The 105,925-nt window shown below is 72.5% G+C and carries 106 protein-coding genes; 61 read left to right on the top strand and 45 right to left on the bottom strand.

Going from position 1 to position 105,925, the window contains the following annotated elements; genetic code table 11:
• Positions 1–97: 97 nt before the first annotated feature.
• The 9 genes from BIV04_RS05155 to BIV04_RS05195 all read left to right on the top strand — a co-directional run bounded on the left by BIV04_RS05155 (position 98) and on the right by BIV04_RS05195 (position 11,755).
• Positions 98–1,033, top strand: a complete 936-nt coding sequence (locus tag BIV04_RS05155; protein WP_218141823.1) for a hypothetical protein — start codon at positions 98–100, stop codon at positions 1,031–1,033.
• 225 nt (positions 1,034–1,258) lie between these two features.
• Complete coding sequence (locus BIV04_RS05160) at positions 1,259–2,986, top strand: ABC transporter substrate-binding protein (protein ID WP_083396173.1); 1,728 nt, start codon at positions 1,259–1,261, stop codon at positions 2,984–2,986.
• A gap of 4 nt (positions 2,987–2,990) precedes the next feature.
• Positions 2,991–3,944, top strand: a complete 954-nt coding sequence (locus BIV04_RS05165) for an ABC transporter permease (protein ID WP_071254934.1) — start codon at positions 2,991–2,993, stop codon at positions 3,942–3,944.
• On the top strand, positions 3,941–4,828 hold the full coding sequence (locus tag BIV04_RS05170; RefSeq protein ID WP_071254935.1) for an ABC transporter permease: 888 nt from the start codon (positions 3,941–3,943) through the stop codon (positions 4,826–4,828). Before BIV04_RS05165 ends, BIV04_RS05170 begins: the two co-directional genes overlap by 4 nt.
• Before the next feature lie 7 nt (positions 4,829–4,835).
• Positions 4,836–6,761 (top strand): gamma-glutamyltransferase family protein, encoded by a 1,926-nt coding sequence (locus BIV04_RS05175; RefSeq protein ID WP_071254939.1) that lies wholly within the window; start codon positions 4,836–4,838, stop codon positions 6,759–6,761.
• A complete protein-coding gene (locus BIV04_RS05180) occupies positions 6,745–8,409 on the top strand; it encodes an ABC transporter ATP-binding protein (RefSeq protein ID WP_071254941.1) in 1,665 nt (554 codons plus the stop codon). The genes BIV04_RS05175 and BIV04_RS05180 overlap by 17 nt, the downstream gene beginning before the upstream one ends.
• Entirely contained in the window at positions 8,390–9,166 is a 777-nt protein-coding gene (locus BIV04_RS05185) for a GntR family transcriptional regulator (RefSeq protein WP_218141824.1), read from the top strand. The genes BIV04_RS05180 and BIV04_RS05185 overlap by 20 nt, the downstream gene beginning before the upstream one ends.
• 172 nt (positions 9,167–9,338) lie before the next feature.
• Positions 9,339–10,718, top strand: coding sequence for a hemolysin family protein (locus BIV04_RS05190; RefSeq protein ID WP_071254944.1), 1,380 nt, complete (start codon positions 9,339–9,341; stop codon positions 10,716–10,718).
• Entirely contained in the window at positions 10,715–11,755 is a 1,041-nt protein-coding gene (locus BIV04_RS05195; RefSeq protein ID WP_071254947.1) for a hemolysin family protein, read from the top strand. Before BIV04_RS05190 ends, BIV04_RS05195 begins: the two co-directional genes overlap by 4 nt.
• Before the next feature lie 67 nt (positions 11,756–11,822).
• On the opposite strand, the gene BIV04_RS05200 is transcribed toward BIV04_RS05195, so the two are convergent.
• Together BIV04_RS05200 and BIV04_RS05205 are read right to left on the bottom strand one after the other, a co-directional pair.
• Positions 11,823–12,482, bottom strand: a complete 660-nt coding sequence (locus tag BIV04_RS05200; RefSeq protein ID WP_071254950.1) for a GntR family transcriptional regulator — start codon at positions 12,480–12,482, stop codon at positions 11,823–11,825.
• A 179-nt stretch (positions 12,483–12,661) separates the two neighbouring features.
• Entirely contained in the window at positions 12,662–14,407 is a 1,746-nt protein-coding gene (locus BIV04_RS05205) for a glycerol-3-phosphate dehydrogenase/oxidase (protein ID WP_071254953.1), read from the bottom strand.
• A 192-nt stretch (positions 14,408–14,599) separates the two neighbouring features.
• Between BIV04_RS05205 and BIV04_RS05210 the strand changes: the two genes are divergently transcribed.
• The 6 genes from BIV04_RS05210 to BIV04_RS05235 all read left to right on the top strand — a co-directional run bounded on the left by BIV04_RS05210 (position 14,600) and on the right by BIV04_RS05235 (position 20,268).
• Complete coding sequence (locus BIV04_RS05210) at positions 14,600–15,499, top strand: sugar-binding transcriptional regulator (RefSeq protein WP_235477807.1); 900 nt, start codon at positions 14,600–14,602, stop codon at positions 15,497–15,499.
• Between the two features lie 139 nt (positions 15,500–15,638).
• Positions 15,639–16,205 (top strand): type 1 glutamine amidotransferase domain-containing protein, encoded by a 567-nt coding sequence (locus BIV04_RS05215; RefSeq protein ID WP_071254960.1) that lies wholly within the window; start codon positions 15,639–15,641, stop codon positions 16,203–16,205.
• Between the two features lie 139 nt (positions 16,206–16,344).
• Positions 16,345–16,947: a hypothetical protein gene (locus BIV04_RS05220; RefSeq protein ID WP_071254963.1), complete on the top strand. Its 603-nt coding sequence runs from the start codon at positions 16,345–16,347 to the stop codon at positions 16,945–16,947.
• A 133-nt stretch (positions 16,948–17,080) separates the two neighbouring features.
• Positions 17,081–18,289: a GAF domain-containing protein gene (locus tag BIV04_RS05225; RefSeq protein WP_071254966.1), complete on the top strand. Its 1,209-nt coding sequence runs from the start codon at positions 17,081–17,083 to the stop codon at positions 18,287–18,289.
• Between the two features lie 431 nt (positions 18,290–18,720).
• Positions 18,721–19,887 carry an RtcB family protein gene (locus BIV04_RS05230; protein WP_071254969.1) on the top strand — a complete coding sequence of 389 codons (1,167 nt, stop codon included), beginning with the start codon at positions 18,721–18,723 and terminating at the stop codon, positions 19,885–19,887.
• Positions 19,888–19,929: 42 nt separating this feature from the next.
• On the top strand, positions 19,930–20,268 hold the full coding sequence (locus BIV04_RS05235; RefSeq protein ID WP_071254970.1) for a hypothetical protein: 339 nt from the start codon (positions 19,930–19,932) through the stop codon (positions 20,266–20,268).
• 132 nt (positions 20,269–20,400) lie between these two features.
• On the opposite strand, the gene BIV04_RS05240 is transcribed toward BIV04_RS05235, so the two are convergent.
• Genes BIV04_RS05240 through BIV04_RS05255 form a run of 4 tightly spaced genes read right to left on the bottom strand, consistent with a single transcriptional unit; the run spans position 20,401 to position 24,775 of the window.
• On the bottom strand, positions 20,401–20,748 hold the full coding sequence (locus BIV04_RS05240) for a LysR family transcriptional regulator (protein WP_071254971.1): 348 nt from the start codon (positions 20,746–20,748) through the stop codon (positions 20,401–20,403).
• Complete coding sequence (locus BIV04_RS05245) at positions 20,745–21,584, bottom strand: ferritin-like domain-containing protein (protein ID WP_071254972.1); 840 nt, start codon at positions 21,582–21,584, stop codon at positions 20,745–20,747. Before BIV04_RS05245 ends, BIV04_RS05240 begins: the two co-directional genes overlap by 4 nt.
• A gap of 21 nt (positions 21,585–21,605) precedes the next feature.
• Positions 21,606–23,957: an SDR family oxidoreductase gene (locus BIV04_RS05250; protein WP_071254974.1), complete on the bottom strand. Its 2,352-nt coding sequence runs from the start codon at positions 23,955–23,957 to the stop codon at positions 21,606–21,608.
• Positions 23,954–24,775, bottom strand: a complete 822-nt coding sequence (locus BIV04_RS05255; RefSeq protein ID WP_071254975.1) for a hypothetical protein — start codon at positions 24,773–24,775, stop codon at positions 23,954–23,956. Before BIV04_RS05255 ends, BIV04_RS05250 begins: the two co-directional genes overlap by 4 nt.
• Before the next feature lie 98 nt (positions 24,776–24,873).
• Between BIV04_RS05255 and BIV04_RS05260 the strand changes: the two genes are divergently transcribed.
• The 6 genes from BIV04_RS05260 to epsC all read left to right on the top strand — a co-directional run bounded on the left by BIV04_RS05260 (position 24,874) and on the right by epsC (position 31,318).
• Complete coding sequence (locus BIV04_RS05260) at positions 24,874–25,653, top strand: SDR family oxidoreductase (protein ID WP_071254977.1); 780 nt, start codon at positions 24,874–24,876, stop codon at positions 25,651–25,653.
• Positions 25,650–26,609 (top strand): lysophospholipid acyltransferase family protein, encoded by a 960-nt coding sequence (locus BIV04_RS05265; RefSeq protein WP_071254979.1) that lies wholly within the window; start codon positions 25,650–25,652, stop codon positions 26,607–26,609. The genes BIV04_RS05260 and BIV04_RS05265 overlap by 4 nt, the downstream gene beginning before the upstream one ends.
• Positions 26,606–28,303 (top strand): FAD-binding oxidoreductase, encoded by a 1,698-nt coding sequence (locus BIV04_RS05270; protein ID WP_369825287.1) that lies wholly within the window; start codon positions 26,606–26,608, stop codon positions 28,301–28,303. Before BIV04_RS05265 ends, BIV04_RS05270 begins: the two co-directional genes overlap by 4 nt.
• Before the next feature lie 225 nt (positions 28,304–28,528).
• Positions 28,529–29,551, top strand: coding sequence for a hypothetical protein (locus BIV04_RS05275; RefSeq protein ID WP_071254981.1), 1,023 nt, complete (start codon positions 28,529–28,531; stop codon positions 29,549–29,551).
• Between the two features lie 273 nt (positions 29,552–29,824).
• A complete protein-coding gene (cysK, locus tag BIV04_RS05280) occupies positions 29,825–30,763 on the top strand; it encodes a cysteine synthase A (protein WP_071254983.1) in 939 nt (312 codons plus the stop codon).
• Entirely contained in the window at positions 30,764–31,318 is a 555-nt protein-coding gene (gene epsC, locus BIV04_RS05285) for a serine O-acetyltransferase EpsC (protein ID WP_071254984.1), read from the top strand. It abuts the gene before it with no gap.
• A 53-nt stretch (positions 31,319–31,371) separates the two neighbouring features.
• On the opposite strand, the gene BIV04_RS05290 is transcribed toward epsC, so the two are convergent.
• Together BIV04_RS05290 and BIV04_RS05295 are read right to left on the bottom strand one after the other, a co-directional pair.
• Positions 31,372–32,160 carry an ABC transporter permease gene (locus BIV04_RS05290; RefSeq protein ID WP_218141825.1) on the bottom strand — a complete coding sequence of 263 codons (789 nt, stop codon included), beginning with the start codon at positions 32,158–32,160 and terminating at the stop codon, positions 31,372–31,374.
• A 34-nt stretch (positions 32,161–32,194) separates the two neighbouring features.
• Positions 32,195–33,136, bottom strand: a complete 942-nt coding sequence (locus tag BIV04_RS05295) for an ABC transporter ATP-binding protein (RefSeq protein WP_083396211.1) — start codon at positions 33,134–33,136, stop codon at positions 32,195–32,197.
• A gap of 131 nt (positions 33,137–33,267) precedes the next feature.
• Here BIV04_RS05295 and BIV04_RS05300 point away from each other — a divergent pair, with 131 nt between their 5' ends.
• Positions 33,268–34,497, top strand: a complete 1,230-nt coding sequence (locus tag BIV04_RS05300) for a sensor histidine kinase (protein ID WP_083396176.1) — start codon at positions 33,268–33,270, stop codon at positions 34,495–34,497.
• Positions 34,494–35,096, top strand: a complete 603-nt coding sequence (locus BIV04_RS05305) for a response regulator transcription factor (protein ID WP_071254986.1) — start codon at positions 34,494–34,496, stop codon at positions 35,094–35,096. Before BIV04_RS05300 ends, BIV04_RS05305 begins: the two co-directional genes overlap by 4 nt.
• Positions 35,097–35,123: 27 nt before the next feature.
• On the opposite strand, the gene BIV04_RS05310 is transcribed toward BIV04_RS05305, so the two are convergent.
• The 7 genes from BIV04_RS05310 to BIV04_RS05340 all read right to left on the bottom strand — a co-directional run bounded on the left by BIV04_RS05310 (position 35,124) and on the right by BIV04_RS05340 (position 42,251).
• Positions 35,124–36,293, bottom strand: coding sequence for an acyltransferase (locus BIV04_RS05310; protein WP_071254987.1), 1,170 nt, complete (start codon positions 36,291–36,293; stop codon positions 35,124–35,126).
• A gap of 96 nt (positions 36,294–36,389) precedes the next feature.
• Positions 36,390–37,904, bottom strand: coding sequence for an MFS transporter (locus BIV04_RS05315; protein ID WP_071254988.1), 1,515 nt, complete (start codon positions 37,902–37,904; stop codon positions 36,390–36,392).
• Between the two features lie 178 nt (positions 37,905–38,082).
• On the bottom strand, positions 38,083–39,609 hold the full coding sequence (locus BIV04_RS05320; RefSeq protein WP_071254989.1) for a PepSY domain-containing protein: 1,527 nt from the start codon (positions 39,607–39,609) through the stop codon (positions 38,083–38,085).
• Entirely contained in the window at positions 39,606–40,277 is a 672-nt protein-coding gene (locus BIV04_RS05325) for a YcnI family protein (RefSeq protein WP_071254991.1), read from the bottom strand. Before BIV04_RS05325 ends, BIV04_RS05320 begins: the two co-directional genes overlap by 4 nt.
• A 121-nt stretch (positions 40,278–40,398) precedes the next feature.
• Complete coding sequence (locus BIV04_RS05330) at positions 40,399–40,977, bottom strand: hypothetical protein (RefSeq protein WP_083396177.1); 579 nt, start codon at positions 40,975–40,977, stop codon at positions 40,399–40,401.
• A gap of 158 nt (positions 40,978–41,135) precedes the next feature.
• Positions 41,136–41,492: a PRC-barrel domain-containing protein gene (locus tag BIV04_RS05335; protein WP_055970943.1), complete on the bottom strand. Its 357-nt coding sequence runs from the start codon at positions 41,490–41,492 to the stop codon at positions 41,136–41,138.
• Between the two features lie 72 nt (positions 41,493–41,564).
• Entirely contained in the window at positions 41,565–42,251 is a 687-nt protein-coding gene (locus BIV04_RS05340) for an MOSC domain-containing protein (RefSeq protein WP_071255296.1), read from the bottom strand.
• Between the two features lie 155 nt (positions 42,252–42,406).
• Between BIV04_RS05340 and BIV04_RS05345 the strand changes: the two genes are divergently transcribed.
• On the top strand, positions 42,407–44,002 hold the full coding sequence (locus BIV04_RS05345) for a 3'-5' exonuclease (RefSeq protein WP_071254993.1): 1,596 nt from the start codon (positions 42,407–42,409) through the stop codon (positions 44,000–44,002).
• 256 nt (positions 44,003–44,258) lie between these two features.
• Here the strand turns inward: BIV04_RS05345 and BIV04_RS05350 are convergent, their stop codons facing one another.
• Positions 44,259–44,972: a GAF and ANTAR domain-containing protein gene (locus tag BIV04_RS05350; RefSeq protein ID WP_071254994.1), complete on the bottom strand. Its 714-nt coding sequence runs from the start codon at positions 44,970–44,972 to the stop codon at positions 44,259–44,261.
• A 43-nt stretch (positions 44,973–45,015) separates the two neighbouring features.
• Positions 45,016–45,699, bottom strand: a complete 684-nt coding sequence (locus tag BIV04_RS05355) for a GAF and ANTAR domain-containing protein (protein WP_255364165.1) — start codon at positions 45,697–45,699, stop codon at positions 45,016–45,018.
• Positions 45,700–45,833: 134 nt separating this feature from the next.
• Here BIV04_RS05355 and BIV04_RS05360 point away from each other — a divergent pair, with 134 nt between their 5' ends.
• From BIV04_RS05360 to BIV04_RS05375, 5 genes are all read left to right on the top strand, one after another.
• The gene (locus BIV04_RS05360; protein ID WP_071254995.1) at positions 45,834–46,286 is read left to right on the top strand and encodes a VOC family protein; all 453 of its coding nucleotides are present in this window, start codon (positions 45,834–45,836) and stop codon (positions 46,284–46,286) included.
• A 9-nt stretch (positions 46,287–46,295) separates the two neighbouring features.
• Positions 46,296–46,451 carry a hypothetical protein gene (locus tag BIV04_RS17070; protein ID WP_157485592.1) on the top strand — a complete coding sequence of 52 codons (156 nt, stop codon included), beginning with the start codon at positions 46,296–46,298 and terminating at the stop codon, positions 46,449–46,451.
• Positions 46,452–46,689: 238 nt separating this feature from the next.
• Positions 46,690–47,640 carry a hypothetical protein gene (locus BIV04_RS05365; protein ID WP_071254997.1) on the top strand — a complete coding sequence of 317 codons (951 nt, stop codon included), beginning with the start codon at positions 46,690–46,692 and terminating at the stop codon, positions 47,638–47,640.
• Positions 47,637–48,071 (top strand): phage holin family protein, encoded by a 435-nt coding sequence (locus tag BIV04_RS05370; protein WP_255364166.1) that lies wholly within the window; start codon positions 47,637–47,639, stop codon positions 48,069–48,071. The genes BIV04_RS05365 and BIV04_RS05370 overlap by 4 nt, the downstream gene beginning before the upstream one ends.
• Positions 48,068–48,667 carry a DUF3618 domain-containing protein gene (locus BIV04_RS05375; protein ID WP_071254998.1) on the top strand — a complete coding sequence of 200 codons (600 nt, stop codon included), beginning with the start codon at positions 48,068–48,070 and terminating at the stop codon, positions 48,665–48,667. Before BIV04_RS05370 ends, BIV04_RS05375 begins: the two co-directional genes overlap by 4 nt.
• Positions 48,668–48,751: 84 nt before the next feature.
• Here the strand turns inward: BIV04_RS05375 and BIV04_RS05380 are convergent, their stop codons facing one another.
• A complete protein-coding gene (locus tag BIV04_RS05380) occupies positions 48,752–49,705 on the bottom strand; it encodes a manganese catalase family protein (RefSeq protein WP_054146268.1) in 954 nt (317 codons plus the stop codon).
• Positions 49,706–49,878: 173 nt separating this feature from the next.
• On the opposite strand from BIV04_RS05380, the gene BIV04_RS05385 reads away from it, so the two are divergent.
• Both BIV04_RS05385 and BIV04_RS05390 read left to right on the top strand, forming a co-directional pair.
• The gene (locus tag BIV04_RS05385) at positions 49,879–51,003 is read left to right on the top strand and encodes an AI-2E family transporter (protein ID WP_083396178.1); all 1,125 of its coding nucleotides are present in this window, start codon (positions 49,879–49,881) and stop codon (positions 51,001–51,003) included.
• A 50-nt stretch (positions 51,004–51,053) separates the two neighbouring features.
• Complete coding sequence (locus tag BIV04_RS05390) at positions 51,054–51,905, top strand: alpha/beta fold hydrolase (RefSeq protein WP_071255000.1); 852 nt, start codon at positions 51,054–51,056, stop codon at positions 51,903–51,905.
• A gap of 17 nt (positions 51,906–51,922) precedes the next feature.
• Here the strand turns inward: BIV04_RS05390 and BIV04_RS05395 are convergent, their stop codons facing one another.
• Positions 51,923–52,165, bottom strand: a complete 243-nt coding sequence (locus BIV04_RS05395) for a hypothetical protein (RefSeq protein WP_071255002.1) — start codon at positions 52,163–52,165, stop codon at positions 51,923–51,925.
• A 60-nt stretch (positions 52,166–52,225) separates the two neighbouring features.
• Positions 52,226–52,423 (bottom strand): hypothetical protein, encoded by a 198-nt coding sequence (locus BIV04_RS05400; RefSeq protein ID WP_054146271.1) that lies wholly within the window; start codon positions 52,421–52,423, stop codon positions 52,226–52,228.
• A 204-nt stretch (positions 52,424–52,627) separates the two neighbouring features.
• Here BIV04_RS05400 and BIV04_RS05405 point away from each other — a divergent pair, with 204 nt between their 5' ends.
• On the top strand, positions 52,628–54,343 hold the full coding sequence (locus BIV04_RS05405; RefSeq protein WP_083396179.1) for an ATP-dependent DNA helicase RecQ: 1,716 nt from the start codon (positions 52,628–52,630) through the stop codon (positions 54,341–54,343).
• Positions 54,344–54,420: 77 nt separating this feature from the next.
• Here BIV04_RS05405 and BIV04_RS05410 read toward each other — a convergent pair whose 3' ends face one another.
• Together BIV04_RS05410 and BIV04_RS05415 are read right to left on the bottom strand one after the other, a co-directional pair.
• Positions 54,421–55,107, bottom strand: coding sequence for an alpha/beta fold hydrolase (locus BIV04_RS05410; protein ID WP_071255302.1), 687 nt, complete (start codon positions 55,105–55,107; stop codon positions 54,421–54,423).
• Positions 55,108–55,208: 101 nt separating this feature from the next.
• Positions 55,209–56,372, bottom strand: coding sequence for a LysM domain-containing protein (locus BIV04_RS05415; RefSeq protein ID WP_071255004.1), 1,164 nt, complete (start codon positions 56,370–56,372; stop codon positions 55,209–55,211).
• A 191-nt stretch (positions 56,373–56,563) separates the two neighbouring features.
• On the opposite strand from BIV04_RS05415, the gene BIV04_RS16700 reads away from it, so the two are divergent.
• Positions 56,564–56,740, top strand: a complete 177-nt coding sequence (locus BIV04_RS16700) for a CsbD family protein (RefSeq protein ID WP_143048571.1) — start codon at positions 56,564–56,566, stop codon at positions 56,738–56,740.
• 90 nt (positions 56,741–56,830) lie between these two features.
• Here the strand turns inward: BIV04_RS16700 and BIV04_RS05420 are convergent, their stop codons facing one another.
• The gene (locus tag BIV04_RS05420) at positions 56,831–58,036 is read right to left on the bottom strand and encodes a GDSL-type esterase/lipase family protein (RefSeq protein WP_071255006.1); all 1,206 of its coding nucleotides are present in this window, start codon (positions 58,034–58,036) and stop codon (positions 56,831–56,833) included.
• Positions 58,037–58,243: 207 nt separating this feature from the next.
• Here BIV04_RS05420 and BIV04_RS05425 point away from each other — a divergent pair, with 207 nt between their 5' ends.
• Positions 58,244–58,918, top strand: a complete 675-nt coding sequence (locus BIV04_RS05425) for a DUF4232 domain-containing protein (protein WP_071255008.1) — start codon at positions 58,244–58,246, stop codon at positions 58,916–58,918.
• Positions 58,919–59,105: 187 nt separating this feature from the next.
• Positions 59,106–59,792, top strand: a complete 687-nt coding sequence (locus BIV04_RS05430; protein ID WP_071255009.1) for a DUF6518 family protein — start codon at positions 59,106–59,108, stop codon at positions 59,790–59,792.
• A 266-nt stretch (positions 59,793–60,058) separates the two neighbouring features.
• Here BIV04_RS05430 and BIV04_RS05435 read toward each other — a convergent pair whose 3' ends face one another.
• Both BIV04_RS05435 and BIV04_RS05440 read right to left on the bottom strand, forming a co-directional pair.
• A complete protein-coding gene (locus BIV04_RS05435; RefSeq protein WP_071255012.1) occupies positions 60,059–60,742 on the bottom strand; it encodes a DUF4166 domain-containing protein in 684 nt (227 codons plus the stop codon).
• Positions 60,739–61,374, bottom strand: a complete 636-nt coding sequence (locus BIV04_RS05440; protein ID WP_083396180.1) for an SRPBCC family protein — start codon at positions 61,372–61,374, stop codon at positions 60,739–60,741. Before BIV04_RS05440 ends, BIV04_RS05435 begins: the two co-directional genes overlap by 4 nt.
• 77 nt (positions 61,375–61,451) lie before the next feature.
• Between BIV04_RS05440 and BIV04_RS05445 the strand changes: the two genes are divergently transcribed.
• Positions 61,452–62,081 carry a maleylpyruvate isomerase N-terminal domain-containing protein gene (locus BIV04_RS05445; RefSeq protein ID WP_071255013.1) on the top strand — a complete coding sequence of 210 codons (630 nt, stop codon included), beginning with the start codon at positions 61,452–61,454 and terminating at the stop codon, positions 62,079–62,081.
• A gap of 79 nt (positions 62,082–62,160) precedes the next feature.
• Here BIV04_RS05445 and BIV04_RS05450 read toward each other — a convergent pair whose 3' ends face one another.
• From BIV04_RS05450 to BIV04_RS05490, 8 genes are all read right to left on the bottom strand, one after another.
• Complete coding sequence (locus BIV04_RS05450) at positions 62,161–62,844, bottom strand: hypothetical protein (RefSeq protein ID WP_071255018.1); 684 nt, start codon at positions 62,842–62,844, stop codon at positions 62,161–62,163.
• 863 nt (positions 62,845–63,707) lie between these two features.
• Positions 63,708–64,235, bottom strand: a complete 528-nt coding sequence (locus BIV04_RS05460; protein WP_071255021.1) for a GNAT family N-acetyltransferase — start codon at positions 64,233–64,235, stop codon at positions 63,708–63,710.
• 61 nt (positions 64,236–64,296) lie between these two features.
• Entirely contained in the window at positions 64,297–64,653 is a 357-nt protein-coding gene (locus BIV04_RS05465; protein WP_071255023.1) for a hypothetical protein, read from the bottom strand.
• A 26-nt stretch (positions 64,654–64,679) separates the two neighbouring features.
• Positions 64,680–65,471: a DUF805 domain-containing protein gene (locus tag BIV04_RS05470; protein WP_255364167.1), complete on the bottom strand. Its 792-nt coding sequence runs from the start codon at positions 65,469–65,471 to the stop codon at positions 64,680–64,682.
• Positions 65,472–65,713: 242 nt separating this feature from the next.
• The gene (locus BIV04_RS16390; RefSeq protein WP_255364168.1) at positions 65,714–66,391 is read right to left on the bottom strand and encodes an Ltp family lipoprotein; all 678 of its coding nucleotides are present in this window, start codon (positions 66,389–66,391) and stop codon (positions 65,714–65,716) included.
• 349 nt (positions 66,392–66,740) lie between these two features.
• Complete coding sequence (locus tag BIV04_RS05480) at positions 66,741–68,306, bottom strand: glycosyltransferase family 2 protein (RefSeq protein ID WP_255364169.1); 1,566 nt, start codon at positions 68,304–68,306, stop codon at positions 66,741–66,743.
• Complete coding sequence (locus BIV04_RS05485; protein ID WP_143048572.1) at positions 68,303–69,466, bottom strand: hypothetical protein; 1,164 nt, start codon at positions 69,464–69,466, stop codon at positions 68,303–68,305. Before BIV04_RS05485 ends, BIV04_RS05480 begins: the two co-directional genes overlap by 4 nt.
• Entirely contained in the window at positions 69,463–70,410 is a 948-nt protein-coding gene (locus tag BIV04_RS05490) for a WcbI family polysaccharide biosynthesis putative acetyltransferase (RefSeq protein ID WP_071255027.1), read from the bottom strand. The genes BIV04_RS05485 and BIV04_RS05490 overlap by 4 nt, the downstream gene beginning before the upstream one ends.
• A gap of 208 nt (positions 70,411–70,618) precedes the next feature.
• Between BIV04_RS05490 and BIV04_RS05495 the strand changes: the two genes are divergently transcribed.
• From BIV04_RS05495 to BIV04_RS05510, 4 genes are read left to right on the top strand one after another with little or no spacing between them, the layout of a single operon-like run.
• Complete coding sequence (locus BIV04_RS05495; protein WP_177174771.1) at positions 70,619–71,854, top strand: glycosyltransferase; 1,236 nt, start codon at positions 70,619–70,621, stop codon at positions 71,852–71,854.
• Positions 71,851–73,098 carry a glycosyltransferase gene (locus BIV04_RS05500; RefSeq protein ID WP_071255028.1) on the top strand — a complete coding sequence of 416 codons (1,248 nt, stop codon included), beginning with the start codon at positions 71,851–71,853 and terminating at the stop codon, positions 73,096–73,098. Before BIV04_RS05495 ends, BIV04_RS05500 begins: the two co-directional genes overlap by 4 nt.
• On the top strand, positions 73,095–74,243 hold the full coding sequence (locus tag BIV04_RS05505; RefSeq protein ID WP_071255029.1) for a glycosyltransferase: 1,149 nt from the start codon (positions 73,095–73,097) through the stop codon (positions 74,241–74,243). Before BIV04_RS05500 ends, BIV04_RS05505 begins: the two co-directional genes overlap by 4 nt.
• Complete coding sequence (locus BIV04_RS05510) at positions 74,240–75,076, top strand: glycosyltransferase family 2 protein (protein ID WP_071255031.1); 837 nt, start codon at positions 74,240–74,242, stop codon at positions 75,074–75,076. The genes BIV04_RS05505 and BIV04_RS05510 overlap by 4 nt, the downstream gene beginning before the upstream one ends.
• 150 nt (positions 75,077–75,226) lie before the next feature.
• Here BIV04_RS05510 and BIV04_RS05515 read toward each other — a convergent pair whose 3' ends face one another.
• A complete protein-coding gene (locus BIV04_RS05515; protein ID WP_071255032.1) occupies positions 75,227–75,511 on the bottom strand; it encodes a hypothetical protein in 285 nt (94 codons plus the stop codon).
• A gap of 165 nt (positions 75,512–75,676) precedes the next feature.
• Here BIV04_RS05515 and BIV04_RS05520 point away from each other — a divergent pair, with 165 nt between their 5' ends.
• Positions 75,677–76,006, top strand: a complete 330-nt coding sequence (locus tag BIV04_RS05520; RefSeq protein ID WP_071255033.1) for a hypothetical protein — start codon at positions 75,677–75,679, stop codon at positions 76,004–76,006.
• A 113-nt stretch (positions 76,007–76,119) separates the two neighbouring features.
• Positions 76,120–77,496 (top strand): LCP family protein, encoded by a 1,377-nt coding sequence (locus tag BIV04_RS05525; RefSeq protein WP_083396183.1) that lies wholly within the window; start codon positions 76,120–76,122, stop codon positions 77,494–77,496.
• Between the two features lie 117 nt (positions 77,497–77,613).
• On the opposite strand, the gene BIV04_RS05530 is transcribed toward BIV04_RS05525, so the two are convergent.
• On the bottom strand, positions 77,614–78,609 hold the full coding sequence (locus BIV04_RS05530; protein WP_071255034.1) for a helix-turn-helix domain-containing protein: 996 nt from the start codon (positions 78,607–78,609) through the stop codon (positions 77,614–77,616).
• A gap of 282 nt (positions 78,610–78,891) precedes the next feature.
• On the bottom strand, positions 78,892–79,362 hold the full coding sequence (locus tag BIV04_RS05535; protein ID WP_071255036.1) for a GNAT family N-acetyltransferase: 471 nt from the start codon (positions 79,360–79,362) through the stop codon (positions 78,892–78,894).
• Between the two features lie 50 nt (positions 79,363–79,412).
• Here BIV04_RS05535 and BIV04_RS05540 point away from each other — a divergent pair, with 50 nt between their 5' ends.
• Positions 79,413–80,009 carry a TetR/AcrR family transcriptional regulator gene (locus BIV04_RS05540; RefSeq protein ID WP_071255038.1) on the top strand — a complete coding sequence of 199 codons (597 nt, stop codon included), beginning with the start codon at positions 79,413–79,415 and terminating at the stop codon, positions 80,007–80,009.
• 4 nt (positions 80,010–80,013) lie between these two features.
• Here BIV04_RS05540 and BIV04_RS05545 read toward each other — a convergent pair whose 3' ends face one another.
• A complete protein-coding gene (locus BIV04_RS05545) occupies positions 80,014–80,664 on the bottom strand; it encodes an NAD(P)-dependent oxidoreductase (RefSeq protein ID WP_071255040.1) in 651 nt (216 codons plus the stop codon).
• Between the two features lie 62 nt (positions 80,665–80,726).
• Here BIV04_RS05545 and BIV04_RS05550 point away from each other — a divergent pair, with 62 nt between their 5' ends.
• The 5 genes from BIV04_RS05550 (at position 80,727) to BIV04_RS05570 (ending at position 85,077) form a co-directional block, all read left to right on the top strand.
• The gene (locus tag BIV04_RS05550) at positions 80,727–81,329 is read left to right on the top strand and encodes a TetR/AcrR family transcriptional regulator (RefSeq protein WP_071255042.1); all 603 of its coding nucleotides are present in this window, start codon (positions 80,727–80,729) and stop codon (positions 81,327–81,329) included.
• 123 nt (positions 81,330–81,452) lie between these two features.
• The gene (locus BIV04_RS05555; protein ID WP_071255044.1) at positions 81,453–82,682 is read left to right on the top strand and encodes an FAD-dependent monooxygenase; all 1,230 of its coding nucleotides are present in this window, start codon (positions 81,453–81,455) and stop codon (positions 82,680–82,682) included.
• A gap of 46 nt (positions 82,683–82,728) precedes the next feature.
• Positions 82,729–83,196 carry a MarR family winged helix-turn-helix transcriptional regulator gene (locus BIV04_RS05560; RefSeq protein WP_071255046.1) on the top strand — a complete coding sequence of 156 codons (468 nt, stop codon included), beginning with the start codon at positions 82,729–82,731 and terminating at the stop codon, positions 83,194–83,196.
• A gap of 137 nt (positions 83,197–83,333) precedes the next feature.
• Positions 83,334–83,765, top strand: coding sequence for a translesion error-prone DNA polymerase V autoproteolytic subunit (locus BIV04_RS05565; protein WP_143048573.1), 432 nt, complete (start codon positions 83,334–83,336; stop codon positions 83,763–83,765).
• Positions 83,758–85,077 (top strand): Y-family DNA polymerase, encoded by a 1,320-nt coding sequence (locus BIV04_RS05570; RefSeq protein ID WP_071255048.1) that lies wholly within the window; start codon positions 83,758–83,760, stop codon positions 85,075–85,077. Before BIV04_RS05565 ends, BIV04_RS05570 begins: the two co-directional genes overlap by 8 nt.
• A 26-nt stretch (positions 85,078–85,103) precedes the next feature.
• Here the strand turns inward: BIV04_RS05570 and BIV04_RS05575 are convergent, their stop codons facing one another.
• Positions 85,104–85,448 (bottom strand): hypothetical protein, encoded by a 345-nt coding sequence (locus BIV04_RS05575; protein ID WP_143048574.1) that lies wholly within the window; start codon positions 85,446–85,448, stop codon positions 85,104–85,106.
• A gap of 100 nt (positions 85,449–85,548) precedes the next feature.
• Between BIV04_RS05575 and BIV04_RS05580 the strand changes: the two genes are divergently transcribed.
• The gene (locus BIV04_RS05580) at positions 85,549–86,154 is read left to right on the top strand and encodes a hypothetical protein (RefSeq protein ID WP_071255051.1); all 606 of its coding nucleotides are present in this window, start codon (positions 85,549–85,551) and stop codon (positions 86,152–86,154) included.
• Here the strand turns inward: BIV04_RS05580 and BIV04_RS05585 are convergent.
• Positions 86,151–87,446, bottom strand: a complete 1,296-nt coding sequence (locus tag BIV04_RS05585) for an MFS transporter (RefSeq protein ID WP_071255052.1) — start codon at positions 87,444–87,446, stop codon at positions 86,151–86,153. The genes BIV04_RS05580 and BIV04_RS05585 overlap by 4 nt on opposite strands.
• The gene (locus BIV04_RS05590) at positions 87,443–87,976 is read right to left on the bottom strand and encodes a transcriptional regulator (protein WP_071255054.1); all 534 of its coding nucleotides are present in this window, start codon (positions 87,974–87,976) and stop codon (positions 87,443–87,445) included. The genes BIV04_RS05585 and BIV04_RS05590 overlap by 4 nt, the downstream gene beginning before the upstream one ends.
• Positions 87,977–88,250: 274 nt before the next feature.
• On the opposite strand from BIV04_RS05590, the gene BIV04_RS05595 reads away from it, so the two are divergent.
• Together BIV04_RS05595 and BIV04_RS05600 are read left to right on the top strand one after the other, a co-directional pair.
• On the top strand, positions 88,251–89,180 hold the full coding sequence (locus tag BIV04_RS05595) for an acetamidase/formamidase family protein (protein ID WP_071255056.1): 930 nt from the start codon (positions 88,251–88,253) through the stop codon (positions 89,178–89,180).
• A gap of 205 nt (positions 89,181–89,385) precedes the next feature.
• On the top strand, positions 89,386–89,955 hold the full coding sequence (locus tag BIV04_RS05600; protein ID WP_071255057.1) for a manganese efflux pump MntP family protein: 570 nt from the start codon (positions 89,386–89,388) through the stop codon (positions 89,953–89,955).
• Positions 89,956–89,986: 31 nt separating this feature from the next.
• Here BIV04_RS05600 and BIV04_RS05605 read toward each other — a convergent pair whose 3' ends face one another.
• The 3 genes from BIV04_RS05605 to BIV04_RS05615 form a co-directional block, all read right to left on the bottom strand.
• The gene (locus BIV04_RS05605) at positions 89,987–91,507 is read right to left on the bottom strand and encodes a serine hydrolase (RefSeq protein ID WP_071255058.1); all 1,521 of its coding nucleotides are present in this window, start codon (positions 91,505–91,507) and stop codon (positions 89,987–89,989) included.
• A gap of 263 nt (positions 91,508–91,770) precedes the next feature.
• A complete protein-coding gene (locus tag BIV04_RS05610; protein ID WP_071255060.1) occupies positions 91,771–92,454 on the bottom strand; it encodes a hypothetical protein in 684 nt (227 codons plus the stop codon).
• Between the two features lie 55 nt (positions 92,455–92,509).
• Positions 92,510–93,613 (bottom strand): DMT family transporter, encoded by a 1,104-nt coding sequence (locus tag BIV04_RS05615; RefSeq protein ID WP_083396184.1) that lies wholly within the window; start codon positions 93,611–93,613, stop codon positions 92,510–92,512.
• A gap of 92 nt (positions 93,614–93,705) precedes the next feature.
• On the opposite strand from BIV04_RS05615, the gene BIV04_RS05620 reads away from it, so the two are divergent.
• From BIV04_RS05620 to BIV04_RS05630, 3 genes are all read left to right on the top strand, one after another.
• Positions 93,706–94,266, top strand: a complete 561-nt coding sequence (locus BIV04_RS05620) for a CGNR zinc finger domain-containing protein (protein WP_083396185.1) — start codon at positions 93,706–93,708, stop codon at positions 94,264–94,266.
• A 286-nt stretch (positions 94,267–94,552) separates the two neighbouring features.
• Positions 94,553–95,131, top strand: coding sequence for a MarR family winged helix-turn-helix transcriptional regulator (locus tag BIV04_RS05625; protein ID WP_071255062.1), 579 nt, complete (start codon positions 94,553–94,555; stop codon positions 95,129–95,131).
• 57 nt (positions 95,132–95,188) lie between these two features.
• Positions 95,189–95,629, top strand: a complete 441-nt coding sequence (locus BIV04_RS05630) for an OsmC family peroxiredoxin (RefSeq protein ID WP_054147536.1) — start codon at positions 95,189–95,191, stop codon at positions 95,627–95,629.
• A 120-nt stretch (positions 95,630–95,749) separates the two neighbouring features.
• Here the strand turns inward: BIV04_RS05630 and BIV04_RS05635 are convergent, their stop codons facing one another.
• Entirely contained in the window at positions 95,750–96,808 is a 1,059-nt protein-coding gene (locus tag BIV04_RS05635) for a magnesium and cobalt transport protein CorA (RefSeq protein WP_054147535.1), read from the bottom strand.
• A gap of 571 nt (positions 96,809–97,379) precedes the next feature.
• Here BIV04_RS05635 and BIV04_RS05640 point away from each other — a divergent pair.
• The 4 genes from BIV04_RS05640 (at position 97,380) to BIV04_RS05655 (ending at position 101,656) form a co-directional block, all read left to right on the top strand.
• Positions 97,380–98,354 (top strand): D-isomer specific 2-hydroxyacid dehydrogenase family protein, encoded by a 975-nt coding sequence (locus BIV04_RS05640; RefSeq protein WP_218141826.1) that lies wholly within the window; start codon positions 97,380–97,382, stop codon positions 98,352–98,354.
• A gap of 100 nt (positions 98,355–98,454) precedes the next feature.
• A complete protein-coding gene (locus BIV04_RS05645) occupies positions 98,455–99,402 on the top strand; it encodes an aldo/keto reductase (RefSeq protein WP_071255064.1) in 948 nt (315 codons plus the stop codon).
• A gap of 5 nt (positions 99,403–99,407) precedes the next feature.
• The gene (locus BIV04_RS05650; protein WP_071255066.1) at positions 99,408–100,043 is read left to right on the top strand and encodes a hypothetical protein; all 636 of its coding nucleotides are present in this window, start codon (positions 99,408–99,410) and stop codon (positions 100,041–100,043) included.
• Positions 100,044–100,210: 167 nt separating this feature from the next.
• Positions 100,211–101,656, top strand: a complete 1,446-nt coding sequence (locus tag BIV04_RS05655) for an NtaA/DmoA family FMN-dependent monooxygenase (RefSeq protein ID WP_255364172.1) — start codon at positions 100,211–100,213, stop codon at positions 101,654–101,656.
• A gap of 82 nt (positions 101,657–101,738) precedes the next feature.
• Here the strand turns inward: BIV04_RS05655 and BIV04_RS05660 are convergent, their stop codons facing one another.
• Positions 101,739–102,218: a hypothetical protein gene (locus BIV04_RS05660; protein ID WP_071255068.1), complete on the bottom strand. Its 480-nt coding sequence runs from the start codon at positions 102,216–102,218 to the stop codon at positions 101,739–101,741.
• 225 nt (positions 102,219–102,443) lie between these two features.
• On the opposite strand from BIV04_RS05660, the gene BIV04_RS05665 reads away from it, so the two are divergent.
• The 3 genes from BIV04_RS05665 (at position 102,444) to BIV04_RS05675 (ending at position 105,893) form a co-directional block, all read left to right on the top strand.
• Positions 102,444–103,505, top strand: coding sequence for an LLM class flavin-dependent oxidoreductase (locus tag BIV04_RS05665; protein ID WP_071255070.1), 1,062 nt, complete (start codon positions 102,444–102,446; stop codon positions 103,503–103,505).
• A gap of 74 nt (positions 103,506–103,579) precedes the next feature.
• The gene (locus BIV04_RS05670) at positions 103,580–104,836 is read left to right on the top strand and encodes an FAD-binding protein (RefSeq protein WP_071255072.1); all 1,257 of its coding nucleotides are present in this window, start codon (positions 103,580–103,582) and stop codon (positions 104,834–104,836) included.
• The gene (locus BIV04_RS05675) at positions 104,829–105,893 is read left to right on the top strand and encodes an aldose 1-epimerase family protein (RefSeq protein ID WP_083396186.1); all 1,065 of its coding nucleotides are present in this window, start codon (positions 104,829–104,831) and stop codon (positions 105,891–105,893) included. The genes BIV04_RS05670 and BIV04_RS05675 overlap by 8 nt, the downstream gene beginning before the upstream one ends.
• Positions 105,894–105,925: the final 32 nt, after the last annotated feature.

Genomic DNA, 105,925 nt, shown 5'->3' on the forward strand with positions numbered 1-105,925 from the left:
ATGGTTCGACAGCGCATCGATGGTTCGTCTCACGCAGAGGGTGAAGGTCCTGTGGAGAACTACGACAGGGCGCGGTCACGACCGGCAAGGTGTGGGGATGATCGATTCCCTACCGCCCGTCATTCGCTCGTCCCAGCTGGGCCACGGGACGCGAGAGTCCTCCTCGGTCCGTCGCCGGATCGACCGTGGTGAGCTCCTCCGGCTGTGCCCGGGTGTCGCCGTCGAGCGGGAGGCCTGGCAGGCTGCCACGCCGAGGCAACGCCATCTCCTCCGCGTGGTCGCGCTCCTGCCCAAGCTGTCGAGCCGGGTCGCCGCCTCACACGCGTCCGCAGCGGCCGTCTGGGGTGCCCCGATCCTGGGTGACTGGCCGGACCGCGTCCACGTCGTCGACCCCGCTCGTCGTACGACGCAGTCCACGCCGACGGTCGTCCGCCACGCCGGACTTCTCCTGCCCCAGGAGGCGCGGGAGGAGTCCGGGTTGCCCGTCACCTCGCCGGCACGCACGGCTGCCGATCTCGCGTTGTCGTGGACCTTCCGGGAGGCCGTCGTCGCCCTCGACCAGCTGCTCCGCCGTCGGTTGACCACGCGGGAGGAGGTCGGTCGGTTCCTGGATGCACGGCCGACGGCTCGGGGCCGCACGGGCGCTCGTCGTGCCGTGGCCTTCGCGACGTCGGCGGCCGAGTCCCCCGGGGAATCGCTGACGCGGGTCGTCCTGCACGAGCTGGGTGCGCCTCCTCCGGTTCTCCAGAAGAGCTTCCGCTGGGGTGATCGCGGTCAGTTCGTGGACGTGGTCGACTTCTGGTGGCCCCGGTTCGGCGTCGTCCTCGAGTTCGACGGGCGGATCAAGTACGCGAAGGGCCGGTGGCGGAAGGGGCGTTCTCCGGAGCAGATCGTCGTGGACGAGAAGATCCGTGAGGACCGCATCCGCAACCGGCCCGAGGTCGTCGGATTCGCTCGCACGGTGTGGGACGAGGTCATGCACCCGCCGCGCCTCGCGATGAACCTGCGCGCAGCCGGACTGCCCCTGGGCTGACGCCCCGTGGCCGGTAGTCCTGCGTGTCGGCACCGGGACGACACCACCGATGCGCCGTCGAACCATCCACCTGCGTGGTTCGACGGCGCATCGATGGTTTCGGGCGGTGCGTCTGCCACACGTTTTACCCGCGCGAAACAATTCGTATACAAAACTGGGGCGTGCGGCAGGATTGTATGCAATCCACACCGCACAGACCGATACCACCCGAGCATCGGAGGCCCGATGGCCCGCCCACCCCGCCCGACCCGTGCCGCGAGCGCGACCCGTGCCGCGAGCGCGTCACGCGCCGCGACCCCGAGCGCACCGGCCGGCCGTCGCCGCCTGCGTCGAGCCCTCGCGCTCCCGGCCCTCGCCGCCGCGGCGACGCTCGCGCTGACGGCCTGCGTCCCGCAGCAGCCCGCCGGCACGAACCCGCCCGACAAGACCGACGTCACCACCGCGCCGATCGGCGACAAGACGATCGTCGAGGGCGGCGACCTGGTCATGGCGCTGTCGGCCGAGCCGGACGCCCTCGACCCCACCACGTCGTCGTCGCTCTACACGCGGTACGTCATGGAGACGGTCTGCCAGAAGCTGTACGACATCGACGCCGAGGGCGACCTCGTGCCGTTGCTGGCGACCGAGCTGCCGACGCTGTCGGACGGCGGGTTGACGGTCGACATCCCCGTGCGCACCGACGCCGTGTTCGCCGACGGGACCCCGCTCGACGCCGAGGCCGTGGTCACGACGCTGCGCCGCCACCTCGACAAGCCCGACTCGTCGCGGGCCAGCGAGCTCGGCCCCGTCACCGGGGTCGAGGCCCTCGACGACGACACGGTGCGCCTGACCTACGAGCGCCCCTTCGCCCCGCTCACCGCGGCCCTGGCCGACCGGGCGGGCATGATCATGTCGCCGACGGCGCTCGAGGCCGAGGGTGACGACTTCGGCGACGCCCCGGTCTGCGTCGGCCCGTTCAAGTTCGTCGACCGCGTGCCGCAGACCTCGATCTCGGTCGAGCGCGACCCGCTCTACTACGACGCCGAGGACGTGCACCTCGACACGATCACCTACCGCATCATCACCGACGCGAGCATCCGGGCCGCGAACGTGCGGGCGGGTGACGTGCAGGTCGCCGACTCGATGTCGACGATGGACGTCGACTCCCTCATGGCCGACGACGGCCTGACGGTGCTGCAGGTCGGCTCCTTCGGCTACCAGGGCATCACGGTGAACATCGGCAACCAGGACGGCGTCGGAACCGACCCCGTGCAGATCGACACCCCCCTGGCGAGCGACGTGCGCGTCCGTCAGGCGCTGGCCATGTCGATCGACCGCGATGCGCTCGTCCAGAGCGTGTTCGGCGGGTGGAACGACACCGCCTGCTCGCCGATCCCGCCGAGCAGCCCGTTCGCCACCGACGCCAGCGACGCCTGCCCGGGCTACGACCCCGAGGGGGCGAAGCGCCTCCTAGACGAGGCGGGCGTGGACACGCCCTACGACATCGAGATCCAGGCCAGCAACAACGCCGACACGTTGCGACTCGCCCAGGCGTTGCAGGCCCAGGTCGCCGACGGCGGGTTCCGCCTGTCGATCACCCCGGTCGAGTACTCGACCCTGCTCGACGTGCAGTCGCGTGGAGACTTCGACGCGCTGCAGCTCGGCTGGTCCGGTCGCGTCGACCCGAACGGCAACATGGTCAACTTCCTGCGCACCGGTGGCGGCAACAACTACTCGGGCTACAGCAATCCCCGGGTCGACGAGCTGCTGGCCGACGCGGCCGCGTCCATCGACGTCGACGAGCGTGCGGCGCTCTACGGCGAGGCCGTGACGCAGGTCCAAGAGGACGAACCGCTCATCTACCTGTACCGCACCCGCAGCCTGACCGCGCTGACGAACGAGGTCGCCGGGGTGTCCACCTACGCCGACGGCGTCGTGCGCCTCAGCAACGCCGCGTTCGTCGAGGGGGAGTGACCCGATGACCCGTTACCTGCTCACCCGGCTCTGGCAGTCGGCCGTCACGCTCGTGATCGGCTCGATCGTCGTGTTCTGGGGGGTGCGCCAGCTGCCCGGCGACCCGGCCCTGGCGCTCGCCGGAGAAGAGGCGACGCCCGAGCGCGTCGCCGCCATCCGTGCCGACCTCGGCCTCGACGACTCGCTGCTCGTGCAGTACGGCCGGTTCGTCGGCAACTTCGTCCGCGGCGACTTCGGTGAGTCCACCCGCACCGGCACCCCGGTCACCGAGCTGATCGGCGCCACCTTGCCGGTCACGCTGTGGCTCGCCCTCTACGCCATCATCGTCGCCGTCGTCGTGGGTGTCGCCCTGGGCGTCGTCGCCGAGCGGTACCGGGGCCGCTGGCCCGAGTGGATGGCCAACGCCGCCGCCCTGGTGGGGCTCTCGGTGCCGAACTTCTGGCTCGGCATCCTCGCGATCCTCTGGCTCGCGGCCGGTCTCGGGCTGTTCCCCGCGTCGGGTTACGTGCCGGTGGCCGAGAACCCGGCGAGCGCGTTCTACCACCTGACCCTGCCCGCGTTGATCCTCGGCACGAGCCTCGCCGCGGTCATCATGCGGCAGACCCGCGCCTCGATGATCGAGACGATGAAGACCGACTACGTGCGCACCGCGCGGGCCAAGGGTCTCGGTCGCGGCCGGGTGCTGATGCGCTACGGCCTGCGCAACTCGATGATCGTGGTCGTCACGATCGTCGGCCTGCAGCTCGGCGGCCTGATCTCGGGCGCCGTCGTCACCGAGCGCATCTTCGCCCTGCCGGGCTTCGGCAAGCTCACGCTCGACTCGGTGTTCACTCGCGACTACCCGGTGATCCAGGCCGTCGTGCTGATCATCACGGTCGGCTACATCGTGATCAACCTGGCGGTGGACGTCCTGTACTCCGTCATCAACCCGCGCATCAGGGTAGGAGGCGCATCGTGACCGTCATCGAGACACCCACCGCCGCAGGGGCGGGGCTCGGGTCGGCGCGGGGACGCGTCTGGCGCGGCCTCGTCCGCAACAAGCTGGGCGTCACGGGCGGCGTGATGCTGCTCGTCGTCCTCGTCGCGGGCCTCGCCGCGCCGCTCATCGCCCCGTACGACCCGACCCGGGTCAACTTCGAGCTGCCGTTCCAGGTGCCCGGCACCGTGGGCTACATGCTCGGCACCGACGACCTCGGCCGCGACATCCTGTCGCGCACCGTGTACGGCATCCGCGTCTCGCTGCAGGTCGGCGTGCTCTCGGTGCTGCTGGCCGTCGTGGTCGGCACGCCCCTCGGGCTGCTGGCCGGCTACTGGCGCTGGCTCGACGGCGTCATCTCGCGCCTGACCGACGTCATGCTGGCGTTCCCGTTCCTGATCATCGCCGTGGCGCTCGCCGCGATCAGTGGTCCGAGCCTGACGAACGCCGTGGTCGCCCTCGGCATCGCCCAGGTGCCGACGATGATCCGCGTGGTGCGCGGCGAGACGCTGCGCATCAAGTCGACCGACTTCGTCCTCGCCGCGACGACCATGGACGCCACGGGCCTGCGGGTGATCTTCCAGCACGTCCTGCCCAACTGCGTCTCGGCGATCATCGTGCAGGCGACGGTCATCATGCCGGTCGCCGTGATCGGCGAGGCCCTGTTGTCGTTCCTCGGGCTGGGCATCCAGCCCCCGACGGCCAGTCTGGGCATCATGCTCAGCGACGCGCAGCAGTACCTGGCCAAGGCGCCGTTCGCGGCCGTCGTGCCGGGTCTCGCGATCGCCGTGATCTGCCTGGGCTTCAACCTGTTCGGGGACGCCCTGCGCGACGCCCTCGACCCCACCGCCAGCGACCGGAAGTGACCCCCTCGTGACCTACACCACCCCCGACGAGTTCGTCACCCGCCCGGACCTGCGCGGCACGTTCGGCATGACGTCGTCGACGCACTGGCTGGCGACGGCCTCGGCCCAGTCGGTCCTCGAGCGCGGCGGCAATGCCTTCGACGCGGCCGTCGCGGGCGCCTTCGTGCTGCACGTCGTCGAGCCGCACCTCAACGGCCCCGGCGGCGACCTCACGGCGATCTACGCGACGGCCGAGGCTCCCGGCGTCCCGACCGTGCTGGTCGGTCAGGGCCCCGCCCCGGCCGGGGCCACCCGTGAGCACTACCTCGCCGAGGGCCTCGAGCTCGTCCCCGGGTCGGGAGCCCTGGCCGCCGCCGTCCCCGGTGCCGTCGACGCCTGGCTGAAGCTGCTGGCCGAGCACGGCACCTGGTCGCTCGCCGACGTCCTCGCCTACGCGATCGGCTACGCCCGCGACGGCCACCCGATCGTGGCGCGCGTGGCCTCCACCATCCAGACCGTCGCCGACTTCTTCACCGAGCACTGGCCCACCTCGGCCGCGCAGTGGATGCCCGGTGGCGAGGTGCCCCGCGAGGGCGACCTGCTGACGAACCCGGCCTACGCGGCCGTCCTCGACGAGCTGGTCGCGGCCGGCGAGGCCCTCGGCCCCGACGCGTCCCGCGAGGCGAAGATCGAGGAGGCGCGGGTCGAGTGGGGCAGCGGACACGTCGCGCAGGCGATCGACGAGTTCGTCCGCACTCCGCACCGTCACTCGTCGGGCACCGACCACGCAGGTGTCGTCAAGGCCGCGGACCTCGCCGCGTTCCGCGCCACGACCGAACCGGCGACCACGATCGAGTTCCGGGGTCACACGATCGCCAAGACCGGCGCCTGGGGCCAGGGTCCCGCCCTGCTGCAGGTGCTGGCGCTGCTCGAGCCGCTCGACGACGAGCTGCTCGACCCCTCGACCGCGGACGGCGCCCACACCATCGTCGAGGCGCAGAAGCTCGCCATGGCCGATCGCGAGGCCTGGTACGGCCCCGGGGACGTGCCCCTCGAGACCCTCTTGTCCGCGGACTACGCCGACGCGCGCCGCGCTCTGATCGGCGACCGGGCGTCGCACGACCTGCGACCCGGCGACGTCCCCGGGCGCGAGCCGTTCGCCCTGCCCACGATGCGCACCGAGTACCTGCCTCCCGCGCTCAGCGAGGCACCCGCCGGTGTCGGGGAGCCCACGGTCGCCGCCCCCGGGCGGGCACAGGCCCCCGCCGCCGCCCCCGCCGCACCGGCCGAGGACGCCCCGCCGACCGGCACCGCGCCTCCTGCCGACCGTCTGGCCGAGCCGTTCACCGAGCCGACCGGCGAGACGCGGGGCGACACCTGCCACCTCGACGTCGTCGACCGCTGGGGCAACGTCGTCTCGGCGACCCCGTCGGGCGGCTGGCTGCAGTCGTCGCCGACGATCCCCGAGCTCGGCTTCTGCCTGGGCAGCCGGCTGCAGATGTCGTGGCTGGACGAGGGCACGGCGTCGACCCTCGAGCCGGGCACCCGCCCGCGCACGACGCTGACGCCCACGCTCGTGCTGAAGGACGGCGAGCCCGTCGTCGCGCTCGGGTCGCCCGGCGGCGACCAGCAGGACCAGTGGCAGCTGCTCTACCTGCTGCGCACGATCGTCGGCGGGTACACCCCGCAGCAGGCGATCGACGCCCCCGCGCTGCACACCACGTCGTTCCCCGGCAGCTTCTGGCCCCGCACCTGGGAGCCCGGGGGCGTCGTCGTCGAGGACCGCCTGGGCGACGACGTCATCGACGCGCTGGTCGCCCGCGGCCACGTCGTCACCCGCGCCGGCGGCTGGTCCCTGGGCCGGCTGTCGAGCGTCTCGCGAGACCCCGAGACCGGTGTGCTCTCCGCCGCCGCCAACCCCCGAGGAGCCCAGGCCTATGCCGCAGGACGCTGAGAACCCGACCTCCCCGTTGCTGAGCGTGCGCGACCTGCGCGTCTCGTTCGGCGACACCCCCGCCGTGCACGGCGTCGACCTCGACGTCCTGCCGGGCGAGCGGGTGGCGATCGTCGGCCAGTCCGGCTCGGGCAAGTCGACGGTGGTCGCGGCCATCCTTCGCCTGCTGCCCGGGGCCGGTCACATCACGGGCGGCACGATCGAGCTCGCGAGCCCCGACGGCAGCACCCTCGACCTCGCGCAGGCGACCGAGGCGCCCATGCGCCAGGTGCGCGGGGCGCGCATCGGCCTCGTGCCGCAGGACCCGTCGACCAACCTGAACCCGTCGATGAAGGTCGGCGCCCAGATCGCCGACGCGCTGCGCACCCACGGCCTCCGCGGCCACGACGAGGTACAGCGCCGCGTCGTCGCGCTGATGACCGAGGCGGGCATCCCCGAGGCCGAGCGCCGGGCGGGGCAGTTCCCGCACGAGTTCTCGGGCGGCATGCGCCAGCGCGTGCTCATCGCGATCGCCCTGGCCCGCGAGCCGCAGCTGTTGATCGCCGACGAGCCGACCAGCGCGCTCGACGTGACGGTGCAGCGGCAGATCCTCAACCACCTGCAGACGCTGGTCGAGAGCCGTGGCACGTCGCTGCTGTTCATCACGCACGACCTGGGGCTCGCCGCCGACCGCACCGACCGCATCGTCGTGATGCTCGAGGGTCGCGTCGTCGAGCAGGGCACGCCCGAGCAGATCCTGCGTCGCCCGCAGCACGAGTACACGAAGCGCCTCGTCGCGGCCGCGCCGACGCTGGCCTCGGCGACCGCCCTCCGTCGCGGCGAGGCCGTCCTCGACGACGCGACGGACGCGAAGGAGGCGCGGGTCGACTCGATCCTGACCGTCACCGACCTGGTCAAGGAGTTCCGCCTCCGTGGTCGCCGTGGTGAGCAGGTGCGGGCCGTCGACCACGTCTCGTTCGAGGTGCCGCGCGGCACCACGACGGCGATCGTGGGAGAGTCCGGCTCGGGCAAGACGACCGTGGCCCGCATCGTGCTCGGCCTCGAGTCGGCGACGAGCGGGTCGGCGCTGATCGACGGCGAGAGCATCACGGCGAGCCGGGGTGCGTCCCGTCGTGCGCTGCGTCGCCGGGTGCAGCCCGTCTTCCAGGACCCCTACGGTTCGCTCGACCCGTCGTACAGCGTCGAGCGGCTGATCGACGAGCCGTTGCGCATCTTCGGCGTCGGCGACCGGGCCTCCCGCAGGCAGCGGGTCGCCGAGCTGCTCGACCAGGTCGCCCTGCCCCGGTCGGTCGCCCAGAGCCGGCCGAACGAGCTGTCGGGCGGTCAGCGCCAGCGGGTGGCCATCGCGCGGGCGCTCGCGCTCGAGCCCGAGCTGCTCATCTGCGACGAGGCCGTCTCGGCCCTCGACGTGCTCGTCCAGGAGCAGATCCTCGAGCTGCTCGGCGACCTGCAGCGTCGGCTCGGCCTCAGCTACCTGTTCATCACGCACGACCTGGCGGTCGTGCGCCAGATCGCCCACGACGTGGTGGTGATGCGCAAGGGCGCCGTGGTCGAGCGCGGTAGCGTCGACGACATCTTCTTGTCGCCCCGTGCCGAGTACACGACCGAACTGTTGGGAGCCATCCCCGGTGCCAGCCTCGCCCTCTGAGGGCCCACCACCCGTCGTCCTCGTCGACGCCCTGCGTCGCGAGATCGTCGAGGGCACCCTCGTGCCGGGGACGCGCATCACCGAGGCCTCGGTCGCCCGCCGCCACGGCGTCTCGCGGGTCCCGGTGCGCGAGGCGCTGCGGGCGCTCGAGGCCGAAGGGTTCGTCGAGTCGACGCCCCACGTGGGCAGTCGGGTCGCGGCGATCCCGGTCGACGAGGCCGACGACCTCTTCGCCGTCCGCGAGGCCCTCGAGATCTCGACCGCCCGACGGGCCGCCCTGCGGGCACGCGAGCTGTTCGGCGAGCCCCGCCCGCCCGAGGACTGGTGGCGGACCCGGCGCGTGCTCGGGCAACTGCTCGACGACGGGGACGCCGCCGTCGAGGCCGGCGACCTCGACCGACTCGTCGAGCTCAACGACCGGTTCCACGTCGGTGTGGCGCAGCTGAGCGGGAGTGCCACGCTGGCGACCCTGCTGCGCCAGCTGTCGAACAAGATCGAGTGGCTGTACGCGCTCGACACCTTCTCGCGCGGCAAGCGGCTCTGGCCCGACCACCGCCGCATCCTCGCGGCGATCGACGCGGGCGACGAGGCCGGGGCCGCCGAGCTGATGGGCTGGCACGTCCGCGAGTCGCGCATCGGGTTCCTCGCCCGCACCGAGCCCGCCGACCGGGTGGCCGACCTGCGGGCCACGCCGCCCGCCCTGCCGCCGACGATCCCGACGCCGACGATCCCGACGCCGACGATCCCGACGACCTGACCCGCGCCTCCTCGGCTCGCCCCCACAGGGGCGTGCAGCGGGTGCACGTTCTCAGGCATCGGTCGGCGGGTCTCCTTACTGTTCTCGGTCATGGACGAACCTCCCTCTCACATGCCCTGGCCTCTCCCACGCCTGACCGCCCGTGCGGTCGTCACAGACGGGGAGGGGCGACATGGATGACTGGGTCATGGTCGGCATCGGCCTCGTGCTCACCGTCGGCACCGGCTTCTTCGTCGCGTCCGAGTTCTCGCTGGTCAACCTCGACCGCAACGAGCTGGAGGCGCGGCGCGACCGGGGCGAGAAACGTCTCGGTCCCACGATCAAGGCGTTACGCATCACCTCGACGCACCTCTCCGGCGCGCAGCTCGGCATCACGCTGACGACGCTGTTGACCGGGTACACCTTCGAACCCGCCATCAGCTCGATGCTGAGCGGCCCGCTCGACTCGCTCGGCATGCCGGCGACGGTCGTGCCGATCGTCGGCAGCATCACGGGCATCGTGCTCGCCACCCTCTTCTCGATGGTGGTCGGCGAGCTCGTGCCGAAGAACTTCGCCCTCGCGCTGCCGCTCGCCACCGCGAAGTTCGTCGTGCCGTTCCAGGCGGCGTTCACCACGGTGTTCAAGCCGCTCATCCTGCTGTTCAACAACACCGCCAACGCCGCCATCCGGGCCATGGGCATCGAGCCCAAGGAAGAGCTCTCGGGTGCCCGCTCGGCGGAAGAGCTGAGCTCGCTGGTGCGCCGGTCGGCCCTCGAGGGGCAGCTCGACCAGGACCACGCGACCCTGCTGGGGCGCACCCTGCGCTTCTCGCAGCACGACGCCTCCGAGGTGATGACGCCACGCGTCCGCATGACCACGATCGCCTCCACCGGGTCGGCCGCCGACATCGTCGAGGCCGCCCTGGCCTCGGGGTTCTCGCGGTTCCCCGTGATCGGCGACGACAGCGACGACATCGTCGGCGTCGTGCACGTGAAGCACGCGTTCGCCGTCCCGCTCGCCGAGCGCGCCTCCGTCGGCTCGACCGCGCTCATGCAGGAGGCGCGCTTCGTGCCCGAGAGCATGGGCACCGACTCGCTGCTCGGTCTGCTGCGCCACGGCGGCCTGCAGATGGCCGTGGTGCGTGACGAGTTCGGCGGCACCGCCGGCCTCGTGACCCTCGAGGACGTCGTCGAAGAACTGGTCGGCGAGCTCGAGGACGAGCACGACCGCGCCCGCGTGGGCATCGTGCGCCAGGCCGGCACCGTGCTCTTCGACGGTGCCCTCCGGCCCGACGAATTGGCCGACCGGGCCGGCATCCGCGTGCCCGACGACGGCGACTACGAGACGGTGGCCGGGTTCGTCATCGACCGCCTCGACCGCCTGCCCGAGGTGGGCGACGAGGTCGCCCTCGAGAGCGGCAGCGGCAGCCTGCGGGTCGAACGCGTCGCGAACGGACGCCTCGAGCGACTGCGCTTCGTTCCGGCCCCACCTGACGACGGCCTCGGCGCCGTCGCACCCACGACCGAGCACGACCGCGTCGTCGCCTCGCTGAGAGAAGGGGTGACCCGATGAACGAGTACCTGCCCGGCATCGTCTGGCTCGTCGTGCTGCTGGTCGTCAACGGATTCTTCGTCGGCGCCGAGTTCGCCGTCATCTCGGCCCGCCGCTCACAGATCGAGCCCCGTGCCGAGGCCGGCAGCAAGGCCGCCAAGAAGACCCTCTGGGCGATGGAGCACGCGACGCTCATGCTGGCCACCAGCCAGTTGGGCATCACCGTCTGCTCGCTCGTCATCTTGAACGTGTCCGAGCCGGCGATCCACCACCTGCTCGAGATCCCGCTCGGCCTCACCAGCCTCTCGGCCGAGGCGATCGGCGTCGTCGCGTTCGTCGTGGCGCTCGTGCTCGTGACCTTCTTGCACGTGGTCGTCGGCGAGATGATCCCGAAGAACCTGTCGTTCTCGGTGCCCGACCGGGCGGCGCTCGTCCTGGCGCCCCCGCTGGTCTTCGTGGCCACGGTCTTCAAGCCGGTCATCTGGTCGCTCAACGCGGTCGCCAACGGCATGCTGAGGCTCTTCCGGGTCGAGCCGAAGGACGAGGCGACGAGCTCGTACACCCTCGACGAGGTCGCCACGATCGTCCAGCAGTCGACCCGCGAGGGCACGCTGATGGACTCGTCGGGCACCCTGTCGGCGGCGTTCGAGTTCACCACCCGCAAGGTGCGCGACGTCGAGGTGCCCCTCGACGAGATGGTGCACCTGGCACCGGGGGCGACGCCGGCGGACGTGCAGCGTGCCGTGGCGGCCCGGGGGTACTCGCGGTACGTGCTCACCGACGGTGACGGTCAGCCCACGGGCTACCTGCACCTCAAGGACGTCATGGACCTCACCGACGACGGGTCCTTCGAGGCACCCGTGCCCGCGAAGCGCATCCGCCGCCTGGGCGCCGTGAGCCGCGACACCGACCTCGAGGACGCCCTGGCCTCGATGCGTCGGGTCGGCGCGCACGTGGCCCGATCCGTCTCGCCCGAGGGCGTCACCACCGGGGTGCTGTTCCTGGAGGACATCATCGAAGAGCTCGTCGGCGAGGTGGACGACGTCTCGGCGGTCTGACGGGTCGGCGGTCTGACGGACCGCCGGCCGGTCGGGCGTCCGCGCCCGACCGACCGGGCGCGGACGCTCAGTCGACGGGGCGGTGCCCGGGCAGGGCGTGCAGGTCTTCGGCGGCGAGTTCGGCCGCGATGGGGTCACCGGCCTCGGTCGCCTCGCGCAGGGCGACGAACGAGGCCGCCATCGAGTCCCAGTGCAGCACCTGCACGATGTTCGGCACGCGCAGCTTGTAGGCGAGGCCGTCGGTGACGTCGGTGCAGACCTTGACCAGGGCCGGATTGCCACAGTGGTCGACGTAGGTCGAGAAGAGCGCGATGGCGTGGGCGTTGAGGGCCGGGCCGTCCTCTCGGTCGAGATCGTCGAGGCAGACGTCGATCGCCCGGACGATCTCTCGCTTGACGGCGGACGGAAGGTCGGGCACCGCCAGGCGGACCGCTCCGCCGAAGAGCACGCCGAGGGTCTGGACCGCCTCGACGGCCTCTTCGGCCTTCGGCATCGCGACCTTCGTGTAGCGGTTCGGTGCCATCTCGACGAGGCCGGCGCGCACGAGGTCGCCGAGCGCCTCGCGGATCGGGGTGCGCGACACCTGCAGCCAGGCGATCAACTCGTCGTCGTGCAGGCGTTCGCCGGGTTCGAGCGTGCCGTCGATGATCGCGTCACGGATGCGGCTGCGGACCGTGTCTCGCAGCAGCTGTCGCTCGGCGGCAGGGGGAGTGACGGGAATCGGCATGCGGCCTCCTAGATGCTCGCGGGCGTGTGCCCGGCCAGCATCCTAATACGAAAACGTGGCATTTTGCCCGTTGGGCAGCGAAGTTCACATGTCAGTTCCGGCGGACCCGCCGAGGGCCGGGCACGACGAAGCCCCGCCTCCTCGACGGGGGCGGGGCTTCGCGACTCGGGTCGGCGCGGTTACTTCGCGGCGGCGGCCGAGGTCGCTGCGGGCACGTGCTGTGAGGCGACCTCGACGCCGTGCGAGTCGCGCAGGGTCGTCAGGGTCTGCTCGATCTCGTCGTCGCGCTGCTCGGTCGTCCAGCCGAGCGAGCCGGCCATGACGTCGGCGATCTCGGTGAGCAGCTCGATGGTGACGCCACCGACGAACGCCAGGTTCGTGCGGCGCAGCACGACGTCGGCCAGGTGGACGGCGTCCTCGTGCTCGGCGAAGAAGGCGATCTCGGCCGTGGTCAGCGTCGGGTCGGCCTCGAGGGCCTGTGACGGCTGGTCGAGCAGCACCTCGATGACGTCGGAGGCGCGGGTGCCGTACCGGGTCAGCAGACGGTCGACCTGGTCGCGGTCGAGCCCGTCGGCGTGGGCCGCGACCCACGTGGTGCGGGCGCCGTCGGTGGTGGGGAAGCCCTTGCCGCCGCCGATCGCCATGCCCGTCGTGTCGACCGAGCGCTTCACGCCGAGCTTCGTGGTCGCCTCGGTTGAGAGGTGGGCCGACAGGGCGCGGAACGTGGTCCACTTGCCGCCGACGAGGCTGAGGACGGTCGTGCCGGGCAGCTCGGCGACCTCGGTCTCGACGATGCGGTAGTCGCGGGACACGAAGCCCGCGGCGAGGTCGTCGTGCTTCGGCAGCGGGCGGACGCCCGAGTAGCGGTAGACGATGTGGCCGCGGTCGAGCGCGATGTCGGGGTAGACGTGCTTGACGAGGTCGAAGAAGTAGTCCACCTCTTCTTCGGTGCAGACGGCGGGCTCGGACATGTCGGCCTCGAGGTCGGTGGTGCCGATGAGCACCCGGCCCTTGAGCGGGTAGATCAGCACGATGCGGCCGTCGTTGTTCTCGAAGAAGATCTCACGACCGTTCGTGGCCTCGAGCAGTTCGGGGCTGTCGACGACGATGTGCGAACCCTTGGTGCCGCCCATGTACTGCGACTCGGCACCGAAGGCCTTGTTGGTCAGGTCGGTCCAGGGGCCCGAGGCGTTGATGACGACGTCGGCCCGGACCGTGAACTCGGTGCCGCTGACGACGTCGCGGAGGGTCACGCCGCCGTCGGCGGTGCCGACGGCCTCGAGGTAGTTCGCGCTGCGGGCGTTGTCGCCGGCGGCCAGGCCGTCCTTCAGCACGTCGAGCGCGAGACGCTCGGGCTCGTGCACCGACGCGTCGTAGTAGGTGCCGGTGTACTTCAGCGCCTTGTTGAGGTGGGGCATCTCGGCGAGGGCCTTCTTGCGACCGAGGAACTTGTGACGCGGCACCGAGCCGCCGTCGCGCGAGAACGAGTCGTACATTGTCATGCCGACCTTGATCAGCAACGCGCCGCGCTCCTTGGTGGAGCGCTGCTTGTGGGTCAGCATGCGCAACGGGGCGTTCATGATGCCGCTGAACGTCGAGAAGATCGGCATCGTGGTCTGCAGCGGCTTGACGTAGTGAGGGGCGATCTTCAGCAGCCCGTTGCGCTCCTCGACGCTCTCGCGGACGAGGCGGAACTCGCCGTTCTCGAGGTAGCGGATGCCGCCGTGGATCATGTGCGACGAGGCGGCGGACGCGCCCGAGGCGTAGTCGGCGCGTTCGACCAGCACGACGTCGACGCCCTGGAGGGCGAGGTCGCGGAAGGTCGCGATGCCGTTGATGCCACCGCCGACGACGAGCACCTGTGCCGTCGGGCGGTCGACGATGCGCTGCACGTTGGGACGGATCGAGTCTGTCTTCTTCGACATGGTCACTGCTTCTTTCGAGATGCGATGTCAGGTGGTGGTGACCGACTCGTCCTGCGGGCCGGTAGATTCATCGTCGTCCCGATGCACACAGGGTGCAACGGATCTGCACGAACGTGCAAGGAGGTCCCGTTGGCCGCTGGCGACACGTCCGAACGCACGCAGGAGGCCCTGCGTGCCGCGCATCTGTACTACATGCAGGACCTCACGATGGAGGCGATCGCGCACGAACTGCAGACGTCCCGGTCGTCGGTCTCGCGCCTCCTGAAGTCGGCTCGCGAGACCGGCCTCGTCGACATCCAGATCAAGTCACCCCTCGACCAGCCGACGGCCGTGGGCGAGGGGCTGCACCGGCGGTTCGGCGTGGTGGCGCACGTGGTCCCGGTGCCCGACCAGACGAGTGACGTCGACCGACTCGACCGGGTCGCGCTGTCGGCTGCACGAACGCTCACGCAGTACGTCGACTCGAACATGGTCGTCGGCGTCGCCTGGGGTTCCACCGTCAGCGCGGTCAGCCGGTACCTGGTGCCCAAGGCCACGCACAACACCGTCTTCGTCCAGCTGAACGGTGCGGCGAACACCCGCACCACGGGCATCGAGTACGCCAGCGAGATCCTGCGGCGGTTCGGTCACGCGTACGGCGCCCTGATCCAGCAGTTCCCCGTGCCGGCGTTCTTCGACGACCCGGCGACCAAGCGCGCCCTCTGGCGGGAGCGCAGCACCCGACGCGTCCTCTCGTTGCAGGGCGCCATGGACCTCGTCGTCTTCGGCGTCGGCTCGCGCGAGGCGCACGTGCCGAGCCACGTCTACTCGGGCGGGTACCTCGAGCAGAGCGACCACGACAGCCTCGGCCACGACCACGTGGTGGGCGACGTCGCGACCGTGTTCTTCCGCGAGGACGGCTCGTCGGCCGACATCGAGCTCAACCAGCGCGCCACCGGACCCGACCTGGCGACCATCCGGCGCACGCCGCGTCGCGTCTGCGTCGTCGCCGGCGAGGCCAAGGTCGTCAGCGTCCGCGGTGCGCTCGCCGCGGGCCTGGTCACCGACCTGATCCTCGACGAGGGGACCGCCAGGGCGCTGCTGGCCAGCTGAGCCGGTCTCGGCCCGGACGAGCAAACGCGGGTGGGGAGGCGCGGGTGGGGTACATCGCGCCAGCCGCGACCCAGCCCGCCCGCGTAGACGGGAGCAGTCGCACACCGGGCCCTCGAGGGGCCCCGAGAGGAGCATCACCATGGCAAGCACCGAACTCACCGGACGCCGCGTTCTCGCGATCGTCACCAACTACGGCGTCGAGCAGGACGAGCTCGTCGTCCCCGTCGCGAAGCTGCGCGAGCAGGGCGCCACCGTCGTCGTCGCCGGCGTCTCCACCGAGCCGATCGAGACGCTCGTCGGCGACAAGGACCCGGGCCAGACCGTCCGCCCCGACACGACCATCGCCGAGGTCGACGCCGCCGACCACGACCTCCTGCTCGTGCCCGGCGGCACCATCAACGCCGACACCCTGCGCACCGAGAGCGACGCCGTCGACCTGGTCAAGGCCTTCGCCGCGGCCGGCAAGCCGATCGCGGCCATCTGCCACGGCCCGTGGGCGCTCATCGAGGCGGGCCTCGTCACGGGCAAGGAACTGACCTCCTTCGCCTCGCTGCAGACCGACGTCCGCAACGCCGGCGGCACGTGGGTGGACCGCTCGGTCGTGACCGACGTCGAGCAGGGCTTCACGCTCGTCACGTCGCGTGACCCCGACGACCTCGACGACTTCGTGCGCGAGACCTCGACGGCCCTGGCCGCCACGGCCTGATCCGTCGTCCTCCGTCGCGGCGGGGTCCGTCGTCCTGATCCGGGGCGACGGACCCCGCCGCGGGTCTTTAATGGGACGTCGGGCCGACGTCGGTCCGTCCCCGGCGCTCCGGCGCCCATCCGGTCGAGAAGGAGGCGCGGTGAAACTCGGCAAGACGCGCAAGACCCCCTCGGAACCCGCGACGCCCGATCCCGCGGCCCTCGAGCGGGCCGTCGCCGAGGGTGTCCTCATCTCGCGTGCGGCCGCCGTGGTCTCGGTGGCCAACTCGATCGTCATCCGTGCCCTCCGCGACGACGAGCACTTCGACCACGAGCGCACCCGCGAGGCCGTGCGGACCGTCCTCGGTCGCCTCGCGGCGGAACAACGCGAGCAGAACGAACGCATCGGCGGCGAACGGGCGAAGGCCCTCAAGGCCAAGGGGCGGTCGCGACACCAGCACGACTACCGGCGCGGTGACGACGACACCCTGTGGTTCCGCGAGAAGACCTACACGGCCGTGGCCGACAGGCTGGACGAACTGCAGTCCGACGACGACTTCGTGGGCGGGATCGTCGCGGCGGCGGTGGACCGGGCGTGGGGCGACGTCGGAGCCGTGATCGTCACGAAGGTGTCGGCGGTCGAGGCGGTCGACCCGGCGTATCCCGACGAACGCGACCAGCGCCTCCGTGATCTCGTCGAGGTGGACCTCGCGCGGCTGATCGCCCAGCCCCCACCGGGGTCGGATGCACCGCGCCCGACCTGACGGGTGCGCTCGTCGGCCCCCGACCTGGGGCTGTCCCGGCTCGGCACCGAGACGAGACGATGTCTTGACACCGCTCGGCCCTCACCACGTGGAGCCCTCGTCGATCAGGCCACCGCTGTGGGAGGAACCCGGCATGAACCGTCTCGTGAGCCCGCTCGTCCGTGGCTTGATCCGACAGCGCAACCGCTGGTTCGACCGGCGCCTCGGACTGCCCCGGCCCGAGGGCGTCGCGCGTGCCCACGCCCCCGGCGTCGGCCCCGATCGCGTGCTCTTGTTCGGCAGCGGGCCCGCCGTCGGGTGGGGCGTCCGCAGCCACGACCTGGGACTCGCGGGTCATCTCGCGCGAGCGGTCTCGCAGGCCACCGGCCGGGGGGTCGACGTCGACGTCGTGGCCGACCCCGCGATGAGGACGGCGGACGCTCGGCGGGTGCTCGGAGACCGTGACCTCACGCGCTACGACGCCGTGGTCGTGGTGACCGGCATCAACGACGCCCTCGAGATGACCGACCTCACGAAGTGGCGGCGGGCGTTCGTCGACCTGCTCGTCCACATCGAGACCGAGACCGGAGGCGCGAGCAGCCCCGTCCTCGTCACGGGCGTCCAGGCGCCCAGCGAGGTGACGGTGTTCCACATCGCCGGCGGTGGGCTCGTCGACCGCCACGCGGCCGAGGTGAACGCGATCATCCACGACGTCTGCTCGACGCATCCCCGCGTGCACGTGCTCATGCCCCCGTCGCCGCTCTCGGGCCACGACGACCGGGACCAGCTGATCGCCAAGTACGCCCGCTGGGGCGAGGCGCAGGCCGAGATGCTCGCGCCCATGCTCGACGCGCAGATGTCGGCCGGCGGCGGCGTGGCGCGGGCGCGCCGACACGCCCCACAGGCCGAGGTCGACCGAGTCGAGGCGATCAGGGCCCTCGGCCTCCTCGACACCGACCCCGAGGAACGCTTCGACGACATCGTCGAGCGGGCCCGGACACTGCTCGGCGCGAGCGGGGCCGCGTTCTCGCTCGTCACCGCCGACCGCCACTGGAACAAGGCCCTCGCCGGGGGCGGTGATCGCGAGATGCCCATGGCCCTGTCGTTCTGCGCCCACACGGTCGCCGGCGGCCAGCCGTTCGTCGTCGAGGACGCCTGGGCCGACGAACGGTTCGGCGTCGAGGCGCCGGCCCGGTTCTACGCCGGCTACCCGGTCGAGAGTCCCGACGGCGTCCGCATCGGTGCACTCTGCGTCGCCGACCCCGAACCGCGCACGGTCGAGAGCGTCGACCTCGTCATGTTGCGCGAGCTCGCCCTCAGCGTGCAGCGCGAGCTCGCGAAGCAGGCCGTCGCCCGCGCCTGACCTTTTGTGTACACGAAGATGTACACCTTCTGCTCGTCCGGCAGCACCGGTCGACGGCTCGAGGCTGACAGGCACTGGACACGCGACACGCCCGGGATGTAGGTTCGGTCTTCCGCGCCGATCGACGGTGCGGACACGTCGGAACGACGAGACAGAGCACGAGAGGAGGCCGCGATGTCGTACGAAAGCACGCCGCGCCTCCTGAACCAGCAGCCATGCGACCGCAAGCCCGTCGAGGGCACGCCCCTTCGCGGGCGACGCTGGCTCTCTCTCGACCCCCTCCGCTAGGCCCGACGACGTCACCCGACGCCCCGAGCCCACGAGGCCCGGGGCGTTCTCCCGTCTCTTCGACACCGCAGGCTCGACGGCCGCGGCACGAGGGAACGTCCGCCCGCCCCGGACGACGACCCCCTCACAGAATCGAAAGGACCATGGAGAAGATCACGTCCCGGCTGTTCAGCTGGGCAAGCCTGCTCGAGGCGAACACCGAGCAGCAGGCACGGACGACGTCGACGATGCCGTTCATCTACCCGCACCTCGCCCTGATGCCCGACGCCCACCTCGGGCTGGGCGCCACCGTCGGGTCGGTCATCCCGACGCTCGGCGCCGTCATGCCGGCCGCCGTCGGCGTCGACATCGGCTGCGGCATGATCGCCGTGAAGACGCAGTTCGTCGCGGGTGACCTGCCCGCCGACCGGAAGCCCCTGCGCGAGGCGATCGAGCGCGCCGTCCCGACCTCGGCCGGTCGCGCCAACGCGAAGGTCGTGGCGACGGCCGAGCCGCGCGTATCCGAGTTGACCGCCCTGGCCGAGGCCGCGGGCTTCGACCCGTCGTCGTACGCGAAGACGTGGCAGCTGCAGGTGGGCTCGCTCGGCTCGGGCAACCACTTTATCGAGGTCAGCCTCGACGAGACCGACGCCGTGTGGCTCTTCCTGCACTCGGGCAGCCGAGGAGTCGGCAACAAGATCGCCCAGACGCACATCAAGGTCGCCCAGGCGGCCATGAAGCGGTGGTGGATCACGCTGCCCGACCCCGACCTCGCCTACCTCGTCGAGGGCACGCCCGAGTTCGACCGGTACGTCGCCGAGCTGCGGTGGGCCCAGCGGTTCGCCCTGCTGAACCGCGAGGAGATGATGGACCGCGTCGTGCGGCAGTTCGCCGACTGGGTCGGAGCACCCGTCGACGAGCAGGAGCGCATCAACTGCCACCACAACTTCACCCAGCAGGAGCGGCACTTCGGCAAGGACGTCTGGCTGTCGCGGAAGGGCGCCATCTCGGCTCGCGCCGGTGAGCCGGGGCTGATCCCGGGGTCGATGGGCACCGCGTCGTACGTCGTCGAGGGACGGGGCGACCCGGTCGCCCTGCAGTCGTCCCCGCACGGTGCGGGTCGCGCCTACTCGCGGAGCGCCGCGCGGAAGACCTTCACGCACGAGCAGCTGCGCGAGGCCATGACGGGCATCGAGTACCGCGACACCGACGCGTTCCTCGACGAGATCCCCGCGGCGTACAAGCCGATCGACCAGGTGATGGCCGACGCCGCGTCGCTCGTGACGATCCGCCACACGCTGCGGCAGATCGTCAACGTCAAGGGCGACTGACACCGGCGCCCGCAGGCGGGGCCGGCGGTGCAGACTCGGACCATGAGTGCTGCACCGCTGGTCACGCCCGACGGGCGGTACCTCGTGGTCCGCGGCCGGCTGTGGCGCCGGACCGATCCGCGCCTCGACGAGGCGACCCGCGCCTCCTTGGTCCACGAGCTGATGGAGGCGCGGCGCGCGAAGAAGACGGCGCTGGCCGCCGACGACGCTGCCGCCGTCGAGGACGCCCGGGCCCGGGTCGACGCCGCCAAGACGTCGCTCGGCGAACGCGGACCGGTGTGGTGGGACGACGACGCCCCCGACGAGACCCGCCGCATGGCGCGGAACACTCGCTACGCCGACTGGTTCGCCGGCGTCGAGGCCGACGCCGCCACGAGCTGAACACTGCGCCGCGAGGTGCCCTCCGCACCACGAAGTGGACACCGCGCCACGAGAAAACGCGGTGCGGTGTCCACTTCGTGGTGTGGTGCCGTGTGATGCGGTGCGCGGGCGGTCGGCCCGCCGCGGGTGCGGCTAGCGGCCCTGGCGCTTCTTAAACGGCTTGGGCTGACCCTTGACGGCGGGGGTGCGGCCCTTGCCCTTGGACGCCTTGGCCTTGCCGCCCGCCGGCGGGGGTGGCGGCGGCGTCGGGGTGGACGGGCTCGCCAACTCGTCTTCGGCGACGACCACCGCCGCCTTGCCGGCCTTGGTCAGCCGGTAGGGCGTGGCGTCGCGGTCGAACAGCTTCGCGCCGAATTCGAGCTCGAGCGCCTCGATGGACGACTCGAGCTTCTGTCGCGAGATGCCGAGCTTGTCCGCCGCGACCGGGAAGTGCAGCACGTCGGCCGCGACCAGGAAGTGTCTCAGGTGGCTGGTCTTCACGCCGTGGCGACCGAACCGCCGGAGGAGCCGCCGCCGACCGAGTCCGCGCGGATGCCCAGGCCGTCGAGGGCCTTCTGGAAGATCGTCAGACCGCTCATGCCCGGCAGGTTCGAGATGTTCTGGTCGAGCTTGACGGCGGCCTTGCGGCCGTCCTCGCCGCTCATCAGCTGGCCGAAGACGAACTTGACGTCGTCGACCTCCATGATCGACGAGCCGACGGGGGCCCAGACCTTCGACAGCAGGAAGCGCGTCAGCTTCTGGGCCTTCTTGCTCGCGAGCAGACGCTCACGGGCCTGCGAGACGTAGAACGCGACGTGGCGGGCCTCTTGCTTGGCGATGCGCTTCAGCAACTCGGCCAGGACCGGGTCCTGTTCAAGCTCGGCCATCCGCTTGTAGGCCGACACGGCCGAGTACTCGTTGGCCGCGCCCCACGACATGTGGACGGCGACGAAGTCCGAGCCGACGATCTTGCCGAGCAGGCCCTGCTTGACCGGGTCGAGGCGCTCGCGCCAGCCGAGCTTGAGGCGGTTGGCCCGCAGCTGGTCGTAGTCGACCGTGATGCCGTGCACCTCGAGGATGGCGGCGAGGGCCTCGCCGTGCCAGAACTCTTCGCGGTTCCACATCGTCATGAACGTGGTCATCTCGTTCTCTTTGTGAGAAGGAGTCGTGAGCAGGTCACGGGTGTAGCAGACCGTGTGGTACTCGACGTCGGCCATGTAGCGCAGCGTCCGCAGCGAGTCCGCCGACAGCGGGTTCTTGCGGAAGTGGTCGAGGTCGAGGTCGTCCCAGCTCAGTCGTTCGGAGGTCGCGGCGAACTTGTCGATGTCGAAGGCCATGTGATGTCAGGAGGCGCGGGTTCAGACCCTGCCTCCGTCTCCTTTCGCTGTGGTGCTGCTGGTGCCGCTCGTGGTGCTGGTGCCGCTTCTGCCGTGGGGGCCGCTGCGAGTCCAATCGCGGATGCTCCATCTTCTTCGGAGCGCCTCGCGTGCCAGATTGCTGTCGGGGTTGACCGCGTTCGGGTGCCCGACCATCTCGAGCCAGGCGAGGTCGGCGAACGAGTCACCATAACCGTACGACCCCGAGAGATCGATGTCGTTCGCCTGGGCGTACTGGCGCAGCCAGGCGGCGCGGGCCTCGTCGACCAGCGGGGGCTGTGCGAGGTAGCCGGTGTAGACGCCGCTGCGCTGGTGCATCGTGCTGGCGACGACGTCGTCGAAGAGGTGCGCCAGGGGAGTCGTCAGGGTGTCGATCGAGCCCGTGACCAGCACGGTGCGGTGCCCGGCGGCGCGGTGCTCGGCGAGGCGGGCGAGGGCGTCGGGGAGGGTGTGGCGCAGCACGGTGTCGGCGTAGCCGCGCGACCGCACGACGCCCGAGAGCCGCGCGACGGGCATGCCCTCGTACCGCCGCGAGAACGTGCGGATGAACTCGCCGCGGTCGCGACCCTCGGCCCGCAGGTAGCGCGGCAGCGAGGTGAGCAGGCTGGCGACCTCGCCGGGCCAGGCGGCCTTGCGGAACCCGGCCGAGCGCACCCAGAGGTACTGCTCGACGATGTTGCTGTCGAGGACGGTGCCCTCGAGGTCGAACACGGCGACGACGTCGTCGCGCCGCGGCAGGGCCCGCGTGTCGGCGACGGCGGCCGACGCGGCGGGTCGCACCGAGAACGCCCGGGTCATGGCGGTGATGGACGGGAAGTGCACCTCTTGGAAGTAGGCCTCCCAGTCGACGTCGGTGACGTCGAAGCCGATGTCGGCGGGGGAGCCCGCCGGGAGTCCGGCGTGCAGGGCCCGCGTGCGGCGGTCGTCGAAGATGATCTCGGACTGCACGTAGTGGCGGTAGAGGTCGGTCAGGCTCTGCAGCGACTCGAGGTCGGCCCGACGGGTCTGCACCCCGGCCAGCGCCGTTCGGGTGCGGAGCGTGCTCGGCAGCCGGGTGAGCACGGCCTCGCGGACGTCGTTGACGCGGTTCGCGGTGCGGATGGCGCCCTCGACCTTGCGCACGCCCGGGAAGTTCCAGTGCGGCGCCTCGATCGACGAGTGCTCGTCGCGGGGCAGCGGGTTCGCCGTGAAGAACGCCTTCAGGTTCTCGAACATGCGCAGGATCGAGAACGGGTTGCTGCCGCCCGAGCTGGCGTGGAAGTACTGGGGGCTGCCGGCTTCGACCGGGTTCGCGGCGACGGCGAGGATGACGTTGACGACGTAGTCGACCGGGATCACGTCGAGCACGCTGTCGGGCACCCCGGGGAACTCGGGCAGCAGTCCGCGGGCGTACGACATGATCAGCGGGTCGGCGACCTTGAAGCCGTCGATCCAGCCGGGGTAGGGGTGTCGGTGGGCGCTCTCGACGATCGCCGGTCGGACCACCGACAGGCGGTGCCCGGCCTCGGCCCAGAGTTCTTCCGCGGCGCGCTCGGCGAAGGCCTTGGTCAGCGTGTAGACGTCGGTCCAGCCGAGCGTCTCGGCCCGGGTGCGCCCGTAGTCGACGAGACGGGCCTTGACCCAGGCGACCCGCGCCTCCTCGGCGGCCGCGGCGACCGCCTGCGGGCCGGTCTTGCCGTGCGCCGCGCGACCCTGGGCGAGGAAGGTGCGCAGCGTCTCGGGCTGGCGCGAGGCGGCCTCGACACGGGCGCGCGCATCGCCGGCGGCGGCCCGTTCGACACGCCAGTCGACGGTGTGGCCGAGCGACGCCTCGGGGAACACGCCCTTGCGGATGCCGCCGACGTAGGCCGTCGACACGTGCACGACGTGTGGGTCGGTGCCCGTCTTGCGAAGGGCTTCGTACAGCCCGACCGCTCCGCCGACGTTGGTCTCGAAGGCCTGGTCGATCGGCGGGTCGAAGGACACCGTGGACGCACTGTGGATGACGACGTCGAGGTCGCCGGGCAGGTCGGGCAGGTCGCCGAGACCGCTCTCGATCACCCGGAGCCGCTCGGCGAGGGCCTTCTCGACGCCCTCGGGCCCGACCGCCTCACGCCACGACGAGAAGACCGGCTTCTTCAGCAGGTGCCGCAGACGCCCCTCGGCCGAGGTGCCGGCCTTGGGGCGGATGAGGAGCGTGACCGTCGTGCCGGGGTGCGACGAGAGCAGACGCTCGAGGATCGCCTGGCCGACGAAACCGGTGCCGCCGGTCAGCAGGACGTGCGAGCCGCCGAGGTCGACGCGGGTGGCGCCCGGGGTCTGGTCGGGCAGCGCGAGGCCGGGGGAGGAGCTCATGCGGTCAGCTTTCTGGTCACGGCCGCGCCGACGGTGGCGTCCAGGCCCGGCAGGTCGGCGACGAGCGCCCCCACGCGGTCGGCACGCAGGTGGCCCTCGGCCCCGCCGAACACGGTGGCGTCGAAGAAGGTGCGCTCGGAGTCGGCGCGCTCGACGGCGCCGATCGGCCAGACGGCCGTCAGCAGGGAGGCGCGGGTCATCTTCACCGAGCGGCGCGAGTCGCGCAGACGCCAGTCGGCCTCGCTGGCGAAGAACTGCTCGTGGCGGGCCTTCACGACCCGGGCACGATCGACGACGGTGGTCAGCGTGGGGTGCGCCGCGAGCTCGACGAGGCGGTCGTATGCCTCTCGGAGCACCCACTCGTCGACGGCACCCGTCGTCGTGTGCACGGCGACGATGGGGGACCCGACGGTGATCGCCTGGAGGGCCCGGGTGATCGGGCCACGGCGCTCGACGGCCTCGGAGGCGGCGTGCCGCTTCGGGCCCTCGGGCACGTCACGGTTGCGGGGCTCGCGGTGGGCCTCGAGGACCGCGTCGAGCGCGTCGGCGAGCCAGAACTTCTCGAACGCCCACGTCACGAGGAACGCGGTGACCCTCGTGTCCTTGTGGGTGGCCGTGACCAGGAGGTTGCGCAGGTTCTCCATCGTGGCGCTCTCGAGCCGGCCGAGGTGGCGGACGAGGCGAAGGGCGTCCGGGCCGAGGGGCGTGTCGGCGAAGCCGGACAGGTCGAGGTCGGGACGCCAGTTGCCCTGGGCCGTCTTGGTGAACTCGCGGATGTCGAAGTCGGGGTCGGCGCGCGGGGCATCTCTGGTCGTCATGACAGGTGGACCTCCGGGGCAGAAATGGACGAGGCGAGAAGGGCCTCGAACGGGTCTCGATGCGCGCAGTCTGCTCTCAGCACCGTATCGTAAGCGGCATGGCTGTAGCGCTCGTCACCGGGGGCACGTCCGGCATCGGAGCCGAATTCGCCCGCCAACTCTCCATGCGCGGCTGGGACATCGTCCTGGTCGCGCGTGACCTCACCCGACTCGACGAGACGGCGACCGCTCTGCGCGCGCTCGGCCGTGACGTCGAGGTGCTCGCGGCCGACCTCGGCGACCGTCGAGACGTCGACCGGGTGGCCGAACGGCTGGCCGATCCGACCCGCCCCGTCGACCTGCTGGTGAACAATGCCGGTTTCGGCATGCACACCCCGCTGACCTCCACCGACGTCGCCGCGCACGACCTCGCGTTCGAGGTCATGTGCCGGGCCGTGCTCGTCCTCTCGGGTGCCGCCGCCCGGTCCATGCGTGAGCGCGGCCGCGGCCGCATCGTCAACGTGTCGAGCACCGCGGGCCTGATGGCCATGGGCAGCTACTCGGCGATCAAGGCGTGGGTGACGTCGTACAGCGAGGGCCTCTCGGTCGAGCTCAAGGGCACCGGGGTGGGCGTCACGGCCCTGCTGCCGGGCTGGGTGCGGACGGAGTTCCATCAGCGGGCCGGCATAAAGTCGTCGTCCATACCCAACGCCCTGTGGCTCAGCACCGAACAACTCGTCGTCGCGTGCCTGCGCGACGTCGACAAAGGCAAGGTGATCTCCATGCCCACGCTTCGGTACAAGGTGCTGATGGGATTGGTCCGGCACGCTCCGAAGGGCGCCGTCCGCGCCGCGTCGGCTGCCATCTCGTCGAGCCGCCGCAAGCCGGTGGAGCAGTGAGCGCGAAGAACGACGGGGAGCGGCGCCGCGAGCACGCCCGCCTCGACGCCGTGGCCCAGCGGGTCGACGACGTCCGCGCCGACGTCGCCCACCGTGCCGGTGACGTCGCGCAGCGCGCCGGCGGTGTGGCCAGCGACGTCCGCGACCGCTTCAGCTCGCGGCGGCACGCGATGGCCCGCTACGTCGCGCAGCGCATGCTGCTCAAGCCGACCATCTGGTCGATCACCGACGTGACGGTCATCGACCGCGACCGGGTCGAGGGGCTCGCCGGCGGCTTCATCGTCGTCGCCAACCACTCGAGCCACCTGGACGCCCCGCTCATCCTCGGCGCCCTGCCCCGCAAGCTGGCGCGGTACCTCGCCACCGGCGCCGCGGCCGACTACTTCTTCGACGTGCCCTGGCGCCGTCAGCTGACCGAACTGTTCTTCAACGCGTTCCCGGTGCAGCGGGGCTCGGGGACGCCGGCCTCCGCGGTCGACGCGACCCGCGCCTCCTCGTCCGGTGCGTCGGCGGGGTCGACGCCGCAGAGCTCCGCCCGTCGGCGGGCCGCGGCGAAGGCGGCCGCCCGGGGGCGCCAGGGGCAGCCCACCGTCAGCGCTCGGTCGTTGCTCCAGCGCGGCTACCCCGTGCTGGTGTTCCCCGAGGGCACGCGCTCGAAGGACGGCACGGTCGCCGCGTTCAAGCCCGGTGCCGCCGCGCTCGCGTCCGCCTGCGGCGTGCCGGTGGTCCCCCTCGCCCTGATCGGAGCGAACATCGCCCAGCCCCGAGGGCGCAGCTGGCCCCGGCCCGGCCGACTTCCCGTCGGCGTCGCGTTCGGCGACCCGATGCGGCCCCACGACGGCGAATCCGTCACCGACTTCTCGACGCGCGTGCGCACCGAGATCCTGCGTCTGAAGGACGCCAACACCGCCCGCATCCTGGGCTCGTCAGACCCGCTCGAAGGAGAACGCCCGTGACCGACGTCCAACAGAAGAAGAGCTCCGCCGTCGACGGCGTCAAGCACATGAAGTGGTGGGGCTGGGGCGTCGAGGGCGTCGCGTTCCACCACGACGACAAGCCTGCCTTCGCCCCCTTCGTCAAGAAGATCGTGGGCGTCGAGCTGTCCCAGGGGCACGACACCGGCCTCTCGTTCGACGACCTCGACGTGCCCGCCTCCCGGGCCGGCACCGAGGTGCTCGACTCGCTCGTCCAGATCGTGGGCGACGGCCAGGTCGTCACCGACGACCACGACCGGGTCGTCCACACCTACGGCAAGAGCATCCGCGACCTCATCCGCATCCGTGCGGGGCGTCTCGACCGCGTGCCCGACGTCGTGGTCTACCCCGCCGACGAGGACGAGATCCAGCAGATCGTCGACCTGGCCGTCGCCAGCGACGTCGTGCTCATCCCGTTCGGCGGCGGCAGCAACATCGTCGGCAGCCTCGAGCCCCTGCCCGCAGAAGAGCGCACGGTCGTCTCGCTCGACATGGGTCGCCTCGACAAGGTGCTCGACATCGACGAGGACGGTGGGCTGGCGCGCATCCAGGCCGGTGGCCAGGGCCCCGACCTCGAAGAGCAGCTGAACGCCCGCGGCTGGACCCTCGGGCACTTCCCGGACAGCTTCACCCACTCGACCATGGGCGGCTGGGTCGCCACCCGCTCGTCGGGCATGCAGAGCGACAAGTACGGCGACATCGCCGACATCACGAAGGGCCTGCGGGTCGTGCGCCCCGGTGGCGTGCTCTCGATCCGCGCCGTGCCGAGCGCGTCGACCGGTCCGTCGCTGCGCGAGATGATCATCGGCAGCGAGGGGCGTCTCGGCGTCATCACCGAGGTCACCGCCCAGGTGCACCGCCTGCCCGAGAAGCGCGAGATCCTCGCCTACCTGTTCCCGTCGTGGCACGACGGCCTCGCCGCCATGCAGGCCATCGCCGAGAGCGACGCGCACCCGTCGGTCACCCGCGTCAGCGACGCACACGAGACGGCGTTCTCGTTCGCCACCTCGAAGCCGGGCAAGGGCATCTCGCAGAAGGTCACCGACCTGCTGCCGACGATCCTGAAGGCCAAGGGCTGGGACGTCGACGCCATGTGCCTGTCGTTCATCGGCTACGAGGGCAGCCCCGAGCACGTCGCCCACACCCAGAAGGCCGTCGCCAAGATCGTCAAGGCGAACAAGGGCATGAGCGTCGGCAAGGGGCCGGGCAAGCTCTACGACCAGAAGAAGTTCGACACGCCCTACCTGCGCGACTTCTTCATGGACCACGGAGGCGCGGCGGACGTCTCCGAGACCGCCGCCCCCTGGTCGAAGCTGCGCCTCGTCTCGTCGCGCGTCTACGCCGCGGCGAACCAGGCGTTCGACAGCATCGGCAAGCAGGGCTGGATCATGGGCCACCTGTCGCACTCGTACCACTCGGGGGCGTGCCTGTACTTCACCTTCGCGTTCGAGCACGGTGACGACGCCGAGGCCGAGTACGACGTGGTCAAGCACGCCATCCAGCAGGCGTTCATCGACACCGGGGCGACCGTCTCGCACCACCACGGCGTCGGGCTCGAGCACCAGCCGTGGCTCGCGCAGGACGTCTCGCCCGAGGGCGTGGCCGTCATGCAGGGGCTGTTCGACTCGGCCGACCCGGGACGCGTGTTCAACCCCGGGAAGGTGACGGGCGCGTAGTCCCGCGCCGCGCCTCCCGCGCTGCCGCGCCTCCCGCGCCGGCCCACCCCGCCACGAAGTAAACAACCCGCCACGCAAACGTGTGGCGGGTTGTTTACTTCGTGGCGGGGTGATGCACGAGGCGGTGTCGGCGACACCTCGGGCACAGACGTCGGACGGCGTGATGCCTCCACAGGCCACGGGCGCTCACGAGCGGGCCAACAATCGGTGCGTGACGCTCGGGGCATGTCGTCGGAACCGCTGCCCGCCATCACGTTCGTGTCGACCCATGGCACCCACAGTCGCGAGGCCGAAGCGCTCAGGCGGGACGCCCGGCGGGGTCTTGCCGTCCGGGTGCATCCCGGGGCCTACGTGACCAGCGAGGACTGGACCCAGCTGTCGGCGCGCGACCGTCAGCTCGTCAGGGTCCGTGCCGTCCTGGCGGGGATGCCTCCGGGCACCGTCGTGTCGCACGAGTCGGCCGTGGCAGTCCTCGGGCTGCCCTCCGTCCGAGGTGCGGGGACGCGGGTCCACGTCCTGGACCCGCGTCGGGATCGGGTGCGGACGAGCGAGCGCGTGGTCCGACATCCGGGCCCGACGAACGCTGAGGACGTCGTCGAGGTCGAGGGCGTGCTGACCACGTCCGAGACGCGCACGACCGTCGACATCGCCCGTGGCCGTCCGTTCGCCGACGGTGTGCTGTGCGCCGATGCGGTTCTCCGTCGAGCGGCTGAGCGGGCCGGATGCTTCGGGTGGCGAGGATCGAGCACCCGGGACACGTACGAGGAGCACCGTGCCCGGGTCGAACTCGCTGCGGCCGCCGTCCGTGACGAGCTCTCGTCGCGCCTGGACTCGGCGGCCGGGGTGCGTGGGCTCGAGGCCGGTCGGCGAGTGACGTCGTTCGCCTCGCCCTGGGCCGAGAACGGTGGTGAGTCGTTGTGCCGTGTCGCGCTGCTCGAGATCGGAGCCCCGGCTCCGTCGCTGCAGGTCGAGTTCCACGATGCGCAGGGCCTGGCCGGCAGATGCGACTTCGTGTTCGGCAGCTCGGTGCTCGAGTTCGACGGCAAGGTCAAATACGACCACGCGGCGGTGCGAGGCGGTCTGGCTCCGTCAGCGGTGGTGAAGGCGGAGAAGGCACGAGAGAGGCGGCTGACCCGCACGGGCGAGGTCGTTCGCATCGGCCGATGCGACGCCGACGACGTCCGGGAGCGCGCACCACTCGCGCAGATCATGCGAGACCTCGGTGTGTCGTTGCGGCGTCGGTCATGACGTGCGGTGCGCGGCGCCAGGCGGGGCGGGGCATGGCTGCGCCGGGTCGGGCCAGGGCGGGCCGGGGGGAAGGAAGCACGCCGCCACGAAGTAAACAGAACGCCATCGGATTGTGTGGCGGGATGTTTACATCGTGGCGGGCTGGCGGGCTGGCGGGCTGGCGGGCTGGGACGCACAGGTCGCTCGAGGACGCACAGGGGGACGGCGCAGGGCGGCTGCCTAAGATGAGCATCGATCCGTCCGCAGAGACCCGTTCACGGAAGAGACCCGCGCATGCCCGGAATCCACGCCGACATCACTTCGGCCTTCGGCAACACCCCGCTCGTCAAGCTCAACTCGCTGCCCGCCGAGGGCGGGGCCGAGGTGCTGGCCAAGCTCGAGTTCTACAACCCGGGTGCCAGCGTGAAGGACCGCCTCGGCGTCGCCATCGTCGACGCGGCCGAGGCGTCCGGCGACCTCAAGCCCGGCGGCACGATCGTCGAGGGCTCGAGCGGCAACACCGGCATCTCGCTGGCCCTGGTCGGCGCCGCCCGCGGCTACCAGGTGATCGTCACGATGCCCGAGACGATGAGCGTCGAACGACGCACCGTCATGAAGGCCTACGGCGCGAAGATCGTGCTGACCCCCGGCCCCGAGGGCATGAAGGGCGCCGTCGAGCGGGCGAAGCAGATCGCCGCCGAGACCGAGAACGCGATCTGGGCGCAGCAGTTCGAGACCCGGGCCAACGCCGAGATCCACCGGCGCACGACCGCACCCGAGATCCTGCGCGACACCGACGGGAAGATCGACTTCTTCGTCGCGGGCGTCGGCACGGGCGGCACGATCACGGGCGTCGGCCAGGTGCTGCACGAGAAGGTCCCCGGCGTGAAGGTCGTCGCCGTCGAGCCCGCCGACTCGCCCTTGCTGAGCGAGGGCAAGGCCGGGCCGCACAAGATCCAGGGCATCGGGGCGAACTTCGTGCCCGAGGTGCTCGACCGCTCGCAGATCGACGAGGTGTTCCCCGTGCAGCTCGACGACGCCCTGCGCGTCGCGCGCGACCTGGCCACGAGAGAGGGCATCCTCTCGGGCATCTCGTCCGGCGCCATCGTCCACGCCGCACTCGAGATCGCGAAGCGGCCCGAGAACGCCGGCAAGCGCATCGTCGCGATCGTCTGCGACACCGGAGAGCGCTACCTGTCGACCGTGCTGTTCCAGGACCTCGCGGACGCCTAGGTGCAGCTGGTCGCCCGCCTCCGCGAAGACCTCGACACCGTCCGGAGGCGCGACCCGGCTGCCCGAGGACGCGTCGAGACCGCTCTGGTCTACTCGGGCCTGCACGCGGTGTGGGCGCACCGCGTGACCTCGCGACTGTGGCGTGCGGGGCCGGCACCGCGCCTCCTCGGCTCACGGTTCGTCGCCCGTCTGCTCTCGCAGGTGGCCCGGACGCTGACCGGCGTCGAGATCCACCCCGGGGCGCGCCTCGGGGCCCGCCTGTTCATCGACCACGGCATGGGCGTCGTGATCGGCGAGACGGCGGTGGTCGGTGACGACTGCACGATCTTCCACGGCGTGACCCTCGGCGGCAAGGGACGAGGAGGCGCGCTCGGCCGCCGACACCCCACCGTCGGTGACGGCGTGATGATCGGTGCCGGGGCCGCCGTGCTCGGCGGCGTCACCGTGGGCAGCGGCAGCGTCGTCGGGGCCAACGCCGTCGTGACGAAAGACGTCCCGCCCGGGTCCGTCGCGGTGGGCGTGCCCGCGATCGCCCGGCCGCGCGCCGAGGCCTGAGCCTGCCCCGACCGGGTCCTGCGCGGCGAGCCCGCCTCAGCGGCGAGCCCGGCTCAGTGGCGAGGCTCCCAGCGGAACAGTCGCATCCCCGCGACGACGGCCAGCGCGGCCCAGACCAGCGTGGGGGCGAGCAGCACCGGGACGACCGACAGGTCGCCGCCGTTCCAGGCGAGCACGGCGAGCTCCATGAGTCCGCCTCCGGGCAGCAGCCGCTTCAGCCAGAGCAGGTCGTCGGCACCGGTGAGCGTCCACCAGATGGCGACGCCGAGCGTGACCATGAAGATCGGCATGGTCGTGTACTGCGCGTGCTCGGGTGAGGTGCTGAAGCCGGCCGTCGCGAACGCGAATCCGGCGAACATGACCTCGGCGATGATCACGGCGGCGATCACCAACGCCGGGTTCACCGGTGGTTCGCGCACGGCGAGGACCCCGAGCACGATCACGAGCTGCGCGAGGCTGACCGCCATGGCGGGGAGCACGAGTCCGCCGATGATGCCGGCGTCGCCCACCGAGCCGCTGCGCAGTCGCTTCAGGTAGAGCGACTGTCGACGGGCCGCGAGCGTCGTCGTCGCGGTGATGTAGACGCCGAGGCCGACCATGCCCACGATCTGCACGCCCGCGAGCATGCCGCCCGTGCCGTAGACGTCGAACAGGAACGTGCCGGCTCCGAACGCCAGGGGCAACAGCAGGGCCGAGAGCGCGACGGTGCGGTTGCGCACGAGCATGCGCAACTCGGCGACGCCGATGGCGACCGGACCCGAACGCTTCGAGCCGGAGGGAGAGGTACCCACGGGCCCGGTCGGACCCGTCGAGGCGGGGGAGGCGGTGACGGCGGAAGTCATGAGGAGTCCTTTCGGGGACGGCGGATCGAGGGGTTCAGGAGGCGCGGCCGAGGTCACGGAACACGTCGTCGAGTCCCGACTCGTGCACGGTGAAGCGGGCCAGGGTGTGGTCGGCGTCGGCCGCCCAGCGCAGCAGCGTCGCGACGTCCCGCTGGGCGTCGTCGGTCTCGACGACCACGAGATCGTTCTCGGTGCGGGTGATCGGCAACGGCAGGTCGTCGATCGCCGCGGGGGCGACGAACCGGATGCTCGTCGTGCTCCCGGCCGTCAGGCCGGCGACCGTGCCCTCGCGGCGGATCGTGCCCGCGTGCATCAGGCCGATGCGGTCGGCGTTCTCGGCGGCCTCCTCGAGGTAGTGGGTCGTCAGGACGAAGGTGACCCCCGCCTCCCGCAGTCCGGTGACGACGGCCCAGAGGGCGTCGCGGGCAGCCGGGTCGAGGCCGGTCGTCGGCTCGTCGAGGAAGACCAGCTCGGGGGTGCCCCAGACGGCGGCGGCGAAGTCGACGCGGCGGCGCTCGCCGCCCGACAGCTGGGCGACACGGGCGCGGGCCTTGTGGTCGATGCCGACCAGGCCGAGCACCCGGTCGACGTCGTCGTCGCGCCCCGAGACGGCCCCCGACAGCAGGACGCTCTCGCGGACGGTCAGTTCAGGGGCGAGGCCGGAGTCCTGCAGCATCATGCCGATGCGGGGGCGCGTGCGGCGACGGTCGGTCGGGTCGCTCCCCAGCACCTGGACGGTGCCGCTGGTGGCCTCACGATGACCTTCGAGCACCTCGAGGGTCGTGGTCTTGCCGGCTCCGTTGGTGCCGAGCAGTGCGTACAGCTCACCTCGACGCACCGTGAGGTCGACGCCGTCGACCGCGGTGAACGAACCGTACGAGCAGGTGAGGCCCCGCGTCGAGATCACGGTGTCGGCCTCCTCCGCCGGATCGCGGGTGACGGCCGGTCGGGGCGTGGTGTCGGTGGAGTTCGTCATGGCATCGACGATCTCGCGTTCGGCGCAGCCGTCGTAGTGCCACCGCGCCACCAGTTCCGTGTGACATCGGTCACGTGCAGGCGTGACATCGGGCAGGCCCGTCCGCGTGGGCACTCCGTTAGCGTGGGTCCATGCCCCGCCGTACGCTGCCCGCTCGCACCGCGAGCCTCGTCACGGGCTCCCGACTGCCACCTCTGGCGCGCATGCGGCGATACGTGACCTGGTCGTTCGTCGGGTTGGCCGCGTTCTACACGGTGGTCTTCGGCACGATCCTGGTCGTCGAGGGGGCCTCGCCCACGCTCGTGGCCGCCGTCGGCGCCGTGGGTGCGCTGGTCACCGCTCAGTCGTTCTTCTGGGAGCGCCGAGGCCCGTGGTGGCTGACCGCCTCCACCCTGGTCACGTCGTACGGTCTCTGGCTGACGGTGCTCCTGGGCGGGCAGAACTTCGTGGTGCTGTTCTTCTTTGGCATCACGCTCGGCTACGTCACCACGACCGCGCCGCTCGCCGCTCCGCGCTGGCTCGTCGCCGGCCTCGTGCTCGCCCTGGTGCCGGTGGTGCTCACCTCGGCCGACGATCCGCCCGTGCTGGTGGCTCAGATCGTGGCCGTCGTGCTCGCCGTGCTCGCGATGTACGGCGTCTGTCGCCTGAACCGGTACGCCTTCGACCTGTACCTCGAGATCGACCTCGCCCGCGAGACGCAGTCCGAGCTCGCCGTGATGCGCGAGCGGTACCGCTTTTCGGTGGATCTCCACGACATCCAGGGGCAGGCCCTGCACGTCAGTCGCCTGCAGCTGCAGCTGGCCGACAAGACGCTCGACCGCGACCCCGCCGCCGCGCGCCAGCACCTCCGCGAGGCCGAGCAGTTGATCGCGCAGACCATCGCCGAGACCCGCCGTCTGGCCTACGGCGAACGCACCCTCACGCTCGCCGGCGAACTGGCCAACTCGACCGAGCTCATCCGCGCTGCGGGCATCGAGCTCGAGGTCACGGGCGTCCCTCCCGTCGGACACCCGGCCGACGACCTGTTCGGTCACGTCGTGCGCGAGGCCACCACGAACCTGCTGCGTCACGCCCAGGCCGAACGGGTCACCATCGTGCTCGGCCCCGAGTCGGTCCAGGTGGTCAACGACGGCGCGGCCGAACCGATGCGAGGGCTCAGCGGCCTGGCCCGCCTCGGCGAACGGTTCGGCGCGGTCGGCGGCACGGTGACCACCCGGCTCGCCGGCGGGGATTTCCGGGTCGAGGCCCGTGCGGCAGCCGCCGAGGCGGCTCGACCGACGGCGACGGCGACAGCGACGGCGATGGCGACGACGCGGTCGGGCGCGGCACGGGAGACGTCGACCGGTCGGTCGCGCGCGTGATCCGGGTGCTTCTCGCCGACGACGAGACCCTGCTGCGTCGGTCGATCGCCGCCCTGCTCGACCTGAGCGACACGGTCGAGGTCGTCGCCCAGGCGGCAGACGGCACCGAGGCCGTGGCGATCGCCGCCCTCCACCAGCCCGACGTGGTGCTGCTCGACCTCGAGATGCCCGGCATGGACGGCATCGACGCGGCGATCGCGATCCTGGGTGAACGACCCGACCAGGCGGTCGTCCTGCTCACCCGTCACGGTCGTCCGGGCGTGCTCCGGCGGGCCCTCCGAGCCGGGGTGCGGGGATTCCTGCCGAAGTCGGTCGATCCCGACGAACTCGAGAGGGTGATCGTGCAGGTGCACGGCGGCCGTCGCTACATCGACGCCGACATCTCGGCGTCGGCGATGATGGACGACTGCCCGCTGACCGAGCGCGAGCTCGACACGTTGCGCCTGACGACCGACGGGTTCTCGGTTCGCGAGATCAGCGCCCGGCTGCACCTCGCCTCCGGCACGGTCCGCAACTACCTGTCGTCGGCCATGCAGAAGACCGGCAGCTCGTCCCGGCACACCGCTGCCCGGGTCGCGCGCGAACGCGGCTGGCTCTGACCCTCGGTGCCGGGTGCGGCCCCCGGGTCAGGCGTTCGTGAGCTCGCGGTCGCGCGCGACGGACGAGGAGGCGCGGCGCGGCTCGCGGGGTTCGAATCGCCCCTTGAGCTTCAGGGCGGGCTTCTCCACGAAGTGGTGCGAGAGCACCGACGTGCCGATCGCCGCCGCGAGCACGAGGACGACGCCGAGGGCACCCTGGACGTACGGCTCGACGAGCGCGATGAAGACGACGTGCCAGAGGTACAGCGGGTACGAGATGGCACGTCCGAACCAGGCGACCGGGGCCAGGGACAGCACCCAGGCGACCGGCGACGCCGCCGTGACGAGCCCGCCGATCAGCAGCATCGAGGCGAGGCCCACCGCGGGCAGGGCGACCGCGAAGGTCAGGACGTTCTGCTGCCAGCCCGATCCGATGACGAACAACGAGCCCACGACCCCGGCGAGCCCGAGCCAGGTGGCCAGCGCACCCCAGCGGCCGGCCAGGGCGGCCCGCACGCGGTCGGACCGCAGGACGATCGCCAGCACGCAGCCCATCAACAGGGGGGCCACGTTGAGGACGGGACTGAAGTAGATGTCGGGGGTCGCGCTGCCCGAGGGGCGGTCGTACAGGAACCAGGTCACGACGGCCGAGGCGACGACGACGACCGAGAGTCCGGCGACCAGGGCCTTCCGCTTGACCGCGACGGCGAGCAGCAGCACGAGCACCGGCGGCCAGACGAGGTAGAACTGCTCTTCCATCGACAGGCTCCACATCGGCGCGAAGACGCCCTGCGAGGTGTCGAAGAAGGCCCGGGCGATGTTGCCCGAGTAGGTCAGGGCGATCACGGCGGCCCCGACGGGGCCGAGCGTCGAGCCCTGGTAGTCGCCGACGAGCCACCACAGGGAGACGCCGACCACGACGACCGCGAGCAACGTCGGGTAGAGCCGCAGCAGGCGACGGACCCAGAACCGGCCGAGCCGGATGCGTCCCGTCGAGGCGTGTTCGCGCAGCAGCAGGGTGGTGATCAGATAGCCCGACAACACGAAGAAGACGTTGACGCCCACGAACCCGCTGCCGAAACCCGGCACGTGCAGGTGGTACAGCACGACGAGGGCGATGGCCAGGGTGCGCAGGCCGTCGAGCGGCAGGACCCGGTCTCGACGGGTGGTCGAGACGGGGCGGACGGTCGGCTCTGTGGTCGGCAGGGCTGAGGGCATCGTTGCAGTGTGCCTCACGTTTCTTGGTGCCGCCCGAACGAGGAGGCCGGGTTCGCATCCCGGCCCCACCCGCTCGTGGTCAGCTCCCCGACGGCGTCATCCGCGCTGCTGCGGGACGCGACGCGGCAGGGCGAACACCAGCACGAACGAGGCCAGGGCGAAGATCGCGCTGACGAGCATGGCGTGGGCGGCCGCGTCGGTGAACCCGGTGGCGACGTCGGCGGGCGTGCGGCCCGAGATGGTCAGCGTCCCGAAGAGCACGCTGCCGATGATGGCGATGCCGACGGCCGAGCCGATGCGCTGGATGGCCGAGATGACGGCGCTGGCCGAGCCGGCGTCCTGCCGGTCGACCGTCGCCACGATGAACTGCACGTTCGGCGCGATGAAGAAGCCGTTGCCGAGGCCGGCGAGCAGCAACGGCACCAAGAGCATCCAGTTGGTCAGGTCGGAGGCGTCGACCGTGACGAGCACGAGCCACATCCAGGTGAGGCCGACGGTGACGAGCGCCGTGCCGAGGATCAACACGCCGCGCCCGAGTCGGGCGGCGATGCGGTTGCTCTGCGACGAGCTGATGATGCTGCCGACCGCGAACGGGATCGCCACCGCGCCCGAGGCCAGCGCGCTGTGACCCAGTCCGGACTGCCAGAGCAGCGAGATCGTGAAGAAGATGCTGGTGAAGGCCGCGAAGTAGACGAGCGCGAGCACGACGCCCCCGGTGAACGACGGGTGGGCGAAGAGCTTCGGCGGGACGAGGGGGGTCTTGCCGCGCTTCGTGTAGGCGACCTCCCACAGGCCGAACAGGGCGAGCAGCACGACGCCGGCGGCGATGGTCAGGTAGGTCCAGAGCGGCCAGCCCTCGTCCTGCCCCTGGATCAGCGGCACGAGCAGGGCGACGAAGGCGCCCGAGACCAGCACGAGGCCGATCCAGTCGAGCCCGCGGTCGGGGCGGGGCACCGATTCGTCGCGCTTGGGCAGCAGCACCGCGGCGGCGATCAGGGTGATGATGCCGAACGGCAGGTTGACGTAGAAGACGAGACGCCAGCCGTTCTCGTCGCCGAACGCCTGGATGATCAGGCCGCCGATGATCGGGCCGAGCGCGGACGAGACGCCGATGACGGCGCCCATGATGGCGAAGGCCTTGCCGCGCGAGCGACCGGGGAACAGCAACTGGATGAACGCCGTCACGGCGGGCACGAAGATGCCGCCGGCCAGGCCCTGCACGATGCGGAACACGACGAGCTGGGTGTCGTCCTGGGCGAGGCCACAGGCGAGGGACGCGAGCGTGAAGAGCAGCACGCCCGTGAAGTAGACCCACTTGTGTCCGATGCGGTCACCGATGCGTCCGGCGGGGATCAGTGCCAGGCCGAAGGCGAGGGCGTACCCCGAGATGATCCACGACAGGGTCGACTCCGAGGCGTCGAGCGTCGTGCGGATCGTCGGCAGGGCGACGTTGACGATCGTCGTGTCGAGCAGGGCGATGAACATGCCGAGCAGCAGGGCGACGAGGGCGTACCAGGCGTGACGCGGCACGCCGGCGGGCTGGCCGGGGCCGGCCCCGGGCGAGGACGCCGAGGAGGCGCGGGTCGAGGGAGCGGCGGAGGCGTCGGTCATGGGGGAGCCTTTCGGGCAGCGGCACGGGCCGTGAGGCGAGGCGAGGGGCGTGGGGCGGCACGAGGCCGGAGCGCGTGACGGCGGCGTCGGGGCGTGCGCGGGACGCAGGAGGCGCTGGTCACCGACCAGCGCCTCCTGATTTTTGCACGTTCTGCACTCGAGCGCGCACCCCCGTCGCTCAGCTCCGGGTGCGCGCGACCACGACGATGGCGTCGAGCAGGACGAACGCGACGAGGCTCGCCCCGAGCAGCGGGAGGAACACCCCGACCGCGACCCCGGCGGCGACGACCAGCGTGAGCCCCCACCACGGCGCCCGGGTCAGCGCTCCTGCGGGGGCCGGTCGACCGACCAGCGCCCGTGAGGAGCCACCCCGCGTCGGCCGCCGCTGCCACCACATCACGTAGCCGAAGACCACCATGGCCGCGATGCCGAGCGCCGTGGCGACGAGGAGCAGCTGGTTCGGCAGGCCGAACATCGACCCCATGTGGGTGTCGACGCCCCACCGGGCCAGCTTCGCCATGAACGGGTGGTCGGCGAAGTCGGTGCGCCCCACGACCTCGAGGGTCGCGCCGTCGACGGCCACGGCGTCGACCTCGGTCGGGAAGCTCCGCTGGATCTCGGTCACGGTCCACGCGCTCGAGGCGTCCGCCGGCGGCTCGATCTCGACCAGACCGGTGTTCACGTTGACCGTGCTGGCCACGGCCAGCACGGCGTCGAAGGACGCGGGGTCGACGGCTGCCGTGCCAGGCGTCGCGGCACCGTGGTGGCCCGCGTGCGGGTCGCTCGCACCCCCGGCTGCCGCACTCCCTGCTGCTGCGCCGTCCGCGACCGACTCGCCCACCGCCGTCGGCAGCGTCGGTGCCGTCCAGCTGAGCGCCGACCGCAGGGAGGTCACGTTCGCGCCGCCGAACTGCGACCAGGTGATGCCGGTCGCCGACAGGAACAGGGCGCCCACCGTCAGCCAGACGCCCGTCGAGGCGTGCCAGGAGGAGGTCCGACGGAGACCCGAGCTGCGCGGTGCCGGCCGGAGCAGGTCGCGGGCCGTCCGGCCCCGTCTCCGGGCCGACCGCCAGCGACCGATCCACAGTCCGAGCCCGGCGAGCACGACGACCCCGAGCCAGCTGGCCGCGAGCTCGCTGTACAGCCGTCCGGCATCGCCCAGCCCGAGGCTGCGGTGCAGGTCGCTGATCGTCGTGCGCAACGGCAGTGCGCCGCTCGTGCCGTACACCGGCAGGTCGCCACGGACCTCGGCGGTGGCCGGGTCGACGAAGATCGCCCGCGTCTGCCCCTCGATCAGGTCGTCGCCGGTGTACATCACCCTCGTGGTGTCGCCGGGCGTGGGGGCCGGTCTCACCGCGACGAGCGTTCCGGCGTCGCCGACGGCCTCGTCGGCCGCGGCGACCTGCTCGGCCAGCGGGAGGGCGTCCCCCGACACCGGGGCGTGCAGTTCGCGGTCGTACACGACCTGCTCGAGGGTCGGCGTCAGGGCGTAGGCGGCGCCGGTCAGCGCCGCCACCAGGACGAACGGCCCGACCAGGACCCCGGCGAAGAAGTGCAACCTGAGCAGCATCGGCGCGAACCAGCCACCTCGCGCGGGCGCGCTCGTCGGGACCGGAGGAGGCGCGGGCCGGTTCGCGGACGACGGCTCGCCCGTCGGGTCCGCCGTCGACGCCGCCGCGGGCCGTGCGTGGCCGGTGGCGGTCATCGGGCGTCACCGCCCCGACGACGCAGCGCGACGGTGAGCAGCAGGACGGCGACCACGCCGACGACGAGGGACGCGAGGCCGAGACCGCGGGCCAGGGAGTCGACGGGGGCGTCGGCGGCCGCCGCGACGACGTCGGTCGTGCCGGACACGTCCGCGGCCGAGGTGTCCGTCGCCGGCTCGGCGGCCGTCAGCGTCAGCGCCGGGGCCGGCGACGAGGGCTCGACGCCGTCCGTGGGCAGCTCGTCCCAGGCGGTCGACCCGACCTCGCAGGTCTGCAGGGTCGGGAAGGCGACGACGTCGCCGGGTTCCCCGTCGACGGGAAGCAGTGCGGAGACCTGCACCGTGTCGCGGTAGCCGTCGGGCAGGGGGACGTCGGCCGTGTAGGTGACCGTCGAGCCGGTGTCGTCGTTCGTCTCGGTGATGGTCCACCCCGGCGCGACCGTGGGCGTGATCGCCTGGACCCCGGCGGGGAAGTCGATGGCGAGCGAGGTCGTGGCCGAGCCGGCACAGCCGTGGCCGACGGCGAAGGTCAGGACGCTGAGGGTGGCGGGGGTGGTCGCCGAGGCGTCGAGTTCGACGTGGGCGGAGGCGGACAGGGGGGTGGTCAGGGCGAGGGTCAGGCCGGCGGCGCCGGCGATGCAGGTGGTGGCGAGGGCGCGGGAGCGCATGGGGAAGTCCTTCGAGCAGGCGTGGCGGGACCACGCGGGTGGCGGGAGGCGACGGACCGCACCCTCGGAGGGCGCAGTCGGACGTCGAGACCGCGCACGCCCGTCGGAGGGTGCGCGGGTGCTAGGTCGTCGCGGCGGCCGGGGGCCCACGCAGCACGCGGGAGGTCGCGAGCCGCAGGGAGACCGGGCGTCGCGGGGCGTCGTCGACGCGGGGCACGCCCGAGGGGCGGTGAGGGATCTCGAGGGCGACGACGGAGGCCACGAGCGTCACGAGTCGCACGAGGAGGGCCCGCCCGAGCTGCCGGACCGCCGCCGTGCCGAGGCGGAGCGACGCGATGGTCACGAGACCGGCCACGACGTGCGAGCCGACCATCGAGCCGTCGTGGTCGCCGAGGTCGCCGGGCATGACCATGGCCGCATCGTGCAGGTGCCCGTGACCGCCCGTCGTCGCCGAGGTGGTGGGCGCTGCCATGGCGCCGGCCATCGAGAAGAGGGCGTGCAGCAGGCCTTGCACGGCGCCGACGGCGAGCACGAGGCGGGGCAGGGTGACCCGGCGCCCGCCCAGGCCGAAGCACGCGAGGACGCCGAGCACGAAGACGAGCAGGAACAAGAGGGGCGGCGGGAACGTCCCGCCCCCGGCGGCGTGGGCGGCGGCCGTCACGCACGTGCCGACGCCGGCGGACAGCACGGCGCGCGCCATGCGCTCCTGACGTCCCTGCACCTGCGTCCTCCCGACGATCCCTCTCACGGTAGTGGACGCGTCGGGCGCGACCGGACCGGGCCGGACCGGGCCGGGCCGGGGACGCCGAAGGGCCCCGCCGACTCGGCGGGGCCCTTCGGGCGGAGACGGTGCCGCGGTCAGCGGCGGCCGAGGCGCCGTTCGCCGGCCGCGCCGGTCTGGTACACGAGGCCGTAGTGCTCGAACACGGCGGGCTCGCGGGCGGCCTCGAGCTCGCCGTCGGTCTCGATCGACGGGGCATCCTTGACGAGCTTCTTGGCGAACTGCACCTTGAGGTGCTTCGGGGCGACGACTGCGCCCTGCAACGGCACGAAGACCAGGCGCGAGCGACCGAGCATGCCGGCCGTCACCGTGGCGAAGGCGGGCTGGTCGGCGGCGGTGTCGAAGTAGATGCTCTCGAGCGAGCCGACCTTGTCGCCGTCGGGGTCGACGACGGGCATGCCGATCCAGTCGCGGATGTTCTCGGCTTCGAACATGGGGTGCCTCCTCTGGCGCGGGCCCCGTCCGGGCCCTCGTCGTCGAGGGTAGTGGAGCGCGTCCCTCCGCGCTCAGGCGGGGACGCGCCCTCGCAGGGCCTTCTCGGCGAAGCCCCGGACCTCGTCGGTGAGCCGCAGGCGGTCGGGTCCGTCGACGGCCGCGAGCAGGGCCTCGGCCCGGTCCGGCTCGAGCCCCGTGAAGGCCTCTCCGATCGTCACCCCGTGCGACGGCCGCGACAGCACGGCGACCCCGTCGCCCGCCCGGACGGGCCCCGCCTTCACCACCCGCAGGTAGGTGCCGGGACGGCCCTCGGCGTAGAACCGCTTGACCCACCGGCTCTCGCCCAGGCGTCGGGCGAACGTGCCGCACGGGACGCGTGGCTTGGTGACCTCGAGCACGAGGGTCTCGCCCACGGCCCAGCGTTCGCCGATCACGGCGCCGGTGACGTCGATCCCGGACGTCCGCAGGTTCTCGCCGAACAGCCCGGGCGTCACCTCGCGGCCGAGCAACTCGGCGAAGTGGGAGGCGTCCTCGTCGGCGAAGACGTACACCGCCTGGTCGAGACCGCCGTGATGCTTGCGGTCGGCCTGCACGTCGGCGCGGAGGCCGAGCGGCCGCACGTGCACGGGCCCGTCGACGGGACGCTTGTCGATCGCGGTCACGCCGATCGTGCCCGAGTCGGGCAGCAGGGCGGACACCCGGCAGACGGCCGTGACGGAGCCGGTCGCAGCGGTGACGGAGGCGGGGGCGGCGGTCATGTCCTCCATCGTGGCGGACGACGCGACCGACGGGAAGCGCCGACCCGCGCCTCCTGACCCCGCGTCCCCCCACCGCCCCACGACGGGTGTCACCCGATTGCGGGCTGGCTGCCCATCGGGCAACCTGCCAGGCTCGCCCCGACGAAAGGGATGACATGGTTCACGGCGGCTACGCGGTCATCGACGTCGAGACGACCGGACTCTGGCCCGGGCGTCACCATCGGGTCATTGAGATCGGCATCGTGCACCTCGACGCCCACGGTGAGGTCGAGGCGTCGTTCGAGACCGTCGTCGACCCCTCGCGTGACCTCGGACCCATCCACGTGCACGGACTCCGCAGCGCCGACGTGCGCGGGGCGCCCCGGTTCGAGCACGTCGTCGACGACCTCTGCGACCGCCTGCGCGGGCGAGTCGTCGTCGCGCACAACGCCCGCTTCGAGGCGCAGTTCCTGGCGGCCGAGTTCGCGCGCCTCGGGTTGGTCTCGCCGCTCGGGCCCGACGGTGCGGGCGCCCTCTGCACGATGAAGCTCGCGCCCACCTACCTGCCCGGTGCCGGCCGGACGCTCGCCGACTGCTGCGCGGCCATCGACGTCGACCTCTCCGTCGCCCACGAGTCGCTCGCGGACGCGATCGCGACGGCCCGCCTGGTGTCCGCCTATCTGCGCATGGGTGACGCCCAGTCGGCCTGGTGGCAGGACTGGGGCCGCTACGCCGCCCTGCAGCAGTGGCCGACGGCCGAGACGCCGCGGTCCACCCCGCACCCCCGGTACGCAGGAGGCGCGGGCGGGGCGGACGACGGAGGCCACGGTCCCGGCCGCGCGGCCTGGCGGTCCCGGCGCCGCGTCGCCCGCGTGCCCGAGCTCGCGCCGGTCCCCTCGGCAGGCGCGGTCCTCTCGGCCTCCGGCGCCGTGACGCCGGCCGCTCCTGCGGCGGTGCCCCCGGCGAGTCCCACGGGCGGCACGCACCTCATGGGCCCGGTCGACCTCGACCTCGACCGCGACGTGTACGGCCTGTCCGTCGAGCCGGCGCCCGCCGAACCGCGGTTCCTCGAGCGGGCGACCGAGCTGCTGCCCCAGCTCGACCTCGACCGTCGGCAGAACCAGTACGCCGCGATGCTCGACAAGGCGTTGTCCGACGGCTACCTCTCGACGGACGAGGCCGGCAACCTCGCGACCCTCGCCGCCGAACTCGACCTCGACGAGCCGTCACGGATCGTGTTGCACGACCGCTACTTCGCCTCGCTCGTCTCGACCGTGTGGGCACGCGACGTGCTCTCCGACGACGAGCGTCGGCAGGTGGACGCGGTGGCCGAGATGCTCGGCATCGCCCCGCACCGCCGCGACGCGGCCCTCGTGCCGTCGGTGCTCGAGCGGGCACCCCGGCCGGCGGACGACGACGAGCTCGACGAGTTCGAGGTCATCGAGGGGCTCGACGAGTCCCTCGGCGCACCGTCCGAGCCCCGCACGCCGAGCCTCGCCCGCCCCGACGTCGGTCCGCTGGCACCCGGCGCGCACGTCGCGCTCACGGGATCGCTCAGTCAGGGCCGGGACGCCCTCGCGCGGACGCTCGAGCGGGCCGGACTGGTGGTCTGGCCGGCGGTCACGACCGAGACGTCGCTGGTCGTCGCGGCGGACGTCGCCTGGCCGTCGGGCAAGGTGCGGAAGGCCCTGCGCTACGGCGTCCCCGTGGTCGACGAGACGCAGTTGCCGTTCGTGCTGGCCCGCTCGCGGCGCTCGCGCACCGCGGCCTGACGCTCAGGAGGCACGAGACCGTTCCTAGAGGGCGGGATCGTCCTCGAGATGGTCTTCGGTGTCGAGTGACGGCCACCCGGGTAGCTGGTCGGGTGCTGTCTCGTCGAACGAATTGCGGGGCATCGGTTCCGTCGGATCAGGGTGCATGGGGGCTCCACTCGGGCCGCCTCCGCGAAGTGCGAGAGGAGGGCGACCGGGGTCTGGGGCTGCCGAGTCCCACCGTACGCGCCTCGGAGGGCTGCGCCTAGCCCACCCGTCAGACGGTCAGGCGCTGCGCCACCACGTCGGACGCGACCTCGACCAACGAGAGCCGGTTCGCCCGGGCGTACCGGCGGATGCGTTGGAACGCCTCGTCCATGTCGACGGACTGCGTGTACGACACGACGCCCTTCGCCTGTTCGATCACGATGCGACTGTCGAGGGCGCGCTGCAGCTGATCGCGCGTGGAGTCGATCTCTCGGAGCGCGCGCTCCTGCAGGATGCTGATGGTCGCCACGTCGGCGAGTGCCTGGGCGGCCGTGGCGTCGTCGGGGTTCAGGATGCCGGTCGTGTCACGGAACAGGTTCAACGATCCGAGGGTCTGATCGCGCAGGCGCAGCGGGATGGCGTGCACCGAACCGTAGCCCGAGTCGCGGGCGAGGTCGGCGAAGACCGGCCAGCGGTCGTCGATGTCGCCGAGGTCGGGGACCGAGACGACCGAGCCCGTCGTGTAGGACTCGACGCAGGGACCTTCGCCGGCACGGAGTTGCAGCAGCCCGACGAGCTTGCTGCGTTCGTTGGTCGAGGCGATCACCTCGAGGTCGCCGGTCGAGCCGGCGAGGATGATGCCGGCGTCCGCGGCGTCGAAGAGGGCCGTGGTGCGCTCGACGAGCATCTGCAACACGTCGATGGTGTCGAAGCCGGTCACGAGCGAGTCCGCGAGCGTGACGAACGTCTGCAGGAGCTGGGTCTCTCTCTCGCGGTCGGTCACGGGCGCCAGCCTAAGCCGTGTCGGTGTCGACCGGGGTCCGGCGTCACGAGAAGTCCAGACGACGAAGCACGATCTCGCTGGCGATCTCGCGAAGCGGCCGCCCGCTCGACCAGGCGTGTCCGCGGATGACGAGCAGGGCCTCGTCGACGCCGACGCCGAGCTGCACCATGACGATGCCCGAGGCCTGGTGCACCTCGCGGGTGAAGGTCGTGGGGAAGAGGCTGTCGTCGCCGGCCTCGAGCGCGTCGAGCGCCCGGGTGAGGACGGCCCGACCCGCGATGCAGGCGAGCGTCTCGGCCTGGTCCACCTCGACGTCGGTGAGTTCACGACGGTCGTCGCTGTAGAGGTCCACCGCGCCGAGGTCGAGTCGGCCGTAGGAGAGGGGGAAGGCCGCGACGCTCGCGACGCCGGCCTCGGTCAGGGCGGCGGCGGCGGCGGGCCAGGCCGTCGGTGGGGTCGTGGCGAGGTCGGACTCGACGACGGGACGGTTCGTGCTGTGCGCCTGCCAGCAAGGGCCCTCTCCGAGATCGAACTGGATCTCGTCCCGACGGGCCGAGAGCGGGTCGCTGGCGCAGACGGCGCCGGTGCCGAGAGGGCCTCCGAGGGTGGACATCGCCGCGCCCGAGACACCGAAGGCGTCGAGGAACGGGCGGCAGAGGTCGCCGCCCGGACCGGTCGCCCGGACGAGGGCGGCGGCGGCGGCCCTCACCGCGACGGGCTCAGCCACGTCGGTTCCTGGGCACGTCGGACGACGACGAGGGCGGTGGAGACGGGTGCACGGGTTCCTCCCCTGGGGCCCCGGGGGCCATCGGGTCGACTCTAGTGGGTCGGGCGGGCCTCGGAAGGGGGTTGGATGACGCCATGAGCGACCCCATCGTCACGCCCCGCGGCTTCTCGCACGTCCGGCTCACCGTGACCGACATCCACCGCAGCAAGGCCTTCTACGAACGGCTGTTCGGGATGCCCCCGGGCAGCGACTTCAGCGACCAGATCGACGACCCGACGATCCACGACGACCCGCAGCGCACCTACGGCGGCTGCTCGTTCACGTTCGCTGGCCAGACGCTCGGGCTCCGACCCGTCGCGCCTGCCGGGGACCGCTTCGACCCCGATCGTGTCGGGCTCGATCACCTGAGCTTCTCGGTGGGGTCGGTCGACGAGCTGCACGAGGCCGCCCGGCGCCTGGACGAGTCGGGCGTCGAACACGGCGAGGTGACGCCTCTGCCGGCGTTCGGACTGGTCGTCCTGTCGCTGCAGGACCCCGACGACGTCAACCTCGAGCTCGCCGCACCGCACCCCGACGGCAGGGCGTAGCGTGCGGGCATGACCAACGACAACGGCATCCCCGACGGCTCGACCGACATCACCGAAGACGACAAGAAGTACACGGAAGACCTGGCCGACGGGTCGAAGCAGGGACTCGTCGACGACTCGGAGGAGAGCGACGACAGCGAGGTCTCGGACGGCAAGGACAGCTAGTCGCCAGGGCCTCGGCCCCGAGATGTCACGACATGCCGCTCACGAACGAACGTGAGCGGCATGTCGTGTCTTCTCGGCGGGCCCGCCCTCGAGCCGCTCCCTCTCCGGCCACGGAAGTCAACCCCCTGAGGCGTTCTCACCATGTGCGGCCTCCGTCCCCCGCGAGGGGGAGAGAGTGACAGGTCCGACCCCGATCACGACCGTCACCAGCGGTCGTCGACGATCCGAGAGGCACGACATGAGCGACGACAAGCGCTACGACGGAGACCCGTCCACCCCGGTCTTCGACCGCACCACCGAGGGGCAGCCGCAGCCCGGCGTCGCCTCGGGCCACGACCACCTGCGCCGCGACGACGCGGTGACCGACCTGGGCGACCAGGTCGGGGCGTACGCCGACATCACGGACCCCGATGCCACGGCCAGCGACTTCAGCGCGACGGCGGCCCCGGTCGTCGTCGAGCACCCGGCCCACGAGTCCACGGGCTCCGGCTCGGGCGCGGCCGACACCGCGAAGGCCAAGGCCGGCGCCGCGAAGGACGAGGCGGCAGGTGTCGCGGACGACGCGAAGTCGGCGGCCTCCGACGTCGCCGGCAGCGCCAAGGAGCAGGCCTCGAAGGTCGCCTCCGAGGCCACAGGCCAGGCCAAGCAGCTCTTCGGCCAGGCCACCGGCGAGCTCAAGGAGCAGGCCGGCGCCCAGCAGGAGAAGGCCGCGGCCGGCCTCCGCCAGGTCGGCGAGCAGCTCGGCTCGATGGCCGACTCGGCCGACAGCGGCGTCGCGGGCGAGCTCGTCCGCAACCTGTCCGGTCGCGCCCACGGCGTCGCCGGCTGGCTCGAAGGTCGCGACCCGGGCAGCCTGCTCGACGACGTGAAGTCGTACGCGGCCCGAAAGCCCGGCACCTTCATCGCCATCGCCGCGATCTCGGGCCTGCTCGCCGGACGCGTCGTGAAGTCGCTGACGGCCGAGGCCAAGGACGAGCACGCCGCCACGGCCGAGAACGCAGGAGGCGCGACGAGCCAGCCCGCGCCTCCTGCGTCGTCCACCACGCCGAGCCGTCTCGTCGGTGACGTCGGCCCCGTGGCCGGCGAGTACGACGTCGTCACCGAGGGCGACGTCCCCGGCTTCGGCACGGCCACGCCCGACACCAGCGTGCCCACCACGTGGCCCGGCACCTCGGGGACGCGCGCGTGAGCGACCCGTTCCGCGAGCCCGTGTCGACGCCGCCCGCACCCGAGGAGAAGGCCGCGACGACGTCGCTCGGCGACCTGCTCACGGGCGTGACCGGCGACATCTCGACGCTGTTCCGCCAGGAGGTCGAGCTCGCCAAGGCCGAGCTGACCGAGTCGGCCAAGAAGGCCGGCAAGGGCGCGGGCATGTTCGGCGGGGCCGGGCTCACGGGCCTGTTCGCCCTGCTGTTCGTCTCGTTGGCGGCCATGTGGGGCCTCGGCTCGCTGATCGGCCTCGGCTGGTCGTCGCTGGTCATCGCGGTCGTCTACGCGATCGTCGCCCTCGTGCTGTTCCTGCGCGGGCGGAAGGAACTGAAGAGCATCAAGGGGGCACCGAAGACGGTCGACTCCCTCAAGAAGATCCCCGAGACCATGACGCCTGGAGGCACCGCATGAGCACCACCGACCAGAACGGCAGCAGCCGTACGCCCGACGAGATCCGTGCCGAGATCGAGCGCACCCGCGCCGGGCTCAGCTACGACGTCGACGCACTCGCCGACAAGGTGAACCCGTCCAGCATCGCCCACCGTCAGACCGAGAAGGTGAAGAGCCGCTTCTCGGGCGTCAAGGAGTCCGTCATGGGGGCGGCGCACGACGCGGCCTCCAACACCTCGGGTGCCGGTCACGACGCCGCGGGCAGCGTCTCGGACGCCTCGTCGGCGGCCGTGCGGAAGGCGAAGGGCAACCCGCTCGCCGTCGGCCTGATCGCCTTCGGTGCCGGCTGGCTCGTGTCGTCGCTGATCCCCGCCACGGACAAGGAGAAGGAGCTCGTCTCCGACGCCAAGGACGCGGCGGGCCCGGCGCTCGACTCGGTCAAGGGTGCGGCCCAGGACGTGGCGTCGAACCTGAAGGAACCGGCTCAGGAGGCCTTCGCGTCGGTCAAGGGCACGGCGCAGGACGCCGCCTCGACCGTGAAGGACGACGCCTCGAGCGCCGCGGGCGACGTCAAGGACAGTGCCCAGCAGTCCAAGGAGAACGTGCAGGGGGCCTGACCTCACCCCGCACGCGTCGGCCCGGACGCAGGAAGGCCCGCCCCGACGAGAGTCGGGGCGGGCCTTCCCGTGTGACGGGACGGGTCAGCTCGCGGTAGGACCGTAGTACGACTCGATCTCCTGCAGCTCGAGGTCGGCGGTGGCCTGGATCAGCTCGAGCAGGTCGGCGTCGAGGCCGGGTGAGAACTCCTCGAGGCGCTCGGGGCTGATCGTCGACGGCACGCCCTGCGGGGCCTGCTCGGTCGCGGTCAGCTCGGTGCCGTCGTTCGAGGGCGACGGGCCGCGGAAGATCTTGCTCGCCTCGCTCTTGCCGTCGAGATCGAAGCTGTACTGCTTGCTCTGCAGACCGAGGTCGAGCAGCTTCTTCACCTCGGGGAACTTCTCGGCGTTGGTCTTCGGGATCGGCAGCAGCTTGTTCCAGTTCACCCCGAGCGACTCGAGCGCCTTGGCGTAGGCGTTCTCGTGTGCCTGGTCGCGGACGATCAGGTACGCGAGGGTGCTGCGGGCGACCGCGTTGTCGGTCATCTCGTAGATGCGGCACTTCTGCAGACGCCCGGTCGACTCGAGCATGACGTTGTAGAGGAGGTCGAGCGGCAGGTTGCCGGAGTTGTAGACGTAGCTGCCGCTCCACGGGTTGCCGACCGAGTCGACCGGCAGGGCACCTTGGGCGCCCACGAGGTAGTGGTGGATGTTGCCCGTGTCGAGCGCGATGTTCAGCGGGGTCGCTCCACCGGCACCGGGGGTGTCGAGCGGGTCGGTCAGCTTGCCGGTGTACTCGGGGCTGCCGTCGAGCAGACGCGAGATGGTCGTGCCGATCAGCTCGACGTGGCTGATCTCCTCCGTGCCGACGCCCTGGATCAGGTCGCGGTAGGGCTTGGCCGACGGGCCCCGGAAGTTCATGGCCTGGAAGAGGTACTGCATCATGGTGCGCATCTCGCCGAACTGGCCGCCGAGCCCCTCTTGCAGGGCGTTGGCGGCGGCGGGGTCGGGCTCGCCGTCGGCGATCTCGTTGATCCAGGTCTGTGCGTGGAAGTACATGGAGCCTCCTCGGTGTTCTGGCGACGCGTTGCCGTCGACCTCAGGCTGCGCCCTCTTCGGGGGGCACGGTCGTGGGCGGGCCACCTTGCCAGGTGACATGTACCCCTCTGTCTGCACCCGCGCCTCCTCGGCGGTGTCGGCCCTCGGCGCGCCCGACGCGTCAGGATGGTCGGATGCCCTCGTCACCCCGCGCCCGTCTCGTGCGTCGCTCGGCCGCCACGGCCACGAAGAGCGACACCCCGCCCAGCCCGATGCAGCGCCCCGGCGCCTTCCGGTTCGGCCTCATCGCGACGCTCGGCGGCGGGCTCGGCGTCGGCATCATCGTCGCCCTCATGGCCCTGTCGACGATCATCGTCTACATCGGCCTGGCGTTCTTCCTCGCACTCGCCTTCGAGCCGGTCGTCCGACGCCTCGCACGCGCCGGCGCCCCACGCTGGGTCGGCGTGATCGTCGCCGTCGTGCTGGTGGTCGGGATCGTCGTGGGCATCGTCGCGGCCGTGGTACCCGCGCTGATCGAGCAGATCGGGCACGTCGTGCAGACCGCGCCCGGCGCCCTGCAGGACCTGTCACGTCAACCGTGGGTGCAGCAGGCCGTCGAGACCGTCGGGTTCGACGTCGACGTCGACGACGCGGTCGGGGCCGTCACGTCGTACCTGCTCGACCCCGACCAGCTGCTCGCCCTCGGTGGCGGACTGCTCGCCGTCGGTCAGGGCATCACCAACGCCGTCACCGCGGTGATCGTCGTCGCGATCCTCACCCTCTACTTCGCGATCACGCTGCCCCAGATGCTGCGTTCGCTCAGCCGCGCCGTGCCGCGCAGCCACCGCGAGAACGTCATGAGCATCTCGGACGAGATCTTCCTGTCGGTCGGCCGCTACGTCGCCGGGCAGGTGGCGCTCGCCGCGGTCAACGCCGTGTTCGTCTTCGTCGTCCTGACGATCGCCGGCGGGCCGGTGCCGGTGCTCTTCGCGACCCTCGCCTTCCTCGGGGCACTGATCCCCGTGGTCGGCACCGTCGTGGCCTACGCGATCATCATCGCCGCCACGATCACCGTCTCACCGGTCACCGCGGTCGTCGTCGGCATCGTGCTGCTCGTCTACGCGCAGGTCGAGGCCTACGTGTTGACTCCGAGGGTGATGTCGAAGGCCGTGGCCGTGCCGGGGGCCCTCGTCATCGTGGCGGCGTTCGGCGGCGGGGCACTGGGCGGCGTCCTGGGCGCCCTCGTCGCGATCCCGATCGCGACGGCCGGGGTGGTCGTCTTCGAACGTGTCGTCGTCCCGAGGCAGCAGCGGGTCTAGGCAGCCGCGGGGTCTGGGCAGACGCACGGCACGGCGCTACCGTGGCCGGCATGAGTGCCGAACGAGTCGACGTCGTCCTGTCCGACCGAGCCACCCTGGCCGCCGTCCGGTGGCCGGGCGACGGGCCGACGGTCGTCCTGCTGCACGCCGGGGTCGCGGACCGACGGAGCTGGACGGCCGTGGGCGACGCACTCGCGGCCGACGGTCTCGATCTCGTCGCCTACGACCGCCGAGGGTTCGGCGAGAGCCCGGCCGCGCCCGACGGCAGCCCGGCCACCCATCTCGGCGACCTCGTCGAGGTGCTCGACCGGCTGGACGTCGAGCGGGCGTTCCTCGTCGGCAACTCGATGGGCGGTGCGCTCGCCCTCGACCTGGCCGTGACCGCACCCGAGCGCGTGGCGGGTGTCCTGCTGATCGGCGCAGCGGTCAGCGGCATGACGGACGAGGACACGCCCTTCGACTGGACGCCCGACCCGGCGTCGGGTCCCGTGATGGAGGAGCTCGACGAGGCGTCCGGCATCGGCGACGTCGACGCGCAGGTCCGCCTGCTGGCCCGCCTCTGGCTCGACGGGCCCGCAGCGGAGGCCGGGCGGGTCACGGGTGCCCCCCGTGAACTGTTCGAGCGGATGAACGCTCGCATCCTCGAGGTCGCCGCGCCGGACGGGGCCGGTGACGCCGGGCTCGACACCTGGAGTCGACTCGACAGCGTGACGGCGCCGGTCCTGGCGACCTGGGGCGCGCTCGACATCCCCGCCGACGAGCCGTTCTACGTCGAGACGGCCCGGCGCCTCGGGCAGGGGCCGGGTCGGGTGTTGCCCGACGTCGCGCACCTGCCGGGACTCGAGCGACCCGGTCTGGTGGCCGACCTCGTCCGCGAGGTGGTCGGCGGCGCCGGGAACTGAGCCGCGCCTCCTGGTCGTCAGACCGCAGGGCCGCCCGGCACGCGAGGGGCCGACGGGTCGACGGGGCCGGCCGGGTCGTCGTCGCCGGCGAGCAGCAGGTCGATGCGGAGCTCGCGCTCACGTGTGTAGACCGTCAACGCCCGGATGACCCAGAGCAGGGTGCGGATGAGGAGCACCCCCAGCGTGACGGCCAGGGCGAACACGACCACGAAGAAGACGGGGTAGAGGACACCGACGAGGGAGAAGCCGTTGGAGAACATCCCTCGACGCTAGGTCACGACCGCGGCCGGGGGCTCCACCTCGCGATGGAGCCCCGGGACTCACTCCTCGGCGTCGGCCGGGCTCTCGTCCGCCTGCGCGGTCTCGTCCATGCGGTCGCGGAGGTGGTCGGCCATCGAGGCCGCCCCTTCGTCGCCGTGGTCGGCCTCGACCTGTTCGATCAGGCCGCTCAGCTTCTCGTGGTCGGTGGCCTCGGTGGCGCCGTCCATGACGGGTTCGGTCTGCTTCTCGTCGCTCATGGACCGGACGCTACGCCCCGGGGGTCCGCGCCGACCGGACCCGCGCCTCCTGCCGTGACCGACGACTCGGCACGGACGTCGGGGGTAGCATGCGCGGCCCGCGACGGGTGGGGTACGCAGGGGCCGGGCATCGGCTGGCAGGCCCGCGCGTGTCGCCCCGCACGTGCCTGGGATGGACCTCTGCCCCACCGGAACGAGGACCACATGAGCACCACGACGCGCACCGCACCCACCCGCACCGACCGCACCGACCGCACCGACCGCACCGACGACATCATCCGTGCCGCCGCCGACCTCTTCGGTTGGACCGACCTTCACCCCGCCCAGCTCGAGGCCCTGGAGGCGGTGGTCGCCGGACGGGACACCCTCGCGGTCATGCCCACCGGCTTCGGCAAGTCTGCGATCTACCAGGTGGCCGGCGCGGTGCTCGACGGGCCGACGGTCGTCGTCTCGCCCCTCATCGCGTTGCAGGCGGACCAGGTCGCCGGCCTCGTGGGCCGACCCGACGCCCCGCCGGCCGTCGCGATCAACTCGGGCCACACCGACGCCGAGAACGAGGAGGGGTGGAGCCGTCTCGCCGCCGGAGAGGTCACCTACGTCTTCCTCGCCCCCGAGCAGTTGGCGCGGGACGACACCGTCGACCGCCTGCGCGACGCCGGGGTCGCCCTCGTCGTCGTCGACGAGGCGCACTGCGTGTCGTCGTGGGGCCACGACTTCCGGCCCGACTACCTGCACCTCGGCGAGGTCGTCGAGCGCCTGGGCGGCCCGACCGTGCTGGCGTTGACGGCGACCGGGTCGGGCCCGGTGCGCGACGAGATCGTCGAGCGCCTGCGCCTCGACGACCCGCTCGTGCTGAGCCACGGCTTCGACCGACCCAACCTCGCCCTCGAGGTCGTGCGGCACGAGGACGACGACGAGAAGGCCCGCGCCGTGGTCGAGCAGGTGGCGGCCTCGACCACGCCGGGCATCGTCTACGTGGCCACCCGCAAGGCGACCGAGCACTACGCCGCGGCCATCGCCGAGCGCTGCCCCGACCGCACCGTCGTGGGCTACCACGGCGGTCAACGGTCGGCCGAGCGGGGAGAGCTGCACGAGCGGTTCCACGCGGGCCAGGTCGACGTGGTCGTGGCGACGAGCGCGTTCGGCATGGGCATCGACAAGCCCGACGTCCGGTTCGTCGTGCACGCCGACGTGCCCGACTCGCTCGACTCGTACTACCAGGAGATCGGTCGGGCCGGGCGGGACGGCGACCCCGCCACCGCGACCCTGCACTACCGGCCCGAGGACCTGTCGCTGCGGTCGTTCTTCGCCTCGGGACTGCCCGGGCGCGCGGACCTGCGGGGCGTCTTCACCGCGCTGTCGGCGGCCGGTCGGCCGGTCCGGCGGTCGGAGGTGTCGGACCAGCTGGCACTCGGTGCCCGGACGGTCTCGCGCCTCGTCGACCTGCTGCTCGAGGGCGGCGCCCTGTCCGAGTCGTCGAAGGGGTTCGAGCCGGTCGACGGGTTCGACGCCCGGAGCGCGGCCGAGGCGGCGCGCGGGGTCGCCGAGACGCGCGACCGGGTCGAGCGCTCGCGCATCGAGATGATGCGCACCTTCGCCGAGGCTCCCGGCTGCCGACGGCACTTCCTGCTCGGCTACTTCGGCGAGGAGTCGCCCGAGCGCTGCGGCAACTGCGACGGCTGCCGGGCCGCCGAGAAGGCGGGAGACCCCGAGGAGGCGCACCAGGGCGGGCAGGACGACGTCACCGACACCGCGCCTCCCGCGTTCGCTACCGACGCCCGCGTCGTGCACGCGACCTGGGGTGAGGGCACCGTCATGAGCACGGACTCCGACCGCATGACGGTGTTCTTCGAGAGCGAGGGCTACAAGGTGCTGGCCGTCGCCGACGTGCTCGCGCACGAGTTGCTGACGCCGGCCTGACCCGTCCGGCGGGACCGGTCGTCTGGCGGGGCGGGACGGGCCGTCAGGCGGGACGGGCCGTCAGGCGGGACGGGCCTTCAGACGGGCTCGGCCGCGGCGGCGAGCACCGTGGCGATCGTGCGGGGGTGGGCCAGCACCCGGAAGTGTCCGCCCGCGTGGAGGCGGACGTTGACGGCGCCGGGCAGTTCGCTGCCCTCGGGGATGTGCGGGTCGAACTCGCCGAAGACCGAGGTGATGCGGCCGTTGACCGACTCGTCCCGCGCGAGCAGCATCGTCGTCGCGTCACGGGGCGAGAAGGCCCGGAGCGCGGGCAGCACCAGCCAGGTGGCGTAGCGCGACCCCGAGAACGGCGAGCAGACGGCGACCATCGAGCGCACCCGCCGGGTCTCGTCGAGCAGCGCCATGACGTACTTGCCGATCAGGCCGCCCTTGCTGTGGGCGACGATCACGACGTCGGTGAGTCCGTGGGTGAGCAGGTACGCGGCGACGTCGCGTGCGGTGGCCTCGACCGGACGGCTGTTCCAGCGCAGGTCGTCCAACACGTGCACGGGATGGCCCTCGGCGTGCAGGCGTTCGATCATCGGTCGCAGGAAGGACCAGGTCTCCCACACGCCGGGGATCACGAGCACGGGCCGACCGGTGCCGCCGAGGTAGCGGTCGGGGTCGCGCGGACTCGTGACGGCGCGCAGCTGCCAGACGGCGGCGTAGGCGTAGTCCTGCACCCACCACACGGCGTGACGGACGAGGACGCGGAGGTGGGACACCACCCGACCCTAGGCCCGGACCCGGCCGGGTGCCGAGATGTCACGACGTGCCGCTCACCTGTAGAGGTGAGCGGCACGTCGTGACATCTCGACCGGTCGGGTCAGGCGCTGTCGGGGTCGAGGACGAGCGTCGTGCCCTCGAACAGGTGCTGGGCGTCATCGATGACCTGGAGGCCCTGGTTCATGAAGAGGAGCGCCGAGACCGAGATGCCGAAGCGCTGGGCGACGACGTCGATGAGGTCGTCGGGTGCGACGGTGTACCGCTTGGGTGCCCCCGACGCCGTGGTCGCCTCGAGCGTCCCCGAGGCGAAGGCCACCGCACCCGAGTCGACCGGGACGATGTTCGTCTGCCGCGGTGGCACCGACCAGGCGACCGGGGCGACGGCGAGCACCTTGCCGGCCGAGATCTCGACGGGGACGTCCGAGGAGGTGCTGGTCGAGTGGACGACGAGCGTCGAGAGGTACGAGGGCTGGCTGATCGAGCCGAAGCTGCCCGAGGCCGCCGTCGGGGTCGTGACGGACGCCCCGAGCTCGACGCCCCCGTCGCCGCCGTACGTGACGCCGTCGCCGACGGACGGGGCGACCTGGTAGAACGCGACCCCCACCGGGACGGGCAGGCTCGAGGTGGCGTTCGTGAGCTCGGTCGCGTAGGTGTCGTCGCCTCCGGCCACCACGCGGTAGTGCAGGTGGATGCTGCCCTTGGGGGAGGCGAGGTCGCCCTCGGCGACGACCGTGCCGGCCGCGACCGGGGTGATGAAGGGCGCCGGCACGGCGGCGTCCTGCGGCGGAGGGGTGGCCGCCCGGGGCGAAGGCGTGGCGGAGGCCGTCGGGGTCGGCGACGGGGTCGCGCTCGGGGTGGGCGTCGAGGTGCGGGCGACCGTGGTCGGGCGCGCGGACTCGGTCGGGGCGCCGGCCGCGAGCGGGGCCGAGTCGCTCGTGAACAGGACTGCGCTCACGACGACGGAGACGAGGGCCGTGGCGGCGACGACGCCACCGATGATCGCGAGACGGCGGCGCCCGGACCGGGGTGCGGGTCCGTCGTCCTGGTCGTCGTCGGTCGCGCTCGCCGGGTCGGCCGACGACGCGGCCGCGGCACCGGCCGTGCCTGCGGCGCCGCGGTGCGACCATGCGACGAGCCGGGGTTCGGTGCCGTCGGGCGCGTGGTCCGCGGCGGGGTCGTCGCCCGTGTCGGACGCGCGGGGCGCGAAGAGTTCGTGGCCGGGCGTGACGTCGTCGTCGCCCGCCCCTGGTGCGTGTCGTGCCATGGTGCCCCCTCGGCGATGATCCTAGGGGACGGGGTGGGCCGGGTCGAGACCGATCGGTCCGGTGCCGGTGCCGGCACCGGGGCGGGTACGAGCCTGGAACAGCCTGTGAACCCCGGCGGTGGGCGGATGCCCGGCCTACCGTCACGGGGGTACCGGGTCAGTCCGGTCGACCCACAACCAGGAGGTACGTCATGTCCGTTGGCGACAAGGCAAAAGATTTCGTCCAGAAGGCTGCCGGCAAGGCCGAAGAGGCCGTCGGCAAGCGCACGGACGACGAAGAGCTCACGAAGCAGGGCCAGAAGGACCAGCACATGAGCGAAGAGCGTCTCGAGACCGAGAAGGCCAAGGACGACCTCGGCCAGAGCTGATCGTCCCGCCGACCCCGGTCGGCACCCCGAAGGGCCCGACATCCGCGGATGTCGGGCCCTTCGTCGTCCGCCCGCGTCCTGGACGCGGGCCTAGCCGGCGTCCGGCTCGTGCCGGAAGAGGTGCCGCTGCACCGCGAGGGCGAGCGCCCTCAGAGCCGTGGCGTCCTCGGTCGAGAAGCGCCGCGCCTCCGTGTCCATGACGCAGAGCGCGCCGACGCGCTGACCGTCCGGGGCCTCGAGGGGGTAGCCGGCGTAGAACCGGATGCCGGGTTCGCCTGCGACGACCGAGTAGTCGGCGTAGCGCGAGTCCAGGCTGGCGTCCTCGATCACCAGGTGACCGGTGCGTCGGATGGTCGTGTCGCAGAACGACTCGGAACGGGGCAAGGCCAGGGCGTCCGTCCCCGACACCGATCTCATCTCCTGGGTGTCGCTGCCGATCAGGGTGACCGCCGCGAGGGTCGTGCCGAAGAGCTGTCGGGCCCGGTCGGTGAGCTGGTCGAGTTCGGGGTCGTCGTCGGTTCCGCGGAGTCGCTCGAGTCGGTCGAGGGAGCGGAGGCGGGCCTTCTCGTCCGCCTGCACGGTGTCCTCGGCCGCCGGGCGCGCCGGGTCGAGACCGTCACTGATGTGCAGGGCGATCGGGGCGGCCCACCGGGCGTAGACGGGAGCGCTCTCGGCCTCGAAGGCGTGGCCCTCGGCCTCGGGCACGAAGACCATCGAGGGATGGCTGGCCACGACCCGCCGCATCACGTCGTTGAGGCGGACGGAGTTCCGGTCGACGAGGCGACCGAGTCGCGGCGGGAAGTGCGGGTTCACGGTGAAGGACGGGATGCCGAGCACGTAGGTGGTGGTCGCCGTGGGAGCACGGCTCGCGATGTCCGTCAGCAGTGCCGACAGGTCGTCGGCCCAGGTCGCGACGTCGATCAGCGACAGGGCTTCGTTCGCGCCGAACGACAACACGATGGCGTCGAAGCGCGCGAGGTCGATCTCGGCGACGGCCGTCGGACCCTGCCGGACGGTCATCCGACCGTCGACGACGATGTCGACGTCCGTCGCCCTCCCCGTCAGCGCCGACAGGCTGCGGGCCAGATGACCGGGCAGGCCGAGCTCGTGGGTCCGGACCCCACGGCCCGTGGCCACTCCGTCACCCACCAGCAGCACGCGATCGGGGTCGGTGCCCGGCGCGTGCAGGTGGGGCGAATCGGTCGCGACGACGTGGCGCTCCCACGAGTGGGGGCTCGCGGTGAGCCAGGTCCGGATCAGAGGGCGGGCGAGAGCGTGGGTGACGGCGGACAGCATGGAGGCCTCGCATCGGCGGGAGAGATGCCGTCACGGGGACGGCTCGAAGAACCCCCCGTCACGCGATCGACGATGCTGGCCTGGTCCGACCGAGCGTAGGCAGGGACCGCCTCCTGCGCATCCCGACGGCGGGGGGCTTGACAACGCGCTTCGCGGAGAATCGTGCAGAGTGTGCAAAACGCAGGCCGATCGTGCTTCGGTGGAGGCATGAACCGCTCGTTCCGTTCCCTCGTCCCCGCCGCGGTCGTCGTGGCGTCCCTCGCCGTCGTCGTCTCGGGCTGCTCGTCGTCGAGCGGCCCCGAGACGACGGCGACCCCCACCGTGACCGTCACGGCCTCACCGACGCCCGGCACGTCGACACCCACCGCCGCCACCACGGCGACGCCGGGCCCCGACGGGGCCTCGGGAGGCGGTGGCGACCTGGGCGACGACGCCACGGGCGACGCGTCCTCGCGGTGCACCGTGGGCGAACTCACCGCCGAGATCGCCGACGGGGGCGGGGGCGCGGCCGGCAGCTACGGCGTCGCCATCATCCTGACGAACAGCGGCCAGCGCTCCTGCACCCTGCAGGGCTGGCCCGGAGTCTCGTTCGTCGGCGACGGGAACGGCACCCAGATCGGTGCCTCGGCCGCGCTCGACCGCTCGTCCTCGCACGAGGCCCACACGCTCGTCCCCGGTGGGGAGGTGCAGACGATCGTGCGGATCGCCCAGACGGGGAACTACGACGCGTCCGAGTGCCGGCCGCAGGCGACGGACGGGTTCCGTGTCTACCCGCCCGGCTCGCTCGAGTCGATCTTCGTCCCCGCGTCGGGGTCGAGCTACGAGGCGTGCGCGAACGCGCAGGTGCAGCAGATGACGGTCAGCGCGCTGGCCACCTTCTGACGCCGCAGGAGTCCGGCCGGCATCCATCCGAGAAGACGCGGATCGTCCTCCCGTGGGCGACGGTTCGACGTCTCGGGGTCCCCTCGACGGGTGAGGTCATCCTCGAGGGGCACGGTCTGCGACCCGCGGAGGACGCGTGGCGACGCCGGGCGTTCGTACGCTGGCACCTCCTCGAAGGAGAGCTGCCATGACCGAGACCCGACTCGACCGCCCCACCGTGCCGACCGCCCGACGGCAGGGGGCCCGGGCCGGGACGGCGGCCCGCGCCGCCGGTCGGGTCGCGGTGGTGGCGGCCGGAGCCCTGGTGCTCGGCGGCCTGACCAGCCCCGCGCAGGGCTTCCTGCCCGAATGGCTCGGAGGATTCGCGAACTCGTCCGGTGGCTGGTCGATCCTCGTGTTCGCGCTGGTCGTGACCGCGCGGGCCCGTCCGGCCCTGTCGGCAGTGCTGGGTGCCGTGGCGTTCGTGCTGATGGTCGAGGGATACCGCCTCGTGTCGGGGTGGCGCGGTTTCCCCTACGACGAGCCGTTCCAGAACGTCTTCACGATCCTCGGACTCCTCGTGGGCCCGGTCATCGGCGTCGGCGCCGCCCTCCTCCGATCGTCGTCGCCCACCTGGCGGACCCTGGCGGTCGCACCGCTCTCGACGGTGCTCGTGGGGGAGGGACTCTACGGGCTCGTCGTCCTCGACCAGGGACCGGGGGCGATCTACTGGGTGATCCAGCTGGTCCTCGGCGCGGCCTTCCTCGCCTGGGGTGCGATCCGCACCCGGTCGTCCGCCCGGACGTGGGTGCCCGTCGTCACGGCGGGGTCGGTGGTGGCCCTGTCGATCCTGTTCGTCGTCGCGTACACGGCCCTCCCTCGCCTGCTGATGTGATCGGCCGGGTCGTTTCTCCGACGGGACTCGACCCTCGCCTCCTGGGTGGCCGGCGACGCCGAGGCCCGGGTCCGACGCCGAAGCCCGGGCCCGACGCCGGTGTCGGTGTCGGCTATTCCTGGCCGGTGCCGCGGCGGGGTGCCGCGATCGGCGTGGGACGGGGGCGGCCGTGACAGGAGTCAGGATCTGCCGACGGGGTCGGTGCCGGGGCGGGGTGGGCTCACGACCGGCCCGCGCCACGGGGTCCGACCGGTACGGCCCACGGCCTAGAGGCGGGCCTCGGTGCGTCGCGGCTTCAGCCGGTCGGGCGCGTCGGACGCGGCGACCCACTCGCAGGTGAAGGTGCCGCGGTAGCCGAAGAGGAACCCGAGGCGGTGGTTGTGCACCTCGAGGTCGACGTGGAACGACTCGTCGTCGTCGGACCACCACTCGTGCAGCTCGGCCCGACCGCTGAACAGCATCGGGAAGCGGAACGAGACGGGCCCCTCGTGGAAGCGCTGCGCCTCGGATCGCAGGACGAGGCCGCCGCGGTCGTCGACCGTCAGGTCGAGGTCGACCGCGAGGTGCTGGTGCGTGCCGAGGTAGTCGAGCACCCGCCCACGGTCGAGCACCATCGTCGCGTCGAAGCGGACCGGGCGTCGGCCCGCGCGCCGACGCGGGACGCTGTACGAGCGGACGAAGGTGACGGTCTCGCGTCCGAGCCCGTCGCGGTACGGGTAGTTCTCGATGACGAAGGGCACGTCGTGGCCGACGTCGGGCACGAGGATGTTGCGCAACCGCCCGATCTGCAGGAACGGCACGGTCCACCACGGGCCCCGCCGGATCGACGACATGACGCCCCGGCCCACGCAGGCCTCGCCCGAGTCCAGGCCGACGCCGAAGCGCCGCTGCATCATCGGGTGCAGGCGGGTGAACTCGTCGCCGAGGGCCTGCTCGAAGATCGAGGTCATCGGGGTGACCGCCTCGCGGGGTCGGGCAGCGTGGCCAGGGTGACCGGCGCCTCCTGCAGGTGGTCGCCCGCGCGCGTGCCGCCCGCGGGCGCACGCAGGGTGCGGGAGGCGCGGGGGCGGTCTCGACGCCAGAACGCGAGGGCGCTGGCGAGCGGCCACCGCTCGGGTTCGTGGCCGGTCTCGAGCCAGAGGCGCAGGCGGTCGAAGCTGAACGCCGTCGCCCAACCGAGCAGCGGACGCACGACCAGGTCGAGCGGACCCCAGCCCGAGTCGTAGTCGTACCCGGTCACGAAGCGCGTCCGCCCGTCGGCCGTCGGCAGGTAGCGCCAGTAGCCGCGCCCGGCCCGGATCGGCGAGAGGACGTCGTCGGTCGCGAACCGCAGGGCCGAGGTGCGCGAACCGTCGGCGCCGTGGCGCTCGCCGATGCTGACGCCCGTGCCCTCGACGGTGTGGACGGGCGTGCGACGGACGTAACGGAACGGGGTCGACCCGTCGGCATCGGGCGGGCCCGGGGTGATGCTCGAGAAGCGGACGTCCCAGCGGACGTGCTGCGCGGGGTCCTGCGTGGCGGCCCAGACCCGGTCGAGGTCGGCGTCGATCACGGTCTCGACGTAGATCTGACGTTTCCCCACGATGGCGAGGCTAGGGCATGGTGACGGCCGGCGGAACGCCCCGGTACGCGGGTCGTGGCCGGTTCTAGGCTCACCCCATGGACGAGAGCTTCGAGACGGTCCGTGACGCGTTCGGGGCGGCGGCGCGATGGTTCGCGGAGACGGTTCACGAGCTCGACCGGCCCCCGGCCCCGTGGGAGGCCCCGGCCCTCGGCGAGTGGAGCCGCCGAGACCTCGTCGGGCACACGTCGAGAGCCCTGCTCACGGTCGAGCAGTACCTGCGGCCCGGGTCGTCGGAGTCCGTCCGCCGGAGCGTCGACTACCACCGGGCGGTCCGGGGCGGCCGCGCCGATCCGGACGAGGTCGCCGAGAGGGGTCGGCAGGCGGGACGCGACCTCGGCGCCGACCTGCCCGAGAGCGTCGACGTGGTGGTGCGACGGGTGACCCGTCTGGTGGCCGGTCGGGCCGCGGACGCACGGGTGGAGACGCCGGTCGGCGAGTGGCGGCTCGCGGCGTACCTGCCGACGCGCGTCCTGGAGCTCGTGGTCCACACGAGCGACCTCCGGACGGTTGGCGGGCTCGACGGGCCGGCCCCCGAGGTCGCGAGTCGTCAGGCGCTGGTCGTGCTCGGCGCCCTCGTGGCCGATGCTCCGTCGGCTGACGCACCGCGCCTCCTGACGGCCCTGACGGGTCGCTCGGCGCTCGCCGCCGGGTACACGGTGCTCTGACGGCGCTGCCGATTTGCCGCGGAACGCGTCGAGCTGAACGGCCGTCGCCGACCCGGCGTCAGGGCCTGGCCCCTGGGGTTCAGCACGCCGACCAGCAGCCGAACGGCAAGGGTGTCGTCAGATCGGCGTGGGCGATGCCCACGGCTGCGGCGACGCCGGCCGCGGCGAAGAATGCTGCCGAGATCCATCGTTCCCGCAGGCCGTTGGCGACCGCGAGGAGCGCCCCTCCGACCAGGACGTCGGCGAGCACGGCGCAGACCGTGACCTGGGCCAGGGACTGGGTGTCGGGGCCGCCGACGAAGGTCTCGGCAAGCGTGCGGACGACGCCGGCGACGATGGCGATCCCGCCCAACAACCCGGCGACGATGCCGGCCGTGAAGACGAGTTCTTCGGCAAGAGGTTCCAGACGGAGCAGCCGTTGGTGACGACGCGAGCCGAGATGGCCGAGGAGGTCGTCGTCGACCTCGTCGGGCAGGACCAGGTAGCGACGGACGGCACGCTCGGTCTCGAACCCTCGCAAGGACTTCTCGAGGCTTCGGCGCTCCCGAGCGTCGAGTTCGTCGGGGTCGTGCGCGCCCCATCGACCCGCCTGGTCGGGCATGCCTGCCCGGCGGTAGAGGTCGCGAAGCGCCTCCCGGTACGCGATCTCGCGCGGTTCTCGCCGGGCCCATACGAGCAGCGAGTCCCATGCGCCGCGGTGATTGCCGTCGTCGAACTGCGCCGTCGCACGCGCGATGACGTCGCTGCTCGATCGAGTCGACACGGGTCGCCTTCCGATGGGGGGCTGCGACATGATGCCACGGCTCCGCGCTTCATGACGCGCACGACGGCACGGGCTCGCATGTGCCCGATACTGAACACGTGGCGGGCGAGGTGGTCGGGTTGGGGCGGGCCGTTCGCCGTCGCCTGCGCGAGACGACGTGCCTTGCCTGCGGGCACGCGTGGGAGGAACACCCGGGTGGTCACGTCGGAGCCGGCGAGGTCTGCGGTGAATGCGAGTACGAGCGGGACCACGGAGAGGTGCCGGTCGATCGTGCGCTTTGTCGGCTGACGGTACCCGATGCGATGTTCGCGCGTCTCACCCCACGGGAGCGGGACCGGGCGAGGCCCCTGGCGCGCCGACTCGGAGACCGCATCGGGCGGGGCCTGGCGCACGTCGTGGACGCCGTGCTCAGCGCATGGCCCTGAGTGGCGTCGTGACTGCCGGGGTCAACGCTCGCGCACGCAGCCGCCGTCGGCCGCGTCGCGACCGGGGCGCAGGCCGGGGCCATCGACGACCCGGGTTCGAGGTCGGTGTCGGTGTCGGCAATTCCGGGCTGGTGCTGCGGCGGGGTGCCGGGATCGCCGTGGGACGGGCGCGGCCGCGACAGGAGTCAGGATTTGCCGCCGGGACGATGCCGCAGCCGCGCGAGGCGAGCCAGGCTCGGCGTGCGGGCATGGACTGCGATCACCGCGATCCTCGGGGCTGCATGAGCTGCGTCTGCTGCCTTTGCAGCGTCGGCTGCGTCCGCTCTTCGACCCTGGGGGCCTCGCTCGTCTCCTGATCCGGTACGTAACGGATCAGGCTGGCGAACGGATGGCGGGGTCGCATCCTCGAAGGGAACGGCCGAGCCTGTCCTTCACGGATCACCGTGCTGGCGAGTCGTCGATCCGCTGGAACAGCACGTGGTCCTGCCAGCGGCCCGCGATCTCGAGGTAGGACGGGGCGATGCCGTACTGCTCGAAGCCGGACTTCCGCAGGACCCGTTGCGAGGCGACGTTGTGACGGAGCGTCCCCGCCTGGACGCGGTGGAGACCGGCCTCGCCGAACGCCCAGTCGACGGCCTCGCCGACGGCCGACGTCATGATGCCCCGCCCGTTGCGGTCCTCCGACAGCCAATAGCCGAGGTCGCAGGACCGGAACGGGCCACGGGCGATCCCGCTGAGGGTCAGCCGGCCCACCACGGCGCCCTCGTCGACGATGACGAACGGCTGCGCCTCGCCGCGGGACCGTTGCGCCAGCAGCGACGAGATGACCGACAGCTGCCCCTCGGGCGTGAAGTAGGCGTCACCGCGCACGGGGTCCCAGGGAGCCAGGAACTCACGGTTGCGCGTCAACGCTCGTGCCAGCTCGGGGGCGTCTCGCGGGTCGATCAGGCGGAGGTGGGAGGACATCGGTTCACGCTACCGCCGGCGAACGACGGCGACGGGCCTCGACGCCGCCGGAGTCGACGCGCTACGAGCGCTCGTCAGGCCACGGCCCCATCGCGTTCAACCGGGCGAGGAACTCCTCGAACCGGGACGGGTCCGTGCGCCCACTCAGCGTCTCGCCGAACCACACCGTCCAGATCGCGTCGACCCGGTCGCCGGTGATGCCTCGAGCCACGATCAGCTCACGCACCATCGGGACGGCCTCGAGTTCGTACTCGTCCCAGGGAGCGCCGTCCTCGGCCCCGGGCTCCAGTCCGTACGGGTCGAGTGCGTTCAACTCGACGAGTACGCGGTCGACGAGGTCCCGCCAGGCCTGGCTGCGGCGCGGTTCGCCGACGTTCGCGTCCCGTCGGCGCGGGAACCCGCGGAATCCCCTCACCACGGTCGATGCTTTCGGCGTTCAGGCCCTCAGGCCCTGGGCCGGTCGAAGCGGGCACCGGCGGGCTTCGGGCCGAGCAGCGACAGGATGAAGAGGACGAATCCGCCGAGGTAGGGCACGAGGTTGATCAGCTGCAACCACCCGCTGAGGTCGATGTCGTGCAGTCGTCGGGCTCCGAGGGACAGGAACGGCACGATCGTCCCGAAGAGGAGGACCGCGAAGACGAAGCCGAAGGGGATGAAGCCCGGCCCGGGGTTCATGGTCCCGTCGTAGTCCGTCGTGCTTCCGGGGATGCCCGCGAGGAACCCGACGATGCCGAGCACGATGTAGAGGATCGTGTTCGCCAGGACGACCCACCAGTACTCGCTCCGGCTCGCCCGCCCCGAGAAGTCGGCGTACTTCTGGAAGAACCGCTTCACCGCGGCGACCGGTCCGGCACCGTAGAAAGGCGCCCAGAGGGGGACGCCCCCTCCCTGGCCTGAGACGGACCCCTGCGGCGGCTGGCCGTACGAAGGCTGACCGTAGGAGGGCTGACCGTACGAAGGCTGGCCATGGGCGGGCGGTGCGTACCCGGGCTGCTGGTACCCGGTCGGCGGCTGCTGCGGCTGCTGCGGCGGGTAGTTCATCGGCGGCGGCATGGGCGACCCGTACGGCGCCTGCTGCCCGTAGGGCGAAGGCGTCGGCTGCCCGGCTTGAGGCTGCCCGCCCTGGGGCTGCCCGCCCTGGGGCTGCCCGCCCTGGGGCTGCCCGCCCTGCGCCTGCTGCCCGTACGGCGGCACCGCCCCGTCCTGCTGGTCCGCTCCGTCGTTCCTGTCGGTCATGAGATCCCCCTCGTCCGTGCCGCCCACCGCGACCCCGCCACCCTATCGAGGCGCCGCCTCGCCCCGTCGTCCGGACGACGACGGCATGCCGGGGGACCAGGAGGCGCGGTCCAGCACCGAGGACGACCCCGTCGTTCGATCGGTCGCGCCCACCCCCTGAACACGATCGAGTGGTCCCGAATCGTCCGTCGTCGTTCGACGGCAGACGGAACGGGACCACTCGACCACCACCGGAGGTGTGCCTAGCTGGCGAGGTTCAGAACCGCGTAGTCCGCCTCTTCGGGCGTGAACTTCTCGCCGTACTCACTCGTCAGTTGGTCGCGGATGGCCTCGGGAGACATCGCCATGGTCTCTTGGTAGGACTTCGCCTTGGCGAGGGCATTGGCGTTCCAGTCCGCCTGGATGGTGTCGATGGCGTATTGGGCGGCTTCGGGCGTGAACTGGCCGCCGTACTCGGAGACGAGTTGGTCGTAGATGCCTGCCTTGCTCATGTTGAGCATGGAGGAGTAGCTCTCGGCCTGGATCAGCGCAGAGGCGTACTCGACCGGCACCGCGGGGGCCACGGGCTCGGGTGCCTGCGTCTCCTGGACTGCTTCCGTCGTCTCGCTGGGGGCTGGGGTTGCCACGTCCTCCACGGGAGCCGAACTCTCGACGGCAGCAGCGACGGGGGCATCATCTGACGCACCGCTCAAGGCTGCGCCGAGGCCGAAGGTCACGCCCACGGACACGATCGTGGCGACGGCGCCGAGCACGACGCCTGTGACGGCCATGCCCTTCGACTGCTGCTTGCGAAGGGCGAGCACCCCGAGCACGATGGCCGCGATGCCGACCAAGGCGCCGAAGACGGGGACGAGGCCGAAGAGGAAGGCGCCGATGCCGACGACGAGCGCCGCGATCGCGAGACCCGCGGCTTTCTTCACAGGTGGGCCTTGGGGCGGGAGGGTCGCGGTGGCCGTGGGGTAGGCGGTCGGGTCCGCGGAAGGCTGGTTCGGGTCGGTCTGGTAGGGCCCTGAGGCTCCGTACCCACCGGTATCGGGTGTGGTCATGTCGAGATGATGACAGAGCCGAGAGTTGCTCTTCTTCGCTTTTCGGGCGGGCATCGGGTGACGCCGAGGACGAAAGAACGACTCACCCGCGATCGAGTGGGCAGGTGTCGTCCTTCATCCACGAACGGAGAGCACCTACCGCCCACTCTGCAGGCAGCGCAGCGCCGGGAGGAGCGCGCGGGGGGCGATCAGGCGGCGGGGGCGCGGGCGGGCGGGCGCGGGGTCAGCCCCAGCCGCCGAGGTAGGCGGCGACGCTGGGCTCGCCCGTCACGGGCGTGAGCCAGTCCACGGAGGCGCGGTGCGAGACGAACGCGACGCCCGCCCCCCAGCGTCGGGCGCGCAGGGCGGCGCGACGCGACTCCACCGTCACGAGCGCGCGGCCCGACGGGTCCACCAACTCGACCGTGCCGAGCGACCCGACGCCGACCGCGTCCGTCGTCGTCCGCAGGTCGCGGGCGACGTCGTCCCCGAGCCCGACGGCCGCGGCCAGCGCCTGCACCCGGGCGTCGTCCGAGCCGTCGGCCTCCACCGCGGGCAGCACCCGGACGGGCCCATGGAACGTCACGACCACCCGCGCGCTCCCCAGCCCCGCCGCCGCCGCGCCCGTCGACCGGCCGAGCACTCGCTGGTCCGCCTCGAACACCGACGCCACGTCGTCCGGCACCACGACCGTCACGTCCGGCATCGCCGCCAGCACGCTGTCCACCGCGACGAACGCCGCACCGGCCGAGATCGGCGTCCCGGCGTCGGCGACCAGCTCGACGCACACGTCCACGGCGCGACTCCGCACCCCGAACCCGCGGGAGCCCTGCACCGCGATCAGGTCGGCGAGGCGCAGGGTCTCGCCGTTCTTCTCGGCCTGACGCCGCGCCTCCTCGTCCTCGCGAGCGCCCGCCGAGCCCGCCGAGTCCGCCGAGCCCGCCGAGCCCGCCGACCCGGAACCGGCACCCGCCGCGCGCCCCGCCCAGTCCGGCCCGTCGTGCCACGCCACGGCACCCGGCACGTGCGCGAAGACGCCGCCGGCGAGCCAGGCGCGGTGCGCCCACTCCCAGTCCTCGCCGCCGTAGCTGGTGAACGACTCGTCGAAGCCGCCGACCTGGTCGAAGAACCAGCGGGTGCAGCAGGTGACCGCCCCGATCAGGTGGCGGTACGACCGGTCGTCGGCGTGCAGCAGGTCGACCGACCAGCTGTAGGCCTGCTGCAGCCAGCGCGGCTGCTCGAGCTCGTGGGCCGGCCCGGCCGCCTCGACCGGTTCGGAGACCGGCACGGCGACAGCGCCGACGCCACCGCCGCCGTCACCGCTCAGCACCCCCGCGAAGTCCGCGTGCTTCCGCTGCCCGACCGTGACGGCCTCGGGGGCGAGCGCCGGCAGCCGCGTCAGCCGCAGGACGTAGTCCGGCTCGGGCGACGTGTCGGCGTCGACGAAGCACAGCACGGACCCCGACGACGCGGCGACCCCGACGTTGCGGGCGGCCGAGAGCCGGAACCCGCGGTCCTCCTGCACGATCAGCCGCACCCCGTCGGGCACCGTGGGTGCGGTCGGCGACCCGTCGTCGACGACGATCACCTCGAGCCGTTCGGCCGGGTAGCTCTGGCGCGCGAGCGCCGCCAGCGTCCGGTCGAGCTCGGCCTGCTGCCGGTAGTGCACGACGACCACCGAGACGAGCGGAGGCAGCTCGGGCCACACCCCGTCGAGGGCGTCCCAAGCGTTGCCGACGACGAACCGCCCGCCCGCAGGAGGCGCGGTGCCGGTCGCGTCGGACACCGGCGACCCGGCGTCGCGGCTCACCAGCGCACCCCCTCGGCCCACCACGCCGCGTAGGCGTCGGCGACCTCGTCGAGGCCGGGCAGGGTGCGGGCGTCGTCGTCGAGCCAGGTCGACGCCGGGTCGGCCAGGGCCGTGGCGATCGCGGCCGCCAGCCCGTCGTCGGGGTAGAGCGTGAGCGTGCCCGGCCGCAGCGTCGCCATCTCGCGCGAGTACCTCGTGTCGGGCACGAGCGGTCGTCGCCCGGCCGCGATCCAGGTCGCGATCGATCCGGAGGCCGACACGTGCTGGTGCGCCGCCACGGGCACCGATGCCCGCCGGGCCCGGTCGAGCAGCGTCGCGTCGTCGAGGTAGCCCGTCGCGCCGAACGGCACGCCGAGCGCGGCGGCCTCGTCGACCAGCTGCTGCAGCTCGGCTTCGTGACCCGAGGAGGCGCGGCCCAGCGCCACGACGCCGGTCGCGTCCGACTCCGGTCGCGTCGCCCCGCTGCCGTCCCGGTCGCCGGCGTCGTGCCGAGCGGCCCCGAGTCCGGCCACGGCCGCCACGACCTCGGCATGCCCCTTGCCCGGGTAGAAGAACCCGATGACCGCCACGTCGCCGTCGGGCTCGGGTCGGGGGCCCGTCAGCGGATGCCGGTCGACGGGCAGGGGGATGACCTCGACCGGGCCGTCGAAGCCGACCCACTCGCGCAGGAGGGATCGCTCGTGCTCGCTGTTGACGACGACGCCTCGCGCGGCGGCGACCACGCGACCGTAGGCCTCGCCGCGCCTCCTCAGGTTGCGCTCGCCGTCCGACGGCTGGGGCAGGTCGTGCAGGGTGACGGTCAGGGCCGTCGTGTCGGCCAGGTCCTCGACGACGTCGGCCGCGGCCAACGGAGAGGGGCCCCAGAGCCGGTCGGTGAACTGCAGGTGGGCCCGCGGCACGGTGACCTCGACGGTGTCGGCGTCCGGCACCTCGAGCAGGTCGGCGACGTCGAGGGAGAGGTCCCGCCCGGTGCGGGCCTCGACCGTCGCGGCGATCTGGGCCGCGTAGGTCGCGACGCCGTGCTGCGGATCGTGGTGCGTGACCACCACGGGCAGCTCGGCGAGGCCGCTCGTCGCCGCCGCGCCGTCCCGCGCGGTCGAGCGGGCCGAGTCGCGCGCGGTCGCCTCGCGGGCCGAGGGGTCGACCGCCGCCCCGCTCACGACGCACCCCACAGCGCGAACGTGTCGGCGTGGCGGGCCAGCGCGGCCTCCACCGCGTCCGGGTGCTCGGCGTACCAGGAGAGGTGCGCGCGACGGACCTCGTCGGCGTCGACGCGCTCGCCACCGACGACCCAGTGGTCGGTCGGCTCGTCGTCGAGGCCCCAGGCGTCGATCACGGCCTGCTCACGCGGGGCGTGCACGCTCGCCAGCACCGGTCGGCCCGGGTCGACGACGTGCTCGGGCAGGCCGAGGCGTTCACGGACGCGCGAGGCGAGGGCCGTCCAGACCGGGTTGCCGGGGTGGTTCAGGGTGCGCATCTGGTCGAAGCGCGGCGTGCCGGTGCCGTCGGTGCCCGCACCGACCTCGAACAGGTCCGAGGCGACGACGGTGTCGTGGGCGACCTCGCGCTTCCGCAGTTCGGCCAGCGACAGCTCGGTGACCGACCGCACGACGGCGGGCGTCAGGGCGTCGGCCAGGAGCGGCCGCCCGGCGGCCTCGGCGATCAACCGGACGTCGTGGTATTCGACCACGGGCGGGACGAGCGAGACGTCGCTCGGCGGGCGGACGATGACGTGCGCGGGGTAGAGGCCCGCGAACCGGACGACGGGCACCCGGACGACCCGCGCCTCCCGGGGCAGCATCGCGGCCAGCTGGGCCGTGCCGAGCGGGAGGTCGTGGTAGTCGTCGCGCACCGGCTGCGAGACCAGCAGGCCGGCCCGGCCGAGCCACCGCTCGAGCTGCGGCAGGTCGGCGGCCGTGAGTTCGTGCACGGGTGGCATGCGGACGGTCGTGAGGCCCGCGCCGTCGAGGAAGATGCGCAGCGACTCGGCCTGGCAGTTGCCCACCACGAGGGCGATCGCCCCGTCGCCCTCGGGCTCGCTCAGACCGTAGAAGTCGCCGTAGTGACGGGTGCGGCCGTCGGGTTCGGTTCGCTGTTCGGACATGCTTCCCTCCGGCCCGCACTCGGAACGGACAAAGGGGGTCGCGCGGGCCTATGTTGAGTCAACAGCGACTTCCCCGGTCGCGTCATCCTTTCCCGCCGCCAGCCCCGGCACACCTCACCCGCATCGTCGCGGGTGCTCGTCGTACCGCGAGACAGGCCCTGTGCCCGTCCGGCACGGCGAGCGACCTGATCACGCCGAGGAGGCCCCGATGACCCATGACGCCCCGACGTCGCCGTCGACCACGGCCCCGACGTCCGTCGTGCCCGTCGTCGTCGCCCCCGTGGCCCCGGTCGCCCCGATCCGCGTCGCGTCGGTCCCGGCCGGCCACCCGTACGTCCGTTCGCTGCTCGACCCCCACGACCCCGCCGGTCGCGTCGTACACCTCGCCGACCCGCTGCCCGATCCCGCCGAGCCGGCCCGTTGGTGGCCCCCGGTCGTGCTCGACGCCGACTGGCTGCGGGCGCACGCCCACGAGGTCGACCTGCTGCACGTGCACTTCGGCACGGAGTCGTACCCGGCCGAGCACCTCGCGGCCGTCGTCGAGACCCTGCGCGACCTGCGCCTCCCGCTCGTGTACACGGTGCACGACTTGACGAATCCGCAGCTCGTCGACCAGGCGCCCCACCTCGAGCACCTCGACGTGCTGATCCCGGCCGCCGACGAGTTGATCACCCTGACCGACGCCGCCGCCGACGAGATCGAGGCTCGTTGGGGGCGCCGCGCGACCGTCATCGCGCACCCGGCCATCGCCGACCCCGACGCCGAGCTGCCCGTCGGCACACCCGGTGACACGGTCGTCGTCGGCGTCCACCTGCGCGACCTGAGGCCCAACGTCGCAGGTCTCGAGACCGTCCGCACCCTGCTCGCCGCGGTCGAGGCCCTGCGCGCCACCGGTGCCGCCGTGGAGGCGCGGGTCGACCTGAACGAGCGCGTGCGCGACCCCGAGCAGGCCGACCGCATCCGCGAGCTCGTCCGTGCCGCCGGCCCGTCGGCGACCCTCGCCGAGCACCCGCGCCTGACCGACCCCGAACTCGAACGGTCGCTCGCCGACCTCGACGTCTCGGTGCTTCCCTACCGCCACGGCACGCACTCGGGCTGGGTCGAGCTGTGTTGGGACCTCGCCGTGCCTGTCGCCGCGCCCCGCGTCGGCCACGCCGCCGCGCAGCACCCCGAGCCCGGCACGACCGCTTCGTTCGACCTCGACGACCCCGCGTCGCTCGCCGCCGCCGTTATCGCCCTGGTCAGCCCGCACGCCGTCGACGAGACGGCCGACGCGCACGACGACCCGGCCCGCGTGCCGGCCTCGCGTCGCGGCAGCCCGCACCGTGCCGTGCTGCAGCAGCAGCGCCGGTCCGTGCGTCGACGACAGCGCCACGACGTGGCCGCCGCCCACCTCGCGGTGTACGAGCGCGCCCTCGCGACGGTCGCGGCGGTGACGGCGTGACCCGCGCCTCCCGGCCCCTGCGCATCGTCGTGGTGGCGCCGCTGCGCTACCCGATCCGCGAGCCGTTCGCCGGCGGTCTCGAGTCGTCGGTGCACCACCAGGTGCGCACCCTGCGCGAGCGCGGTCACCGCGTCTCGCTGATCGCGACCGAGGGGTCGGACCACCTCGACCAGAGCCCGCCCGAGTTCGTGCTGCCCGCCGTGGTCTTCGACGACCCGGCCGAGGCGACGGACACGACCTACCCCGACGGCTACCTCGAGCGAGCGCTGCCGGCCCTCGAACGCGCCCTGCAGTACGTCGCCGACCACGCCGACGACTACGACCTCGTCGACAACCACAGCCTGCACGGCGTCCCGCTCGCCCGGGCCGACCGCATCGGCGTGCCGATGGTCAGCACCCTGCACACGCCGACCCTGCCGGACATGCTCGCCGCGCACCGCTCGTCCGACGGCCCGCGCAGCCGCTTCGTCGCGGTCAGCGGTCACACCGCCGCCGCGTGGGCGACCGAGGGCGTCGAGGCGACCGTGCTGCCCAACGGCGTCGACACCGAACGCTGGGGCTTCGGCCCGGGCGGCGACGACCTCGTCTGGTCCGGTCGCATCGTCCCCGAGAAGGGGCTGCACCTCGCCCTCGAGGTCGCCCGTCGTGCCGGGCGTCGCCTCGTCATCGCCGGTCGCATCGGCGACGTCGACTACTTCGAGACCGAGGTCGCCCCGCACCTCGGCGTCACCGCCCACTACGTCGGCGAGCTGCGCCAGCCCGAGCTCGCGGCCCTCGTCGGCCACAGCGGCTGCGCCCTCGTCACGCCCGTGTGGGAGGAGCCCTTCGGTCTCGTCATCGCGGAGGCGCTGGTCACCGGCACGCCGGTCGTCTCGTTCGCCGTCGGGGGAGTCCCCGAGGTCGTGGCGGGTTCGGTCGGGGCCGCCCTGGTCCCCGCCGGCGACCTCGACGGCATGGCGCGCGCGGCCGACGACCTGTTGCGCCGGGTCGGGACGGACGCCGACGCCCGCCGCACGGTGCGGCAGGACGCCGTCGACCGGTTCTCGCTGCGAGCCCGGGCCGCCGTGCTCGAGCAGCTCTACGCCGACGTCGTCGCCTCGGACGTCCGTGTGCCCGCCCCGTCTGCCGTCGCCGCTGCGGAGGCGACCGTCGGGGGTGGCCGGCACCGCGCCTCCTCGTCCCTCGCCGGCGGCCTCTCGGCCGTGCGCCCGGCCGGCACGGGACGACGGGTCGTGACGGCGTGACCTCGACGGCCGCTCGCCCGCTCGTCGGCTGGTACGTGCACCACCACGGTGCCGGGCACCGCACCCGCTTCTCTGCCGTCCGGCCGCACCTCGACGCCGACGTCGTCGTCTTCAGCTCGCTCGCCGCTCCCGTCGACCTGCCGACCGACACCACCTGGGTCGAGCTCGAGCGGGACGACGCCCCGACCACGGGCCCGGACGGCGTGGTCCGTCACCCGGCCGACGCGTCGCCGACCGTGGGCGGCCTGCTGCACTGGGCTCCGGTCGCGCACCCCGGGCACACCGCCCGCCTGGGTCGCATCGCCGCCACGATCGCCGGGGCCGCGGCCGCCGGGCGCCCCCTCGACGCGATGGTCGTCGACGTCTCGGTCGAGGTGACGCTGTTCGTCCGGCTGCTCGGCGTCGAGGTCGTCGTCGTCTCGCAGCCCGGCGACCGCACCGACGAACCCCACCGACTCGCGTACGACGCGGCGTCGCGCGTGATCGCCCCCTGGCCCGCCGGGACGCACGACTCGTCGGCGCTCGACCGGGTCGCCGAGAAGGTGCGCTGGGTCGGCGGGATCTCGCGGCAGGACGGACGTCGGGCGTCGGTGCCCACCTCGGTCGTCGTGCCCGGCAGCGTCCTCTTCGTCGGCGGTGCCGGTGGCAGCGACCACGACGACCTCGCGGCCGCGGTCGCCCGGGCGGCCCGGGCCACACCCGGCACGACCTGGTCGGCCCTCGGCCTCGACACCTGGGTCGACGACCCGTGGGCGGCCATGGCCTCCGCCGAGGTCGTCGTGACCTGGGCCGGTCAGAACACCGTCGCCGACCTGGCCGCCCTCAGCGCCCGCGCCGTGGTCGTTCCGCAGACCCGACCCTTCGACGAACAGCTGACGACCGCCCGGGCGCTCGACCGGTCGGGCCTCGCCGTCGTGGCGTCGTCCTGGCCGGCCGACGACGACTGGCCGACGCTGATCGAGCGGGCTCGGGGTCTGCAGCCCGACTGGTCGACGTGGCAGGTCGAGGGGGCTGCCGCCCGCGCCGCCGCGGTAGTCGCCGAGGTGACCGGTCGTGGTGCGCGTGGCGTCGGCCCCGCACGCGACGACCTCGCCGTGGGCACGGACCTCGCCGTCGGCACCGACCTCGCGGGGGTCGCGTCGTGACCGTCGTCGTCGTGACGCTCGCGTCCGCCACCCGCATGAAGCACGTCGCGAACCAGTTGCGGTTCGTCCGGCAGGTCGCACCCGACGCCGGCCACGTGGTCGTCTGGCTCGACGAGACCCCCGCCCCCGACGTGCCCGCCCTGGTCGGCGTGACGACCCTGCACGTGCCGCCCGGTCCCGACGGCCTGCGCCTCGCCGCGGGGCGCAACCGCGGAGCCGACGCGGCCGTCGGCCTCGGTGCCACGCTGATCGTCTTCCTCGATGCCGACTGCGTCCCCGGCACCGACCTCTTCCGCCTCTACGAGCGGGCGGCCCACGACCACCCGGGGGCGTTGCTGAGTGGTCCCGTCACCTACCTGCCCGAGGGGTTCGTGCTCGGCTCGGGCGAGGGACTCGAGGGGGCGACCGCTCCGCACGCGGCGCGACCCGCGCCTCCTGCCGGCTCGACGGTCGTCGCCGAGGCCGCGGACTACCCGCTGTTCTGGTCGCTCTCGTTCGCGGTGACGCCGGACACCTGGGCACGGATCGGCGGCTTCGACGAGCGATACGAGGGCTACGGCGGCGAGGACACCGACTTCGCGTTCACCGCTCGCTCGCTCGACGTGCCACTCGTCTGGGTCGGCGGCGCCCACGCGTACCACCAGCACCACCCGACCTCGTCACCGCCGTGGCGGCACCTGGCCGACGTCGTGCGCAACGGCGGCCTCTTCGCCGATCGATGGGGCGAGTGGCCCATGGGCGGCTGGCTCGACGCGTTCGAGCGGGCCGGTGCGGTGCGCCGCACGGCCGACGGCGGCTGGGCGCTCGTCGAGGGCGCGTCCGTCCCGCGCTGACGTACCGGGCCCGGCTCGGCCCGGCCCTGGCCCGGCCCGGCCCGGCCGACCTGAGTCGCACCGCCGACCGAACATCGCACCGCCCACATCGACGGTGCGACGTTCATCCGACGGTGCGACACCACCCCGAGGAGGCGCGGCGCGGCCGGGTCAGTCGAGCTTGCCCTGGTCGGACGACTTCTTGTGGGCGATGGCGTCGCGTTCGGCGGCGAGCGACGCGACGGTGGCCGGGTCGAGGGCGTCGTAGTCGACGAAGGGGTCGGGCTGGCCCGTCTTGTCGGCGACGACCGCCGAGTACGCCGAGACGGCGAGACGCAGCTTGGCGGTGGCCCGCCCTGCGCGCTTGCTCGACAGCGGTTTCTCCTGCATGACCTTGAGGTGGTGGTCGAGCGCCTCGACGAGGTCGCGGTGGGCAGTCTTGAGCTTTTTCGCCATGTGACGATCATGCCCACCCCGGGCCGATCTGCCAACACGGTCACGGCGGCGGGGACCGGCCGGGGGACCGATCGGGGGACGAGCCGCGCGCCGGGAGGAGGCGCGGCCCGGTGCTTTCACAGCGGGCGGCCACACTGCCGTAACCTCCCGGGCGGACCATCAGGCATGATCTCGCTGACCGGAGTGATCCACCCCACCGACGAAGTGGCCGTGCTGCACGTCGTCGAGCAGAAGCTCCGGCGGCACTTCCCGGCGTTGAGCGCCGCGTCGGAGGTGCTCGTGCTGCAGGCCTGGGGCCTGCCCGTCCGCGTCACCGAACAGTTGGCGCGGCTGCGGCTCGACGTCGTCGTGGGCGACCGCGACGAGGCGGCCACGTTCCGGGACACGGTCGGTGCCGAGCTGCGAGGCTGGTCCGGCTCCGGCTCGTTGCGGGTCGACTGGACCGAGGACGTCCTGCCCGCGGTCGCGCCGGCCACGCTCGGCGAGACCGCCTGACCGACGCCGGCCCGGGTCGCCGCCGAGGCGACCTCCGGGGTCTCCCGGCCCGCGCCTCCTATGCTTCGTCTCGACGGGGGCCGCCCGGGCCCCTGCTCGCCGAGGGGGCGCGCATGACCGACGGACGCACGGAGCGAGCACCCGACGACGCCGACGGCTCGGTGAGCCGAGGAGGCGCGGTGCGCGAAGGCGGGATCGCCCGCCACGGTCGCCTCCGCCGGGGGCACCCCGCGGCGTTCGTCGCGAAGGTCACGGCGGCCGCGCTGGCCGTCGTGCTCGTCAGCACGGCCTCGGTCGCGGCCATCGCCACCTGGCAGGTGCTGCAGGGAGCACCGCCCACCGTCAGGCTCGCCGGGCCCGACGGGTCGTCCGCCTCGCCCGTGCCGCAGCTGACGGCACAGACCGGCGAGGTGAACCTGCTGCTGATCGGCACCGACACCCGCGAGGGGCTGGGTGCCGGGTTCGACGACGCCGCCAACCAGCAGGCCAGCTCGGGGGCGGGCAAGAACGACTCGACGGTGCTCGTGCACATCTCCGAGGACCACACGAACATGGCGGTCGTCAGCTTCCCGCGTGACCTGATCGTGCCGATGCCGGCCTGCCCGAACGACGACGGCACGACCAGTCCGGCGACCTCGGGCGCGATGCTGAACACCGCGCTGGGCCGCGGCGGACCGCAGAACGGGCTCTCGTGCGTGGCGCAGACGATCGGCCAGCTGACCGGGCTCCAGATCGACTACGCCGGGTCCATCACCTTCGAAGGGGTCGTGTCGATGGCCGACGCCGTCGGCGGCGTCGAGGTGTGCCTGGCCACGCCGATCCGTGACACCGAGGTCCAGCCCGCGCTCGACCTTCCCGCCGGCACCCGGACGTTGTCGGGAGCCGAGGCCGGGGCGTTCCTCCGGTCGCGCTACGGGGTCGGGGACTCGAGCGACCTCGGGCGCATCAGCAACCAGCAGACGTTCCTGTCGGCGTTGGCCCGGCAGACGGTGTCGGCGGGGACGCTGACCGACCCGACCAAGGTGCTGGCGATCGCGCGGGTGGCGTTCGCGAACATGACGCTGAGCGACACCCTGGGCGACGCGTCGACACTCGCCAAGCTCGCCCTCGCCGTGAACACGGTCGGGCTGTCGAACATGGTGTTCGTGCAGTACCCGGCGGTGGACGACCCCGCGGACCGCAACCGGGTGCTGGTCGACGAGGCGTCGGCGTCGATCCTGAACGAGGCGTTGCAGCGCGACCTGCCGCTGGCCCTGTCGGCGAACAGCCTCGGGCGGTCGGCGGTGCTCGACCCGGACGCGGCGGCCCCGAGCTCGCCGGCGGCGCCGTCGACCGGGGTCCCGGACGAGCCCACGACGCCCGCGACGGACGCGGTGCCGACGGACGGAGCGGCTCCGGTGCCGTCCTCGGCCGCCCCCACGGCCGCGGCACTGCCCGACGACGTCTCGGGTCAGTCCGCCGACCAGGTCACCTGCGCCGCGAAGCGCTGACTCCGGCCGTCTCGTGCTGCGGTCCGGTCGGGCGGGAGCTCGGCTGGAGCTCCGGGAACGAGGTCTCGATGTCGCCCTCGGGCGTGACGAGGACGTTCGGACGGTTCGCCTGCCGGATCAGTGCGCGAGGGTGTCCTTCGGATGCTCGCCGAAGCGGGCCAGGTACGCGGCCGAGAACCGGCCCATGTTCCCGAAGCCCCAGCGGCTGGCGACGTCCGAGACGAGGGTCGTCCCCGGATCACCCGCGAGGAGGTCCTGACGCACCCGGTCGAGGCGGACGTGCCTGAGGTACTTCGACGGGCTGGAGCCCAGGTGTTCGTTCATCAGCTGCTGAAGGGTCCGGGTGTGCATGCCGGCGGCGGTCGCGATGTCCGCCGACGAGATCGCCTGGTCGGCGTAGGCGTGGACGTACTCGGCGGCGAGCCTCAGGCGTTTGGTGCGTTCGGTGCGCAGGGCGTCGGGGACGTCGACCGCCCGCCAGGGGAACAGGTCCAGCAGCGTCCTGACGATCGCCGTCTGGGCGGAGTGCCGGGCGAGGGGCGGGGTCCGCGGGTCCACGATCGTCGGGGTCGCCGTGCCGAGGGTCCGGTGCCAGGCGGCGAGGGCGACCTCGCTCGGGACGGCGGCGTAGTCGAAGACGATCCGTTGTGCCGGTCCGGCATGACGTTCAGTGGCGACCTCCTCCAGGAAGGCGCCGTCGATGTGGACGATGCCGTGCCGGTGGGGTGTCATGGCGAACGAGAAGGACGTCTCGGTCGGGGTCAGGAAGGGCCGGGCGCCGACGCTGGTCAACTGACCGGAGGGGTGGTCGACGGTCACGGAGCCTTGCTGGAACCAGGACACGACGTAGTCACGGGACCAGGGGATCGTGCCCTGGAGGTGGCCGGTGAAGGTGCCGGTCTGCAGGGCGAGTCGGGCGTCCCCGGCGGAGGCGAAACGGAACGCGAACGGCTCCGGGCCGAGGCGTGCGCGGAAGTCCCGGCCGGCGAGGACCGTCTGCAGACAGTCACGCGCCTCCTCGGCGTCGTCGCTCGACCACGTGTCCCGACGGAACTCGTCGGGTGCGCGCTCGTCCGAGGACGGTCCGGTCGCGGGCATGTAGGTGGTGGGCACGGTGATCTCCTGGTCCTCCTCTCGTTCACGGACGCACGCTGGTGAGACGTGGCCTCAGCAATGGGGACGAGGGCCGAGCAGAGTTCGTCACGGATCGCCGACGGGAGGTCTGACGGCCACGATGCCGCATCGGCGAGCATCTGTCCCTACCCCAGAAGACGTGCCCCACCCCGGCGGACGTGTCCCGCCGCCGGCCAGGAGATCGCCTGAGGGCCCGCGGGACAGCGGGCCTCAGGGTTTGAGGGCCTGCACGCTCGAGGGGTCGGGGCGGGGTGTCGTGGCTCAGACGTCCCGGCCGAAGCAGACCGACTCGGCCGATCCGACGTACGGGCCGAAGAGGGGGATGCTCTCGTAGCCCTCCCGCTCGTAGAAGCGGATCGCGTCCGGTTGGAGGATGCCCGTCTCGAGCACGATCCGCCGCGTGCCGAGGTCGCGAGCGGCGTCCTCGAGGGCATGCAGGACGGCGGCCGCCACCCCGGAGCCCCGCGCGTCGGGCGAGACGTACATGCGTTTGACCTCGGCCGTGGCCGGCCCGACCACCGTGTCCGCCAGGGGGCGCAGACCACCGCACGCGATCGGGCGGCCGTCGTCCGCCCGGGCGACGAGGAACACCGGGACGTCGGCTGCCGACGGCGGCGTGCCGGGCTCGTGGTCGTCGCTTCCGTACCGGGCGTCCAACTCGACGCGTTGGGCGCGGCGGAGGCGGTCGGCATCCGGGTGGTCGAAGGGGGTCGCACTGATCGTCCAGCTCATGGGGGTCCTTTCGTGACAACCGTTACGGTAACAGGCGTTACGATGCCTGGATGAGCAGATCGCGAGATGTGACCGACACCCGGCGGCGTCTCTCGGACGCCGTCTTCACGACCCTCGCCGAGCGGGGGCCGACGGGTCTCACGCTCCGGGCGGTCGCCGAACGAGCCGGATGCACGACGGGCCTCGTCCTGCACACCTTCCGCGACAAGCAGGCCCTGCTCCTCCATGCCCGAGACGTGCTCCACGAGCGCACCCGCGAGCGCTCGGACGCCCTCGAGGGCGATGCGGACGATCCGCTCGCGGCCGTTCGTGCCGTCGTCCTGGGGACCCTGCCGACCGATGACGAGCGGCTCGCCGAGGCGCGCGTGTGGGTCGGGTTCCTGGCGGCAGCGCTCGACGATCCCGTCCTGGCCGAACGGCACGCCCGCAACAGCCGCGCGTTCGCCGATCGCCTGACCCGGTTGCTCAAGATCGGTGATCCCGGCCGTCACGACGAGGCGGTCACCCGGGCGGCGGCCCTCGTCGCGGCCGTGGAGGGGGTCTCGAGCCTGGCGGCGGGCGACCCCGACCGGTGGACCACGGCGCGTCAGGTGCAGGCGCTCGAGTTCGTCCTCGCCGCCGCCGCGCCGTCGGGCCCGCCGCGATGACCGGTCAGCGTCGCCGGTAGCGGCTGCCGTCGCAGGTGTGGACGGCCGAGTCGTCCGAGAGCATGTGCAGGTTGTACGTGGCGCAGTCGACGAACGTCCCGATGCTGATGATCGAGGGCGAGCGGCGCAGTTCGCCCTTGGAGGGGCCGTCGGAGCCGATGCCGGCCCGGTGGACCATCCACTCGATGTCGCGGGCCTCCTGGTCGAGGTAGCGCATCACGGCCTCGTTGTCCTCGTGTTGCCCGATGTACCCACGGGCGATCGTGCTGCGGACGATCCGCAGCGCCGGCGCGAGCGACTTTCCCGGCGCCGCGCTCAGGCCCCCTGCCTGGTACAGGAGTCGCCGCGTCCCGCTGCGGCGCATGGCGGGCACGAGCGATCGGACGAAGGTCGTGTTCACCTGCCGCTCGCGCTGGGCAGCCGCGTCCCCGAGCATCATCACGACGGCGTCGACGCCGTCGAGCAGGGCGTCGAGGTCGAGGTCGTCGTCGAGTGAGCCCTGTACGACCTCGAGGTCGTCGTGCTCGATCGCGAGCTTGCCGGGCGTCCGCGCCAGGACGCGGAGCCGGTGGCCGGCGTCGAGGGCCAGTCGTGTGAAGTGTTGCCCGGTCTGCCCCGTGGCGCCGAGGACCAGGAGGGATCGTCTATTCGTCATGGCTCTAATGTAGGCGGTGTCTAGAAAGTAGTCAATGACTAGTCGCGGACTAGGATGAGGGCATGACCCCACGGCCTTTCCACCACGGGAACCTCCGGGCCGTGCTGCTCGACGAGGCGGTGGGCGTCCTGCGCGAGTCCGGCGTCGACGGGCTGTCGCTCCGCGACCTCGCGCGCCGGGCCGGCGTCAGCCACGGTGCCCCGAGGAGTCACTTCGTCGATCGGCAGGCGCTGCTCGACTCACTCGCCGAAGCCGGTTTCGAGCGGCTCACCACCGCCGTCCGGCGTGCCCTCGACGGCGAGGGGAGTGGCACGGAACGCCTCCATCGCGTCGCCCGCGCCTACGTCGACTTCGCCGTCGACGACGCCGCCCTCATGGAGCTCATGTTCCAGACCAAGGTCACGACGAAGCCCGAGGCCGTCCACGAGGCGGCCGGCACTCTCTTCACCGTGCTCGACGGCGCCTTGGGGTCGCCGGCGTCCGGGGCGTCGGTCGACGAGTCGCGGGATCACTTCAAGATGCTCTTCGCGGCGACGATGCAGGGGATCGCGGGGCTCGTCGCCTCCGGTCGCATCGAACGACCCCTCGGAGACCGCCTCGTGGGCACGGCCATGGGCACGCTGCTCGACTCCGAGCTGGGGCGCCGCGTGGTCACCGTTCGCTGATCCACCACATGCGGCGGGTGGCCTGGGCGAGGGGCGGTCCGCTGTCTTGTTCATGGTGAAGTGACTTCATGATGAAGTAAATGGGGTAGGTTGACCGGACGGCACCACCGACGGAAGGCATCCATGTCCCTGACCCCGCGTCCCACCCCGCATCGCACTCCTCGCGTCCTCGTCACCGGGGCGAGCATCGCCGGTCCCGCACTCGCCTGGGGGCTGGCGAAGTCCGGCTTCGACGTCGTCCTGCTCGAGCGATCCGCCGCTCCTCGCGAGACGGGCCAGAACATCGACGTGCGCGGCCTCGGTCGCGAGATCCTGACGCGCATGGGCGTCGAGGAGACGGTCCTCGCGAACCTCACCGGCGAGGAGGGGACCCGCTTCGTCGACGAGGACGGTCGCCCCTACGCCGTGTTCCCCCGAGAGGAGGGTCAGGACGGGCCGACGGCGGAGGTCGAGATCCTGCGCGGTCGCCTCGCCGGCATCCTCGTCGACGTCGTCCCGGCCGAGGTGGAGCGCCGTTACGGCGACTTCGTCACGGGGGTCGAGCAGGACGGGACCGGTGTCGACGTCACGTTCGACAGCGGCGCCCAGGAGCGCTTCGACCTGCTCCTGGTGGCTGAGGGGCGCAGCTCACGTACCCGGCGCCTCCTCTTCTCCGAGGAGACCGAGCTGCGCGACTTCGGCGTCAGCATCACCTACGGCACCCTCGACCGGCACCCGGACGACGTCGACACCTGGGACTGGTTCACGGGCACACGGGGACGCGTCGCCTCCGTGCGGCCCGACAACGAGGGGACGATCCGGGCGAGCATGTCGTTCGAGTCCGAGCCGATGGGCTTCGAGAAGCTGCCCGTCGAGGCCCAGCTGCAGCTGCTCCGGGCACGTTTCCGAGGGGCCGGCTGGCAGACCGAGCGAATCCTCGACGGCTTCTCGGCACGCCCCGACGAGTTCTACACGCAGCGGATGGAGCAGGTCGTCATGTCGACCTGGAGCCGGGGGAGGGTCGCGCTCGTCGGCGACGCCGCCTGGGGGTCGGGCCCGACGGGCATGGGGACGACGCTGTCGCTGGTCGGCGCACACATCCTCGCCGGAGAGCTCGCCGCGACCCCCGACCGTCCCGCGCGCGCCTTCGCGAGCTACGAACGGCAGATGCGCCGCTACGCCGACAGCGCCCAGGGCCTGCCGCGCGGCGGGGCCCGAGCGTTCCACCCCTCGTCGACCGTGGGACGGAAGGCGGTCCGGGTGGCGCACCGCGTCGCGGCGTCGAGGCCGGTGCGGACGTTCTTCCAGGCGAACCTGCTGACGAGCGAGAAGCACGTCCCGGTGTTGGCGGACTACCCGCACCTCCGGGCCTGAACCCCGAGGGGGCCGCCGGCCCCGCCCGTCGATGAGAGGATCGAGCATGACGACCCCGAGACGGAACCTGCTCGAGGCGCTCCGTCACTACGCCCTGAGCTACCAGGAGTCCACCCGAGAGCTCGCCCGTCGGATGGACCTGCCGACGGTGGACGGCACCGCCCTCGGCGAGATCCTCTGGGCCGAGTACGACGACGCCCCCCTCTCGCCCGGTCGACTCTCGATGCGCGTGGGCCTCACGTCGGGCGCGACCAACGCCCTCATCAACAGGCTCGAGGCGCTGGGGCTCGTCTCGCGCAGTCGTGAGAGCGACGACCGCCGCGTCGTCACGCTCCGCACCACCGAGACGGCCCGGGAGCGTGCGGCGGTCTTCCTCGACCCCTCGACCGCCGCCCTCGAAGCGGCCCTCGACGAGTACGACGACGTGACGCTCGACACCGTCCGTTCGGTGCTCGTGCAGCTGGCCGCGGTCCTGCCGGGCACCGATCAGGACGGCGCCCGACGCCCCCGGTGAGTCGCTCGGGTCCGACAGTGTCGGTGGGGTGTCGTAGCGTCCTCGGTGGGAGGCGTGATGAGAGACCACCGGCAGCCGTCCGCGCGAACCGGCGCGCGCCTCCTCGTCGACCCCGGGGCCGGGTGCGGGGGCACACGGTGACCGCCGTCATCGGTCCCGTCGGCGGCGACGAACGCCCCGACCACCTGCTGCCGCAACAGGCCGCCGAAGCCGTCCACGCCGGTTTCCCCTCGCCGGCGCAGGGGTACTACAACGGGCCGGTCGACCTCAACCGGCACCTGATGCGCGACCCGACCGCGACGTTCCTGGTGCGGGTGAGCGGCGACAGCATGACCGGAGCCGGCATCTTCGACGGTGACGAGCTCGTCGTCGACCGGGGCCTCGACGCGCACGACGGGCACGTGGTCGTCGCCGTCGTCAACGCCGAGCTGACGGTCAAGCGTCTCTCGTACCGGCAGGGGCGGATGGTGCTCAGCCCCGAGAACCCGGCCTACCCCGAGATCGTGCTGTCCGAACTCGACGAGGCGACGATCTGGGGCGTCGTGACGAGGTGCCTGCACCGTGTCTGAGTCCACCACGACGTCCAGGTCGACCACGTCCGAGCGCAGCGTCGCCATCGTCGACGCCAACAACTTCTACGTCTCGTGCGAGCGCGTGTTCAACCCGGCGCTCGAGGGCAGGCCGGTGGTCGTGCTGTCGAACAACGACGGCTGTGTCATCGCCCGCTCGCAAGAGGCGAAGGCGCTCAACGTCGACATGGCTGCGCCGTGGCACAGCATCGCTCCGATCGCGGCGATGCAGGGCGTGGTCGCGGTGTCGAGCAACTACGAGCTCTACGGCGACATGTCGGCGCGGTCGGCCGAGATCCTCAGCCGGTACACCAGCGACCAAGAGGTGTACTCGATCGACGAGTCGTTCATCGAGCTGACCGGTTCGCTCGACGACACGATCGCCCAGGCTCGCGAGATCCGCCGTGCCCTGCGCAAGCTCATCGGCCTGCCCGTCAGCATCGGCATCGCGCCGACCAAGACCCTGGCCAAGTTGGCCAACCGCGGCTCGAAGCAGAACGCCGCTCTCGCCGGTGTCTGCCACCTGGGCAGCTACGCCCCCGAACAGCAGACCGCGATCCTCGCGAGCGTCGACGTCGGCGACGTCTGGGGCATCGGCCGCCGCACGGCGAAGAAGCTCGCGCCTCTCGGCATCCACACCGCGGCCGATCTCCGCGACGCCGACGCCGCCCGCATCCGCACGCGCTTCGGCGTCGTGCAGGCCCGGGTCGTGCACGAGCTGCGCGGCGTCGACTGCCTGCCGATCGAGCAGGTGCAGCCCGAGCGCGAGCAGATCTACCACTCGCGGTCGTTCGCGGTGCCCATCACGACCGTCGCCGAACTCGAAGAGGTGCTCTCGGTCTACACGCAGCGAGCGGCGGCCCGGTTACGGAAGCAGGGCTCGTTGACGCGCCTGATGCGGTGCTTCACCGCGACCTCGCCGTTCTCCGACAGCGCCGCCCACACGAACCACTCGGTGTCGGTGGCGTTCCCCGAGCCCACCGACGACGCCGCCCTGCTGTACCGCTCGGCCATCGCCGCCCTCGGCCCGCAACTCGAACCCGGCAAGCGCTACGTCCGAGCCGGCGTCACCCTGATGGAGCTCACCCCGCGCGACGAGCATGCGAGCCTCGACGTCTTCGACGAGGCCGACGCGGCACCACCCGCCTACGGTGCCGTCATCGACCGCATCGCCGGCAAGTTCGGCGAAGACACGCTGGGGCTCGGCATCGCCGGTCTCCGCCACCGGCGCGGCTGGTCGATGAAGCGCGACATGGTGTCGCCCCGCGCGACCACCCATTGGGACGAGCTGGCGACGGCCAGGGCTCGTTGACGAAGTCGGGCCGCCCCTTCACGGAATCACGGCCCGAAGATCAGGGTGCCGAGCACGAAGAACGCCATGACGCCGATGAAGCCCGCCACCCCCGAACCGATCGCCCACGCAGCTCGGTACGACCGCTCGAGCCGGCGATCGAGCAGCGCGGCCACCGCGCCGACGAGTCCGAGGAGCGGCGGGGCGACCAAGAGCACTCCCGCCAACCGGAGGTACCCGGCGACGTACGGGTTGGGGAACGGCACGAAGAGCAGGCCGAGCACGACCAGCAGGGCCACGGACAGGCACACGACGGTCGCGACAGGCACGCGACGGAGGCGTGGCGCGGGCTGGTCGGTGACGGCAGGCGCCTGCGGTGGTCGGGGTGGCATGGCTCGATCATGTCGTGTCCTGTCGGTCTCCGGGTTGATCTGTGTCGCCCGCATGGGCGACATCACCGCTGGACCCCTCCAGACGCACCATGCTGGGCTCGTGACCGCCACGACCAGGACGACCGCCACACGTGTCGTGCTCTCGACCGCGACAGCCCTGTGCGTGGCATCGGTGTGCACGGCCGTCCTCGCTCGGCGCGTCGCCACCGAGGGCCGAGCCTTCGTCCTGGGACCCCTGGGGGGCCAGACGCTCATCGTGCTGGCCGTGCTCGTCGCAGGCGTCGCCTTGGTGGTCCTGGTCCTCGGCGTGGCCTGGTGGCTCACCCGTCGGTCGGGCTTCTGGCCGCAGATCCTCGTGCGGTCCGCCGCGTCGCTCCTCGCGGTGGTCATCGGTCTCGGGCTCTGTGTGGTCGCCTGGCTCGGCGCTCTGGGCTCCGTGAGGTACGTCGACGTGGGCACGGTGGACGGGCGAACGGTCATGGTGGCCGAGTACCGCTCCCTGGCGGGGTTGGGTGCGTCGCTCGGCTACCGCGACGGATGGCTCTTCACGCCCGACCCGGCCGCGTCCGGCCCCGCGATCGGCGACGACGGCGCGGGCGACCCGCAGGCCGAGTTCGGGATGTACCGGCTCGAGGTCGCGGCGGATCAGGTCACGGTCCGGTTCGGTGACGACGGTCAGAACGTCCTGACCGCACCCCGCCCCTAGACGTCTCGCCGCGCCTCCTCGGTCGTCAGCCGGCGGACGCTCGGCGTCGCGACGGCCGCGAGCGTCGCCGCCGCGATGATCGCGGCGCAGACGAGCAGTGTCGGCCGTGTGCCGAACTGCTGCGCCGCCGGGCCGGCGAAGACCTCGCCGAGCGGAACGGCGACGAACGAGCCGACCATGTCGTACGAGTAGACCCGGGCCAGGGAGGCGCGGGGCACGTGGCTCTGCAACGACTGGTCCCACGAGATGGCGAAGATCTCGAGGGCGACCCCGCCCAGCAGGAACGCCACCACGAGCGCGGGCACCGCCGGAGCCAGCCCGAGCGTCGCCACCGGCACCGCCGTCACGGCCATCAGCCCCACGCCCACGACGAGGCCGTGCCGGGGCCGCCAGCGCATCGCGACGACGGCACCGATGCCGAGGCCGACGGTCTGGGCCGCGACGACCAGCCCCCAGGCCGCCCGCCCGAACGACCCGTCGGCCACGACGGGCCCGAGCACCGTCGTCGCCCCCACGAACGCGGCGTTCAGCACGGCGAACTGCGCCACCACGGTCCACACCCACGAGCGCCGGGTGAACTCGTGCCACCCCTCACGCAGGTCGGCGATCACCGACGAGCCCGAGCCCGAGCCGGGCTCCTCGTCGTCGGGCGACGGGGTGCCGGGCCGGATCGGCAGTCGCAGACGCGAGTAGAGGGCCCCCGCGAGCGCGAAGCCGGCTGCGTCGATCACCAGGCCCCACCCCGGCCCGACGACCGCGACGATGCCCGCCCCGGCCGATGCCCCGACGACGCTGCCGCCGTTCAGGCCGAGGCGCAGCAGGGCGTTGGCGGGCCGCAGCAGGGTGTCGGGCACCGTCTCGGGCACGAGGGCCGCCGCCGCGGGCAGGCTCACCGCCGCGACCGCACCGTTCAGCACGCTCAGCACGACGAGCAGCGGGATCGTCGCCGACCCCGTGATGACGAGCGTCGCGACCACGGCCTGCGTCCCGGCCGCGGCCAGCGACGTCCCGACGAGCACGACGTCGCGCCGCAGCCGGTCGGCGATCACGCCGCCGAAGAGCAGTACCGCGACGTTGGCGATCGATCGGGCGGCCACCACCAGTCCGAGGTCCGCCGCCGACCCGGTCAGGTCGAGCACGGCGAACGCGAGCGCGATCGGGGCGACGGCGTTGCCGAGCACGCCCGTCGTCCGAGCCGCGAGCAGCCAGCGGAACGTGCCGTGCGCGAGGGGGCCGCGGCGGTCGCTCGTGGCCTGGGGGACCGAGGAGGCGCCTCCTGCGTCCCCGGTCACGGTCGCTTCAGGGGGAAGAGCGCGGCCGTCATCGACACCGGGCTCGTGCCCGGCGTCCGGGGCCGCTGCGCGGCGGCGTGCAGGAGGGCGGAGGCGTGGCCCACGTGGCGGACGACCAGCTGCCAGGTCTCGGCGTCGACCCAGAGTTCGGCGTCGGTCGAGACCTGGGGCCCGGTCACCCGCCGGGGGGAGCGGCGGCGCAGTTCGTCGGTCAGGGCCTCGACGTAGCGGGCGCGCTCGGCGTCGGCGTCACCGTCGGCGCCGTCGACGGGCCCGGGGACGACCGGGAACGGCTGGGCCGACGACAGGTGTCGGTACCGCTTGGCCTCGCCGCCGCGGATCGTGACGACCTCGACGACCTCGACGAGGCCCACCCGCTCGAGCACCCGGAGGTGGTAGCTCGCGGTGGCCTGCGACAGCCCGAGTTCGCGACCGGCCTCGGCGGCGCTCATCGCGACGCCCGTCAGGAGCGAGAGGAGGCGCAGCCGGATCGGGTGGGCGGTGGCGCGGAGTTCGTCGAGTGCGGACATGAGGTCATCGTGCAGACCCCGGCACCCGACCGTCAAACGGGTCTTTGGGGGTCGGCTACTTCGAGGTGGCGAGACCCACGAGCGCGGCCGAGATCAGGCCGGCGCCGACGACCGAGATGGCGATGATGAGGACGTGGAAGAACAGGACCATGGGGTGTCGGTCTCTCTGTGAGCAGGTGCGGCGGGTCGAGGCGGAACAGGCGTCCATCGTACCGAGCGCCCCTGGGCGCGGCACGTCCGGCGGGGTGCCCGGGCCGCGGCCTACGCTCGGACGATGACGACCCACCACCTCGACCCCAGCACCGACACCGCCCACGAGGTCTTCTCGCGCGACCACGCCCCCGTGCTGACGATCGACTCCGGTGACACCGTCGTCGTGCGCTCGCTGGACGCCTCGGGCCACCTCGAGCCGCAGACCGTGCCCGGCGAGGTCACGCCGTACCTCTTCCCGACCCGGCGCGGCCACGCCCTGACCGGTCCGATCGCCGTCCGCGGGGCCCGTCCGGGCGACATGCTGCAGCTCGACCTGCTCTCGCTGACCCCCGACGACTGGGGCTTCACGGTCGCCGCGGCCGCCGACACCCCGATCACCCGTCACCTCGGCCTGGTCGACGCCGAGGCCGCCTGGCTGCTCTGGAGCATCGACCGCGACGCCGGCACGGCCACCGAGAGCCGGGGCCTGCGTCGCCCGATCGCCCCCTTCCTCGGCGTGATGGGACTCGCCCCCGCCGAGGCCGGAGAACACTCGACCATCCCGCCCCGCGCCTCCGTGGGCGGCAACATCGACTGCCGCGACCTCGTCGCGGGCACGACCCTCTGGTTGCCGGTGGCGGTCGACGACGCCCTGCTCTACCTCGGTGACGGCCACGCGGCCCAGGGCGACGGCGAGGTCGGCGGCACCGCGATCGAGACCGGCATGACGACGGAGGCGCGGGTCGGCCTGGCGACGGACCGCCCGCTCACGACGATCCACGCCGAGACCCCCGAGGCCCGCATCACCTTCGGCTTCGACGCCGACCTCAACGTCGCCAGCGGGGACGCGCTCGCCGCGATGGTGACCTGGATGCAGCAGCTCTACGCGGTCGACGCCGCCACGGCCCTCGCCTTCGCGAGCACGGTCGTCGACCTGCGCGTCACCCAGGTCGCCAACCGCACCTGGGGCGTGCACGCCGTGTTGCCGCGGGACGTGCTCGTCCCCGCCTGAGCGGCGCCCCGCCTCCTCATCGTCGACCGGGTCGGCGTTCGGCTCGCAGCGCCCTGCGCGACGGTTCGACGACACCCCGAATTCGGCGTGCCGAATACCTCTGATCAGCACTTTTCGGGTCGAGGAGGCGCGCTCGGCATGCCAGGATCGTCAGGTTCCGAGACGCCGGTGTCTCCACCCGACCGTCTCGAAAGGCGCTGCCCCCATGTCGTTCTGGGCCCTCTTCCTCATCGCGCTCGGCGTCTCCGCGGACGCCTTCGCCGTCGCCCTCGGCAAGGGCCTGCACATGACGCGCTTCAGCGCACGCCACGCGGTCGTCATCGCGCTCACGTTCGGTGCGTTCCAGGCGCTGATGCCGCTGCTGGGCTGGCTGCTCGGCTCGACCTTCGCGCAGTACATCGCGCCGTTCGACCACTGGGTCGCCCTCGGCCTGCTCGCCCTGATCGGCGGCAAGATGCTCTACGAGGCGTTCTCGTCGCACGAGGACCGGGAGAAGGACACCGACCGGCTGAACCTCCGCGAACTGGCCGTGTTGGCCGTCGCGACCAGCATCGACGCCCTCGCGGTCGGTGTGACCTTGGCGTTCCTGCCGGTGTCGATCGGCTGGGCGATCCTGCTGATCGGCGTGACGACCGCCGTGCTGACCTTCGTCGGCGTGCTGGTCGGGCGCCGGGTGGGTGCGAGGTTCGGCAAGCCGGCCGAGATCGCCGGCGGCGTGATCCTGATCCTGATCGGCGTGAACATCGTCCTCGAGCACACGGGCGTCCTCGGCTGAGTCCGCGCCGCGTTCGGTGTGCGCCGCTGCGTCAGTCGCGCGGCATGCGCAGTTCGGCCAGTCGAGGCGCGTGCAGCGGCTGGGTCTCCCACAGGGCCGTGAAGGTCGCGTCGGCCTCGTCGAGCGTGAGGTGCAGGCGGTGCGGCGTCTCGACGAAGACGAGGTCGACGTGCAGCAGGTCCGCCGACCGGGTGGCGCTCGCGGCGACCGGTGTCGCAGCCGGGTGGTCGCCGACACCGACGCCCTCACGGGAGCCGTCGTCGGACCCGTCGGTGACGACCCAGTCCTCGGCCTCGACGCGGGCCACCAGACGGGAGTCGCCCTCGACAAGGGTGAGCGTCGTCGCGGCGTCGGCCGAGGCGCGCAGTTCGACCACGCTGAGGCTGGGCTGGTCGTTGCCGTCGGCCGCGGTGAACGAGACGAGTCGCTCGGTGCCGGGGGAGTGCTGGTCGCCGACCCGCGCCTCCTCGGCTGCCGGTCGGACCGGTGCGGCGTCGTGCTCGGTCGGACCGGCCACCCCGGGCAGTGTCAGGTCGGCGAGGCGGGTCGCCAGCGAGTCGTCGGCCGCGGCGTCGCCGATGCGAGCCGCGTCCGTGCCGAAGACGGGCAGCAGGTGGGCCCACGCCGCGTCGAGCACGGCCTGCATGTCGAGCGACTGGCCGGTCAGGGCGAGCACGACGTCGTGCTCGGGCAGCACCACGGCGAACTGGCCGTACGCGCCGTCGCCGCGGTAGCCGTGGCGGGCCATCCAGAACTGGAAGCCGTAGCCCTGGGCCCAGTCGGGGTTCGACTCGCCCGCGTTCGAGACGTGCGAGCGCGTGGCCTCGGCGACCCACTCGCGCGGCAGCAGCTGCGTGCCGTCCCACTCGCCCTGCTGCAGGTACAGCTGGCCGAGGGCGGCGATCGCGTGGGTCGTGGCGTGCAGTCCGCTGAAGCCGAGTTCGCGGCCGGACTCGTCACGCTGCCAGCCGACCTCGCCGATGCCGAGCGGGTCGAGCAGGCGGGGGCGCAGGTACTCGCTGAGCGACTGGCCCGTGACGCGTTGCACGATCGCGCCGGCGGCGAAGGTGCACGGCTGGTTGTACGCGAACACGGTGCCGGGCTCGTCGTCGGGCGGGGTGAGCAGGAAGCCGCGGACGACGTCGACCGGGTCGACGGCGAGCGCCCGGTCGAGGGTCTCGGCGCGGTGTCCGCTGGCCATCGCGAGCACGTGTCGGACGCGCATCGACCGGCTGCGCGGGTCGGTCACCTCGGCGTCGAGCTCGGGGAAGTGGCCGAGCACGGTGTCGTCGAGCCCCATCAGCCCCTCGGCGACGGCGAACCCGACCGCCGACGAGGTGAAGCTCTTGCTCAGCGAGTAGAGCAGGTGCGCGCGGTCGGCCGAGTACGGAGCCCACCAGCCCTCGGCGACGACCTGCCCGTGGCGCAGCAGCATGATGCTGTGCGGCTCGACGCCGGCGGTGGTCTCGAGGGCGTCGACGAAGGCGGAGATGCCCGCCGCGTCGACGTTCTGGGCGGAGGGCGTGCTGCGCGGCAGCGTCGTCGGAGTCACCCCTCGACCCTATGCCCGCCCCCGGTTCACTCGGCCTCGCCCGGCCCCCGTGTGCACATCGCGACAACTGCCAGCGCGAGCCTAGTCATGGACGGTGGCGAGCGGCGTGTCGCACGCGTTTTGTCGGGTTCGGTACGCCGCCCGGGCTCTGGCAGGTCGGGTTTGGCCCGCCGAGCGCCCCCGGGGTAGGTCGAACCCGACGCCTTGCCGCCGTAGGGCGCCCGCGGGGTGGCGGTGGGGGAGGGAAGCCGAGGAGGCGCGGGTCAGGTCGCCAGGGACGTCAAGCGCAGGTCGACCAGCGGCACGAGGTCCCGTGGCAGCACCACGAGCACGATCGAGCCGTCGACCTCGGCGCCCCAGCCGACCAGGTCGGGATCGGTGTCGATCAGCACGGCGTCGTGTTCGACCCCGTCGACGACGAGCGCCTCTCCCGGCTGCGCATGCCGGGCGGTCACGGGGGCGTCCAGCACGGGCATGGCGCCGTCGGGTCGGGTGCTCCGCCCCTCGGCCGTGTTGATCAGCACGTGGTTGACGTGCCGAGCGAGATGTTCCTCCACGGAATCGCGTTCGCCCGACCGTTCCGGGTCGTCGGGCGCGACCGTGGTGACCACCGCCTCCCACAGCATCGGGTACCGGAACGCCCGCAGCCCGGCCAGGAACCATTCCGGCTGGTCGGCGGCCAGGGCATCCGCCAGGTGGCCGTCGATCTCGGCGACGTTCTCGACCAGGTTGGACGGGGCCTCGGGGTCGGACGGGTCGGCGACGAACACGTAGTTGAGGGCGACGGTGTCCAGCACGTCGTCGTGCGCGATCGTGCTGGGCTGCGTGAGATCGAGGCGGGGCTGCTCGACGAACGTGTGGACGGGGCGACCGAACGCCGCCGCGATCTGGGAGGGCGTGCCCGGGCGCGGGAGGTCGTGCAGGCTGGCGTTCTCGGCGAAGTCCACCGCCCCATGCTCGCACCCTGGGCGCCGAGACGCAGCCGTCGCTGCGCGGCGGAGTTCAGGAGGCGCGGGTCGGGTCCGCCATGGCCCCTCGGCCCCCTGAGGCGGCTCCGGACGCCGCGGGCAGCGTGTCGGCGGCAGGCGCCTCGGCCACCGCGTCCGCGAGGGCCGTCTCGGCTACCGCGTCCGCCACGACGACGGCCTCGCGGGTGCGCTCGGCCCGGACGAAGCCGATGCCGACGACGATCAGCAGGCCGCCTCCGAGCTGCAGCGGGGTGAGGGCCTCGCCGAGCAGCAGCCAGGCGTAGAGCGCGGCGGCCGCCACCTCGAGCAGGCCGACGAACGACGCCAGGCGCGAGCCGAGCATGCTGCTGGCCGTGATGCTCGTGGCGTAGGCGACGGCCGTGGCGACGACGCCGACCACCAGCATCGGCACCCACCACGGCACGACCGCGTCGAACAGGGGCACGTCGGCCGCGGAGGTCGTGAACGGCACGAGACCGGTCAGCCCCAGCAGTCCGAGGAGGGCGGCGCCGAAGAGCAGGCCCGACGCCGCCAGCGCGACCGGGGGCAGGTCGCCGCTCGGTCGGGCGGCGATCACGAAGTACGCGGCACAGCAGACCATGGCCGCACCGGCCAGAGCGAGCCCGACGGGGTCGAGCGCCACGCCGCCGCTCGGGGCGACGACCAGCAGGAGGCCCGCGAAGGCGATCGCGGAGCCCACGAGCACCACGACCTGCGGCACGCGCCGCGTGGTCGCCCAGGCCACTCCGACGAGCAGCAGCGGGGCGAGGTACTCGACGAGGATCGCGGTGCCGACCGGGATGCGCACGACCGCGGCGAAGTAGAAGACCTGGGTGCCGGCGACGCCGATCACGGCCATGCCGAGCACGCGCCAGCGGGCCCGCCAGATCGGGCCGAGCCGACCGCGGAGGACGACGAGGGCGACGGGTGCGAGCACCACCCCGCCGATCAGCGCGCGGACGGTGACGGCGGCCACGGGACTCCACCCCGATTCGAGCAGCGGCTTGACGAAGGGCCCGGAGAAGCCGAACGACGCAGCGGCGAGCAGCGCGACGAGCAGGCCCGCGGTGGTCGAGGCGGGGCGCCCTGCGGCGAGGGGTGTCGTCGTGGACGTGGTCGTGGTCGCACCGGTGCTCACGAGGACTCCTTCTGTCAGGGCCGTCGTGCACAATGGGTGGTGACGCGCCGCTTCTGTCGCGAGCGTACGACCGCCTCTGACAAGGAGTCAACTTGCATTTCGCCCCTGACACAGAAGACGTCCTCGAGTTCAACGTCGCCCTGGTCAACACCGGTGCCGGGGCGAGCCGATCCGGCGACGACGAGCTCTCGACCCGGGCCGAGCTGAAGGCCCTGCTCGACTCGTTCGCCTTCTCGGGCCGCTTCGACCGGGACGACGCCGAGCTGGCCTCGGTGCAGGGCGTCCGGGCCGAGCTGCGACGCATCTGGACCCTCGAACGCGACCTGCTCGCCGCCGAGGTCAACCGCATGCTGGCCGACAGCGTCTCGTCGCCCCGGCTCGTGCGGCACGACGCCCTCGACTGGCACCTGCACGCGACGAGCGACGACGCACCTCTCGCCGACCGCATCCGCGTCGAGTCCGCGCTCGCCCTGGTCGACGTGATCCGCACCGACGAGACCGGCCGACTGCGGGCCTGTGCGGCGGACGACTGCGACGGGGTCTTCGTCGACCTGTCGCGAAACGGCTCGAAGCGGTTCTGCAGCGTCCGCTGCGGCAACCGCGTCAACATGATCGCCTTCCGGGAGCGCCGGGCCGACCCTGCCCCGGGCTGACCCGCCCCCTGCCGCGCGCCGCGCTGACCCGCTCCGACCCCGCCCCGCTCCGACCCTGCCCCGCGCTGACCCGCCCCGCTCTGCCCCGCCGCGCCCTCCTGCCGGGCCGAAAAGCGTGATCCGTTACGTACCGGATCAAGACCAGAAGCTTCCAGGGGGGCGAAAAGCTCGATCCGTCACGTACCGGATCAAGCGAAGGGGAACAACGGGGGAGGCGCGCCTGACCTCGCAGCGCCCGTTAAGTTGTGCACAACTCAATCGTGCACGATGTGCTAGTGTCGTCCTCATGACCGCAGCAGCCGACACCGCGACGACCCCGGGCCCCGTCTCGGGTCTCGACGAGCAGATCTGCTTCGCGCTCTACACCGCGTCGCGGGCCGTCACCGCTCGGTACCGTGACCTGCTGGCTCCACTGAATCTGACGTACCCGCAGTACCTCGTCCTGCTCGTCCTCTGGCAGAGGGGCGCGACGACCGTCTCGGCGCTCGGCCACGAGCTACAGCTCGAGTCCGGCACCCTGTCGCCCCTACTCAAGCGCCTCGAGGTGCAGGGCATCGTCACCCGCACGCGGTCCGCCGCCGACGAGCGCTCGGTCGAGGTCGCCCTCACCGAGGCCGGTCACGCCCTCCGTGCCCGGGCCGCCGGGTTCCCCGACCTCATCTGCGGCGCGACCGGGCTCGACCTCGACGACCTGCAGGCACTGCGTGGTGACATCGCCTCGCTAGCGGCAGCCGTCCGGGCGAACACCGCCGCCCTGGCCAACACCGCCGTGCTGGCGGACGCGTCCGGCCCGACGCCCCCCGCGGCACCGGCACCGGCACCGGCACCCGCACCCGCACCGGCGCCGGCCCCGACCCCCTCCTGACCCGCCCCACCGACCCACCGCATACCGCACCCCCTCCCCATCGAAAGAGAGCACCACATGCCCACTCGCACCTCACGCACCGCCTGGAACGGCAGCCTCGAGACCGGCGAAGGCCAGGTCGAACTGTCGAGCTCCAAGCTCGGCACCTACGACGTGTCGTTCCCGAAGCGTGCCGCCGACGACGCCAACGGCGCCACCAGCCCCGAAGAGCTGCTCGCCGCGGCCCACTCGGCCTGCTACGCGATGCAGTTCTCGGCCGTCCTCGGCCAGGCCGGCGGCACCGTCGAGGCCCTCGACGTCAAGGCCGACGTCTCGCTCGGCCCGGACTCGGCCGGCGGCTTCAAGCTCACCGGCATCGCCCTCACCGTCCGCGGCGAGGTCTCCGGCATCGACGAGGCCGCCTTCCTCGAGGCCGCCCAGAACGCCAAAGAGACCTGCCCGGTCTCGAAGGCCCTCACCGGCGTCGAGATCACCCTCGACGCCGCGCTCGAGGCCTAGGCCCGAGCCGCAGCACCGCACCCCTCGAGAACGCAGGAGGCGCGGGTCACCCGACCCGCACCTCCTGCGTTCTCCGCATCACCGGCCCGACGGCGCGACGCCGTCAGCACCCCGACCGCGTCAGAGCCACTTCTTCCACTTGAAGACGCCCCAGATGCTCGCGCCGACCGCGACCATCGCGGCGACCGCCATCGGGTAGCCGAACTGCCAGTGCAGCTCGGGCATGTTGTCGAAGTTCATGCCGTAGACGCCGCCGACCAGGGTCGGGGCGAACAGGATGGCCGCCCAGCCCGAGATCTTCTTGACCTCGTCGTTCTGCTGCAGGCCGACCTCCGACAGGCGCCGGGTCTCCTCGTTCTGGGCGAGCCCGGCCTCGGACAGGCGTCGCATCTCGTCGTTCTGCGCCTGGGTGACGAGCGTCGAGTGCACCGTCAGGGCGTTCTCGAGCAGCGCGCGGAAGGTGTCGGCGCGCTCGCCGATCCGCAGCACGTGGTCGAGCACGTCGCGCAGCGAGCGCTGCAGCTCGACGTCGACGCCGTACTTGTCCGACCCGCGCAGCAGGTTCTCGAGCATGCCGCGCAGCGGGCTCGTCGCGCGTTGGAAGCTGATCACCTCGCGCAGCAGCTCGTAGATGCGCCGTGACACCTCGGGGTCGCCGCCGAAGAGCTCGTCCTCGATCTCGTCGATGTCCTTCTCGATGCCGGCGACGACCGGGCCGTATCCGTCGACCACCTGGTCGAGCACGGCGTAGAGCACGGCCTCGGGGCCGAGCGCGAGCAGCTCGGGGTTCGACTCGAGGCGGCGGCGCACCCGGCCGAGGTCGGGGTTCTCGGCGTGCCGGATCGTGATGACGAAGCCCGGGCCGACGAACACGTGCACCTCGCCGAACTCGACCGTCTCCTCGGCGTCGAGGTAGCGGGCCGAGCGCAGCACGACGAAGAGCGTCTCGCCGAAGCGTTCGAGCTTCGCGCGCTGGTGACCCTTGAGCGCGTCCTCGACGGCGAGCGGGTGCAGCTCGAACTCCTGCGCGATCGAGCGCACCTCGTCGGGGTCCGCGCGGTAGAGGCCGATCCAGGCCATGCCCTGGTGTTCGTGCAGCAGCTCGAACGTCTCGTCGAGGTTCGCCGGGCTGTCGGTGCGGTGCCCCGCGACGTAGATGCCGTTGTCGATGAGTGCCATGGTCTGCGCTCCTGCCGTTCGTGGTGCGACGACCGTCCGTCGAGGGACGGGGTCGTGCCGGGTGGTGGTCACGACAGCCGTGCGGACGGCGGGTGTGCGGTGGGGCCGGGCCGACGCACACGGGCGACGACGCGACACCGGGGGGTGCTGAGTCGTCGACGACGTGCGTCGACGGGAGACGTCGGTGCCCGTGGGCATCGCTCGTGGTCGGTCGGGCCCGGTGCTCAGACGAGCGGGGCGGACGGCGCGACCACGGAGGGATGCCGCGGGGCGCCAGTACTGTCACCAGCCATCGCCGCTCACCTGCCTTCCGTCGTGCTGCCGCCGGGCCCGGTGGGGCCGTGGGCCCGCCTGGGCCGTGGGACAGCGTACCCCTGCGGGCACCCGGGGTCGACCGGTGGCCGCCGGGCGTCCGGGGGAGCCGGAGGGAAGGAGGCGCGTGTCGCCGTTGACCCGTGCCTCCCGCGTCCACGATCGGGTTTCGCGACCTGCAGACGGCGTCACTCTGCCACCGTGACGACCAGGACACGAGCCTGAGTCGCTTTCGTGACCGGATCGATACGGTGGATCGATGAGCACCGTCGCCGTCACCGTCCTTCCCGCCACCGCCGCCATCGCCGACTCCGAGGGGGCGTCGGGCGACGCCTGGGGCGTCGCGCCCGCGAAGCGGGCGGTGGACGCGACCGACGCCCGCCTGGTCCAGCTCGGCGACGAGACCGAGATGATCGTCCTCGGCGGCCGCGTCGACCAGGCCGAACTGCGATCCGCGATCGAGCAGCACCCCGGCATCCGCATCGTGCAGCTGCCGAGCGCCGGCGTCGACGCCTACGTCGAGACCATGCAGGCCACCGCCCGCGACGGACTCACCTTCACCAGTGCCAAGGGCGCCTACAGCGCACCCGTGGCCGAGCACGCACTGGCGCTGACGCTGGCGACCCTGCGCTCCCTGCAGATCAGGGCCCGCGCCTCCTCGTGGGAACGCGAGCAGCGCGGCATCTCGCTGAACGGGGCGACCGTCACCATCGTCGGGGCCGGCGGCATCGGCACCGAGCTGCTGCGCCTTCTGCAGCCGTTCGACGTCGAGGTGACGATGGTCCGCCGCACCGACGAGGACGTCCCGGGCGCCGCCCGCACGATCACGGTCGACCGTCTGGCCGAGGTGCTGCCGACCAGCGACGTCGTCGTGGTCGCCGCGGCACTCACCGGCGGCACCCGCAGCCTGCTCGGCGCCGACGAGTTCGCCGCCATGAAGGACACGGCCGTGCTGGTCAACATCGCCCGCGGGCCGCTCGTCGACACCGACGCGCTCGTCACGGCGCTCGCCGAGGGGCGGATCGGGGCGGCGGGCCTCGACGTCGTCGATCCCGAGCCGCTACCCGACGGCCACCCGCTGTGGGCCGAGCCCCGTGCCCTGATCACCCCGCACCAGGCCAACACGAACGCGATGACCGAGCCGCTCTTCCAGGCCCGCGTCGAGGCGAACATCCGGGCGCTGTCCGAGGGCGGCGACCCCGAGGGCGTCGTCGACGTCGAGCAGGGCTACTGACCCGCCGGCCGCCGACCTGGGAACGAACCCACCCCCGACGCGTTAGACCTGGGTAGTCGCCGCGCCGACCCGACGCGACGTTCGCGAAAGGAACCCCCGCATGCCCCTCATCGGTACATCCGACCTCGACGTCTTCCCCCTCGCCCTCGGCGGCAACACCTTCGGCTGGACCAGCGACGAGGCCGAGTCGCACTCGGTGCTCGACGCCTTCGTCGCCGGCGGCGGCAACTTCGTCGACACGGCCGACGTGTACTCGGCCTGGGCCGACGGCAACTCGGGCGGCGAGTCCGAGACGGTCATCGGCACCTGGCTCGCCCAGGGCGGCGCCTCGCGTCGCGACCAGGTCGTCCTCGGCACGAAGGTCAGCCAGCACCCCGAGTTCCCCGGGCTCGGAGCCGCCAACGTCGCGGCCGCCGCCGACGCCTCGCTCACCCGCCTGCAGACCGACCACATCGACCTGTACTGGGCGCACTTCGACACCGGCGACGACCTCGCCGAGACCCTCGGGGCCTTCGACGCGCTGCAGAAGGCCGGCAAGGTGCGGCACGTCGGCATCTCGAACTTCTCGCCCGAGCGCATCACCGAGTGGGTCGAGATCGCCCGTCGCGAGGGCTTCGCGGCCCCGGTCGCCCTCCAGCCGCACTACAACCTCGTGACCCGGAAGGCCTACGAGCGCGACCTGGCTCCGCTCGCCGCCCTGAACCAGCTCGGCGTCACGCCGTACTTCTCGCTCGCCGCGGGCTTCCTGACCGGCAAGTACCAGACCCGCGACGACATCGCCGGGGCGCGCAGTGGCAACATCGAGGGCTACTTCAGCGACGAAGGGCTCGACGTCGTGGCCGCCCTGCGCGACATCGCGAGCGCCCACCAGGTCGAGATCGCCACGATCGCCCTCGCCTGGCTGCAGGCCCAGCCCCGCGTCGTCGCCCCCATCGCCAGCGCCCGCACCCTCGAGCAGCTGCCCGCGCTGTTGGCCAGCGCGAGCGTGGCCCTCAGCGCCGACGAGCTCGCCGCCCTCGAGACCGTCTCGGCCCGGGTGGCCGAGTAGCGACGATGGGCAGCACGACTCCCGACCAGCGGTTCCACGGACGCATCGCCGGCTTCGGCACCGAGTCCGGCACGCGCGTCGTCGTCGGACTGTGGAACCGTTCGCCACTCGGCCGCTTCGTCGACGTGATGGTCGAGGACGCCGACGGCCACCGCACCTTGCTGGCACCCTCGCAGGCCGTCGCCGACTACGTCTCGTCGACCTACACGTTCGACGAGGTGCGGGTGCAGCCCGTCTCGTGGCGTGGCGTCGACCGGACGCTGCGGGTCTCGGCCGGCTCCGACGACGCGGGCGGCGACGTGCTCGACCTGTCGCTCGAGATCGGGCCCGTGTCGCCGCTCGGCCGGCTGCTGCGGCTCGTGCCCCGGGCGTTCGCGACCCGGCCCGGCTGGCTCACGCTGATCGACCCGGTCGCACGACTGATCGTGCGGGGTGCCCGCACGGCGGGCACGGCCGGTGGCGGCCGTCGCGAGTACTACGGCGTGACGCTGGCCCGTCGCATCGTCGCGGTCGACGCCCGTCTCGACGGCCGCGCTCTCGGGGCGCTGGCCCCGCTCGACCCGCCGGTGCGGTTCGGCTTCGGCTCGGCGCCCGCCGATCCCAGCCTCGTCGACGTGACCACCACGATCCGCGAGCGCTGACCACCGCACCGTCCCGCACCGCACCGCGTTCCGTGCACCGCACCTCGTCTCGTCGCGGTGTCGTGCACGAAACGCGGTGCGGTGTGGTGCCGCCCGGCCCTTCCCGCAGTGCAACACGGCGTCACCGCCCGGTGGACGAGGAGGCGCGGTGCGGCACAGTAGGACGCGTGAGCACCGCAGACACCCCCGCGCCCGTCCCGTCCGCCTCCGTCCCCTCCGTCGCCGTCGACGCGGGGGCCGCCGCCACGAAGAAGAAGCTGATCCTCAACCTCTTCGAGATGAACTGCGTCGGGCACATCACGCACGGTCTCTGGCGGCTGCCCCACAACCACCGCAGCGAGTACAAAGACCTGGCGTACTGGCTCGAGCTGGCCCGCCTGGCCGAACGCGGCGGTTTCGACGCGATCTTCATCGCTGACGTGCTGGGCGCCTACGACGTGTTCGGCGACAGCCCGGCGCCGGCCCTGCTCGAGGGCATCCAGGCGCCGAACAACGACCCGATGATGGTCGTGCCGGCCATGGCCGCGGTGACCGAGCACCTCGGTTTCGGCATCACGTTCTCGACCAGCTACGAGCCGCCGTTCGCCTTCGCGCGCCGCATGTCGACCCTCGACCACCTCACGAAGGGGCGCGTCGGCTGGAACGTCGTGACGTCGTACCTGCCGAACGCCGCGCGCAACTTCGGCCTCGACGCCGAGATCCCCAAGGCCGAGCGCTACGCCCGTGCCGCCGAGTACCTCGACGTGCTCTACAAGCTGTGGGAGGGCTCGTGGGAGGACGACGCCGTCGTCGCCGACCCCACCGCCGACGGGCTCGAGCCCGGCTCGGGCGTCTACACCGACCCGGCCAAGGTGCACGCGATCGACCACGTCGGCGAGCACTTCCGGGTCGCCGGTCCGCACCTCAGCGAGCCGTCGCCGCAGCGCACCCCCGTGCTCTTCCTGGCCACCGCGTCGCCGAAGGGCGTCGAGCAGGCGGCCCGCAACGCCGAGGTCGTCTTCACCGGCGGGCCCGCCGTCAAGGCGGTCGGCGCCGCCACGCGCGAGGCGGCCGTCGCGGCCGGACGCTCCGCCGACGACGTGTCGTTCATCGTGCAGGCCGGCGTCATCACGGGCGAGACCGACGAGGTCGTCGCCGAGAAGCTCGCGCTCTACCGCTCGTTCGCCAGCGAGCAGGGCAAGCTGATCCACCGCAGCATCCCGTTCGACGCCCCGTCCCACCCCCGCGACCGCACCGTGCGCGAGGCGCTCGAGGCCGAGGGGCGGCTCGACCACCCGGGAGCCGCCGCGCTGCCGCTCGACATCACGGTGGGCCAGCTGATCGACTCGGTCGACGAGGCCTGGGGCGGCACGTTCTTCGTCGCCGGCACCCCGACGGTCGTGGCGGACGCCGTCGAGCGCTGGCTCGACGACGAGGGCATCGACGGCATCAACCTGCGCCAGTACCACTCGTTCGACACGCTGACCGACTTCGTCGAGCTGGTCGTGCCCGAGCTGCGTCGTCGCGGTCGACTGCGCGAGGCGTACGTGCCCGGCGAGACGCTGCGCGAGCGGCTGACCGGCGGTGGGCCCCGGTTGCCCGAGACGCACCCGGCGGCGGCCTACCGCCGCTGAGCCCGGGAGGCGCGGCGCGGCCCGATGCGTCGCTCGCGTCCTTCCGGTGAGCGACCGGGCTCAGCTCGTCACACCGACGTGGTCAGTGAGCGGCGGGGCTGCGGTATCGCGCCGGCACCGGCGGGACGCGGAGCCACGTGGTCCGGCTGACGCCCCGGGCGTCCGACCACTCGACGAAGACGGTGCCGAGGGCGACCACCGCGTCGAGCTCGACGGGGGTCGCGATGCCGAGCGGGGCCCCGGGGCGCAGCTTGTCGCGACCACGGACGGGCCCGCCGGGCAGGTCCACGAGCACGTCGCGCGCGGGTCGTCCGACCGTGCGGAGCACCAGGCAGGTGCCGAGGGGCAGCGTGGGTTCGCTGCCGTCGTTCGGCAGGTCGAGCCAGGACAGCACGAAGGTGGCGGGTCGCCGCAGGCGGGTGGTGCGTTCGCGGCGGAGGCGCGCCGGGCGGGTCGACGTCGCCGGGGCGGCCCCGACGGTCGTCGTGGGGTCGAGCGCGGTCGCGGCGTCCGACGGGTCGGTCGGGCCCGGGCGTCCGGTGTCGGGCTCTGCGGTGTCCATCGTGGTCTGTTCCCCTGAAGTCGTGGTGTCGTGCGTGGTCGTGTCGTCGTCGACGTGACTCTCGAACGGCTCCGTCCAGCGAACCGCACCCCGGCCCGGGGGACAACAGGGCACGGCCACCCAGTACGGGGGTGGGGCGGTCCCCAGTCCGGGGGACGCGGATCGGGGGACACGGGCCGGGGGACACCGGCCGGGGACCTCGCGTCGTCTGGTTAGGCTCGGACGGTGACCACCGCCTCCTCGTCGCCCGCCCCGTCCGCCGCCGCGAGGCCGCTTCGCCGTCTCGGCTTCCTCACCATCGGCGCCTTCGAGGGCGACGACCCGACCGTCGGCCTCGAGCAGGGGCTCGAGCTGTTCGAGCGGGCCGAGGCGCTGGGCCTCGACGGCGGCTGGACCCGCACGCGGCACCTCCAGTTCGGCATCTCGTCGCCCGTCGCGTTCCTCTCGGCCGCGGCGCAGCGCACCTCGCGCCTGACCCTCGGCACGGCCGTGATGCCGCTCGGCTGGGAGAACCCGTTCCGGCTCGCCGAGGACTGGGGCACGGTCGACGTGCTCTCGCGCGGCCGACTGCAGCTCGGCGTCAGCGTCGGCGAACCCCGCGGCTACGACGAGATCGCCCCGCACCTCTACGGCGACGCCGCCGACCACCAGGACTTCTCGTACGGCCGGGTCGAGAAGTTCCTCTCGCTCGTGCGGGGCGAGCAGGTCAGCGCGTTCGAGGGCACCGAGGGCATAGAGGTCTACACCGGGCGGGTGCAGCCGCAGAGCCCCGGTCTCGCCGACCGCGTCTGGTACGGCGCGGGCAGCCCGCGCTCGGCCGAGTGGGCGGGCCGGCAGGGCCTCGGCATGCTGATCAGCAACGTCAGCTTCGCCGGCGGGCCCGGGCCGATCGAGCCCACGCGCTTCGCCGCGTCGCAGCTCGAGCAGATCCGCGCCTTCCGCGCGGCCCACCCCTCGGGTCAGGAGGCGCGGGTCGCCAAGGGCGCGGTCGTCCTGCCCACCGACACGGCCACCGCCGAGCAGCGTGCGGCGTACGAGGCCTACGCGTCCTCCCGTCGCGACCGCACCACCGTGGCCCACGGTCCCCGAGGCATGATGTTCGACCGCGACCTGGTCGGCCCGTCCGAGTGGATCGCCAAGCAGCTCCACGAGAACGCCGCGATGCGCGAGGTCGACGACCTCATCGTCGAGCTGCCGTTCGACTTCGGCCTCGCCGAGTACACGCAGGTGCTGACCGACGCCGCCGAGCGCCTCGGCCCCCTCCTCGGCTGGCAGGCCCTCGCCTGAACCGAGTGAGCGCTCACTCACCGTCGGGCCGCTCGCCTAGACTCGACGCAGCACCCCGAGCCGAAGGAGTCTCCATGCAGAACTGGGCCGCCAACGTCGAGTACTCGACGACCGACCTGCGTCGCCCCACGAGCCTCGACGAGCTGCGTGACGTCGTCACCGGCAGCCGTCGCGTCAAGGCCCTGGGCTCGCGTCACTCGTTCAACCGCGCCGCCGACACCGACGGCACCCTCGTCTCGCTCGACGCCCTCGTCACCCCCGTCGAGATCGACTCGGCCGCCGGCACGGTCCGCGTCGGTGCGGGCACGACGCACGCCGCCCTCGCGGGCGAGCTGCAGCGTCACGGCCTCGCCCTGCACAACCTCGCCTCGCTGCCGCACATCTCGGTCGCCGGTGCGGTCCAGACCGGCACCCACGGCTCCGGCGTCGGCAACCCCGCCCTGTCGGCGGGCGTCCGCGCCGTCGAGCTCGTGCGCGCCGACGGCAGCCTCGAGACCGTCCGCCGCGGCGACGACGCGTTCGGCGCCTCCGTCGTCTCGCTCGGCTCCGTGGGCGTCGTCACGACCCTCGAACTCGACACCGTGCCGACCTTCGACGTCGAGCAGACCATCCACGAACACCTGCCCTGGGCGGCCGCCCTCGAGCACCTCGACGCCGTGCTCGCCGGCGCCTACAGCCTGAGCTTCTTCACGCGGTACGACGGCGACGGGGTCGACCAGGTCTGGTCGAAGCACCGGGTCGGCGACGAGGTCGGTCTCGACCTCCGCGAGCTCGGTGCGGTGCGGGCCGACGCCACCAAGCACATGATCCCCGGGGCCGAGACCGCGGCCGTGACGCAGCAGGGCGGCGTGGCCGGTCCCTGGCTCGACCGCCTGCCGCACTTCCGGTTCGACTTCACGCCGAGCGCCGGCGAAGAGATCCAGAGCGAGTTCCTGATCCCCGCCGAGCACGCCGCGGCCGCGATCGAGGGGCTCCGGGGCATCGCGCACACCTTCGCCGACGTGCTGATGGTCAGCGAGATCCGCACGATCGCCCCCGACGACGCGTGGATCAGCCCGAGCGGTGGACGTCAGAGCGTGGCCTTCCACTTCACCTGGCACCGGCGTCCCGACGAGGTGCTCGCCGTCCTGCCCGAGATCGAGCGGGTGCTCGGCGCGTTCGACGCCCGCCCGCACTGGGGCAAGGTCTCGACCGCCACGCACGCCGAGCTGCGCCGGGTGTTCCCGCGTCTCGGTGACTTCGCCGCCCACGTCGAGTCCGTCGACCCCGAGGGGCGCTTCCGCAACCCGTTCCTGTCCGCATCCGTCCTCGGAGAGCCCGCGCATGTCTGAGCCCGCCCCCGTCGCCCCCGTGCCGCCGCCCGGCAGCACGCCCCCCGTCGTCGAGCCCGCGCCGGGTGCCCCGCCGACCGCGAGGCTCGTCACGTCGCCGGTGCCGGTCTCGGGCGCGCAGGTCGTGCTCGAGCGGGCCGGTTACCGGGCCGAGGTCGCCGGTGTCGGCGCCACGCTGCGCACCCTCACCTTCGAGGGTCGCGACCTGGTGGTGCCGTTCGCCGCCGACGAGGTGCGGCCCGGATTCCGCGGTGCCCTGCTCGCCCCCTGGCCCAACCGCGTGACCGACGGGCGCTACGAGCGCGACGGGGTCGAGCACCAGCTGCCGCTCAACGAGGTCGAACGCGGCCACGCCCTGCACGGCCTGGCCCACTGGGCCGACTGGACGATCGACCAGGCCCAGGCCGCGCGGGCCTCGGCTTCGTTCGTGCTCGTGCCGAGCGACGGCTACCCCTGGCGGTTGGCGCTCTCGGTCGTCTACGAGCTGGGCGAGGACGGGCTCACCACGACCGTCACGGCCCGCAACGCCGGGACGGGCGTCGCCCCGTACGGCACCGCTCCGCATCCTTACCTCGTCGCCGGCGAAGGCCGTGTCGACGACTGGTCGTTCGCGCTGCCCGCCGCGAGCTACCTCGAGGTGACCGAGGACCGCCTCGTGCCCGTCGGCACGCGGCCGGTCGGCGATCGCGACGGCTTCGACTTCCGCGACGGGCACCCGATCGGCGACCTCTTCGTCGACCACGCGTTCACCGACCTCGCGTTCGCCCCGGTCGACGGCGCCGACGGTGGCGACGGCCCGGACGGCCCCGGTCAGGAGGCGCGGGTCACCGCCACGGTCACCGCGCGCGACGGGCACGGCGTCACCATGTCCTGGGGTGCCGAGCTGCCCTGGGTGCAGGTGCACACCGCCGACCGCCCCGAGCCCGAGAACGACCGGGTCGGCCTGGCCGTCGAGCCGATGACCTGCCCGCCGGACGCGTTCAACTCGGGCGACGACCTCGTGCTGCTCGCTCCGGGCGAGGCCCACACGGCCAGCTGGACCATCGCCGCGTTCTAGCGCGGCCTGACACCCCCGAACCGGCACGACAC

This window comes from Frigoribacterium sp. MCBA15_019 (assembly GCF_001864945.1).
Lineage (GTDB): Bacteria > Actinomycetota > Actinomycetes > Actinomycetales > Microbacteriaceae > Frigoribacterium.

What these genes read in the sequence shown, in the direction of transcription:
- BIV04_RS05155 (WP_218141823.1), top strand. Translation starts at nt 98, where the DNA reads ATGATCGATTCCCTACCGCCCGTCATTCGCTCGTCCCAGCTGGGCCAC.
- BIV04_RS05160 (WP_083396173.1), top strand. Translation starts at nt 1,259, where the DNA reads ATGGCCCGCCCACCCCGCCCGACCCGTGCCGCGAGCGCGACCCGTGCC.
- BIV04_RS05165 (WP_071254934.1), top strand. Translation starts at nt 2,991, where the DNA reads ATGACCCGTTACCTGCTCACCCGGCTCTGGCAGTCGGCCGTCACGCTC.
- BIV04_RS05180 (WP_071254941.1), top strand. Translation starts at nt 6,745, where the DNA reads ATGCCGCAGGACGCTGAGAACCCGACCTCCCCGTTGCTGAGCGTGCGC.
- BIV04_RS05190 (WP_071254944.1), top strand. Translation starts at nt 9,339, where the DNA reads ATGGATGACTGGGTCATGGTCGGCATCGGCCTCGTGCTCACCGTCGGC.
- BIV04_RS05195 (WP_071254947.1), top strand. Translation starts at nt 10,715, where the DNA reads ATGAACGAGTACCTGCCCGGCATCGTCTGGCTCGTCGTGCTGCTGGTC.
- BIV04_RS05200 (WP_071254950.1), bottom strand. Translation starts at nt 12,482, where the DNA reads ATGCCGATTCCCGTCACTCCCCCTGCCGCCGAGCGACAGCTGCTGCGA.
- BIV04_RS05205 (WP_071254953.1), bottom strand. Translation starts at nt 14,407, where the DNA reads ATGTCGAAGAAGACAGACTCGATCCGTCCCAACGTGCAGCGCATCGTC.
- BIV04_RS05210 (WP_235477807.1), top strand. Translation starts at nt 14,600, where the DNA reads ATGCAGGACCTCACGATGGAGGCGATCGCGCACGAACTGCAGACGTCC.
- BIV04_RS05215 (WP_071254960.1), top strand. Translation starts at nt 15,639, where the DNA reads ATGGCAAGCACCGAACTCACCGGACGCCGCGTTCTCGCGATCGTCACC.
- BIV04_RS05225 (WP_071254966.1), top strand. Translation starts at nt 17,081, where the DNA reads ATGAACCGTCTCGTGAGCCCGCTCGTCCGTGGCTTGATCCGACAGCGC.
- BIV04_RS05230 (WP_071254969.1), top strand. Translation starts at nt 18,721, where the DNA reads ATGGAGAAGATCACGTCCCGGCTGTTCAGCTGGGCAAGCCTGCTCGAG.
- BIV04_RS05235 (WP_071254970.1), top strand. Translation starts at nt 19,930, where the DNA reads ATGAGTGCTGCACCGCTGGTCACGCCCGACGGGCGGTACCTCGTGGTC.
- BIV04_RS05245 (WP_071254972.1), bottom strand. Translation starts at nt 21,584, where the DNA reads ATGGCCTTCGACATCGACAAGTTCGCCGCGACCTCCGAACGACTGAGC.
- BIV04_RS05250 (WP_071254974.1), bottom strand. Translation starts at nt 23,957, where the DNA reads ATGAGCTCCTCCCCCGGCCTCGCGCTGCCCGACCAGACCCCGGGCGCC.
- BIV04_RS05255 (WP_071254975.1), bottom strand. Translation starts at nt 24,775, where the DNA reads ATGACGACCAGAGATGCCCCGCGCGCCGACCCCGACTTCGACATCCGC.
- BIV04_RS05260 (WP_071254977.1), top strand. Translation starts at nt 24,874, where the DNA reads ATGGCTGTAGCGCTCGTCACCGGGGGCACGTCCGGCATCGGAGCCGAA.
- BIV04_RS05275 (WP_071254981.1), top strand. Translation starts at nt 28,529, where the DNA reads ATGTCGTCGGAACCGCTGCCCGCCATCACGTTCGTGTCGACCCATGGC.
- cysK (WP_071254983.1), top strand. Translation starts at nt 29,825, where the DNA reads ATGCCCGGAATCCACGCCGACATCACTTCGGCCTTCGGCAACACCCCG.
- BIV04_RS05290 (WP_218141825.1), bottom strand. Translation starts at nt 32,160, where the DNA reads ATGACTTCCGCCGTCACCGCCTCCCCCGCCTCGACGGGTCCGACCGGG.
- BIV04_RS05295 (WP_083396211.1), bottom strand. Translation starts at nt 33,136, where the DNA reads ATGACGAACTCCACCGACACCACGCCCCGACCGGCCGTCACCCGCGAT.
- BIV04_RS05300 (WP_083396176.1), top strand. Translation starts at nt 33,268, where the DNA reads ATGCCCCGCCGTACGCTGCCCGCTCGCACCGCGAGCCTCGTCACGGGC.
- BIV04_RS05310 (WP_071254987.1), bottom strand. Translation starts at nt 36,293, where the DNA reads ATGCCCTCAGCCCTGCCGACCACAGAGCCGACCGTCCGCCCCGTCTCG.
- BIV04_RS05315 (WP_071254988.1), bottom strand. Translation starts at nt 37,904, where the DNA reads ATGACCGACGCCTCCGCCGCTCCCTCGACCCGCGCCTCCTCGGCGTCC.
- BIV04_RS05320 (WP_071254989.1), bottom strand. Translation starts at nt 39,609, where the DNA reads ATGACCGCCACCGGCCACGCACGGCCCGCGGCGGCGTCGACGGCGGAC.
- BIV04_RS05325 (WP_071254991.1), bottom strand. Translation starts at nt 40,277, where the DNA reads ATGCGCTCCCGCGCCCTCGCCACCACCTGCATCGCCGGCGCCGCCGGC.
- BIV04_RS05330 (WP_083396177.1), bottom strand. Translation starts at nt 40,977, where the DNA reads ATGGCGCGCGCCGTGCTGTCCGCCGGCGTCGGCACGTGCGTGACGGCC.
- BIV04_RS05335 (WP_055970943.1), bottom strand. Translation starts at nt 41,492, where the DNA reads ATGTTCGAAGCCGAGAACATCCGCGACTGGATCGGCATGCCCGTCGTC.
- BIV04_RS05340 (WP_071255296.1), bottom strand. Translation starts at nt 42,251, where the DNA reads ATGACCGCCGCCCCCGCCTCCGTCACCGCTGCGACCGGCTCCGTCACG.
- BIV04_RS05345 (WP_071254993.1), top strand. Translation starts at nt 42,407, where the DNA reads ATGGTTCACGGCGGCTACGCGGTCATCGACGTCGAGACGACCGGACTC.
- BIV04_RS05360 (WP_071254995.1), top strand. Translation starts at nt 45,834, where the DNA reads ATGAGCGACCCCATCGTCACGCCCCGCGGCTTCTCGCACGTCCGGCTC.
- BIV04_RS17070 (WP_157485592.1), top strand. Translation starts at nt 46,296, where the DNA reads ATGACCAACGACAACGGCATCCCCGACGGCTCGACCGACATCACCGAA.
- BIV04_RS05365 (WP_071254997.1), top strand. Translation starts at nt 46,690, where the DNA reads ATGAGCGACGACAAGCGCTACGACGGAGACCCGTCCACCCCGGTCTTC.
- BIV04_RS05375 (WP_071254998.1), top strand. Translation starts at nt 48,068, where the DNA reads ATGAGCACCACCGACCAGAACGGCAGCAGCCGTACGCCCGACGAGATC.
- BIV04_RS05380 (WP_054146268.1), bottom strand. Translation starts at nt 49,705, where the DNA reads ATGTACTTCCACGCACAGACCTGGATCAACGAGATCGCCGACGGCGAG.
- BIV04_RS05385 (WP_083396178.1), top strand. Translation starts at nt 49,879, where the DNA reads ATGCCCTCGTCACCCCGCGCCCGTCTCGTGCGTCGCTCGGCCGCCACG.
- BIV04_RS05390 (WP_071255000.1), top strand. Translation starts at nt 51,054, where the DNA reads ATGAGTGCCGAACGAGTCGACGTCGTCCTGTCCGACCGAGCCACCCTG.
- BIV04_RS05395 (WP_071255002.1), bottom strand. Translation starts at nt 52,165, where the DNA reads ATGTTCTCCAACGGCTTCTCCCTCGTCGGTGTCCTCTACCCCGTCTTC.
- BIV04_RS05400 (WP_054146271.1), bottom strand. Translation starts at nt 52,423, where the DNA reads ATGAGCGACGAGAAGCAGACCGAACCCGTCATGGACGGCGCCACCGAG.
- BIV04_RS05405 (WP_083396179.1), top strand. Translation starts at nt 52,628, where the DNA reads ATGAGCACCACGACGCGCACCGCACCCACCCGCACCGACCGCACCGAC.
- BIV04_RS05415 (WP_071255004.1), bottom strand. Translation starts at nt 56,372, where the DNA reads ATGGCACGACACGCACCAGGGGCGGGCGACGACGACGTCACGCCCGGC.
- BIV04_RS16700 (WP_143048571.1), top strand. Translation starts at nt 56,564, where the DNA reads ATGTCCGTTGGCGACAAGGCAAAAGATTTCGTCCAGAAGGCTGCCGGC.
- BIV04_RS05420 (WP_071255006.1), bottom strand. Translation starts at nt 58,036, where the DNA reads ATGCTGTCCGCCGTCACCCACGCTCTCGCCCGCCCTCTGATCCGGACC.
- BIV04_RS05425 (WP_071255008.1), top strand. Translation starts at nt 58,244, where the DNA reads ATGAACCGCTCGTTCCGTTCCCTCGTCCCCGCCGCGGTCGTCGTGGCG.
- BIV04_RS05430 (WP_071255009.1), top strand. Translation starts at nt 59,106, where the DNA reads ATGACCGAGACCCGACTCGACCGCCCCACCGTGCCGACCGCCCGACGG.
- BIV04_RS05435 (WP_071255012.1), bottom strand. Translation starts at nt 60,742, where the DNA reads ATGACCTCGATCTTCGAGCAGGCCCTCGGCGACGAGTTCACCCGCCTG.
- BIV04_RS05445 (WP_071255013.1), top strand. Translation starts at nt 61,452, where the DNA reads ATGGACGAGAGCTTCGAGACGGTCCGTGACGCGTTCGGGGCGGCGGCG.
- BIV04_RS05460 (WP_071255021.1), bottom strand. Translation starts at nt 64,235, where the DNA reads ATGTCCTCCCACCTCCGCCTGATCGACCCGCGAGACGCCCCCGAGCTG.
- BIV04_RS05470 (WP_255364167.1), bottom strand. Translation starts at nt 65,471, where the DNA reads ATGACCGACAGGAACGACGGAGCGGACCAGCAGGACGGGGCGGTGCCG.
- BIV04_RS05490 (WP_071255027.1), bottom strand. Translation starts at nt 70,410, where the DNA reads ATGTCCGAACAGCGAACCGAACCCGACGGCCGCACCCGTCACTACGGC.
- BIV04_RS05495 (WP_177174771.1), top strand. Translation starts at nt 70,619, where the DNA reads ATGACCCATGACGCCCCGACGTCGCCGTCGACCACGGCCCCGACGTCC.
- BIV04_RS05515 (WP_071255032.1), bottom strand. Translation starts at nt 75,511, where the DNA reads ATGGCGAAAAAGCTCAAGACTGCCCACCGCGACCTCGTCGAGGCGCTC.
- BIV04_RS05520 (WP_071255033.1), top strand. Translation starts at nt 75,677, where the DNA reads ATGATCTCGCTGACCGGAGTGATCCACCCCACCGACGAAGTGGCCGTG.
- BIV04_RS05525 (WP_083396183.1), top strand. Translation starts at nt 76,120, where the DNA reads ATGACCGACGGACGCACGGAGCGAGCACCCGACGACGCCGACGGCTCG.
- BIV04_RS05535 (WP_071255036.1), bottom strand. Translation starts at nt 79,362, where the DNA reads ATGAGCTGGACGATCAGTGCGACCCCCTTCGACCACCCGGATGCCGAC.
- BIV04_RS05540 (WP_071255038.1), top strand. Translation starts at nt 79,413, where the DNA reads ATGAGCAGATCGCGAGATGTGACCGACACCCGGCGGCGTCTCTCGGAC.
- BIV04_RS05545 (WP_071255040.1), bottom strand. Translation starts at nt 80,664, where the DNA reads ATGACGAATAGACGATCCCTCCTGGTCCTCGGCGCCACGGGGCAGACC.
- BIV04_RS05550 (WP_071255042.1), top strand. Translation starts at nt 80,727, where the DNA reads ATGACCCCACGGCCTTTCCACCACGGGAACCTCCGGGCCGTGCTGCTC.
- BIV04_RS05555 (WP_071255044.1), top strand. Translation starts at nt 81,453, where the DNA reads ATGTCCCTGACCCCGCGTCCCACCCCGCATCGCACTCCTCGCGTCCTC.
- BIV04_RS05560 (WP_071255046.1), top strand. Translation starts at nt 82,729, where the DNA reads ATGACGACCCCGAGACGGAACCTGCTCGAGGCGCTCCGTCACTACGCC.
- BIV04_RS05575 (WP_143048574.1), bottom strand. Translation starts at nt 85,448, where the DNA reads ATGCCACCCCGACCACCGCAGGCGCCTGCCGTCACCGACCAGCCCGCG.
- BIV04_RS05590 (WP_071255054.1), bottom strand. Translation starts at nt 87,976, where the DNA reads ATGTCCGCACTCGACGAACTCCGCGCCACCGCCCACCCGATCCGGCTG.
- BIV04_RS05595 (WP_071255056.1), top strand. Translation starts at nt 88,251, where the DNA reads ATGACGACCCACCACCTCGACCCCAGCACCGACACCGCCCACGAGGTC.
- BIV04_RS05600 (WP_071255057.1), top strand. Translation starts at nt 89,386, where the DNA reads ATGTCGTTCTGGGCCCTCTTCCTCATCGCGCTCGGCGTCTCCGCGGAC.
- BIV04_RS05625 (WP_071255062.1), top strand. Translation starts at nt 94,553, where the DNA reads ATGACCGCAGCAGCCGACACCGCGACGACCCCGGGCCCCGTCTCGGGT.
- BIV04_RS05630 (WP_054147536.1), top strand. Translation starts at nt 95,189, where the DNA reads ATGCCCACTCGCACCTCACGCACCGCCTGGAACGGCAGCCTCGAGACC.
- BIV04_RS05635 (WP_054147535.1), bottom strand. Translation starts at nt 96,808, where the DNA reads ATGGCACTCATCGACAACGGCATCTACGTCGCGGGGCACCGCACCGAC.
- BIV04_RS05640 (WP_218141826.1), top strand. Translation starts at nt 97,380, where the DNA reads ATGAGCACCGTCGCCGTCACCGTCCTTCCCGCCACCGCCGCCATCGCC.
- BIV04_RS05645 (WP_071255064.1), top strand. Translation starts at nt 98,455, where the DNA reads ATGCCCCTCATCGGTACATCCGACCTCGACGTCTTCCCCCTCGCCCTC.
- BIV04_RS05650 (WP_071255066.1), top strand. Translation starts at nt 99,408, where the DNA reads ATGGGCAGCACGACTCCCGACCAGCGGTTCCACGGACGCATCGCCGGC.
- BIV04_RS05660 (WP_071255068.1), bottom strand. Translation starts at nt 102,218, where the DNA reads ATGGACACCGCAGAGCCCGACACCGGACGCCCGGGCCCGACCGACCCG.
- BIV04_RS05670 (WP_071255072.1), top strand. Translation starts at nt 103,580, where the DNA reads ATGCAGAACTGGGCCGCCAACGTCGAGTACTCGACGACCGACCTGCGT.
- BIV04_RS05675 (WP_083396186.1), top strand. Translation starts at nt 104,829, where the DNA reads ATGTCTGAGCCCGCCCCCGTCGCCCCCGTGCCGCCGCCCGGCAGCACG.